Genomic DNA, 115343 nt, shown 5'->3' with positions numbered 1-115343 from the left:
TTGATTTTGGTTGCTTTGCCCCTGTCAATGTTTTTTTATCGATTTTTGAAGATGCTGGTGTCAATGTAACATTAGAAGAAGCTCGAAAACCAATGGGCATGTTAAAAATTGACCATATTCGTACCATGCTAGAAATGCCAAGAATTAATGAGGAGTGGCAACGAATTCATGGACAAGCTTTTACAGAAAATGACGTGCATACATTATATAATCAGTTCGAAACGAAATTAATGGAATCGTTAGCAAACTATACAGATCCGATCCAACATGTGAAGACAGCGGTACAGCAATTAAGAGAAGCGGGTATTCGAATTGGCTCTACAACAGGCTATACTGATTCGATGATGGAAGTAGTGACGAAAAATGCAACTAACAAAGGCTACCAACCTGATTTTCTTGTAACACCCACACAGGTTGGTGATAAAGGACGACCATACCCATATATGATTTTTAAAAACATGCAGGCATTAGGCTCGAAGGCAACCAAGCAAGTCGTAAAGGTTGGCGATACGACTTCAGATATAATGGAAGCATTAAATGCTGGTGTTTGGGCTGTTGGTGTTATTATTGGAAGTTCAGAAATGGGATTATCTGAAGAAGAATTTCAAGCACTCACTTCTGAAGAACAGCAACAAGTCATAGCCGAAACGAGACGTATTTTTGAAGAAACAGGGGCACACTATACAATTGAAACAATGGCAGAGCTACCTAAATTAATTGAAACAATTAATGCTCGTTTAAATCGATAAAAATAAACCTCGGCAGATGTATAACTGCCGAGGTTTATTTTAATCTCGCTCATATGGAATGGAATCAGGTATTTCTGCAAATGGGTTTTTTTCATTGATACGATCATAAAACATTACGCCGTTTAGATGATCTAGTTCATGCTGAAATGCAATAGCTGGCAAACCTTTAAGACGCATTTTCTTTTCTTCGCCATCAATTGTTTTAAATTTGACTGTGATGCGCGCATGACGGGGTACATAACCAGGTATATTACGGTCAACAGAGAGACAACCTTCTCCTGCTGTTAGGTATGTGTTTTCGACAGAGTGGCTTACAATTTTCGGATTAATGGCAACAAAGCTTAATTGTTCACCAGCCTCATCTTTTAAATGTAGAGCAAACATACGCTGTAAGCTATTTACCTGATTGGCAGCTAGGCCAATACCACTACGCAAATTATATTTTTCTGCCATTTCAGGGTCTTGGCTGTTGATTAAATACTGAAGCATATCTTCAGCGAGCTTTCTTGTTTCATCAGTTAAAGGGAATTTAACTTCCTCAGCTTTTGTGCGTAAAGTCGGATGACCTTCGCGGATAATATCATCCATTAAAATCATATAGTAATCTTCCTTTCAACTTTGTAGTGCCTTACTAATAAGTATACATCACGTCTTAAAACAATCACATGTAAAAAGACCTTATTTGAATATACTCAAAAAATTTTTCTAATGCTATTAGATTTTCTAGATTGGGGTATTCTACTATTGGAAAACCTGTTGGAAAACTTAAGGAATATATGGTGTTAATAAGGTGTTGTAATACAGATTTTAGATATTGGTAATACAGTATAGGACAGTGGTATTGGAATGTTATTTTAGAAAAAATCTTTGTTTATAGCCGTAATATATGATTGACCGACAGTATTTTATTCAGTATACTGAGTGTCAAGAATAAGTTGTACTAGTAAAAATGGTGATTTATTTTAATACAGCTGAAAGGGAGATGTGACAAATGAGCAAGAAAAACAATAATATTTTTGATGCGAAACAAACGCTAACTGAAATCGAAGATAAATTTGAAATGTTTCAAATTTTAAATGAAGAAGGCGAAATTATAAATAAAGAGGCAGACCCAAAACTATCTGATGAGGAACTAGTTGAACTAATGACACGTATGGTTTACACACGTATTTTAGATCAACGCTCAATCTCACTAAATCGTCAAGGACGTTTAGGTTTCTATGCTCCTACAGCAGGTCAGGAAGCTTCACAACTTGCTTCTCACTTTGCATTAGAGCAAGAGGATTGGATTTTACCAGGTTACCGTGATGTACCACAAATTGTATGGCATGGCTTACCTCTTGAAAAAGCATTTTTATTCTCACGTGGTCACTTCATTGGGAATCAGGTTCCTGAAGGTGTAAACGTTTTAGCTCCACAAATTATTATCGGAGCACAATATATTCAAGCTGCAGGAGTGGCACTTGGTATTAAAAAACGCGGGAAAAAAGCTGTTGCCGTAACTTATACAGGTGACGGTGGTTCATCACAAGGTGACTTCTATGAAGGAATTAACTTTGCAGGTGCATTTAAATCTCCAGCAATCTTTATCGTACAAAATAACCAATATGCAATTTCAACTCCTCGTGAATTGCAAACAGCTGCTAAAACAATTGCACAAAAAGGTGTAGCAGCAGGTTTACCAAGTATTCTAGTAGATGGAATGGATGCGCTTGCAGTTTATGTAGCTACTCGTGATGCTCGTGAACGTGCAATTAATGGCGAAGGTCCAACATTAATTGAAACTATGTGTTACCGTTATGGTCCGCATACAATGGCAGGGGATGACCCAACTCGTTACCGTACTTCTGATACTGATAATGAATGGGCTCAAAAAGACCCTCTTGTTCGCTTCCGTAAATACCTAGAAGCAAAAGGTTTATGGGATGAAAAGAAGGAAGAAGCAGTAATTGAGCGTGCAAAAGAAGAAATTAAAGAAGCAATCAAAAAAGCAGATGCTGCTCCAAAACAAAAAGTGACAGAGTTAATGGAAAATATGTATAAAGGCGAAATGCCATCTAATTTAAAAGAACAGTATGAAATCTATAAAGAGAAGGAGTCGAAATAACCAATGGCACAAATGACGATGATTCAAGCAATTACAGATGCACTTCGCACAGAATTAAAGAATGATGAAAACGTTCTTGTATTCGGGGAAGATGTAGGTGTCAACGGTGGGGTATTCCGCGCTACAGAAGGCCTACAAAAAGAGTTCGGTGTTGATCGTGTGTTCGATACACCATTAGCAGAATCAGGTATTGGTGGGTTAGCAGTCGGTCTTTCTCTTCAAGGATTCCGTCCAGTTCCTGAAATTCAATTCTTTGGTTTCGTATATGAAGTAATGGATTCTATTAGTGGTCAATTAGCACGTATGAGCTACCGTAGTGGTGGTGTATACAATGCGCCAGTAACAATCCGTTCACCATTTGGTGGTGGTGTGCATACACCTGAAATGCACTCAGATAGCTTAGAAAGCCTAATGACAGCACAACCAGGTTTAACAGTTGTTGTACCATCAACACCATATGATGCAAAAGGATTACTTATTTCATCAATCCGTAATGATAACCCAGTTATTTTCCTAGAGCACTTAAAACTTTACCGTTCATTCCGTGAAGAAGTGCCAGAGGAAGCATATGAAATTCCGCTAGGCAAAGCAGATGTAAAACGCGAAGGTAAAGATTTAACAATTATCGCTTACGGATTAATGGTTCATGAAAGCTTAAAGGCTGCAGAGGAACTTGAAAAAGAAGGACATTCTGTAGAAGTAATTGACTTACGTACAATTCAACCAATCGATGTGGATACTATTATCGCATCAGTTGAAAAAACAGGACGTGCGATTGTTGTCCAAGAGGCTCAAAAACAAGCGGGTATCGCTGCAAACGTAGTAGCAGAAATTACAGAGCGCGCAATTTTAAGCTTAGAAGCTCCTGTTCTTCGTGTGGCTGCACCAGATACTGTGTACCCATTCCCACAAGCTGAAGGTGTTTGGTTACCAAACTACAAAGATGTAATGGAAACAGCGAAAAAAGTTTTAACATTCTAATAAAGCTTCTAAACTTGAAGAGTAAATAGAAAGGATGGGTACACATGGCATTTGAATTCAGACTACCGGATATTGGCGAGGGTATTCACGAAGGCGAGATCGTGAAATGGTTCGTTAAAGCTGGAGATACAGTTAAAGAAGACGATATTCTTTGTGAAGTACAAAATGATAAAGCAGTAGTAGAAATCCCTTCACCAGTAGAAGGTAAAGTAGAGGAAGTTTTAGTAGGAGAAGGGACTGTTGCCGTTGTTGGTGATGTCTTAATCCGATTTGATGCACCTGGTTATGAGGACTTAAAGCTTAAAGGTGACGATCATGCTGAAGCGAAAACAGAAGCACAAGTTCAAGCAACTGCTGAATCTGGTCAGAATGTAGAAAAAGCTCCTACAAACGAGGAGAAGGCACCAGAAAAAGCTCAAGATAAAGCTCCAGACAAAGTGGAGACTGTTGTTGATGAATCAAAACGTGTGATTGCAATGCCTTCTGTACGTAAATTTGCACGTGATAACGATGTTAACATTCGTGAAGTGAAGGGTACAGGTAAAAATGGTCGAATCCTAAAAGAAGATATTGAAAACTTCTTAAAAGGTGGAGGTACTGTAGAAGCTCAAGCTGCAAATGTTGAAGCAACTGAAGCAACGGCGCAGGAAGAGACAGCAGCACCGGCAGCACCAGTAGTTCTTGAAGGGGAATTCCCTGAGACGCGTGAGAAAATGTCTGGTATTCGAAAAGCGATTGCAAAAGCAATGGTACACTCGAAACAAACGGCTCCTCATGTTACACTAATGGATGAAGTCGATGTAACAGCTCTTGTAGCACATCGTAAAAAATTCAAAGATATCGCTGCTGAAAAAGGTGTTAAATTAACATACTTACCATATGTAGTTAAAGCTCTTATTTCAACTTTACGCGAGTTCCCAGAATTTAACCGCTCATTAGATGATGCTACACAAGAAATTATTCAGAAGCATTACTATAATATCGGTATTGCTGCTGATACTGAAAGAGGCCTACTAGTACCAGTTATTAAGCATGCAGATCGTAAATCTGTATTTGCAGTGTCTAATGAAATCAATGAGTTAGCGACGAAAGCCCGTGAAGGCAAGCTTGCGCCACATGAAATGAAAGGTGCTTCCATGTCCATTACGAATATTGGCTCTGCAGGAGGACAATGGTTCACACCAGTAATTAATCATCCTGAAGTAGCAATACTAGGTATTGGTCGAATTTCAGAAAAACCTGTAATAAAAAATGGTGAAATTGTAGCCGCACCTGTGTTAGCATTATCATTGAGCTTTGATCATCGTATGATCGATGGAGCCACTGCGCAAAATGCTTTAAATCACTTAAAGCGTTTGTTAAGTGAGCCAGAATTATTATTAATGGAGGCGTAACAAAAATGGTAGTAGGAGATTTCCCAATCGAAACAGATACTCTTGTCATTGGTTCAGGTCCTGGAGGATATGTAGCAGCAATTCGTGCAGCTCAAACTGGCCAAAAAGTAACAATCGTTGAAAAAAATGTACTTGGTGGTGTGTGCTTAAACGTAGGTTGTATCCCATCAAAAGCATTAATTTCAGTAGGTCACCGTTTTGAGCAAGCTAAACATTCAGATGACATGGGAATCATCGCTTCTGATGTGAAATTAGACTTCTCAAAAGCACAAGCATTTAAAGACAGCGTTGTTAAAAAATTAACTGGCGGTGTTGAAGGCTTACTTAAAGGAAACAAAGTTGAAATTGTACAAGGTGAAGCTTATTTCGTTGACGCTCATTCAGTGCGTATCATCAATGGTGAATCTGCTCAAACTTACACATTTAACAATGTCATTATTGCAACAGGTTCTCGTCCAGTTGAGATTCCAACATTCAAATTCTCTGATCGCGTACTAAATTCTACTGGTGCACTTTCTTTACAAGAAGTTCCTGGTAAATTAGTTGTTATCGGTGGAGGTTATATTGGTACAGAGCTAGGATCAGCTTACGCAAACCTTGGCTCTCAAGTAACAATTATTGAAGGCGGAAAAGATATTTTAGCTGGCTTCGAAAAACAAATGACTCAAATCGTTAAAAAAGGCCTTAAAAAGAAAGGCGTTGAGATTGAAGTTAACGCGTCTGCAAAAGGCGTTGAAGAAACTGAAAACGGCGTAGTAGTAACTTATGAAGTTGGCGGAGAAGAGAAAAAGGTTGAAGCTGATTACGTATTAGTTACTGTAGGTCGTCGTCCAAATACAGATGAAATGGGCCTTGCTGAAATCGGAGTTGAATTCGGTGAACGTGGTCTAATCAATGTTGACAAACAATGTCGTACAAATATTCCAAACATCTATGCAATCGGTGATATCGTAGCTGGTCCACAACTTGCACATAAAGCATCTTACGAAGGTAAAGTTGCTGCTGAGGCGATTGCTGGTGAAAAATCAGTTGTTGATTATCTTGCTGTACCTGCTGTATGCTTCACAGATCCTGAAATGGCAACAGTTGGTTATAATGAAGATCAAGCAAAAGCAGAAGGCATCGAATACACAGCAGCGAAATTCCCATTCGCAGCAAATGGTCGTGCTCTTGCATTAAACCAATCAGAAGGCTTCGTGAAGCTTGTTGCTCGTAAAGAAGACGGCTTATTAATTGGTGCTCAAATCGTAGGTGCTGGTGCATCTGATATGATCGCTGAAATGGGCTTAGCGATTGAAGGCGGAATGACTGCTGAAGATATCGCATTAACAATTCACGCTCACCCAACATTAGGTGAAATTACAATGGAAACTGCTGAAGTACTACTTGGCAACCCAATTCACATTGTAGCAAAAAAATAATGGTAACAGTTCTAACGGCTATAAAGCAAATGCTTTGTAGCCGTTTTTTGTATATTGACCGTAATTTTGTTAAAGTAAAGATATTGTTAGGAATATTCGAAATAATTTGGGGTGATAATGATGGATTTAGGCTTAAAGGGGAAAGTGGCAATTATTACTGGGTCAAGTAAAGGAATTGGTTATTATACGGCTATGCAGCTTGTCAAAGAGGGAGCACAGGTTGTATTGTGTGCTCGTGGAGAAAAACAGCTACAAGTGGCAGCTGGATGTATTAAAAATGAAACAGGTATAGATGTTTTAATTGTTCCAACAGATATTACAAAAGAAAAAGATTGTAAGTATTTAATCGAACGTACTGTAGAACAATTTGGCCATATTGATATTCTCATTAATAATGCAGGTACCGCTTCAGCAAATCCCTTCGAAACGGTGAGTAGTGAATTATGGCAAGCTGATTTAGATTTAAAGGTATTTGGGGCCATTCATTGTTCAAAATATGCGGCACCTTATATGCGAAAAGCTGGCGGAGGTGCAATCGTCAATGTGACAGCTGTAATGGCGAAGACACCTCCAGCAAGCTCACTTCCTACTACTGTAAGCCGTGCTGCTGGACTTGCCTTAACAAAGGCAATGAGCAAGGATTTAGGAAAAGATAATATTCGAGTAAATTCTGTCTGTATAGGTCTTATTCGTAGTGACCAAATTGAAAAGAAATGGAAAAAAGAGGAACCGGATTTATCGTGGGAAGAATATTCCCGTAAGGTGGGGCAAGCTATTCCGCTCGGTCGTGTAGGTGATACACAAGAGGCTGCAAACGTTATAACTTTTTTAGTATCTGATGCAGCGAGCTACGTTACAGGCACTTCAGTTAATATCGATGGTGGCTCTGGCCACGCATTATAGAAAAGTAAAAATCCACTATACTTATAGAAGCATAGTGGGTTTTTAAATTTTAACCTTCTTCATTAATAAGTACATTTTTACCACGTATTTTCATAACCAGTGGTATAAGTAACCAAGAAATTGCAACCACTAAAAATAGTAATGATAAAGGCTTTGTTATAAAAATAGTAAAGTCTCCATTCGAAATGGTTAATGCACGGCGCATATTATTTTCAATCATTGGCCCTAGTACAAGTGCAAGGACTAAGGGAGCAACTGGGTAATCATTTTTAGCAAATAGATAACCAAGAACACCACAAGCTACTAATAAAAATAAATCAAACGTAGCGAATTGAACGGCATAAACGCCAAAAATTGAAATCGCAATAATAATGGGCAATAAATACTTTTTAGGTGTTTCGATTATTTTGGCAAAAATTCGGACCAATGGCATATTTAATGCTAGTAACATTAAGTTACCAATAAACATACTGGCAATTAATCCCCAAGCAACTTGAGGATGCTCATCAAATAATAATGGACCCGGCTGAATATTATACATAATAAGTGCACCCATTAAAATTGCAGTAGTACCTGAGCCGGGAATTCCTAATGTTAGCAAGGGAATCATTGCACCGCCTGATGCAGCATTGTTCGCTGATTCAGGTCCAGCTACACCCGCAATATGACCTTTTCCGAATTGCTCGGGTGTTTTACTGAATTTTTTTTCGGTAATATAAGAAAAGAATGAGGCAAGTGTTGCGCCTGCACCGGGTAATACACCGATGAAAAAGCCTAGTAATGAGCCGCGAGCAATAGGAACAGCACTATCCTTTAAATCTTGCTTTGTTGGTAATACACGATTAATTTTTGCTAATTGACCATCCTCTTCTTCTTTTTCAAGAATGGTTTTAAATACTTCACCTAATGCAAATAAACCAACAGCGATAGTTAAAAATTCAATTCCAGAGAACAGCATAGGCTGACCAAATGTAAAACGTTCGATACCTGATACGGCATCTATACCAACTGTCCCGAGCATAAGCCCTAAAACAGTCATGATTAAAGCTTTGGTAATAGAACGTCCTGCTAGTCCACTTACTGCTGCAAGTCCTAATAGCATCAGAGAAAAGTATTCTGCGGGTCCAAATTTAAGTGCTAATTTTGACAATGGATTAGCTAATAGTATTAGACCTAGTAACGCTACAACTCCAGCACAAAATGAGCCAATGGCCGCGATAGAAAGAGCACTTCCAGCACGGCCTTGTTTAGCCATTTGATAGCCATCCAATGTTGTCACAACTGATGAGGACTCACCAGGCGTGTTTAATAGAATGGATGTTGTTGATCCACCATACATGGCTCCGTAGTATACCCCTGCAAGTAAAATAATTGAGCTTGTAGCGGCAGCCTCCGTTGGAAGTCCAGCTGTAATAGTTGCTGTAACGGGGATTAATAAAGCAACCCCGCTCATTGGACCTATACCTGGAAGTACACCAACTGCTGTACCAATTATGACACCAACAAGAGCGAATAAAAGATTTTGCCATTGAAGGGCAACAGCAAATCCATCAGCTAAAAATTGCAATGTCGACATATGTTCACTCCTGTACTAAAAAATTGGGAAACTAGGCAACGATCCTCCTAGTAAACTTGTAAATAAATAATAGACACCTAGTGAAAATCCAGCTGCAATAAAAATTGAATAAATAAGTTTAGTACGTTCCATTGTTTGGAAGCTAATACACAAAAATAAAAATGTTGTTATCATATAACCAATTTTTTCAAGGAAAAATACATACGCTAGAGCGCTACCCAAAATGATTAAGAACTTTTTGAGCTCTGTTGAAGATATTTTAGAAGAAGTTGTTGGTCCTGTGTTTCGCTCTCTCACAGCTTTTTTCCATGATTCATAAAATAATTGAAGACTTAATAAACCTAAAATAATACCTAAACCTAATGGGAAAATTTTTGGCCCAACTGTAGACCCATAAGCACTATCAGAAATCTGTGTTGCTTGAAAAATAAACAAAATGCTAAGTGCTAAGAGGATTATGCTAAATGTTTTATCAAATGTATAGCTCAAACGTTTTACACCTCCATTAAAAATAAATAAAGTTACACAAGTAGTTCTATATTTAATGGAAATACTTGTGTCTTTTTTAAAAAACGATTTTTTATTTTTGCATACCAAGAGCTGTAAGTAGTTCAATGATTATTTTATTTTGATTGTCTAGATAAGCTGTAAATTCTTCCGCATTACGGTATTCTGCTTGCCAGCCATTACGTGTCACCTCAGCTTGCCATTCTTTTGATTCAGACATTGCCTGTAATTTTTCAGACCAATAGGTAATCGCATCTTCACTCATATTTTTTGGACCGAAAATACCACGCCAAATTGTAAATTCCTCATCAATACCAGACTCTTTAAATGTAGGAACCTCTGCTAGCTCACCTTCTAAGCGTTCAGAGGAACTTACAGCTAATACACGAACATCTCCAGATTTAACATAAGTAGCAATTGTGGAGGCATCTGTTGCAATAACATCAGCATTGCCACCTAATAATGCTGTAACCGCCTCACCGCCACCGTCATAAGAAACATATTTAATTGTTTTTAAGTCAATGCCCGCTTTATAAGCCGGAATAATTCCTACTAGATGATCCATCGAACCCGGTGCAGAACCACCTGCTAATGTGACATCTTTTGGTGAAGTTTTCATGGCATTTAAAACATCTTCAAGCGTTTGAAAAGGAGAATCCTTTTTAACAACGATTGCGCCATAGTCACGTGTTAATTGTGCTAAAGGTGTAGTATCCTTATAGCCAAATTTACTATTTCCTTCAGCCTTTTCATGATTTATAAGGATCGGTGGTGATTTAACCATTAACATATAATCATTATTGGCCTCCTTTGTAGCAAATGTTGCCATGAAGGCAGCACCACCACCACCTGGCTTGTTCTCAACTTGAATTGCCTTATCAATTAACCCTGTGTCATTCATGGTTTTTGCTACTGCACGAGCGGTTAAATCCCAACCACCACCTGCACCAGATGGAGCAACAATGGTAATATTATTTTTCGGATAATCACTGGCGTTCTTTCCCTCTGTTTTTTCTCCATTTGATGATGAGCAGCCAACCAAACTAGTAAATAGTAAGCCAGCTACCATTATTTTAGAAATGTTCCTCCACATAAAAATCCCCCTTAAAAATAAAATGGTAGCGCTATCAATTTAGCGCTACCCATACTATAACTTACTTCATAATTTTAGGAATATTGTGATAATAATGTGAATTAACATCATTTTGTTCATAAAGTTTATTGAGAAATAAAGTATCGTCGTTCAGGACGACCAACTGTGCCATAAGTCAGTTCGGTATAGACCTGCTTTTGTGTAACTAAAAATTCTAAATAACGACGAGCGGTGGAACGGCTGACACCGATATTCTTTCCTAACAGCTCAGCTGTACTACCATTCTCCATTAAACTTAAATGGTTAATAACATGATTCATTGTTGTTGGATCAATCCCTTTTGGTAGTAATAACGGTGTTTCTTGAGGGCCGGATGAACCTGCTTTTGGCCAAAGATATTGAATTTTTTCTTGTGTAAAATTCTCATTATTTTTCAGCAATAAATGCTTGTAACGGAATTTTTCTATACTCTCTTTTAGTTGTTCGAATGTAAATGGCTTTAAAATGTAATCTGTAACATTTTTCCGATAAGCTTTCTGTACTATATGTGCCTCTGTGGCTGCGGTAATCAAAATAATGCTACTTGTTGGGCTTACTTCTTTAATTTTATCAATTAAATCAACCCCGAGTATATCTGGTAAAAAGACATCAAGTAATATAAGTTGCGGTGAAAATGATTGAAGCCAATCTAAAGCTTCTTCACCAGTGTTTGCCCGCGCAATTACTTTATAGCCTTCAATTTTTTCTAAAAAACGACAATGTACGTCTGCTACACGTACATCATCTTCAATTACTAGCACTTCAATATCGTTCATGGATCATAGTCCCCCTTTTGCTAATAGATACGATAAATAGGGCACCTCCTAAATCGCCTTTTTCAAGAGCAAGAGTGCCGTTTAGATCATGGATGCTGGAAATTACTTTTCTTAAACCATAGCCTCGATGTTTCCTATCTTTCGTGGAAATATTTTCAGAAAATAGTACATCTAATTTTTCTTGTGCTAAACCTTGACCAGAGTCCTCAACCTCAAAGATGATTTCCTCTCCATTATCTAATATAAAAAGCCTGATAATTGGTTGTCGCTCTTTGTTTTTATCAACCTCTTCAAAAGCATTGGTTAATAAATTCCCTATAATAGAAATAATTAGGCTTTTTTCAATGTTTTCAGGAAAGGTTTCTAAATAACTATCCTCATCAAAGATCAATTTGATCTTTAATTCACGGGCACGATTAAAAAATCCGATAATTAAACCATTTAAAAATGGGTCCTTTACACGCTTTGTTATAAATTGGGTTAGAGAAGAATGTCCTTGTACCTCTTTATGAATAATAGATAGTGCTTCATCAGAAGCATTTAATTGAATAAGGCCAGATATTGTGTAAAGGACATTATTAAACTCATGTGTTTGGGCACGTAAAGCCTCCGTATATTGTTTTACTTGTGATAATTCGATAGCCATTTGCTCTATTTCTGATTGTAATCGGAAACTTGCAACAGCGCCGACAACTTTACCATTCACCTTCATAGGTACACGGTTAACGATAATTTCATGACCATTAACAATCATCAATTTATCAAGTTGTTTTTCACCGTTCGTTAATACGTTAAGAAGATGTGTATTAGGTATATGCTGTTCGATATTATCACCAATGATAGAAGCTGAATCCGTTAAATTTAAGATTTTGGCGGCAGCATTATTTAGGGTTGTGATTTCACCTTTCTCATTAACCGTTATAATCGCTTCACGAACTGATTCAATTAAAGTATTTTTTTCTGTTAAGAGACTGGCAATTTCGCTTGGCTCTAAATTAAAAATTTGCTTTTTAATATTACGGGATAAAAAAATAGAACCGATTATACCGATGCTTAATGCAATCACCATCGTATAAAAAATATTATCAAGATATAAAAAATATAAGCTATCTAATTCACTTGTTAAGTATCCAATTGACACAACTCCAATAATCGATCCATTTGTGTCAAAGATAGGTGCCTTTCCACGAATGGATTGTCCCATTGAACCATTCGCAATGGAAATATAAGACTCACCATCGATTAATGCTCGGTTATTATCATCGCCAACCATGGTTTTACCAATACGGTCAGCGATAGGATGGGTGTAGCGTATGCCATGTTTATCTCCTATTACAACATAAGTAGCTTTTGCTGCAAGCATAATATCATTGCTAATTTTTTGTAGACTTTCGGAAGGATTATTTGTATGAAACGCTTCGATTACATCGCCCCTGCTAGCTGTTGTTTCAGCTAAATATAGTGCTCGGTTACCAATTTGTGTTTGCAACGCATCAGATATGGTCATATAAAAGAGAATGCCTGATAAAATGACAATAATAAAAATTAAAAAACTGCTGTAATAGGCAAAGCGAGCTTGAAGTTTTAATGTTTTAAAGATAATAGAAGATCCCACCTTATTGTGTATTATGGAAATTTTAGTAATATATATAACTAGTATATTTTGTAATTTTCGATTATATAAAAAAATTTTGAAAATTACTAGTTGGAATATTCTAAAAGTTATGAGGACCGAATCGGCACAATTAGCAAATGAAGCAGTTAAGTGATCTATTTATAAAATCAGTATGAGAGTATCATCATCAACAGCAACATCATGAAAGTTTTGGAGAATAGGAATTTGAATACCATTTCATAAAATTACTTAGATTTTTCAATCTTTACTAATTATTTTTCTAAAATTACAATAGACAGAAAATTCCTACAGATGTAGAATGAACGATATAGGGGGTGAAAAGTGGCGAAATGTTGAAAGAAAATTTTGCTGCACTATTGTTGCGAGTTGTTCGGATTATTGTTCAAATTGGCATACTAACCATTTTTTATTATATGGGAGTAGGGATAGTATCGTATTTACATATACCTCTTCCAGGAAGTGTTATTGGATTATTGTTATTAGCACTTTCACTCATTTTTAAAATCATTAAGGTTGAATATATTCAAGATGGAGCAAGTTTTCTCATTGGCATCTTAACGTTATTTTTCATACCTGCAACAGTAGGTGTTATTGATTATCCAGAACTCATGTCAATGACTGGACTGCTCATTATCTTAGCCGTTATAGCTAGTACATTAATCTCTATTTATATCACAGGTCTACTGACACAAATCATTGAGAAAAAAGAATTGGCGAAAAAGGAAAACGCAGAAACAACTGTTGAAGAAGGAAAGGGGGAGTTATCCGTTGATTGAAGCGATTGTTATCCTTAGCACCATTTTCATGTTCATTTTATTTACAAAGCTTTATCAGCGAATTCCACATCCTATCATGATTCCTTTGGTCACAACAACGATTGTCAGTGCAGTGATTTTGCTAGTTTTTGATATCCCATATGCAACTTATATGAAAGGTGGAGAATGGCTTCAGCAGATGCTTGGACCGGCTGTTGTCGCACTTGCCTATCCCCTCTATAATCAACGAGCCATTATTATAAAATATAAATATTCTATTTTATCAGGACTTTTCATAGGTATGATCACAGGCTTATTTACTATTTTTGTATTGTTAAAATGGATTGGTGTTAAAGCTAGCTGGATGCTGACGGCCTTACCTAAATCATTAACTACGCCTGTTGGAATGCAGGTAAGTGAGACAATTGGAGGTATTCCACCTTTAACAGCTGTTTTTGTCATGATTGCAGGGTTTGTAGGCGCTATTATCGGACCATTAGTCATTAAATATGGCAAAATCGACTCGGCGGTTAGTAGAGGTGTTGCAGTAGGTAGTGCCTCACATGGGGTAGGTCTTGTTAAATTAAGAGAATATGGGGAACAGGAATTATCAGTTGGTTCATTATCTATGGGCTTAACAGCTGTGATTGGGGCATTTTTTTGTCCTCTCTTTGTCTATTTATTTTTGTAAAGAGTTATTACTATTTTGTTGTCTAAAAAATTGAATTATTGACGTTTTATCGTGAATAAGCAAACAAGCTAGCTCTTCATGAAAGAGAGCTAGCTTGTTATGTTTAGAAAATCGGTTTCCGTTCTTTTATAACACGAATTGTTTTTAATGTGGTATCTTCTGGACCTTGTACTGGTAAACCAGCCTCGATATTCATTTGAATATAGTGAATATTTTCTTGGGTAATTATTTCCCCGGGAATAAAAATTGGAATTCCAGGAGGATATACCATAATAAATTCTGCACATATACAGTTATCTGCTTCTGCAAGTGGAACGACTTCTGTATCTGCATAAAAAGCATCACGTGGTGACATAGCAAGAGCTGGAATTTCTGGAACATTCACTAAAGCTTCTGTTATAGCCGCTTCAGAATCAAATGCTTTTGACATACGAGTTAATGCATTCACTAAAAGATTAATTTCTTTTTTCGTATCTCCTAATGTCACCAAACATAAAATATTATAAAGGTCAGATAGTTCCACTTCAATATTAGCGTTATGACGTAACCATTCTTCAGCTCTGTGGCCAGAAATACCTAAATCTTTTACACTAATAAGAAGTTTTAATGGATCCATATCATAGGTTGCAGAGGAGTGTAGTTTTTCCTTACCTGCACATTTTAAATGCGGGATCTGATTGATCCGTTTACGTGCATCCTTAGCTAAACGCAGTGCATCGTCGATTAAATCATATCCATGAATAGCTAGCTGGCGTCGAGCTGTGTCGAGCGAAGCAAGTAATGGGTATGATGTTGACGTAGTTGTTAGCATGGAAAATACAGCTTGTACACGTTTTGCTGAAACAAGACCTTCACGTACATTTAAAATAGATGTTTGTGTCATGGAACCACCGAGCTTGTGAACGCTTGTCGCAGCCATATCAGCGCCGGCTTCCATTGCGGAATACGGTAGGTCATCATGGAATTTTATGTGGACACCATGAGCTTCATCTACTACAACCGGAATATTACGATCATGAGCAATTTCGACAATACGCTTTAAATCAGCTGTAAAGCCAAAATAAGTAGGATTAATAACAAGTACTGCCTTTGTATCTGGGTAAGCATTTAATGCTTTCTCAACAGCTTCAGGGGAGATGCCATGAGAAATCCCATATTCACTGTCAACTTCAGGGTGAATAAAAATTGGAATTGCACCAGCGAATACAATCGCAGACATAATGGATTTATGAACATTCCGTGGCACTAGAATTTTATCACCTGGACCGACGACGGTCAGAATCATCGTCATGATGGCGCCACTAGTACCTTGAACGGAAAAGAATGTATGATCAGCACCAAAGGCTTCTGCTGCAAGGTTTTGAGCTTCTTTAATAGCACCCTTTGGTGAATGTAAATCGTCTAGTGGAGCAATATTAATTAAATCAATTGATAAAACGTTGTCGCCGACGAATTCACGGAAAGCAGGGTCCATCCCTTGCCCTTTCTTATGGCCTGGAATATGGAACTGTATGGGATGTCTGTTCCGATGTTTAAGTAATACGTCGAACAATGGAGTCTCTAGTTGTGACAACGCAGGTACCACCTCACTTTATAATATCTAAGAAAACAAATGAATTATAGCACCTAACGACACGAAAACATAGACTTTTCATAAAAAATAAAAGGATTTTTTTCAGGGTATCGAGAAATTAGTATCGAACGAAAGGGGAGGTACTATGAATTGGAATACACGTGTGACGGAGCTTTTACAGGTTAAATACCCAATTATACAAGGAGGATTAGCCTATTTAGCATACGCTGATTTAGCTGCTGCTGTGTCGAATGCTGGAGGTTTAGGGCAAATCACGGCTATGAGTTTACGAGATCCTGACTTGTTACGAGAGGAGATCCATAAAGTACGAACATTAACAGATAAACCATTTGGTGTTAATTTTGCAATAGGTATGCATGGGAAAGGCTATGAGGAGATGGTGCGCGTTGCTGTCGAAGAAGAAGTTCCGGTTGTGACAATGACGGGAGGAAATCCAGCACCTATATTTGATTTATTGGCAGGAACTAACATCAAAAAATTAGTCCTTGTAGCTGCACGTAGACAAGCTCAAAAGGCTGAGCAGCTTGGAGCAGATGCTGTCATGGTCGTGGGTCAAGAGGGCGGAGGTCATCTTGGACGTGATGATGTCGGCACAATGGTGCTGGTTCCACAAGTGGTTGATAGTGTGAAAATTCCTGTCATTGCTTCTGGCGGAATTGGTGATGGTCGCGGCTGGATGGCAGCTCATGCACTAGGTGCAGAAGGCATTGAAATGGGCACTCGCTTTATTGCGACAAAGGAGTGTGTCGATGCGTCAGAGGCTTACAAGGAGGCGTTACTTGCAAGTACAGAGGCTGATACAACAATTATTAAGCGCTCTATTGGTGCACCAGCACGAGCGTTACGTAATGAATTTACGGAAAAAATTTTAGAAATTGAAGAAAGAACACCAACATATGAGGCGTTAAAAGAATATATAAGTGGGACAGCCAATAAGCGTTTTATTTATGATGGAGATAGAAATCAAGGCTTTGGATGGGCAGGTCAAGTGACAGGGATGATTAACGATATCCCAACCGTTGAAGATCTAATCAATCGAATGGTTGCAGAAGCTGAAAGTATACGGTTAAAATGGGGGCATTAACATAAAGGTGGTTTTGTCGAATGGAATATTCTTATCCGTTTTCAACTGATTGGTCCACAGAGGAGATTGTGGATGTTGTTCAATTCTTCGAGGGAATCGAGAAAGCTTATGAAAAGGGCATCAAGCGTGAAATCATGCTAGCTAAATATCGTCGCTTTAAAGAGATAGTCCCTTCACAAGCTGAGGAAAAATCAATTTTTCGTGAATTTGAAGAGGCAAGTGGCTATATTAGCTATCCTGTCGTGAAACAAACAAAGGAAGCCGAAGATGGTACGATAATAAAAATTGTGCCTAAAGGTGGTCGATAAAAAAGTGGATGTGAGTCATACTCACATCCACTTTTTTATTTTTTGTGTTAAAAAACGACATATTGCATAAAATACATCAATCAAAATCCATACAAAATGAATCGAAATAGGGCTATTTTCCAACGATGATATTGTAAATAGGAAGTAGGCTTTCAAACGTTTCTTCTGTTAATTGGTGTAATTCGCTAGCAGTAAGCTTTGTTGCCTGCTCTTTTGGAATGTGTCGACCAATTAAGAACTCACCCTTTTTGACATCTCGCAGACGTATAAGCAATGCTTCAAGGTTGTCTTCTTCTTTTGCCTCTTCGAGAGAAATGGCTTCAGGGGACATATGGTCTCCAGACACAATAAAGTCATTAGGAAGCTGCTCTAGTAATGATTTATAAGCTAGTAAACGTTCAGCCATTACATTTTTTTGAGGTGCTTCATAAATAATAGCTAACACGATGAATAAATGTGTGTGCCATAGACCAATCTGAAAGTGAGGCAATGATTTATAACCTCTTTTATAGGGAGCAAAGGCAACCCAACTATCTTTTGGTGGGTTGACAGTTCTTCGAGCATGTTTGGCAACATGTGGAAAGAATTCTTCGCCTAACTGGCTAGAAAAATAAGTAGCAAACTGTTCTCCTAGCTGATTGAATTTTGGACGTACCTGTATATTTAACGCATCCATTCTTTGTTCTAAACCGTCTATTGTAAAAACTTTAAAGTCTTTGTTTGTCCACTTTATTTTTGACAATTTTATTTTACTCCTTTCGTTTTATAAGGTTTATTTTACGCTGATTTTGGGAAAAAATCTTATAACAAGAACTTTATCGAATTAGAAAAGTTTTTGTAAAAAAATTAAAAAAAGGAAGTGTTTTTTATGAAACCAATCGTAAAAATTATACGTAAAGTTGACATCGAAAAGCAATATGAACACATTTTACAATTAGAATTAGATTATGAATTAGCTTCGCTCTTTGCCGCGATGAATGAAAAAAATGACCTTGAAATTGAAAAAAGTAAAAAACGTCTGGCAGAAATTCAATCGGAACTTGAAAGTTTGCACGCCTATGCGTAATGGAAACCTAATACCTATTTAAAAAATCACTTGCTGAATATTCCGACAGCAGGTGATTTTTATTGTGACAAAGGGTAAAATAGACATTATATCTCTATGCAGTTAAAGTTTTATATTACCAAAATAAGTTATTAAGTTGTGGAAAAGGTACGAGGAGCATAAAAAGAACGATAGAAAAAAGAGCCTTTTCTTATATTCGAAGGGTGGGTTTTTAATGGACTTACAACAAATTGATGAATTTGCGAAAAGTATTATTTTTGAAGCTGGAAAACGTATTCGTGAGGCTTTTTCGTATAATCTAGTCATTGAGACAAAATCAGGTGCAAATGATCTTGTTACTAATATTGACCGAGAGACCGAATTATTCTTTATCAAGCAAATTAAAGCTTTTGATCCAACCCATAAAATCTTAGGAGAAGAAGGAATGGGCGAAAAAGTGGAAACGTTAGATGGGGTTGTTTGGATTATTGATCCGATTGATGGCACGATGAATTTCGTCAAGCAACATCGTCATTTCATGATTTCCATCGGTATTTTTGTGAATGGTGTAGGTAAGTTAGGGTACATATTTGATGTCATGCGTGAGGATCTATTTAATGCCATCGCGGGTCAGGGGGCATGGTATAACAATACACCCTTGCGTAAACTTCAGTCGGTTACAATGGATGAATCAGTTATTGGCATTAATGCACATTGGGTAGCGCCCAATCGACATATTCACCATGAAAAAGTAATAGAAATGGTGCGCAAAGTGCGTGGTACACGGTCCTACGGATCAGCGGCAATGGAAATTGCATTTGTAGTGAGTGGCAAATTAGATGCCTATGTCTCCATGCGTCTAGCACCATGGGATATTGCAGGCGGGACTATTATCGCTCAAGAGGTTGGAGCCGTTGCCACAAATTTACACGGAGAAGGCTTTGATTTCCTTCATCAGGATACTTTTATCATCGCTAATCCTTCAATCCATAAAGAATTATTGGAAAAATATATTGTGCCATATGAATAAAGAGGAGCCGTCTTTTTACTAGACAGCTCCTCTTTTTATCCTTTCCCTCTACTAGGGAGAGAATTTATTCTACGGGAATTTAACTATGCTCAATCTATCTCCGTTGCAGCATACTTGCTTAAAGTAATCCTTGTGCACGTAGTTTACGCTTCATTTTAAAGGCTGTCATGAAAATGACACAAGTAGCCACAATGCCTGCTATTACACCAAATACATTACTAGCCGCAACAGAATAGCCGATAGAGCACATTGCTAATACAGCTGCTAATGCATAGATGGCCATTACGATTTTTGCACGATTCATAGCCTAGCCTCCTATATAAAAAATTGTTAATCAGATAATATTTTTTAGAATGATGGAAATTCTAATAAGGACATTTCTATCCTTCTTGTGCTATAATATCACAGTTAAACATTCGAAAAAAGAATATGGAGTGGAATAATGACAAACTTACGTCAAGATCTTCGCAATATCGCAATTATCGCCCACGTTGACCATGGTAAAACTACCTTAGTCGACCAATTATTAAAACAATCAGGTACATTCCGTTCAAACGAACATGTTGAAGAACGTGCAATGGACTCTAATGATATTGAACGTGAACGTGGTATTACAATTTTAGCAAAAAATACTGCAGTAAACTACAACGGAACTCGTATCAACATCCTTGATACGCCTGGACACGCCGACTTTGGTGGTGAGGTAGAACGTATTTTAAAAATGGTAGATGGCGTTTTACTAGTTGTCGATGCGTATGAGGGTTGTATGCCGCAAACACGCTTTGTATTAAAAAAAGCGTTAGAACAAAAGTTAACACCAATTGTAGTTGTAAACAAAGTTGATAAAGATTCAGCACGTCCATTAGAAGTAGTAGATGAAGTATTAGAATTATTCATCGAGCTAGGTGCTGACGATGATCAATTAGATTTCCCTGTTGTTTATGCATCAGGTGTTAACGGTACAGCTTCTCTTGATGCTGATCCAGCAAATCAAGAAGAAAATATGCAATGTCTATTTGAAAAAGTAATTGAAGCAATCCCAGCACCAGTTGATAACTCAGCAGATCCATTACAGTTCCAAGTTGCATTACTTGATTATAATGATTATGTTGGTCGAATTGGGATTGGACGCGTATTCCGCGGTACTATTGAAGTAGGTCAACAAGTTGCTTTAATGAAGTTAGACGGTACTGTAAAACAATTCCGTGTAACGAAGCTATTTGGTTTCTTTGGTCTAAAACGTGAAGAAATCCAATCAGCTAAAGCAGGGGACTTAATCGCCGTTTCAGGTATGGAAGACATCAACGTTGGTGAAACAGTATGTCCTGTTGACCATCAAGATGCTTTAACACCATTACGTATTGATGAACCAACACTGCAAATGACATTCTTAGTAAATAATTCACCTTTTGCAGGTCGTGAAGGGAAATGGGTAACTGCACGTAAAGTGGAGGAGCGTTTACGTTCACAACTACAAACGGACGTTTCTTTACGCGTAGAAGATACAGATTCACCAGATGCATGGACTGTTTCTGGTCGTGGAGAACTGCATTTATCAATTCTTATTGAAAATATGCGCCGTGAAGGCTTCGAGCTACAAGTGTCAAAACCTCAAGTAATCATTCGTGAAATTGATGGTGTAAAATGTGAACCGTTTGAGCGTGTACAAATTGATGTTCCAGAGGAAAATGTTGGTTCGGTTATTGAATCAATTGGTACTCGTAAAGGTGAAATGTTAGATATGGTGAACAATGGCAATGGCCAAGTTCGTTTAACATTCTTAGTTCCTGCTCGTGGTTTAATTGGTTATACGACAGAGTTCATGTCGATGACTAAAGGTTTTGGTATTATTAACCATACATTTGATTGCTACCAACCATATATTCCAGGTCGCATTGGTGGACGTCACCAAGGTGTTCTTGTTTCAATGGAAACTGGTAAATCAACAACTTATGGTATGATGCAAGTAGAGGACCGTGGTACACTATTTGTAGAGCCAGGTACTGAAATTTATGAAGGTATGATCGTTGGCGAAAATACACGTGAAAATGATATCACTGTAAACATAACAAAAATGAAGCAAAAAACGAATGTTCGTTCTGCGACAAAAGATGCAACAAACGTTATTAAAAAGCCTCGTTTATTAACACTAGAAGAAGCGTTAGAATTCTTAAATGATGATGAGTATTTAGAAATCACACCAGAATCAATTCGCCTTCGTAAACAAATTCTAGATAAAAATGAACGTGAAAGAATAGCGAAAAAACTAAAAAACGCTGAACAATAATTTTTGCTTCCACGAAAGGAAGAGGAGTCTTGGATCTAAAGTCCGCTTTATTGGGTGAACTAAATGTTATTCAAGTTGCTGCACAGTCAAGTACAGATGAAACAGCAAAAGTTTATGGAAGAATGGCTGGTATCACTAGATTTTTATACGAAAATTTACCAAGCTATGAAATAGCAGGCTATGTTGTATTTCTTCTAGTATTTGTACTTTCTGCCATTGTCTATAAGCTAGGCTTTGCCAAGAAATTAAAGTTATCTCAAAATATTATTATTTATGCGTTCCTGTTTTTAGGTTGTATCATGCTAACGTTTTTCGCCTTATTCTTGCCGATGATTGAAGGGCTTATCGTAGCAGCCTTAATTTTAATTGTCTATAAAACAAGATTATGGCGTGAGAAAAGAGAAGAACAACAAGCTACCAATCAGTAACATTTAGGTTTTTATAATAAGAAATTTTACATGAAGCAGTCTTAGCGATAATAATCACGCTAAGACTGTTTTTTGATTTACACTAATATAAATGACAGGCCAAATTTAAGAAACTACCCGGAAAGCTACCTATACACCTGCTGAAAAAATAAATCAAACATCATTGTCCTTATCGAACCGTAGAAAATACTACTTCAAGATAAATTGGTAGGCACCGAAATCTTCTGATGTGAATAAGTTAATGTCGATAGGCTTATTTTAATCACATCAAGGAGGAAAGGGAATGCGTTGGCTTACAAAAGGTTTATTATTGAGTGTCATTGCTTTGTTACTCCTTTCTTTGACGGCATGTAATAAAGCAGAGCTAGAACAAGTCAAAGTAGGGGAAGTTACTCGTTCAATTTTCTATGCGCCTCAATATGTAGCGCTTGAGAAAGGATTCTTCGAAGAGGAGGGGCTTTCTGTTGAGCTACAAACGATTGCAGGTGGCGATAAAACGATGACGGCGTTACTGTCAGATGGTATTGATATTGCTTTAGTTGGGTCGGAAACGTCCATTTATGTTACTTTACAAGGTGCTAATGATCCCATTCAGAATTTTGCCCAGTTAACACAAACGGATGGGACCTTTTTAGTGGCAAGAGATAAGATAGATGATTTTTCATGGGATCAATTGAAGGGCTCGACTTTTTTGGGGCAACGTAAAGGTGGTATGCCTCAAATGGCAGGGGAATTCGTGTTGAAAAAACATGGGATCGACCCTGTGAATGATTTAACGCTCATTCAAAATATCGATTTTGCCAATATTGCTACTGCTTTTGCATCGGGGACTGGTGATTATGTCCAATTATTTGAACCAACAGCAAGCGTCTTTGAGAAAGAAGGGAAAGGGTATATTATCGCTTCGTTTGGAACGGAGTCGGGCACTCTTCCTTACACATCCTTTATGGCAAAAAGTAGTTATTTAAAGGAAGATGCTGAAACTGTTCAAGCCTTTACAAATGCATTGCAACGAGCACAGGATTTTGTACAAAATGAAAGCTCAGCAGAAGTGGCAAAAATAATTCAACCGTATTTTGAGAATGTTGATTTAGCGATTATTGAAACAGTGGTTGAGCGCTATAAAGCTCAAGGCTCCTATGCTACTGACCCTATCCTCGATGAAGGAGAGTGGGATAACTTGCAAACGATTATGGAGGAAGCAGGTGAACTTCCTCAACGTGTGGAGTATGAAAAACTTGTCAATACAACCTTTGCTGAAAAGGCTGCTGAGTAATATGGAATTTTTGCAGCTAGAGAATATTCACCATAGTTATTTTTCAAGCACACAGGCAAAGGAAGTATTACGTGATATCAGTTTAGCCATTCAGGAAGGAGAATTTGTCTCATTTATTGGACCAAGTGGCTGTGGGAAAACAACCCTATTATCGATAATTGCGGGTTTATTCCCTGCAACTGAAGGCAAGGTCTATATAGATGGGGAAGAACTATCGGCACATAATCAAACTAGCATTGGCTATATGCTTCAGCAAGACTATTTATTTCCGTGGAAGACTATTGAAGAAAATGTAACAATCGGTCTGAAAATCATGGAACGGAGCAATAAAACACATAAAGTAACGGCCAATGCCCTTTTGCATGAAATCGGCTTACCACATGTCGGGAACAATTATCCACGAGAATTATCAGGAGGGATGAGACAACGTGTGGCACTTGCTCGTACATTAGCTGTTAATCCAAAAATATTACTTTTAGATGAACCGTTTTCAGCTTTAGATTACCAGTCGAAATTAAAGTTAGAAGATTTAGTCGTTGAAACCTTAAAAACGTATAAGAAGACGGCTATTCTTGTGACACATGATATTGGTGAAGCTATCGCGATGAGTGAGCGTGTCTTTCTATTTTCTGCAAATCCTGGGACATTACACAAAGTGTTTGAAATTCCTAAAGCACTTCGCGAGCTCTCACCGTTTGATGTAAGACAGCATCCAGCCTATGCAGATGTTTTCCAAACCATTTGGAAGGAGCTGGAGAGCCTTGGATAACACATTATTTAAACAATATCAGCAGTTGTTAAAAAAGGAGAAACGCTTTGTTCGACTATATCAACTTATTATTCTGCTCCTATTTTTCGGAGGATGGGAGCTACTGTCAAGGTTAGAATGGATTGATCGTTTAATATTCAGCTCACCAACACATGTTTGGCATACCTTTATTGAAAAAGTAAACGATGGCTCTTTAACATTGCATGTTGGTGTTACTCTAATGGAGACGGTTATAGGCTTTATAGCGGGTACTTTACTAGGAACGTTAATTGCTATTGTTTTATGGTGGTCTCCGTTATTATCAAAGGTACTTGATCCGTATTTAGTTATTTTAAACGCGATGCCAAAAGTTGCGCTTGGACCGATTTTAATTGTAGCACTTGGTCCAGGATATTTTTCAATCATAGCGATGGGTGCATTGATTTCCATCATTATTACAACCATTGTTGTCTATACCGCTTTTAAAGGAGTTGACCCGAACTATAGTAAGGTTTTACAAACATTTGGGGCAACAAGATGGCAAATATTTCGGGAAGTGATATTACCAGCTTCTTTTCCTACGATTATTTCAACACTGAAGGTGAACGTTGGTTTATCGTGGGTAGGGGTTATAGTGGGCGAATTTTTAGTAGCATCAAAAGGTCTTGGTTATTTAATTATTTATGGCTTCCAAGTATTTAATTTCAACCTTGTCCTAATGTCATTGCTCATTATTGCATTTTTTGCAACTATTATGTATCAAGTGGTCGAATTGATTGAAAAGGCGATCATTAAAACTAATGAATAATAGAGAAAAAGAGGTGTCTCGAAATAGAGGCACCTCTTTTAAGCTTATAAATGTTAAAATTCTTTATCCATTTGTGGTGAAGTACGATAGAACCGGAAATTGCCAGTTTCAAGTCGTGCAACCGTATTATCTTTAATTCGATCATGGCAAATAGTACACATGTAAGTATGAATTGGACGATTACGCAACTTTTTTGCTAATGGCAAATTATCATCAATATTGTGAATCGTATCGCAAATTACGCATTTTACGCGCATTGCATTCCCTCCTATTCAGCACGAATGGCTGATACGTTTTTAATAGGATTGTCTAGATTTGAACCATCTCTTAATAATACATGGATTGGACCATCTTCTAAAAGCGGCTTGCCATCTTGGCTATATTTTAAAATAAGGGTATTTGCTTCTTCAATTGTGAATGGATACTCTTGACCATCTTTGCATTCTAGGACGATTTTTGTCGCTTCAGGCTTAATTTCAGCATTTTTCAAGAAGTGACTCAATTCGATTCCAAATGTACCTGTTTCCATTCCTTTACGGTCAAATTTACGCTCTGATTTTAACGTAGGTGGGAATGTTGCCCCTTCCATAATTTCACGTGACCAGTGAGCGCCAACCTCACGCATATACTTGATGTCTGAATCTTCCTCGACATCTTGTGTAGTGAAGTAAGTATTTAAATCTAATTTACGATCATCGAAAATCCACACAGTGGGATCTAATGTTAGTTGGTATGAAACTGCACCCTTGATAGGAATTATTGTTTCCATAATAGAAATCCTCCTCAAAACTTGTATATCCAAGACATAGTATAACGCTAATGACTAGAGATAATAAAGAAATATAATTCGAATTCTCTATTTTCCAATGTAGACACTTGCATTTTTATCGACTAAAAGATAAACTTTATTAAGATAGAATCGAAGAAATATCAGATAATGGGGGCGTCCTCATGGATACGAAATCACAAACTTCTTTTCAAGAGAAGGCTTTGGAGCTACTAGTTGCTGATGCAGACAAGATTGCTCGTCTTATTCGAGTACAAATGGATCATTTAACAATGCCACAATGCCCTTTATATGAGGAAGTATTAGATACACAAATGTTCGGCCTGTCACGTGAAATTGATTTTGCTGTGAAGCTTGGACTAATTGAACGTGAAAAAGGCAAAGAAATTCTCGATTCACTCGAGAAGGAACTTTCTGTACTACACGACGCGTATACAGACAAATAAAAAGAAAAACTCAAACGCTTCTTTGCGCTTTGAGTTTTTTTACTAGAACGAGGTTTTCTAATGAGACAATACTTAAAACGTTATGCACAAAATTTTGATTACCCCTTATTTTTTACGGTCCTATTATTAAGTTTATTTGGGTTAATAATGATTTATAGTTCAAGTATGATGGTCGCTATTGTACAAAAAGAACAAGCACCTGATTTTTTCTATCGAAAACAAGTAATCAATTTAATGGTGGCATTTCTTGGCTTTATAGTGGCTGCTTTTTTCCCATATAAACATTATGCGAATAAAAATATTATGTTATTTCTAACCATCGTATTAATTGTGTTATTTACGTGGGTAAAAGTGGCTGGTAATGGGGCAGATCAAGTAGGCTCACAGAGTTGGATTGCTATTCCAGGTTTAGGGAATTTTCAGCCTTCGGAGTATGCAAAACTATTTATAATCTTATATTTTGCAGCTGCTTTTTATCGAAAAGCGCAAAAATATACGTTTGAAAAGCTACAACCAACCGAAATATTCTATCCCATTTTCCTATGGATTTTAGTCGTTGCTGGGGTGGCCTTCGAAACAGATTTAGGTGCTGTTATTATTTTATGTGGAATAGCCGTATCTGTAGTTGCTTCAAGTGGTATTCCCTTTAAAACCTTTTGGAAGTTTTTTGGTGTATTAGCAGCATTCGGTGCAGCAATTTTAGGAATACTTCTGCTGTTCAAGGGAGAACTACTAACAGAAAACAGAAAAGGACGGATTTTATCTTATTTAAATCCGTTTGAGTACGAAGATGGTAGTGGACATCAAGTGGTGAATAGTTATTATGCTATTGGCGGAGGCGGCTTAGAAGGGCGCGGTCTTGGTCAATCCATTCAAAAATTAGGGTACTTGCCTGAACCACAAACGGATTTCATTATGGCAATCATAATGGAGGAATTAGGAATATGGGGAGTTTTAATTGTTTTATGTGGTTTAGGGTTTATTGTATATAAAGGTTTTTCTATTGCATTGCGAACGAAAGATCCATTGGCACGCATGATTGCGGCTGGTATTGCGAGCTGGATAGGCTGGCAAACGTTTATTAATCTTGGGGGTGTAACTGGGTTAATCCCGTTAACCGGTGTAACGTTACCTTTTATAAGCTATGGCGGTACATCTATAATCATTCTATCTTTAGCGATGGGGATATTAATCAATGTTTCTATGTTTGAAAAGGTAGAGCGGAAAAAAACACAATCATAAAGGGGGATACCTATGGAATCAATCAACAAAATTCTCGTAGCCAATCGAGGAGAAATTGCAATTCGTATTTTCCGTGCATGTACGGAGCTGAATATCCAAACTGTTGCCATCTATTCAAGGGAGGATAGTGGTGCCTTTCATCGCTTTAAAGCAGATGAAGCTTATTTAGTGGGAGCTGGCAAGAAACCAATCGATGCTTATTTAGATATCGAGGATATTATTGCCATCGCAAAAGATGCAGATGTTGATGCGATTCATCCAGGGTATGGTTTTTTATCAGAAAATGTGGAATTTGCCCGTCGCTGTGAGGAAGAAGGCATTGTCTTTATCGGACCAACTTCTCAGCATTTAGATATGTTTGGGGATAAAGTCAAAGCACGTTCGCAAGCCATTGCGGCAGAAATTCCTGTTATTCCTGGTACAGATGGTCCAGTAGCTGATCTAGCAGAAGTAGAGACATTTGCTAGCACTTACGGCTATCCAGTTATGATTAAGGCAGCACTTGGCGGTGGTGGTCGTGGGATGCGTTTAGTCCATACACCGGAGGAGCTTGCTTCTTCTTATGAAAGGGCAAAATCAGAGGCAAAGGCTGCTTTTGGTTCTGATGAGGTGTATGTTGAAAAAGCTATTATCAAACCAAAACATATTGAAGTACAGATTATTGGTGATCAGCAGGGCAATATTGTGCACTTATATGAGCGTGATTGCTCGATTCAGCGTCGTCACCAAAAAGTAGTTGAAATTGCCCCATCACATTCGATTTCACAAGAGTTAAGAAATCGTATTTGTGACGCTGCCGTGAAATTAATGAAGAATGTCTCGTACATAAATGCAGGGACAGTGGAATTTTTAGTCGCAGGCGAAGATTTTTATTTCATCGAGGTAAACCCTCGTATTCAAGTAGAACATACGATTACAGAAATGATTACAGGTGTCGATATCGTCCATGCCCAAATCAAGGTAGCAGCAGGTTATGCTCTGCATAGTGAAGAAATTCATATGCCGAAGCAAGAGGATATGCCAATGATTGGCTATGCAATTCAGGCTCGTGTAACAACAGAAGACCCTGCAAATGACTTTATGCCGGATACAGGGAAATTAATGGTATACCGTTCTAGTGGCGGTTTCGGTGTACGTTTAGATGCGGGGAATGGTTTCCAAGGTGCTGTCGTAACACCTTATTATGACTCTTTACTAGTAAAAATTTCAACATCAGGCATGAACTTTAAAGAAGCTGCTGCAAAAATGGATCGCAATTTAAAAGAATTCCGAATTCGTGGAGTCAAAACGAATATACCGTTTTTAAATAATGTGGTAACACATGAGAAGTTTTTATCAGGTGCTTTTGACACAAGCTTTATTGATACAACACCTGAACTATTCCATTTCCCTGTACGTAAGGACCGTGGGACAAAGCTGTTAAGTTATATCGGTAATGTGACATTAAACGGCTTCCCTGGTGTTGAAAAAAAATCAAAGCCTATTTTTGTACAACCGAACATTCCAAAAGTCGATACACTAATAGCACCTCCAGCAGGTACGAAACAGATTTTAGATACACAGGGAGCAGATGGCTTAGTGCAATGGATTTTAGCACAGGAAGACGTACTACTAACAGATACTACATTCCGCGATGCTCACCAATCCCTGCTTGCAACACGTGTTCGTTCACAGGATATGTATCAAATTGCAGATGCAACAGCTCGTATGATGCATCAGTTATTCTCGTTGGAAATGTGGGGCGGTGCAACATTCGATGTAGCGTATCGCTTCTTAAAAGAGGATCCGTGGGAGCGATTAGCGAAACTGCGTGAACAAGTACCGAATGTGTTATTCCAAATGTTACTACGTGGAGCTAATGCCGTTGGTTACACTAACTATCCTGACAATTTAATCCGTGAATTTATCGCTGAATCCGCAGCATCAGGTATTGATGTGTTCCGTATTTTCGATAGCTTGAATTGGATTAAAGGAATGGAAGTAGCGATAGATGCTGCGCGTCAATCAGGAAAAATTGCTGAAGCGGCAATTTGTTATACAGGAGACATCCTCGACGATAGCCGTGCGAAATATTCAGTGCAATACTATAAAGATATGGCGAAAGAGCTTGAATCAGCTGGTGCCCATATTTTAGCTATTAAAGATATGGCTGGTTTATTGAAACCGGAAGCTGCGTACCGTTTAATTTCCGAGTTAAAAGAGACGACAAGTCTGCCAATCCACTTGCATACACATGACACAAGTGGAAATGGAATTTACTTGTATGCTAAGGCGATTGAAGCAGGTGTAGATATCATTGATACAGCGCTTGGATCTATGGCAGGTCTTACATCTCAACCGAGTGCCAATTCCTTGTACTATGCAATGAAGGGCGGTAAACGTGAGGTACGTGCGGATATTGATGCATTAGAAAAATTATCGTACTACTGGGAAGATGTTCGTAAATACTATAAAGATTTCGAAAGTGGCATGATCAGCCCACATTCTGAAATTTATGTACACGAGATGCCTGGCGGTCAATATAGTAACCTTCAGCAACAAGCAAAAGCAGTGGGTCTCGGCGATCGTTGGGAAGAAGTGAAACGTATGTATTCCCGTGTAAATCTACTATTCGGAGATATTGTCAAAGTGACACCATCTTCCAAAGTGGTCGGGGACATGGCACTCTTCATGGTCCAAAATGATCTTGATGAAAACACGGTTCTAACAAGGGGACAAACGATTGATTTCCCAGACTCTGTTATTGAATTCTTCCAAGGTTATCTTGGACAGCCACATGGTGGATTCCCAGAGGCACTGCAACAAGTCGTGCTTAAAGACCGTGAAGCAATTACAGTGCGCCCAGGGGAATTATTAGAGCCTATTCAGTTTGAACAATTAGAAGCTGTTCTAGAAGAGAAATTAAATCGTCCTGTTTCAAAGAAGGATGTATTAGCCTATGCTCTTTATCCAAAAGTTTTTGAGGAGTATGCGAAAACAGAAGAATCCTTCGGCAATATTTCGGTTCTCGATACACCAACATTCTTATATGGCTTAAAGCTTGGGGAAATCATTGAGGTTGAAATCGAAAAAGGTAAAACATTAATTATTAAACTAGTCTCGATTGGTGAGCCACAGCACAATGGGACGCGCGTTCTGTACTTTGAACTGAACGGCCAATCACGTGAATTAGTGATTCAAGATATGACAGTTGAGGTAGATGGCAACCTAGCGCTAAAAGCAGATCCAAGTAATCCAAACCAAATTGGTGCTACAATGCCAGGTACTGTGTTAAAGGTTGTTGTTTCTAAGGGCAGTCCAGTCAAACGTGGTGATCACCTATTAATAACGGAAGCGATGAAAATGGAAACAACGGTCCAAGCGCCAAAAGACGGTGTTGTAAAAGAGGTTTATGCAAGTGCAGGGGATGCTATTTCAACAGGTGATTTATTGATTGAAATTGAATAAATCGTTTTGAAAAAAGGTTAGTAGATACTTTTTTGGTATCTACATAACCTTTTTTATTTGTTGAAGGAGTCATTGTATCAAACTTGATTAGTCAAATGGTTGTATAATAACCATAACGCCTTTATTCAGGCATTAAGCAGCATATAATGGTGGACGAAAATGACTTTTAGATATCCTTGCGTAAGTGATGGGAAGTTTAGCGTAAATTGCTAACTGTGCCTCTACCAGAGCAGCTTTAATTTTCAAACAGGCAAGCAATGTGCAAAAGATCAAGAAGTAACAATATTATTTGAACCGCAATGAAAGTAGAGGGACGTGAAAATGCTTAAAGCATTATTTAATTGGATGTTTGTCATAGGTTTAATCCTATTAGGAGGCCGCCTTATAACGATGATTTGTCGATATTTTGACATTCCTTTTACAACATTTTTTAAAGATTACGCCCTAGTATCTATGATTATTTTAATTGTAGGTATTATAGGAACGGAAACAATGAAGAAACAAAACTAAAGACATAGAAAAAGATTCGTCACATAATAGGTGGCGAATCTTTTTTTAATGGATTATTTCTTTTTCTCATTATAATTACTACGAGCTACTAGCATGATCATGTAACATAATAGGCCGAATAAAAGGGAAATAAATAATGAATGCAGTAAAGCTACCGTTAAATTCAGTCTAGTTAGGACTACTAACATACCAGCAATCACTTGTAAAATAACTATAGTAAATGCAATAACCCATCCATAGTAAATTACACGTTGGTTTTTATATTCTTTCACAGCGTGCCAAGTTATGTATGCAATCCAAATGAAAATAATAAGAACAGCTAGTCGATGTCCCATTTGCACCCATTCGTACATATTATTGGGAGGTGCAAAAGGTGTCTCATTATAGCAAAATGGCCAGTCAGGACAAATTAAGCTCGAATCTGTATGACGAACTAACGCCCCAGTATAAACGACTAAATAAGAATAAATTGTGACAGCAATTGTATGCCAACGTAACTTTTTACCAATAAATACGTTATCGGCATCAAATTTTCGATCGACTTCAAATACAATCATAGAAAGGAGAAGAACCGCAGCAAAGGAAATAAGAGAAATCCCAAAATGAAGGGCTAGGATGAAATCACCTTGTCCCCATAAAACTTGAGCAGCTCCTATAAGAGCCTGCGCGATTAAGAAAAACATTGCTAAAAAACCAAGTAACTTTACTTCACGAATATGTCCGAGTTTACGCCATGTCCATACTGTTAACACAAGAATTGAAATAGATACGACTCCAGTTACAAGACGATGTGAGAATTCAATAAGGACTTCTGGTGTAATCTCCTTTGGAATAAGAGATCCATTACAATCAGGCCAGTTTCGACCACAGCCTAAGCCACTATCTGTTTTAGTAACGAGAGCCCCACCTAGTAAAATAAGGAGCATCCCAACTGTAGCGGCAACAGCAAACCACTTCAAATACCTGTTGTGTTGCATAAAATGAGTCACCTACTTTATCTATCAACATTACAAGAACGTAATGTTTCTGCTACTAGATAATATCGAAAATACGTATAAAAAACAACTTGTAAAGAGAAGGGAGTAATAGATGTCGATTCCATTTCACAAATTGTTCATAATTTCGTGCTTTAACCTTCACAATTCATTTTAGAAAATGTTTTACTATAGATATGTTGTTTTTAATTATATTTCTAGACAAAGCTAATTTTTACAACTTCATCTAAATTTCACTTAATGTCTAGAAATCAATCGCAAATTTCGCTATAGTTATTGTTAGCGGAATATGCTTACAAAAATGAAAGGAGAGGTATTATGTCAAACGGTCGTACACTGGCGGCTACTAGAAATACTGGTCCAGAAACAACATCTGTTGTAAAAGATTTCTTAGCACTAATAAAAATTGGAATCGTTAACTCGAATCTTGTCACAACGTTTACAGGGATGTGGCTGGCTTTTCAGTTTACTAGTAGACATTTCTTGCAAGAGCTTGATGTTATCTTTTACACCATGCTGGGTGCAGCATTCATCATCGGTGGCTCAGGCGCAATGAATAACTACATTGATCAGGATATTGATCCTATCATGAAAAGAACAAAAGCAAGGCCGACAGTGACTGGCAGATTTAAGCCGAATTTCGTATTGACCATTGCCCTCTCATTTTTAATTGTAGGTGAAATTTTGTTATTTGCGGCATCTTTTGCAGCCGGCATGTGGGGACTAGTAGGAATATTTGCTTATGTCGTTCTGTATTCAATGTGGTCGAAGAGGAAGCATGTTAGCAACACTGTTGTAGGAAGTATTTCCGGGGCTATTCCTCCAGTTATTGGATTCGCGGCGGTTGAGCCTGCTTTAGGTCCGGGAGCACTTGCCTTATTCCTAATTATGTTTGCATGGCAACCACCACATTTTTATGCGCTTGCTATGAAACGAACAGAGGAATATCGTGCAGCTAAAATACCAATGCTACCTGTAGTAAAAGGATTTAAACGTACAAAGTACTCAATGTTATTCTGGATTCTTTTATTATTACCGTTACCTTTCCTTTTACCAGAGCTTGGAATTGGCTTTTTAACTCTTGCTACTACATTGAACTTGGGTTGGTTAATACTAGCTCTGAAAGGCTTTACAACAAAAGATGATATGAAATGGGCAAATAAAATGTTTATTTATTCATTGAATCATATGACCATACTATTTGTAGCCATGATCATATTTGCGGTGTTTAGCTAATTTAGGAATTCTTTCTTTTCTTAAAGAATTCATATAGACAGAACTAATGTCCTAGGTACACATGAAAATACAACAAAGAAAGAGGGGTTTAATTAAGCTATGATGAAAGGGCTTAAAAAATGGCGTCTTTTTTCACTTCTAGCAGTGATGATGGTCTTCCTTTCAGGTTGTGGTGAAGATTATCTATCAACACTGAAACCATCTGGAGAAGTAGGTAAACAACAATTGAACTTATTACTGTTAACTACTGTAATTATGACGCTAGTAGTAGTAGTAGTATCCGTTATTTATTTACTTGCATTCGTAAAATACCGTCGTTCACGCGTTGGTGAAAATGTGATCCCTAAGCAAGTAGAGGGTAGTCATACGTTAGAAGTGATTTGGACAGTTATACCGATTATTTTATTATTAATTATCGCTGTACCAGTTGTTACAACTACTTATAAATTCGCAGATGTTGCTGCAATGGATGAAGTAGATGAAGAAGGGAACAAAACAGCCCTTACAATCAATGTAACAGCAAAATTATACTGGTGGGAATTCGAATACCCTAACCAAGGGATCGTAACAGCTCAAGAGCTAGTAGTACCAACAGGTGAAAAAGTTTACTTTAATTTAAAAGCTGCCGATGTTAAGCACTCATTCTGGATTCCTGCTGTAGGCGGTAAAATGGATACAAACGTAGAAAACTTAAACAAATTCTACCTAGTATTTGATAAAGAATCAAAAGATCTTAAAGATGGCGTATTTTATGGAAAATGTGCTGAATTATGTGGACCTTCACATGCTTTAATGGACTTTAAAGTAAAAACATTAAGCCCAGATGCATTTGATGCATGGGTTGACGCAATGAAAGCGACAGAAGGACAAACTGCTGACAAAGCTTCAACAGATCTTGGTGAAGCAACTTTTGCTAACAGCTGCTTAGGCTGTCACGCTATCTCAGGTTCAGGAGCAGGCGGTACACCTGGTCCAAACTTAACTACGTTTGGTGATCGTAACCGTGTTGCTGGTTTCTTAGAACACAATGAAGAAAGCTTAAAAGCTTGGATTAAAAACCCAGAGGAATTTAAACCAGGTAACTTGATGATGAATGCTGAAGGCACTGCGCCTATCTACGGTAATTTATCTGACGAGGAAATTGAAGCTCTTGCAACTTATATCATGGGCTTATCAGTAGAAAAATAATTTTCGTTCTATAGTAACAAATTTTGAGGGAGGTAAAAGTTGTGAGCTCATACACACAGAAAAAGGGCTTTGGAGCAACTGTCTGGGATTACATTACTACTGTCGACCATAAAAAGTTAGCAGTTATGTATTTATTAGCCGGAACATTGTTCTTCGCTATCGCTGGTTTTGAAGCGTTATTAATGCGTATTCAGTTAATGAAACCAAATAACGATTTTGTATCAGCTGGTTTTTTCAATGAATTATTAACAATGCACGGAACAACAATGTTATTCCTAGCTGCTACTCCATTACTATTTGCATTTATGAACATGCTTGTACCATTACAAATTGGTGCGCGTGACGTTGCATTCCCGTTCCTTAACTCTTTAGGGTTCTGGTTATTCTTCCTAGGTGCAGTATTCCTTCACCTGTCATTCTTTATGGGTGGCGCTCCTGATGCGGGCTGGACTTCTTATGCATCATTATCTTTATATTCTCCAGGACATGGTATTGATTTCTATGTTCTTGGTTTACAAATTTCAGGGGCAGGTACTTTAATTTCTGGTCTTAACTTCATCGTTACGATCATTACAATGCGTGCTCCAGGTATGACATTCATGCGTATGCCATTATTCACTTGGACTTCACTTGTATCAAGTGCGTTAATTTTATTCGCATTCCCTCCATTAACAATTGGTTTATTAATGATGTTATTTGACCGTATGTTCGGTGGTAACTTCTTTGACCATACAATGGGTGGTAACACAGTTATTTGGGAACACTTATTCTGGATCTTCGGACACCCAGAGGTTTATATCCTAGTATTACCTGCGTTCGGGTTATTCTCTGAGATTATCCCAGCGTTCTCTCGTAAACGTTTATTCGGATACTCTTCAATGGTATTCGCTACAATTTTAATCGGTTTCTTAGGGTTCATGGTTTGGGCCCACCATATGTTTACAACTGGTCTTGGGCCAACAGCAAACGCAATCTTCGCTGTTGCAACAATGGCTATTGCTGTTCCAACAGGTATGAAAGTATTCAACTGGATCCTAACAATTTGGGGCGGATCTATTAAAGTTACAACACCAATGCTTTATGCACTTGGTTTCATCCCGTCATTCGTTGCGGGTGGTGTTACAGGGGTAATGCAAGCATCTGCTCCTCTTGACTATCAACTACATGATTCTTACTTTATCGTAGCTCACTTCCACTATGTAATCGTTGGTGGTATCGTTACAGCATTATTTGGTTCAGCTCATTTCTATTGGCCAATTTTCTTCAACCGTATGTTAAACGAAACGCTTGGTAAAATTACTTTCTGGATATTCTTTATCGGATTCCATTTAACGTTCTTCGTTCAACACTTCCTAGGTTTAATGGGTATGCCACGTCGTGTATTCACTTACATGGAAGGTCAAGGTTGGGACCAATTCAACTATATCTCTACAATCGGTGCATTAATGATGGGTGTAGGGGTTATCTTAATGGTAATCAACTGCTTAATGTCGATCAAAGGCAAACCAGCAGGTCGCGACCCATGGGGCGATGGACGTACTTTAGAATGGTCAATTCCACAACCAATTCCATTCTATAACTTCCGTCAAACACCACTTGTTCGTGGTTTAGATCCATGGTGGATTGAAAAACAAGAAGGTAACAAAGAAGTGACATTTGCTGAGCCACTAGGTGATATCCATATGCCAAATAACTCAGCGATTCCATTCGTTATTTCATTAGGTATGTTTATTGCAGCATTTGGTGCTCTTTACAATCCAGATGCAGATAAACCTTGGTCAATCTACATTTTAATCATTGGTTTAGCAATTACTTTCGGTGCGATGATTTTCCGTTCTGTTAAAGACGATCATGGCTTCCATTTACACAAAGAAGATATTATTGAAATTGAAGAACAACTTTACGGCAAAGGAGGAAATAAATAATGGATTTCAATACTAAGTTTACTCCTCATACTTGGCCAGACCATCCTGAACAAGCTACGATGGAAGGTAAAAATAAAGTCGTTGGTTTCTGGATTTTCCTTGCCTGTGAAGTTGTACTTTTCGCAAGTTTATTCGCTACTTACCTAGCGCTTAAGAACAAAGGGCCAGCTGGCATGGAGTTCACAACACAAGGTTTATTTGAATTACCATTAGCATTTGCAATGACGATGTTATTATTAACATCTTCATTAACATCTGTATACGCAATTTACCATATGCGTAACTTTAACTTTAAAGGTATGCAAACTTGGTTAGCAATTACTTTAGCTTTAGGTCTTGGATTCTTAGCACTTGAAATTTATGAATTCCAACACTATGTGCACCTTGGTTTTACATTTAACCAATCTGCATTCGCAACTGCATTTTATTCTTTAGTTGGTACACACGGTTTCCACGTAACTTTAGGACTTGTATGGATTGCAACTTTAATGATCCGAAATGCTAAACGTGGGTTAAACTTGTACAATGCACCTAAATTCTTCGTAGCTGCTTTATATTGGCACTTTATCGATGTTGTTTGGGTATTCATCTTTACAGTAGTATACTTGATGGGAGTGATCGGATAATGTCTTCACACGATACACCTATAGTTGCTAAGTCACAGGCACAATATGAATATGATCGTCATCATAATGCCGTTCATATGCGTAAACAAGTAATCAACTTTGCGATCATGATTTTCTTTACTTTTATCGCTTTCGCAGTAGTTGCAGCCGATTTTTCTAAATACTTAATCATGCCATTAGTATTATTATTGGCTGGTGTTCAAGTTGTACTTCAGCTTTATTCTTTCATGCACTTAGAAGACAAAAAAACACACTTCGGTGGCGTTATTGGTTTCTTCATGTGGATGGGAATTTTAATCGCATTTACATTCTTCTTAGCATTTTTAACAATCATTTGGTGGTAATCACCAATAAAGCACGTTCGTCATATTGTACGAACGTGCTTTTCTTATTGTAGTGAAGTTATGTAGATTTCAAAAAGAGGCAAACACTGTTAAACTTAACATTTGTTCACCTTTCGTTCATTGCAGTATAGCTGTAAGCGTTTTATAATAGGAGTACTGAAGTTTAAAGGAGTGCGTTCTATATGCCACTTAGTATATTTGGTTTCCAAGCATTGTGGAGCCCATATTTAATAGGGGTTCTTGTTTTTATAACAATCATCTATTTTTTAGTCACAATAAAGTGGCGTAAGGATTTTAAAGTAAGTGAGCCTTTAAAAAAGGGTGAAGCCATTTACTTTGTGTTAGCCATGATTACTATTTATATTATCAAAGGTTCTCCAATTGATTTAATGGCTCATATTATGTTTACGATGCATATGGTGCAAATGGCTATATTATTATTACTTGTTCCCATCTTCCTAATTAAAGGGATCCCTTGGTGGGTTTGGAAAGTTGCTATTGAGGCACCAGTTGTTAGAACGTTGTTTAAAGTACTGACATTACCTGTTGTTGCAGTATTTGTGTTTATTGGTTTATTTTCCTTCTATCATTTACCTTCAATATTAGATTACATTAAATTAAATGAAACATTACATGGTACCTATACATTTGTATTATTTCTTTCTGCTGTTTTTATGTACTGGCCTTTAATTCAAAATATGCCTAATAGAGCTCATATGAAGCCATTGCATAAATTAGCCTATATTATTGCCAATGCCGTGTTAATTACACCTGCTTGTGGATTAATTATTTTCGCTCCTAATGCAATGTATGAAACATATACAAATGGTGAAGCATGGTTAAAAGCAATGGAGCTTTGTGTACCAGCCTCTACGTTATCAGGCTTATCTTTATCAGGACCAGAGCTATTTACAGACATGAAGCCTGTTGCAGACCAGCAATTAGGTGGCGTGTTAATGAAAATCTTACAAGAACTTATTTTTGGTGTATTAATTGGTACAATCTTTACAAGATGGTATCGTTCTGAACAAAAGGATCCAGATAAAATTACTGCTGACGCATTAGCTGCACACCAAAAAAAATGGGAAAGCCAACAGCAGCATTAATTTTAAAATAGAAATTTACTATGTATAAGGAGTTTTGACAATGGAATTGCAAATTTTGCCTACTATAAGTACATCATTTATCGTGATTAGTGCTGTACTCGTAGCGATAGGTTGGGGCTTAATTATAAAAAGAAATGTAGAAGGACATAAAAAAGTAATGCTTGCTGCAGGTGTAGCTGCACTTATTTTCTTTATTATTTATGCTTCACGAACAGTGTTTATTGGTAATACTGCTTTTGGTGGTGGTGAACATTTAAAACCATATTATACGTTTTTCTTGATTTTCCACATTATCCTGGCAACATCCGGAGCCGTATTTGGTATTGTTAGTATTATTTCAGGTTTAAAAACAAATCTCAAATTGCATAGGAGAATTGGACCAATCACAAGTATTATTTGGTTCTTTGTTGCGATTACAGGTGTCCTTGTTTATTTACTATTATATGTTTTATTTGAACCTGGTGAAACGACTTCAGTTATTAAAGCCATTTTAGGATTTTAAAGAAAATCTCCCTCCTTATTTTTGTACAGGAGGGAGATTTTTTGTAGTAGGCTGAAATAAAGAAAGTACCACGACAAAAAGTAATGGTCCAATTAAAATGCCAAGAAAACCAAAAATTTTAAACCCAATAAACATGGCAATAAAAGTATTTAAAGATGAAAGTCCAATCTTATCGCCAATAATCTTTGGTTCAATCATTCTTCGTACTAAAAATTGTCCCACGGTTAATAACGTTAAGATCCCAGCATAAAGATAATCACCAGCAAACGCCTGGTAAATAGCCCAAGGGACTAATAAGAGAAATGAATCGAGAAAAGGGATAAAGTCTAACACAACAAGCAAACAAGCTAACAGTATCGGAAATGGTGTTTTTAAAAAGTAAAATGCTGCGAATGATATAGCAAAAATACTAAGGCCGACTAGGAATTGAGCTTTTAGAAATCCAAATAGGGCTAATTTTACACGTTGTCCAATGAAAATTATTTTTTGATGATAATGAAAAGGAACGGGCATTAATAATTTCCGATTAATGCTAGGCAAATCTAAAAGTAGCATGTACAAGACAATCCAGTAAACAAAAATATCAAATAAACGAGTGGGAATATATGTTAGTAATGTTGACCAGACATTAATGTTTGTTAAGGATAGGGCGAATTTTTCAATAGAAGCCAAAGCTTTTGCAATCATAAATTGGATTTGTAAAACTAATTCTACAGGTAAATGATAAGTGTAGTTACTGAGTTTAGATTGCATTTGTATCCATAAAGCAGATAATTGATTAAGGTACTCAGGAATATCCATGATAAATGAAGAAAATTGTTTCCAACTTATAAAGAGAAGGAGACTACATAATAATAAAGTTATAGTTAAAAAAAATAAAAAGAAAATGAAAACAACGATTTTACGTTTTTTTCGAAACCGTTTACTCATTCGAACAATAATAGGCTCTAAAAGTAAAGCGGTTAAGTAGGCAAGTAAGATTGGTAATGATATTGAAATGAACCAGAGAATAAAAATGCCCATTGCAATAACAATAATGGGATGACGAAAAAAAGGACGGTTAAAAAACGATAACATATTCTCACCTACATCATGTAAAAGATATAGGTAGTATGAGAAGAAAAAATAATTTTACTCAAATAAAAAAAGACTGGACCACCAGTCTTTTCACATCGATGAAGCTATCTACGCTATACTTGCTGTCACTTTAAAACTCTAAAGATTAGCGTGCGTTTACAGGTTCAAAGTTATTTTTATTTGTAGGCTCGATTGAGAATTGATCTAATTCTAATTTAACCTTTTTTAAGATTTCTTCACATTTTTTAACAAGATGTGCTGGGTAAACTTCGTCATCCCCATATTCTACACCATGTGGATAATAATATTTACCAAGAGCTGGTTTCATTAACGTAAGGATGGCATCATGTGCGCCTACATCACCAGAAATGGCATATGCGAATACGCGTAGGTAATAGCGACCTTCACGAGTATCGAAACGTTTATCGAATGTCATACGCTCGTAATCCCAACCGCCATCACATTCTAAACCATGTTTTTTCATAATGCTGACAATTAGCTCTTGATCAGCTGTTAAATTTTCAAGGTTAGTATTTTCAAAATACATGTATAGTCCTCCTTTAGGTTCTCGTACAAAGTATACGCTCATTTTTATAATAGAGCATATTTGACATTGTTGCAATGACAACATTGTGTCAACCCAATTACAATTGATATAATAACTTACAATAATGGTGATGAAAAGGAGTCCTGTATGAAAGCTTTATTACGCATTTTAATGCTTTGTGGTGCAATTGCAATAATCGGCTTTATGTTCTTTAATACCCCCAAGGAAAATGAGCCACTAGAAGGGCCAAATACCAATTCAAATATCATACCCCAAACAAAGCTAAAACAGGAGGCCGCTGTAGGTGCAATGACACGTCCACAAACGGGCATATCAACATTGATAGGAAAAGACACACAAACTGTGTTGGAGCAGTACGGGGAACCAGCAAGAAAAGAACCATCCTCTTTTGGCTATCAATGGTGGGTATACAATGATGATGTCTCTACGTTTTTTATGGTTGGTGTTGAAAAAAATGTGGTGAAGCAAGTTTACATAGCAGGACAAAATATCGATGCATTTCCTTTTAAAGTTGGTCAGAAACGCGATGAAATATACCGCATGACAATTATCGACTATGAGGTAGCAGCTACTGTTGGTGACAATATTTTCATCTTCTCCATGAGTGAAGAGGATATGCAAACTAGGCTACTTGTTAAATTTGATGGTCTTTATGCACAGCTTTATATAGATCGGGAGACAAGTGAATTGCAGGGAATACGTTATACAGACAGTGAAACACTTGTCCTTCATCAGCCCTATGAAATGAGCTATCAAGGGGAACTAGTTAGACGGACACCGCCTTCCTCTTATTTGCAACAAGAAATCGATGTGGCTAGTGCCAAACAGCTTGATGATTTATTAAATGTGACGAGAGTCCATCATGATTTACCACCTTTAGAAATGGATAACTCGTTAGAAGAAGTGGCAAGAAAGCATAGTGAAGATATGAAGGTACAAAACTTCTTAGCACATGAGTCCCCAACATATGGTGACTTAAAAAAGAGATTACAAGCTAATAATATCGAGTATAGTGATGCCAATGAAAATCTTGCCACTGCTTATTTTGATGCAGTAGAAGCGATGCACGGTTGGACAAACTCTCCTGAGCATAGGAAGGTACTTTTAAATGATAGATTCACACGCGTTGGTTCGGGCGCTTTTGTGGATTATTATACACAAATTTATCTAGAGCCGGCTTCTTCGCAAAAGATGGATAGTAAAGAAAAAGATAGTGAAGGGCAAACAAATGAAGAGCCAGTTAGTGAAGATTCTATAGAAAAAACTGATCAATTATCACCATAATAGAAGAACCCCCCTTATGAAGACAAGCTTTGATTAACCGAGTTTGTCTTCATTTTTTATTCCCTCTTTAGGCTTCTGCATTTTTCGTCACACCGTTACAAAAGCCGTCATATGATAGAGAACCGAAGGGGGGAATGAGGTTTGCAATTAGCTGAGTTATTAAAAGACTGGCCATGTAGTGTGACAGGAGGATCTATTCGAACAGAAATAACAGGTGTAGAGGATTACGCTCAGGCAGTACAACCTGGTGACATTTTTATTGTACGAAAGGGTAAAAAAACGTCGGGTAGTCGTTTTGTTAAAGAAGCATTGGCACGAGGTGCTGCTGCCATTGTGTCTGAAGAAAGTATTTCTTTACCCATTATAGATAAAGAAATTCCTTTTGTATGGGTTCCTAATACCGCATTATTTTTATCGTATGCAAGTGCCAAACTTGCTGCTTTTCCAGCAGAGGCTTTAACAGTTATTGCGATAACAGGAACAAACGGAAAAACAACAGTGAGTCATTTTGTAAGTCAGCTTTTAAACGCTCTACATAAAAAAACAGCAGTTATTGGTACAGTTGGTTTTTTCATCAATGGTGAGAAGCAACAAACAGCTTACGAACAATTAACAACATTGCAAGCAAAAGAGTTACATCCGATCCTAAAGCAATGTGTACGAAAAGGTGTGACACATGTTGTACTAGAAGCCTCTTCAATGGGTTTACAACAACATCGACTTGATCATTGTGATATTGATTGTGGTGTATTTTTAAATTTATCAGATGATCATTTAGAAGATCATGGAGGGTTAGAAGCCTATAAACGTGCGAAAAAGAGATTAGCGGATTTATCCAAAAAGCTAGTGTTAAATGGAGATGATAATTTTTGCCGTTCCGTTGGTATCTATGATAAGAAAAAATCTTGCTCATTTGGCTTTGATAATCACAATGATTTACATATACAAATTGTCAGTGAATCAGCTGGAAAAACTGTACTTTGTCTACAAACTACCGCGAGTGAGCATATTGTTGAAATCCCTTTTGTCGGAAAATATCATGTACAAAATACGATAGCAGCCTTAATGGCAGTATGGCGTATAGGGGTCCCTATGGAAGATATTGTAGAGCATATGTGGTCTTTAAAGCTACCAGAAGGAAGGCTTGAGAAAATTGATAATCCGTTAGGTATTGAGGTATATGTAGATTATGCCCATACTGCTGAAGCCTTACAAGCTGTATTACAAACCTTTGATCGTTCCAAAACCATTTACCTAGTCTTTAGTTGTGGAGGAAATCGCGATAAGGCGAAACGATTTGCTATGGGTGCAGTGGCGAGTAAATATGCTGATGTAATCTATTTAACAACAGATAACCCACGTGATGAAGATCCAATTGTTATTAATGAAAGTATAATTGCTGGTTTTACAGAGCAACAATACTACGAAATTTATCTAGATCGAAAACTTGCTATTCATCAAGCTTTAGCAAAGGCGAAAAAGGGCGATATTGTCCTTGTTGCCGGAAAAGGGCATGAACAAACACAGCAAATTAAAAATCAAAAATTCCCTTTTTCCGACCAACAATGTATCAAAGACTATTTTTCAAATCTAATTACAGACGACGCTGAATAACAAAGAAAGAGCCCGTAGCTATGGCAAGCTTGCGCCCCGTCTCATCCTCTATATCACATTCCATGACAAGCGTTTGACGTCCTTTATGGACAAAACGACCACGTGCAATCAATTCTTTGTTCTTCGTTGTGGCGATATAGGAGACATTCATATTTGTAGTGACTACATTATATCCCTCTGGTACAGAGCGTGAAGCAAGTCCACCCATAGCTGCATCTGCAATCGTTGCAATAATGCCGCCGTGTGGTACCTTAATCGTATTATGGATGACAGGAGTAATAGGGATACGGACCTCGCTCACTTCAGGCTCAAATTTTCCTACCATATGTAGAGCAGCATTAATATAACGACGATGAATGCCTTGTTGTTTATCACGTAATCCATTTAAAAGATGGAATAAAACTTCCTCATCTTCCTCAGTACTTTCTTGTAAAATTGCGCCAAGTAATTGTTCAATTTGTCCTTTAGCTGTTGACATCAATTGGAAAACCTCTTTCATTAAAAATATCATTAATGTAAAATTACCATAAAATCTGTTATGATGGGAAAGAGATTGGGGGAATTAAAAATGATGATGACCTCTGACTGGGTAATCATTTTAGATGAGGCCGAAGAGCTTTGTAAGATGATTCTTTCCTCAGAACCAGCGATCGCGCTACAACAAGCGTATGATGCAGTATATAGTGATACGCAAATTGTAGAGGCTATTTATGCATTTAATCGCATGAAAGAGCAGTACGAAGATGTACAACGTTTCGGAAAATATCATCCGGACTACCATACAATCATGAAGTCAATTCGCCAACAAAAGAGGGCACTTGACTTAAATGAGAAAGTTTCAGCCTTAAAAATTGCTGAAAACGATTTTCAGGATTTACTGGATGAGATTAGCCTTTTAATAGGAAAAACAGTCTCTGAAGCGGTAAAAGTTCCTGTAAGTAATCCATTCTTTGCCTCTGGTTCATCTTGCGGAGGAGGATGTGGCTCGGGTGGTTCTTGCTCTTGCTCAGCGTAATGTAAGATGTGTATAAAACACATCTCTTCTAGACTGTAAACAACTCGAAGGTACTTGCAGAGTTGTTTACAGTCTTTTTTCATTATGTAGTGAAAGTAATTTCGGGAGCTTTCAAAAATAAAGGGAAGGACTTGCTAATGTCCTTCCCTTTCTATTGTTTATATCAAGCTTGCTTTTGTAATAACTCTACAGCAATATCAGGGCGATCAGTAATAATGCCTTGTGCTCCATTATTGATCAATTTGTTCATTGTGTCTATGTCATTGATCGTCCAATAGTGAACAGGTATATTCAGGTTATTTAAAAACTGAATAAATTTAGGCGAATCTAAAGCAATAACCCCTGATTTAGGTGGGATTTGAAATACATCTACTTTTGGATGATATAAATGTCCAAATTGACTTGAGAAGGAAGCGAATGCTTTTCTTACATCCGATTCACCTGCACCAAGTGCTACCTGATTTTGAGCATATAAATTGAAGCGATCTATTTGTTCACCGTAAAAACTTGTTACCACGACACGATGTTCAGCGCCAAGTTCTTCAATTAAACGCCAAAGTTTTGAAGGCATTAGACTTCCTTCATACGTATCAGGAGCATCTTTTATATCGATATTGATTAGCATGTTTGGATAACTTTCTAATAGCTCTCGTAACGTTACTACATTTAATTTATCCTCTCTATATGGAAAAGCTCCATCTAGATCTTCAAACTGGTAGCCATGGTTTAAGGCGTTAAGTTCTGCCAATGTCATATCAGCAACGAGACCATAACCATCTGTAGTACGTTCAACTGTTTCATCGTGGAAAACAATAATTTCCTCATCTTTCGTTAGGCGGATATCGATTTCAAAGCCATCAACACCTAGCTGCGCAGCTTTTTCAAAAGCCATCATTGTATGTTCGGGTGCTAAATGAGCTCCGCCACGATGTGCAAGTATTACAGGGCGATCAAATTGTAATGCTTGTTTGCTTTCTCGTTGCTGCGGTTTAGAAATCGCTTTACTACCTGCCCACGCCGCTGCACTTGCTGCTGCAATGGCAAGCGCAATTTTTGTTTTCTTACCCATATTCGTCCTCCTTAACAATTATCGTCATATAAAAAGTATAGTGATTTCATTTTTCATTGATTGTAAGTGCTCAACGTTGGAGAGCTACCAAAACTAGAAACTAGTATAAGTGAATAAGGTGATTTTTTCATGCTGATTTTTGCCGTCATCATATAAAATAATTGTTATGGAGATTAAATGTTAAAACGTTCCATTATCGAGGCGTTAGCAGCATTTATTATTCCTTTTAATGTAGCAACCATTCATTCATCAAAAACACCTGATTCATAATTCTGCCAAGTTCAATGTTTATGCTTTTCCATTATAACGGAAAATTGAGCGTTCTGTCAGCTAAACTCTGTTGCTATCATTTTCTGGTCTATGGTATTCTTTTAGGTAAGAAATGAGGGAATCCAATATGAACGAACGACAAGGGCTAATCGTTTACGTCCATCAATTAAAACATGCGAAGTCTCTTCGGAAATATGGTCATGTTCTTTATATTTCTAGAAGGCAAAAGTACGTAGTGCTTTACTGTGATCGTGAGGATATTGACATGATGACAACAAAACTACAACGCCTCCCATTTGTGAAAGACGTTGTAGAGTCTTATCGTCCATTTGTGAAAACTGAATATGAAAATGCAAAACCAGATAAAGCAAAGGAATACGACTATAAAGTAGGTCTATAATATTAAGTTAATGCAGGTATATAGTTATTTAGTCTTAATATGCCAATTAAGTATTGATAAAATAGTTTTGATTCCGAAAATATAGATGAGTGCTTTATTTCTACAACAACTGCTTTTCGATCGAGTTGTTCTATTTGTGCTTCAAACATTTTTTGTCGCTTTGTTGGTTGTTCCTCATTATATGGGATGCCTTCTCGACAAATATATATAGGCATGAATTTACTTTCACCGACTGGTTTGAGGGCGACAGCTAAAGAAATTACCTTCTTATCTTCTTTTGTAGAAGTTAGTATAAAGGCTTGATGAAAACGTTCCTGATTGGTTTTAATAATTTCGAGTAGCTCGTAAACATCACCATAGCCTTCACCTAATTCTATAAATTGTTGTGGCATAATAATTGCACATCCTTTCCATTATCATAGTATCATGCTGCGGGAGGTCAAGCACATGAAATTTGCATTAAGCTTTTTTTCTATTTTAGCACTAATTATTACAGGAACGTTATTTTTCCAATATCATGCTTATTCTTCTGATCTAGAAACTGGCATAGGTGATTTTCATTACTCACAGGAAATAGAAATTGTTTATCGTGAAAATAGCTTGGATATTCGTCACCATTTTAAAAATCTGCCGAATCAAAAGGTGAAGATTAAATGGCCAGAAAAAGCAACGAATGCTAGTTGCTTTATCGAAAATGAAAAAAGCTGTGAACGTTTATCAGATGAAGTTTCTTATTTTGCAAAAGGAGAAACAAAATCACAATCTGTGTCATACATAATTCCCATTGAGGGTGGCTTAAAAAATAAGATGCTCCTTCAAAATGTTTTTGCTACACTAATGAATGGTGAAGCATCTTATTCAATTGTATCTATTTCGACGGACAGTAAAGTGAATGGACAATGGATTACAGGTCTACCATTAGTTGGTCAACAACAATTAGTTCATGTCAATTATACAATGTTTAGAGGAGATGGAACGGTTCAAGATCTTTATTGGCAAGCAGGTAAGCTTAAAGTACAAGAGCAATCCCCTGTATTATCGATCTATGCCCAGCAGGCCATTCCAAATGATTTCCTAAAATCATTCGAAAATTTACAGTTTTTAAATGATGAACATATTGCCATTATTCAAGAAAAAAGTCCAGTAGTAGCTCATGATGAGAGATTGTTATTTTTACCAACGCTTACTGCACAAGCTGTTGAACAGGAAGTGATTTTGTCACAAATTAAATCTCAATTTAAATTTGTGGATTCTCCAGAATGGTTACCTGAAATTGTGGCATCCTACTTATTAAACGACCAAATTGGCGGAGAAAGAACGAAGAAAATTATCACGAACTTAAATGAATATATGACGGATAATCAACAACAAGCTTGGCAGGAAACGCTGAAAAAACTAGGGGATGAATCGATTTCACCGGATACATTGGACAAGTATTTATCGCAAGTATTAGATGCTAAGACATCCTATTTTACATTAAACGCACAGCAAAAAAATGGAATATATCCACTTTTATTTGAGGATGCACGAGATGTGTATGTCAATGATGTGTTGAAGGAAGAAGTACGTGTTATTCGCTATGAAGGGCAAACGTTGTATACCGCAGATACATTATTACCTGAGCTTGGTTACTCAGCTGAGGAAGGGCAGAATGGTTATTATGTAAATAGTGAGCATCGTACATTCCGCTTCCCTAAAGAGCCAGGATTCTATGTCTTCAATCAACGAAGATATTCGACTATTTCTGAACCAATTATTAAGATTGCTGATCATTATTATGTAGAAGAGGCTTGGTTACAACGTTTATTCTTGGTAGAATTACAAAAGAAAGATGAGCGAATTCAAGTATTAGCACAAGAACAATAATAACTTTTGCAGCGGAGGGCCACTCTTTCGCTGCAAAAATACTTTATATGGATGAAAGTACGGTGATATGCTGTTATGAGAGTTGTAGCAGGAGAACGCAAAGGAATGCCGTTAAAAGCAATAGCTGGAAATACGACAAGACCTACAACAGACAAAGTAAAGGAATCGATTTTTAATATTATCGGTCCGTTTTTTGACGGAGGGATTGCACTTGATTTGTTTGCCGGAAGTGGAGGCTTGGGTATTGAATCATTAAGCCGAGGGGCGGAGCGTGCTATTTTTATTGAAAAAGACGCCAAAGCATTCCAGGTGCTACAAGAAAATATAAAAAAATGTCGCTATGAAGAGGATACAGAGCTCTTTCGAATTGATGCAAAGCGTGCTGTGAAAGCGCTATTAAAACGTGATATTACCTTTAAATTAGTCTTTTTAGATCCTCCTTATCATCAACAGGAATATTATGATTTAGTACAGGTTCTTGTTGACAACGATAAAGTTCAACGAAATGGTATTATTTTATGTGAACATGCAAAAGAGGTACCATTACCTCAGCATTTTGGGGAGTTTGTTTTAACAAGACAAGAAACATATGGCGGAACTATCATTTCGGTTTATCGCTGTAAAGAGGAAGAGGGAGAATAAGTTGTCTGAGAAAATTGCTGTAGTTCCTGGGAGTTTTGACCCTGTCACATTCGGCCATCTAGATATTATCAAGCGTGCGGCAGATGTGTTTGACATTGTATATGTAGCAGTATTAAACAATTCAGCGAAGAATCCGTTGTTTTCCGTAGAGGAACGTATGGCTTTAATGGCTGAAGTTACAAAAACATTACCAAATGTTCGTATAGAAAGTTCTTCGGGCCTTCTTATTGACTATGCCAAGGAAAAAAAGGCGAAAGCAATTGTTCGTGGTTTACGAGCAGTTTCAGATTTTGAATATGAAATGCAAATTACTTCTATGAACCGTTTCCTAGATGAAACCATTGAAACATTTTTTATTATGACGAAGAATCAATATTCCTTCCTAAGTTCTAGTATAGTAAAAGAAGTTGCGAAATACGGTAGTGATGTTAGTGAACTAGTTCCAACATGTGTCGTACAAGCTTTAAAAGAAAAGTATAATTTTGATAAGTAATATTGAGAGGATGTCAAAAAAATGACATCCTCTTTTTTCTTTAGTGAAAGCTATCGTTATTTCAGAAAAAATAGAGCATAAATAGTTGGCACAATGATTATGCTAAGGAGGCGGAATTTTATATAAGGTCTTACAGATAGTTTTGCTGATTTTGCGATAACAAAGATTTGTAAGTGAATACTGATACTTTGCATGGTTAATAAAATCACCACTAATAAAGTGATGTACGGAAAGTCTGGAAAGGCAGTAACCGTCATTTTAAGGCCATTTGTCACCTCGAGGATAGCTGCAATAGAAAGTTCGACCGTATAAGGTAGTTTTGGTATTAGCTGATCTAAGCCCTCCTGTACGATGGTCTGAATCGTTGTAAAAAAGATGATGGTTGTACCAACTAACAGTATTGTTGGAGCGGTTTCTTTAATACTTTCTGAAAAAGGAGCACTATAGAGTGGTGTGTTGTGTACGGATATACTAGGTGGATCCGTTTTGCGAAATAAGTAATAGCCTGTTACTAAGCAACAAATATTAAAAGTATGTAGTAAACATAAAAACAACCATCCAAACGTATTACTGTTTAGTAAATCAAGGCTTACAAAACCTAGAACGAACAATGGACTTGGTGCATGACAAACAGCAAGTAAAAAATTTGCTTCTTTTGTGTGTAATTGACCACTATTTTTTAAATATACAATGGTTGTCGCGCCTGTTGGATAGCCACCAAGTGCACTAATAATGTAGGCTTGTACGTATAAAGAGGCTCTTTTTGTTTTTGTTCGCATAGGAGCCGTTAAACGCAGAAGCCATTGTGTTAACACGAGATATGGCAGTAAATATGGAAAAAGTGCTTCCATGAAAAGATTTAAGCCTAAATCAGTACCACTATGAGCGGTTTGTGGGAATAACAAGAGTAAGAGAATGAGAATTACGCAGAGCGCTATTTGAATTGTAGCAAACATGTTATCAACTCGTTTCAACTTTTTGTCATTCACATAGGCAAATGCTAAAATCAATATATGTGAGAATGGCAAAAACATGAACGTATGGTTTTGCAAGCGTCCTAGGAGGTGTTTAGTAGTGAAGAAAAAAATTGGAATTTATGCAGTGTTGTTAGTCGTGATTTGTTTTTTGATGTTATACCGACTAGACGCGTATATTATGAAACCCGGAAGTGCCTATGATGTCAGTAAATTTGTAACTGTCGATAGCAAAGAGGCAGATAGTTTGGGATCATTAAGTTTAATGACTGTCGCGATGCAGCAAGCCACACCGTTTTCGTATTTATGGGCAAAAGTTCAAAAATATCAAAAACTAATGGATATGGAGCAAGTACGAAACCCTTTAGAAGATGATGAGGAATATAATATTCGACAGTTAAAATTAATGTCTGATTCTCAGTTTAATGCGAAATATGTAGCTTTCCAAAGGGCTGGGTTAGAGACAAAGGTGCATTTTAATGGCGTATTTATATTAAATGTGTTAGATGGCGGAGCATCGGACGGTATTTTAAAAGCTGGGGATGAAATTATCGAGGTTGACGGTCAAAAAATAACGAGCCAGCAAATGCTTGTTGACCTTTTAAAGCCTAAGCAGCTTGGAGATAAGGTAACAATTCAATTTAAACGTAATGAAGAACGCAAACAGGAGACCATTACGTTGCAGGAAATCCCTAATACGCAAGAACATAGAGCAGGTTTAGGGATATCTTATACAGAAAGCAAATCTATCGAAACAATTCCGAAAGTAACGATGAAAACGGAGGATATCGGAGGGCCTTCAGCTGGTTTGATGTTTACGCTTGAAATATTGGATCAGCTTCTTGATGAAGATTTAACGAAAGGCTACGCAATTGCTGGTACTGGTGAAATGCTAATAGACGGTTCTGTAGGTAGAATTGGCGGAATTGATTATAAGGTTATTGCAGCTGATCGAGATGGCATGGAAATCTTCTTTGCGCCAGATGATGAAATTTCTAAAGAAATGAAGGCGAAATATCCAGAGCTAGAATCTAATTATGCAACTGCTGTAAAAACGGCAAAAGAAATCAAAACCAAAATGAAAATCGTTCCTGTGAAAACGGTAGATGATGCCATCGACTATTTAAAGCAGCTACAGCCAAAATAAAATCTAAACCCGAACTATTTCGAAACGAAAGCTTCACAGAATAGTTCGGGTGTTTTTTTGATGTAAAAATCTTTTGGAATAGTTAACAACGGATAGGCGGTGTTTGATAGTCCTTAGGTAGGGGGCGATCCTTTGTTCCTTGTTCGATACTCAAATTGTATAGCTCAGCAGCATGAATATCGATAGCTAACATCGCATCATTGGTAGCTGCTACTCGGCTAATTAAAGGTAACTCAATATCCTTTTTGTGCTTACCTATATAAGCTTGTCCTTTAGAACTCATGCCTAGTAATCGAATAAAGGTTGGCTGTTCAAAACTTTGAAGCTGTTCTTTTGTAAAGCCAGTATAAATATGTGTGATCATACGTTGAAGACGAGTCCATGTATAACGTTTGGATTTTACTTTTTCCATAAAGCTATTGAAAGAATTGCTGGTCTTGGCTGCCTTCACTATGGCATTTTCAATACCTTCTGTTACTTCTGCATAACGAGTGAGTTCTGAAGGTGTATGTCTTATTATAGTGAACTGCAATAATGGCCAAAATCTTTCCCAGCTTGCAAAATAGTTATATTTATTATACCAATCAGCTAAAAAGTCAAAAGTGGACTCTGGGACAACATTTTGCACACTCTGTAAAGAACTTGTGGACGCAAGAGCTTTACGTATACCCGTTGCACTGGCGATCGATGAATCTTCCTTTAAAACATCATGATAGCCTGCTGCGATGCGAGGAATTGTTAGTGGTTTAATATGGCTCCCAAGTGACTTGGCTGCTTCAAGATAATGAAAGCCCAGAATATTATTTGGTTGAGCAAGATCGATGTATGGAGCAGGGAACTTCTGAGAAAGCTGTTCATAGGCATAATGTAGACTTTTAGGATAGCTTGCACCTGTTTTAAGGCTTTCTTTAATAAGTATGTCATATTCTGAACGGTTGTGGTCAATCAGCTCAAAAGTGTTCAAAAACGGTTGAATAGAACCATTCTCACTACCAAAGGCAAACGACTCACAGCCAACAGCGCTTAATAAAGAAATAGCGCCTTTTGCAAAATCGGAGGCAGGTGCTGTACTATAGACATAAGGAAGCTCGATCACTATATCCACACCGCCAGCAAGGGCCATTTTAGTACGTGTCCATTTATCAACCATGGCAGGTTCTCCACGTTGTAAAAATGTTCCGCTCATCACTGCAATGACGATATCCGCCTGTGCTACTTTTTTAGCCTGTTTTAAATGATAAGCATGTCCATTGTGAAAAGGATTATATTCAACAACAATTCCAACCGCTTGCATGCTTTTCCCCCTTATAATTTGTGTCTTTATTTAAAACTGTAGGAGCAAATACACTTCTCATAGTATATAATTATAGGTGGGTTTTAAAGTGGTGACAAGAAATTATCTTGACATCTATTTTTACACATTATATAATCAACAGTGTTGTCTCGAGGTGATTAAACGAATGAAATGGTCAATTCATCAATTATCTAAATACCGCCAAAACGGGATGCCAATCGATGCCTTTGTCCAGCTGGATGAAGTGATGGAGCGAAACCAGGATATTCGAGCAATTTCGCCCGTTCATGTAAAAGGGCTATGTACTTTTGGTGCATCGCAAATGACATGTCAGTTAACTGTGACAGCGACGTTAACACTTCCATGTGCTCGCACGTGGGAGGATGTTGAGTTTCCTATCGAAGTTGAGACAGTTGAAATTTTTAGCTGGATTGACGAAGATAAGCGAGGAGACGATGACGGAGACATTCACTATATTGACGGTGAAGTCATCGACATGAAACCAGTTCTTGAGGAATTAATTTTACTTGAGGTACCAATGCAAGTGTTCAAAGAAAATTCTGAAGGACAAATGCATGGTGGTAAAAATTGGTCTTATGCAACAGATGAAGACGTAGAGCTACACAAAAAAGCTGATGAACAAAAAGTGGATCCAAGACTAGCTGCTTTAGCTAAGTATTTTGATCAAACAGACGAATAGACGATCTGTAAGGAGGTGCCATCAATGGCTGTACCATTTAGAAGAACTTCTAAAACTGCAAAAAGAAAGCGTCGTACGCATTTCAAATTATCTGTACCTGGTATGGTAACTTGCCCTAACTGTGGTGAGGCTAAATTATCACACCGTGTTTGCAAAGCTTGCGGACAATACAAAGGTAAAGAAGTAGTTAGCAAATAATACAGTGTTTGCTCACTTAAAAGGCTAGTAGAGAGACCATGGCTCTTTACTAGCCTTTTTGTTGGCTTAAAAAGACGGAATATTTTGTTGATTATGAAGTTCTTTACAATAGTAAAATAATTGTATGATACAATTTATTCATTGAAACAAAGGGGGTAACAATATGTCTTATAAAATTGATAATGCTGATGGCATTATGACGTTTACAATTAATCGTGAAGAGAAGCGGAATGCGGTTAATGATGAGGTTATGGATGGTCTTCAAGAAGTCATTACATATATTCGTCAGCATGAAGATGTCCGATTTTTAGTAGTGACAGGTGCTGGTGATAAATCATTTTGTTCTGGTGGGGATTTATCAGAGTTTCATTCGTTAGAAACAGAAGATGAGGCATTTGGTATGTTAAGTAAGATGGGGAAAATATTATATGAACTTGCAACACTGCCGGTGCCGACTATTGCTCTTATAAATGGTACTGCTGTTGGAGGTGGTTGTGAGATTGCTACAGCCTGTGATTTTCGTCTAGTGGCAAGTCATGCGAAGTGTGGCTTTATTCAAGGGACCTTAGCGATTACAAGTGGTTGGGGTGGTGGTACATACTTATTTGAGCGGGGATTACGCCATGATCGTGCGATGAAGATGCTTGTAGATGCAAAGCCATATCCCGCACAGCTATTATATGAGATAGGGTGGGCTATGCGTGTTTTTGAAGGCTCGAAAGAAGAAGCGTTGGATGATTTTATTGAACATATGCGTAAAATCCATCCTTCTGTTCATAAGGCGTATAAAGAAATTGAACTTCGGAAGTGGCGTGAATGCAATATGTATGAGCGTGTAATGGAGGAAGTTCGGACATGTGCAAAGTTGTGGGAAAGTGACGCGCACCACCAAGCAGTTAATAATTTCTTGACAAAGAATAATAATAAGTAATGTATAGAGGCAGTGATAAGAGGAAATCAAGATCACTGTCTTTTTTCATGCAATGATTCTATTTTGCTCGTTACTGCATATAGTAGTAAAAAATGCGAGGGTGATAGATTATGGAATTGAAAAAAAGAAAAGATCAATGGACAAAGGAAGACGATGAAAGACTAGCAGAGATTGTCTTGCATAATGTGCAAAATGGTAAAACGCAGCTAGAAGCCTTTGAAATGGCGGCTGCAGAACTAGGTCGTACAAAACAAGCATGTGGTTTCCGCTGGAATAAAACATTACGTGGTCAATATAGTCAGTCGCTATTAGCTGTGCGAAATCAGCCGCAACAATCTATGCGAAGTCACTTGAAATTGGCATTGACAAGTTTTGACGAATTAACTGAGGCTTATCAAACGCTTGAAATGAAGCATCGTGAATTGCAAAATGAGCATGAGAAATTGGTGAAATGGCTACAGCAAGGCTATTCATTGATGAAAGATTAAAGTGACAGGTGTGAGGCATTTTTAAACAATGAAATTCATTGCTTTTCTGGAGGTAAAACCCTTTCTGTATATCGTCAACAATCAAACAATCCTGTATAATAAAAGAACCAATATTTAAGGTGCCTTAGATCTAATCTAGGGCACCTTATTCTTATCGTTTTATTTTGGCTTTGGAAATTTCTTTTGTCCGAAAGAGGAGCACTTGTAGCGTTCAATCACCATGTCCTGAGTGGATGACGATGCCTGATTTAATGGTTCTGAAATCTCAGGGTAGTGAAAGACATAGTTTAGTTAACCGTTATCATAAGAAGTGACTCAGAGGACAGTACACATTGAGATAGAAAGGGTGTAAAAAATGAAAGTGGCCATAATAGGTGCCGGAGCAGTTGGTCAATTAACAGCAAGTTTTTTAGCTGAGTCGGGTACATCGGTATCATTGGTTGTGAGAAGACAGGAGCAGGTTAATGAGCTAAATACTAAAAAGTTGACACGTATCAACGTGGACGGAACTAAAACTGTGCAAAATATTGTTTCTACAACAAATTTGACTTCTCTTCCAATGCAAGATTTACTAGTGATTGCTGTTAAATATAGTCATTTGCAACAGCTCTATAAACAATTAGCTTTATTACCAAGTGATATGCCGTTATTATTTATGCAAAATGGATTAGCGCATTTTGAGGAAGTGTTAAACTTACCACAAAAAAACATTGCCTTTTGCTCTGTGTCCTTTGGTGCTCAAAGGGTAGATCAAACAACGGTTTGTCATAGAGGAGTAGGACTGTGTAAAATTGCTGTAGAACGAGGGAAACAACACACCTTTGAGAAGTTACTTCAATTACATTGTTCTTTGTTTCCTGTTGAAATGGTTAGTAATGCGGAGCAAATGCTTTTTGACAAAGCCATACTTAATAGTTTGATTAATCCTTTAACTGCTGTACTACAATTAAACAACGGGGAGTTAGTAACAAATAAACAAGCGTTTTTACTGATGGAAAATATTTATCAAGAGCTTACTGAAGCGTTTGAAAACATGGAACACTCCATATCTTTTGGTGATGTGGTAGACTTATGTAGGAAAACAGCCGAAAATACATCATCTATGCTGGCGGATCGCCTGCAGGGTAGAAAAAGTGAAATTGAAACAATAGTTGGCGTCATTTTAAACAAAGCATTGGCAAAGGGTCATCATTTGCCAACTTTGCGTACTTTATATCACCAAGTACTTGCACTAGAGGAGAGCGGTGAAAGAAGTTGAAAGACCTTTTACATATCGTGATTAGTATCATTATTTTTTGTCCAATAGTTCTTTTTGTTATTGTTTATCTCGTAGGTAGAAAAATTAAAATTCGTGGCACACATGCTTTTGGAGCAGCCTCTGATGTTACGACATTGTGTTTGTTTTTTTCGGTCCCCTTAGCTATTGGGGTGTTGTGGCGTGTGAATGTAGGAGCACTTTTAGTGATTCTTGCACTAATGATGGCTATGATTTTTACATATATTGATTGGCGAACGAAAAAGGAACTAGAAGTGATGCCGTTATTAAAGAAGATTTGGCGTTTTTTGTTTTTAATACTTAGTACAGCATACGTAGTCATTTGTATCGTAGGCGTTATTCAATCCATTATAGAATATTTACATGTAGTCTAAGCATTTTCTTTTCATGTTGAAGCTATAAGCGTTAAAATAGTAGCATTGAAAATAGTTATTAAAAAATCATTTTGTATGAATGGGAATATTCATTGCATTTATACACCTTAGTGCTAGAAGCATAGTATTGGGTGAAAACATTAAATTTAATTTTTTTGTATGTTTTTGTACCGAATGAACAGGAATGGGTACCCTTCTTAGAGGGAGCTTTTAAGATACTCGTCCTCTGGCATAAGGTGTATCCACATTATGTTGCCTAAAGTATTTTTCGAGCAAGTTCGGAAAAACCGAATTGGGATTATGTGCATAGTATGAATGGAATAATTTCTCGTTCCAAGTAAGAATGATTTAGTGAGTAGAGGAGTTTATGATAAATGAAACTGGAGTCTATCCAAGTACCTATAAAAAATCATGTGCTAGCAGATTACTGGTCGCCAAATACTGCTATTCATCAGTTTTTTGAATATGATTATAATGATCAAGCTTTTGAGGATCGAGCGAAGCATTTAGCCCAACATGCCCGTGATCAAAAAGAATTAACAGCTATCATCCGACAATTTATGGAGCCGTTTGGGCTATCCCAAAAAGCGAACGAACACTTAGAACAACTAGAGCAAGGAGCTATGGTAGTAGTTGGTGGACAACAAGCAGGTATCTTAACTGGCCCTCTTTACTCCGTTCATAAAGCTATTTCAGTGATAGCATTAGCCAAAGAGCAAAGTGTAAAGCTGCAACAGCCTGTTATCCCTGTTTTTTGGATAGCCGGAGAAGATCATGATTTAGAAGAAATTAATCACACGTATACAGTTCATGGAGAACTACTGAAAAAGCGTGCATACAGTGAGCGATCTAGACGTAAGACGATGGCGTCTGCAACAACGTTAAACAAAGAAGCGATGACACAATTGATTAACACAATTGTTCGAGATATTGGTGAAACGGAGTTTACGGAAGCGCTAATTAAACAATTGGTGGACGCATTAAATGATAGTGAAACATTTACGGATTTCTTTGTTTGTTTAATGAATCAACTGTTCAAAGAAGAAGGCTTGTTGTTAATTGATGCTGCTGACTTCCAATTCCGCCAATTTGAAAGTAAATATTTTGCACAAATTATTCAAAACAATGAAGAAATTGCTAGAGTAGTAACCGAAAAGGAAGAAGAGCTTGAGCAAGCAGGCTACGGGAAGCCTATTTTGGCAACAGCTGAAGCAGCCAATTTATTCTATGTGGAGGATGGAGAACGTCATCTTTTAGAACGGAAAAATGAGCTGTTTGTTAATTTAGCAGCGAACATCAAGTTTTCACAAGAAGAGCTACTAGATATTGCAGAAAAGCACCCTGAACGTTTAAGTAATAACGTAGTGACTCGTCCTTTGATGCAGGAGATGGCACTGCCTGTCCTAGCGTTTGTTGGAGGACCTGGTGAATTGGCCTATTGGGCTACACTGAAAAATGCATTCAAGGTATTAGATCTACAAATGCCAATTTTTGCACCACGTCTTCATATCACAATTGTTACAAGACATGTAGAACAGTTGTTACGTGAGCATCAACTAACGGTTTCAGACGTTTGGGAAGGAAAGGCATTGCAATTGAAAGAACGCTTTATTGCAGATGTTCAGGATAGTGAAGCGAAGCGTCAAATTCATGACATGCAGCAATTATTAACTGAAAAGTATGAGGAGCTAGCATCCTACTTAGAGAAACAACAATTGCATTTAGATAAAATCCTTGAGAAAAATCAAGAAAATCATGCGAAGCAATTTGATTACCTACAGCAAAAAATTGAACAAACTGTACTAAGTAAGCATGAAACGACTATTCGTAAATTCACGACATTGCAAAATGAGTTGTACCCAAATGATGGTTTCCAAGAGAGAACCTATAATCCATACCAATATTTCAATGAGTTTGGACCTATGTTAATAACTGAAATGCTAAAGCAAAATTATAGCATCGGTAAACACCACTATTTACTTTATTTATAAACGTAATATCAGGTGCTTTTTACCTAAGTGATTATTTGATATCATGTGGATATGATGAATGATGTCTGAAAAAGTAGTATTTAAAGAGCTATCCTACTATGGGTAGCTCTTTTTTTATGTCCTTTAGCATATGTCGGATAATTCCCTAAAGGTCTAATTGCATATTAAGCGATAAAATGTCAAGTTTTTTTTAAAAAAAGTGGAGGAAAGTGGGGGGATGTGGTACATTATTTAATAAAGTGGGGTGAGTAGTATGTTCATGGGAGAATATCAACACTCCGTTGATGCGAAAGGGCGATTAATCGTACCGGCAAAATTTCGTGACGCTTTAGGCGAAACGTTTGTTGTTACAAGAGGTCTCGATAACTGTCTATTTGGCTATCCTATGAATGAATGGCGAAAACTCGAAGAAAAATTAAAAGGTTTACCAATGACCAAAAAAGATACACGTGCATTTGCAAGGTTTTTCTTTTCTGGAGCAACAGAGGTAGAAATAGACAAGCAGGGGCGCATCAATATCCCAACAACACTTATGCAACATGCACATCTTGTCAAGGAGTGTGTGGTGTTAGGCGTTTCAAATCGAATTGAGATTTGGGCTAAAGATGCTTGGGAAGATTACTTTAGTGAGTCTGAACAATCTTTTAATGAAATTGCAGAAAATATGATTGGCTTTGATTTTTAACTTTGATAGGTATTACAACGCAAATGTTGTATGAGGTTAAGGCCTGAAAGGAGCGTGTGGTATGTTCGATCATACAACCGTGTTATTAAAAGAAACTGTTGATGGGTTGAACATCGATCCTGATGGTGTATATGTGGACTGTACGCTAGGCGGTGCAGGACACAGTGAATATTTAGTACAACAATTATCAGATAAAGGCCGTTTAATTTGCTTTGACCAGGATATGACGGCTATTGAAAATGCGAAGGTTCGATTAGCGCCCTATATTGAGCGTGTGACATTTATTCATTCGAATTTCCGTTATTTAAAAGAGGAGCTATTGGCTCATGGTATCGATCAAGTTGACGGTATTTTATATGACTTAGGCGTATCTTCTCCACAATTAGATACACCTGAGCGAGGCTTTAGCTATCACCATGATGCACCACTCGATATGCGTATGGACCAAACGGCAACACTTACAGCATTTGATGTTGTCAATCAATGGGCATACGAAGATCTCGTACGGATATTTTTCCGATATGGGGAAGAAAAATTTTCGAAGCAAGTGGCTCGTAAAATTGAGGAGGCCCGTAAACTAGCACCGATTGAAACTACTGGTCAACTAGTCGAGCTGATTAAAGAGGGTATTCCAGCAGCGGCACGCCGAAAAGGTGGACATCCAGCAAAGCGCATTTTCCAAGCAATACGAATTGCTGTAAATGATGAGCTAGGCGCAGCAGAGGATTCATTAGTCGATGCGATTGATATGATTAACGTAGGGGGGCGCATTAGTGTCATTACGTTCCATTCATTGGAGGACCGCCTATGTAAGACAATCTTTAAGGAAGCGTCATCATTACCGGAATTACCACCAAATTTACCTGTAATTCCTGATGACATGAAACCTACTTTAAAGCTTATTACACGAAAGCCAATCATTCCTTCAGAAGAGGAATTGGCAGTAAATAATCGTGCGCGTTCAGCGAAGCTTAGAGTGGTGGAAAAAATTAACGACAAAGGGCGTGAGTAAATGGCAGCAGTTCGTGTAAGGCAACAGCACCAACATCAACAAGTGCAACAACCGATAACACCACCTAGTCCACAACCCACTATCATACGTCGTAAAAAAACGAACCAGAAGTTTGAAAAAACAATGCTACTAGTTTTAGTTGGCATTATCGCTGTATTAGGAGTGCTAGTATTAAATAACCAAGCAGCTATTCAAACAACAAGTATGGACATTCAAAAGATCGAATCAGAAGCAGAAGAGATTGCGAAACAGAATGTTGACTTAACGGTTCGTGTAAGTGAACTTTCTACATACGAAAATATCTGGAAAAAAGCAAAAGAACTCGGTTTAACTCAAAATGAGAAAAATGTAAAGGTAGTGCCGGGAGAATGAAAAAAAAGAGATTTCGATTCCAATGGGGAGCCTTTCTATTATTAATTTTTTATGGAGGGCTCTTTTTTGTATTATTCACAAGAATGGTAACAATTCAAGCGACAGGAGAAGTAGAAGGACAAGAGCTTGCAGCGAGAGCAGCAGCAAAGTATGGTAAGGAAAGTGTTATTACAGCAAATCGTGGGAAAATTTATGATCAAAGTGGTCAAGTAATTGCGGAAGATACGTTAAGCTATCGCTTGGTTGCTATCGTAAATGAAGCGGCAACCACAGACCCAAAGAAACCAAGACATGTTGTTGATGCTGAAAAAACAGCAAAGGTTTTAGCTAAATATATTCCAGCAATGAAAGAGGAAGAGGTTGTTAAGAAACTAAACAATCGCTATCGAAGTGATGGAAAACCTTTATATCAAGTGGAGTTTGGAAGCGCAGGCCGCGGCATTAGTCACGAGGTTATGAGTAAAATACAGAAAGAAAAACTACCGGGAATTCTATTTGTTAGTGACCTAAAACGTTATTATCCAAATGGAGTGTTTGCCTCACATTTAATAGGCTATGCACTGAAAAAGGATAATAAAGATGGCACGGTGACAACAAAGGGAGAAATGGGACTAGAATATACTTACGATAAAGAACTAACTGGCGTTAATGGCAAGGTTGAATATGAGACGGATGCTTTCCGTTACTTACTACCAAATAGCGAGAAAATGATTACGCCAGCTAAAAATGGGGATGACATCTATTTAACACTCGATAAAACGATCCAAAGCTTTTTAGAAGAGGCGATGACGAAGGTAGAACAGGAGTATAATCCTGAGTCCATGACCGCGGTAGTAGCAGATCCTAAAACTGGGAAAATTTTAGCGATGTCACAGCGTCCCACATTTAACCCAGAAACACGTGAAAGTCAAAATATGAAGTGGCTAAATGAGGTAATTGAAGAAACGATTGAGCCAGGTTCCACGATGAAAACATTCACGCTCGCCTCAGCTATTGATACAAATACATGGGCACCGAATGCTCCCTACCAATCAGGTTCATATACTATACTCGACCGTACTATTCGTGACCATAATCAAGTTGGGTGGGGGACAATTTCGTATTTAGAGGGATTCCAGCGTTCATCGAATACGGCCATGGCCAATTTATTAAAATTAATTGGCGATGAAGTTTTCATTGAATATTTAGATCGCTTTGGCTTCGGTCATAAAACAGGCATTGATTTGCCAAACGAAGCAACGGGGACAATTTTATCTAAATATCCAATTCAACGCGTAACAACAACGTACGGACAAGGTTCAACAGTCACGCCAATTCAGCTTATTCAAGCAATGACGGCTATTGCGAATGATGGTAAGATGATGCAGCCGTATGTTATCGACCGTATCGTAGATTCTTCAACAGGAAAGGTTATTCAAAATCATGAACCTGTTGAAAAAGGACAACCAATTAAAGCTGATACGGCAAAACAAGTACGAGAAATTCTTGCCTCCACATTAACATCAAAATATGGGACAGCAAAGGATTTTATACTAGAGGATTACGAAGTTGCTGGGAAGACAGGGACAGCGCAAATTCCTCGAGCAGATGGCTCTTATTCATGGGGTGCTAACCAATTCCTATATTCATTTTTAGGAATGGCTCCTGTTGATGATCCACAGTTAATCATGTACGTTTCAGTGAAAAAACCTAAGTTAAACAATGAGCTTGGCTCAGTACCAGTGTCTAAAGTCTTTAATCCAGTTATGTTAAATAGCTTAAAGCACCTTAACATCAATCCAGATGATATTCAGCATGTGGATAAAGTTGGTATCCAAGATTATACTGGCCAAAGTGCTGAAGCACTTGAAGTAGAGTTAGCGAATGATGGATTACAACCAATCGTTGTGGGTGATGGTGGTAAAGTTATAGATCAATATCCAAAAGATACAAAGAAACTTGTAAAAGGTAGTTTTGTATTTTTAAAGACGGATGGTGATATAACATTGCCAGACTTCACGAATTGGTCCTTACGAAATTTACTTGTTTTTAAATCCATGACAGGGCTAGAGATGGAGATTTTCGGTGAAGGTTTTGTAGCAAGTCAAAGCGTATCAGCTGGAACTGTCATCACAGATAGTTCGCCGATCGTTGTGAAGCTTAAAACACCTGCAGAAAGCTTCGTTCAAGACGTTGAAGCTGCCTCCGAGGGTGAAGTTGAAGAAGTAGATGATGAATAACATTGAATAGAAGTCCACTTTATTTCATACGTTGTAAAAAACAAGGTGTGATGTCGAATGAAGTGGATTTCTATCCATTCTAAAAAGCGTTTACGTGTTTTATATGTGTTGTTTATGTGTGTAGCAGTGGCGATTGTGATTAGGTTGTTCTTTTTGCAAGTTTTAGATCAAAAAGAACTGACAACCAAGGCAGAGGAGAATTGGGATCGAGAAATTCCATTTGCAAACGAACGAGGACACATTACAGACCGAGATGGCGAAAGTATTGTAACAAATAAGTTAGCGCCAACATTATATTTCATGCCTTCACAAAGTAATGATATTGAAGGAGCCGCCGAAAAAATTGCGCAAGTTTTAGAAGTAGATAAAGAGAAGTTATTAGAAAAAATGCAGAAAAAAGCGTACTTAGTGAAGTTAGCGCCTGAAGGGAAAAATATACCATATGAAAAAGCGGTAGAATTACAGGGGATGCAGATAGAAGGATTGTATAGTGGTGTTGACTATTCTAGGGATTATCCTTATGGTACACTATTATCTCGATTTTTAGGCTTTACTGGCTATGATGCGCAAGGCTTAGCAGGAATTGAATATGAATATGATAAGTTTTTGCAGGCAAATTCTTCTGCTATCCGTCTATTTACAGATGCAAAAGGGAATAATTTACCGAATGTTTCAAGTGCCTGGAAAGCAGGCGAGGATGGCGCAACGATTGAGTTAACAATTGATGTCGATGTCCAACAGGTCGTTGAGCGTGAATTGTCACAAGCTATGAAGCGCTATGAAGCTGACCAAGCATTAGCTATTGCTATGAATCCAAATAATGGTGAAATCTTGGCATTAGCCTCCTATCCAACTTTTCATCCAGCCGAATATCAATTAGTAGAGCCAGCCATTTATAATCGGAATTTACCTGTATGGATGACATACGAACCAGGTTCAACGTTTAAAATTATTACCCTTAGTGCTGCATTGGAAGAAAATCTAGTTGATTTAGAGAATGAAACTTTTTATGATCCAGGTTATACGATGGTAGCTGGAGCAAGGCTTCGATGCTGGAAACGTGAAGGGCATGGGCATGAAACGTTTTTAGAGGTCGTTGAAAACTCCTGTAACCCCGGCTTTATAGAATTAGGACAGCGCCTAGGTAATGAGCGGTTGTTGCAGTATATTAAAGATTTTGGCTTTGGTCAAAAGACAGGTTCTAATATTGCAGGTGAAGCATCAGGTATTTTATTTTCGAAGGAAGCCTTTGGACCTGTTGAGCAAGCCACAACCTCATTTGGCCAAGGGGTAGCCGTAACACCTATCCAACAGGTTCAAGCGGTAGCCGCGGCGATAAATGGAGGCAAGCTCTTTACGCCATATGTTGTAAAGAAGGTATTTAATCCGAATTCAGGGGAAGTTATTCAAGAGACGGAACCAGTTGTAAAAAAACAAGTAATCCGTGAGGAAACCTCTGCCAAAGTTAGAGGTGCTTTAGAATCGGTAGTCGCGAACGGCTCAGGTCGACAAGCCTTTCGAGATGGATTACGAATTGGCGGTAAAACAGGAACGGCACAAAAGGTTGAAAACGGCCGTTATAAAAGTGGAGAATATATCGTATCTTTTATTGGTTTTGCACCAGCGGACAATCCGCAAATTGTTGTCTATGTGGCTGTTGATAATCCGAAAAAGACGACACAGTTTGGTGGGGTTGTAGCAGCACCTATTGTTGGGCAAATTATTGAGGATGTTGCACCATTTGTAGGTATTGAAAAATCGAAGGAACAGCTTGAAAAAGATTATCGTTATGGTGATCCAATTACTGTGAAGGTACCGAATTTTATCGGTCAAACAAAGGATGATATTGCCAAGCAATTTTATCCATTCCGTATAGAATGGCATGGCGAAGGGACTAAAATTGGTAACCAATTACCTGAGGTGGATAGTGTTATCAAACAAGACGGTACCATCCATTTATATTTGGAGAACTAATATAACTTTACCTTTAAAAAATGGGAAAGAACCACTATTATTATGAAGGGTAGTAATAAATAAATGAAAGTTTATGCTTTTTTCTTAAAGAAGAAAGTGAAACAAGATTTAAAGGAGATTTTTCAATGAAACTCGCAACAACACTTACCATTTTAGCTCTTGCTTTTATAGTAACAGTTATCCTGGCACCAATTAGTATTCCACTTCTTCGTCGTCTCAAGTTTGGGCAAAGTATTCGTGAAGAGGGACCAAAATCACATATGAAAAAAGCTGGTACACCAACAATGGGTGGAATTATTTTCTTACTTTCTATCCTCCTAACAACTGTTGGTGTAGGTAGCTTTTTAGATTTATTAACAACACAAACCGTAGTACTATTATTAGTCTTAGCAGGGTTTGGCTTAATAGGTTTATTGGATGATGGTTTAAAGGTTGTCTTTAAAAGAAATTTAGGGTTAACCTCTCTACAAAAGTTAATTGGTCAAATTATCATTGCTATTCTAGCTTATTTCCTACTCCATGTAGGATCGTTTGATACTACGCTTGCCATTCCATTTACAGAGTGGACAATTGATCTTGGTGTATTCTATGTGGCCTTTTTAATATTCTGGTTAGTAGGCTTCTCCAATGCGGTGAATTTAACAGATGGATTAGACGGATTAGTGGCAGGTACTGCTTCAATTGCCTTTGCGGCGTTTGGTGTAATTGCACTATTCCAAAGCCAAGCAGATATCGCTCTCTTTACATTTGCTGTAACAGGTGCTTTATTAGGGTTTTTATTATTTAACGCGAATCCAGCAAAGGTATTTATGGGGGATACAGGGTCATTAGCATTAGGTGGGGCCTTAGCTATGGTATCTGTATTAGTAAAAGAAGAGTTCTTACTTTTGCTTGTCGGCTTAGTGTTTGTAATCGAAACATTATCCGTTATCTTACAGGTAGGTAGCTTTAAACTTCGTAAAAAGCGTATTTTTAAAATGAGCCCTATCCATCATCATTTTGAATTATCAGGTTGGTCAGAATGGAAAGTAGTGCTTGTTTTCTGGTCAACTGCCCTAGCAGTAGCATTGATTGCAGTCTTATCGGAGGCGTTCTAATGAAAAACTATACAGATTTACAACATAAAAAAGTACTTGTGTTAGGTCTAGCAAAAAGTGGTGTGGCCGCTGCTGAAATTTTACATGAGCTTGGCGCCTTTGTAACAGTCAATGATTCCAAACCCTTTGATGAAAGTCCAGATGCACAAGGATTACTACAAAAGGGAATAACAGTGATTTGTGGTCGCCATCCTGAAGATTTACTTGATGAAGGCTTTGAATTAGTAGTCAAAAATCCAGGGATTCCTTATAGCAATCGCATTGTGGCAGATGCTATAAGTCGTGACATTCCTGTTTGGACTGAGATTGAGCTTGCCTATTTAATTAGTGAGGCACCATTCATTGGTATTACAGGTTCAAATGGCAAAACAACGACGACAACTTTAATATTCGACATGTTAAATAACGGCAACAAAAACCCATTGATTGCTGGAAATATCGGGACAGTTGCTTGTGGTGTTGCTAAAGAGGCTAATGAAGATGACATTATTGTAACGGAATTGTCTTCTTTCCAATTGATGGGGACAAAAACATTTAAGCCTAAAGTTGCTATTTTAACGAATCTTTATGATGCACATTTAGATTATCATGGAACATTTGACAAATATGCAGAAGCGAAGTTTGGTGTTACACGAAATCAAGATGATAGTGATTATTTTATTTATAATGCGGATCAACCGGTTGTCGTTGGATATGCTGCTCAATCAAATGCACAAAAAGTTCCATTCAGCTCAAAAGGACGTACGGCAGACGGCATCAGTGCAGATGAGACAACAATTTATTGGCAAGGTGAACCCTATATGGAGCGAGCAAACATCGCCTTGCCTGGTAAGCATAATTTAGAAAATATACTTGCCGCCGTTGCAGCTTGTATTCTGGTAGGCTGTGATAAAGAGAAGATGGAAGAAGTCTTAGCTACTTTTGGTGGGGTTAGACACCGGACACAATTCGTGCGTGAATGGAATGGTCGAAAGATTTACAATGACTCGAAGGCAACCAATTGTCTAGCAACAAAGAGTGCATTAGATGCTTTCCAAGCACCTATCATTTTACTTGCAGGTGGTTTAGATCGTGGACATTCCTTTGAAGAACTTCGACCTAGTATGAATCATGTAAAAGGTGTTGTTGCATTTGGAGAAACAGGCTTACGATTTGTAGAATTTGCAAAATCGTGTGGTGTTGAACATACAGTCATTGCTCAAAATGTAGAAGACGCTGTACATTATGCAGCTCCGATGTCAGCAGAAGGGGATATTATTTTATTATCTCCAGCTTGTGCAAGTTGGGATCAATATGACAGCTTTGAAATACGCGGAGATGTTTTTATTGATGCTGTAATGAAGCTGTAATGAGCCTGTAACTATTTTAGAATATACTTGACTTGGAAGGATGGCATTACTGAGAGGGAAAGAAAGCTACTTATTGCTCGTCACAACTTTGATGCTATCAATAATCGGCATTATTTTCGTCTATTCTGCAGGTACCTATTGGAGTGCTGTTCATTATAGTGGAAAAATGCCGTTTTATATGAAGCAAAGCGTATACTTTGTGGTAGCCATTGCCGTATTTTTAATCACGATTCGATTAAATATTTTGAGAGAGCAGTCCTTTTGGAAAATGGCCTATATATTTTCGTTAATTTTACTTGTTCTCGTGCTAATCCCAGGAATTGGACTAGTACGAAATGGATCACAGAGCTGGATTGGGATAGGTCCTTTAACTATCCAACCAGCGGAACTAGCGAAAATAACTGTCATTGTGTACTTAAGCCATATACTAGCGCAACATAAAACAGGAACAATGATTGTGAATTGGCGCCACGGGTTCATCTTGCTATTACCTGTCATTCTTATCATGTTACAACCAGATTTTGGGTCTGTTTTTATTCTTGTTGTATCGGTGTTTTTATTATTTTTTGTCGCTGGGTATCCGTTAAAGCTGTACGCTATGATTATGTTAGCTGGAGTTGCTGGATTAGTAGGGCTAATCGCAACAGCACCATATCGTCTAAAGCGAATAGAAGCATTTCTTGATCCATGGGCTGATCCTTTAGTGAGTGGATTCCAAGCAGTGCAATCCTTAATGGCAATAGGGCCAGCGGGGATTTTTGGCCATGGTTTTGGACAAAGCCGTCAAAAGTTTCTGTACTTACCAGAACCTCAAAATGATTTTATTTACGCTATTATTTTAGAAGAAGTCGGATTGATTGGTGGCCTTGTTATTTTAATGCTTTTTGTACTGACAATCTATGCAGGTTATAAATTTGCTGTCCAGGCTAAAAATCGAACATCCTATTACGCCATTATTGGGCTTGTTACGATGCTAATGGTGCAAGCGTTTTTGAATATAGCTGTTGTGATTGGTTTAGTACCAGTAACGGGTGTTACTTTGCCTTTTATTAGCTACGGAGGAACATCTTTAGTAACAATGTGGTTAATAATAGGTATTATTTATCAATTAGCGAAATAAATATAAAGGAGGAGTACTTTTTGGAGAAAGTAATCGATATAGAAGATCGCATACCTACGCTAAAAAAGCGACGAAAAAAGCGTACAAATCGGAAATTTATAGTGCTAATATTACTTTTCTTTATTGTGTTAGCAGTACTCCTTTATTTTCAATCTCCATACAGTAACATCAAAAAGATAACCGTCAATGGTGCTAAGCTTGCGAATGAGGAATATTATGTGAAGGCGAGTACACTTACGCCTGGTAAATCAATGTGGGGTTTCAAAGTGGAAGATATTGAGAGGATTTTATTAAAGGATAAGTGGGTAAAAGAAGTACATGTTAAACGTAACTGGCTTCAAGGCGTAACGATTGACCTGAAGGAATGGAAAAAAGTTGCGTATTTAGCTGGGGACGGTACTTATTATCCTTTGCTAGAAAACGGCAAACGCTTTGAACAAACGGGAAATGATACGCCCATTGATGCACCAGTTTTTATCGGTATAACCGGTGAAAAAACAATTAATAAACTTGTTGAGCAACTAGCGCAATTAAAGCCAGAAGTTTTAGCTTTAATTTCCCAAGTTAACACGAATAGTAATGATGCAAATCCGAATGCAGTCAAACTTTATATGAATGATGGCTATGAAGTACGTGCTGTTATTCAAACGCTAGCGGAGAAGCTAAATTATTACCCTTCTATAGTAGCGCAAATTGCCAACTTAGAAAAAGGCGTGATTGATTTAGAGGTCGGTTCCTACTATCGTCCTTTTAACGAAGAGTACAACAAGATAGACATTGATATGGAAGCGAATGCAGATGGGGAATTGGTTAACCAGGAAGTGACGGAAGATGAACAACAAGAAGAATAGCAAAGGGAATTTTTTTACTAGAAAACAATTTGAATTACTAATTGTTTGTGTGACAACAGGATTTATTATCGGCTATTCCTACAACCAGGCAAAAGATAACCGGGAAGCAGGAGCGATTGATTCAGAGCTTTTTGAGCAAGAAGATTCCTATCGCGAGGAGTTAATAACACAACAAGAACGCAATAAAGAACTCACTGAAGAATTAAATACTTTACAAGAACAAATTAGAAAGTATGAAAAATCATTTGCTTCAAATGAAAAGGACTATAAAAAGCTTGTTGAGCAAGCAGAAGATTTACGGTTATTACTTGGCGAGTTAAAAAGTGAAGGGAAGGGAATCCGAATAACCCTTCAAGATGGTGACTATGATCCGAAATCTTTAAATCCAAATGACTATATTGTCCATGAAAGCCATGTTTTTAAGTTGATGAATGAACTGAAAATTTCAGGAGCCCAAGCTATTGCTATCAATGGACAACGTGTTATGGCCAATTCCTATATTCGCTGTAATGGTCCAGTTATAACAATTGATGGTACACAACATCCAGCTCCCTTTGTGATAGAAGCAGTAGGTGATTCAGAAACATTAATGGCCTCTTTAAATTTAAGTGGAGGGGTAGTGGATCAGTTATTAAATGACAATATTGTGGTGTCATTAGAGGAAAATCAAAAGCTTACAATGCCTAAAGTAAAAGTTGAAAGTTAGGGACAAGTCCTATATTCATGTTTAAAGTCTAATTTAGCCTCCAGGTATTTGTCGATTGTAGGTTGTATTGACAATTTAACATCGTATTCTGAGAGGCATAATACGATACGTCTAGGAGGGGCTATTTTGCAAAGAAATATGTACACCCGAATAACGTTCGTGCTATTTATTATCGGTTTGATGATAGCGGTACAATACAATACCATACAAAAACCAGCAGAGCGAGATACACGAGATATTTGGGCAATAAGAGAGGAATTAGCACTAGAAAAGCAAAGACATTCCGCATTACTGGCAGAAATTCGCTCACTTCATGAAGTAGTGGATCGCTATGAGCAATCTGAAAAAGTAAATCAGCAGGCAGCCTTAAATGAAACATTAAATCGTTTAAAGCTACAAGCTGGATTAACAGAAATTATGGGGCCCGGAGTCCGATTACGTGTAGAGCCGGCACCTGAATTAATTGAAATGGGTTATGAAATTAAAGAAATATCACCTGATTTGTTAACTCAATTATTAAATGCACTTTTTAAAAACGATGCTACTAGTGTCTCAATTGATGGCAATCGTGTTGTACAGACAACAGCCATTCGGGATATAAATGGTAAAACAACAGTGAACAGTATACCCCTGTCTTCACCGTCCTTTAAAATAGAAGTTGGGACAAGCGATTTTAAAGCAGCGCAAAAATTGTATAATTCACTACAAGCCTCAACGTTTATAGACTCGTTTTATTTAGATAATTTTAACTTAGTAATTGAAGAGCCAACTGAACAGTTACAAATTCCAGCATTTGATCAGCCGTTGACAAATGATTATTTAACAGAGGTAAAAAAAGGAGATTAATATATGTGGCTACCGTTTTTAGGTTTGATATTTGGACTTGCCCTTGGCTTGTTAACAAATATACAAATCCCCTCTATGTATGAAAATTATCTGTCAATAGCTGTTTTAGCAGCTTTAGATACATTATTTGGTGGTATCCGTGCTCAATTACAGCAAGTTTACGACGATAAAGTCTTTGTATCAGGATTCTTTTTTAATATAGTTCTAGCAGCAGGTTTAGCCTTCATTGGTGTGAATTTGGGGATAGATTTGTATTTGGCAGCCATTTTCGCTTTTGGAGTACGATTATTCCAAAATATTGCAATAATTAGGCGTATTCTACTAACTCGTATAGATGAGAAACGTCACAAACGAAAAAAAACTTCCATAGAATGAGAGAAAAATTGATCAAAATACTCGATTTGCTTAGACATTATGGGAAATTTACAATAGAATGAAAATAAGAGCATTTTTCAAGGAGGTGCAGCGAATTGAATCAGCAAGATTTATACATTTCACTTGATATTGGGTCCTCCTCTATCAAGGTATTAATAGGTGAAATGAGTGACGGACAATTACATGTAATTGGCGTCGGAAATGTAAAATCGAATGGAGTTCGAAAAGGTGCAATTGTTGACATTGACGCAACAGTACAATCTATTCGAAAAGCAGTAGAACAAGCCGAACGAATGACAGGTTATCAAATTCATGAAGTCGTTTTAGGCGTTCCAGCTAACCAGACGATGTTACAGCTAGTTAAAGGTGTTGTCGCTGTAAATAGTGAAAACAGAGAAATTACAGATGATGATTTAGACAGAGTGGTAGAATCTGCACAAGTCATGTCAATACCTCCTGAACGTGAATTAGTTAACATCATTCCAAGACAGTTTATTGTGGACAACCTTGATGAAATTAAAGATCCTCGTGGTATGATTGGCATCCGTCTAGAAATGGATGCAACAATGATAACGACATCCAAAACGCTTCTACACAATGTTCTTCGCTGTGTTGAGCGCGCTGGGTTAAGTATACGAGAAATATATTTACAACCATTAGCATCAGGCTATTTTGCATTAACTGAAGATGAAAAAAACCAAGGAACTGCCTTTATAGACTTAGGAGGCGGATCTACAACAATTGCAGTATTTGAAGAAGGTTTGTTAACCCATACAGGTGTCCTACCTGTCGGTGGTGATCATATAACGAAAGATATTTCAATCGTTTTAAAAACACCAACAGAACAAGCCGAACAAATCAAACACCAGTATGGACATGCCTTTTATGATGATGCATCTGATGACGAACTCTTTGAAGTGCCTATTGTTGGCACAGATTCTACAGATCAGTACAGTCAGCGCTATATATCGGAAATTATTGGCGCTCGTTTAGAAGAATTATTGGAGTTAGTTATTGATGAATTAGCGCGTTTAGGTGTACGAGATTTACCGGGTGGCGTTGTTATAACAGGTGGTGTTGCAAAGCTTGAGGGGATAGCCCAATTGGCACGTCAAATTCTACAAACGCGTGTAAGAATCTATACACCCGATTATATTGGCGTTAGAGAGCCTTCATTTGCGACGGCAGTTGGACTTATACGTTACGCCTATTTAGAAGATGATTTTTACGGTAAAAGTTCGAATACGCAACCTATTGAATATGCAGTTGTAGGGGCTCAGCCAACTATAAGTAAAAAGCAAGAGTATTCTGCACCTTCAGAACCAAAAGAAAGCGTAATCGGGAGAGCAAAAAAATTATTTGATAAGTTTTTTGATTAACTAGAATGCGTAATGAATGATACAGAGTCGAGTTACCGTGGGAGGAAAAAAGAGATGTTAGAATTTGATACAAGTGTTGATGAACTTGCAGTAATAAAGGTCATAGGTGTTGGTGGTGGCGGTAACAACGCTGTCAATCGAATGATAGAACATGGTGTGCAAGGTGTTGACTTTATCGCTGTTAACACGGATGCTCAAGCATTAAATTTATCTAAAGCGGAAGTAAAGCTACAAATTGGTGCTAAGTTAACACGTGGATTAGGCGCAGGTGCAAATCCAGAGGTAGGAAAAAAAGCTGCTGAAGAGAGTAGAGAACAACTAGAAGAGGTTCTACGTGGTGCAGATATGGTATTCGTTACTGCTGGTATGGGTGGTGGAACGGGTACTGGTGCAGCACCAGTCATTGCACAGATCGCACGTGAATTGGGAGCCCTTACAGTCGGAGTTGTAACACGTCCATTTACATTTGAGGGTCGTAAACGCCAAACACAGGCAATCGGTGGTATTGGTGGTATGAAAGAATCTGTGGATACACTGATTGTCATCCCGAACGATAAGCTATTACAAATTGTCGATAAATCAACGCCGATGTTAGAAGCCTTCAGAGAAGCTGATAATGTTCTACGTCAAGGTGTACAAGGTATTTCAGATTTGATTGCCACACCTGGTCTTATTAACTTAGACTTTGCAGACGTGAAAACAATTATGTCTAACAAAGGTTCAGCATTGATGGGGATTGGTATTGCTACAGGCGAAAACAGAGCTTCTGAAGCAGCAAAGAAAGCTATTTCAAGTCCATTGCTTGAATCATCAATCGATGGTGCTAAAGGCGTCCTAATGAACATCACTGGTGGTTCAAATCTTAGCTTATTTGAAGTGCAAGAGGCAGCAGATATCGTAGCCTCTGCGTCAGATGAAGAAGTAAACATGATTTTCGGTTCAGTTATTAATGAAAACCTTAAAGATGAAATTATTGTTACAGTCATTGCTACTGGCTTCTCAGAGGAAGCTTTACAGCAACAACGTAATACAACGAAGCCGTCACTTAACATAAACAGACAATCAGCTCCACAGCAACAAGCACCAATTCGTGAACAACGACAAGAAATGCATGTTCAACAAGAGCAGCCACGTCAAAATCAGCAGCATTATGCACAGGATGACATGCTCGAAGTCCCAGCATTTTTACGTAACCGCAAAAATCGAGGCTAAATCTATGACGTCTCGGCATCATTGGTTCCAGACTTTCGAGTTGGAGAATAGAACTTTTCTTTGTCCTTTGAAAAAGTCTACTTGATGCTTCTCTTTCGGTACAATTGCTGAAAATAAGATAAAACAAATAACTTCTAAAAAGCTCGTATTTTACATATGTAGAATACGAGCTTTTTATTTTGGCTGGCATGATGTTCAAATGTGTAAGGAAACCATGTTTTTTGTCAAAACATTTTTAGGAAATGATGCGATTGTTTGACAATATTTGTGGGAGTAACATGCTAACTTTGTATATAGGAGGCGGCTGTTATGTATGGAGAATGGCTGGTGCTCATTAATACGCTTTTTAATCTAGCGATACTCACGTTTACAGCAAGAGTCACAGGAGTCTTAGTGAAAAATTCAAGATTATTAATGAGTTCAATTTGTAGTAGTTTTGTAGCTGTCATTGGCGGTCAAATGCTGTGGACGACGATTCTTAGTTTTATATTGTTAATTGGTATAGCATTTCGCTTCAAGATTCGTAGCTTTCAAAAGCAAGGACCTATTGTGTTAACAGCAACGATCGTGATTGGTGGATTGTTAACAGCACTACAACCTTTTTTGAAAAATCTTTCTGTTACTCATTTTATTATGATTTGCTTTTTATTGGCAGTTTTAAATCTTATTGCATTTTATAAGCAATGGGGATTTGTCAAGTTAGAGCGCTTAAGTGGTCAGTTTGTATTTGATACAACTTTAAAAATTTTTGGAGCAACAATCCCGCTTTCCGCTTTTGTTGATACAGGTAATCAAGCGATTGAGCCATTATCAGGAAAGCCAGTTCATTTTGTCTCTTATACAGCATTGCGACCACACTTACCTTCAGCGTTTCGAAAATCATTAATAGAATGGCAAGAAACAGACCCATACGATGTATCTATGTTTTCTGAAGATTATCAGCGTTATATACGATTTATTCATGTCAATACGGTACAACAGCAATCAGTTGTCCTTGGTTTTCGCTTTGATGAATGGCATATAAAGGGGGAGCCTTCCCAAGTGAAAACGAATGAATACATCGTTTTAACCAAAAAAGCAAAAAATTTTCCACATAGCACAGCAGCAATTTTACATTTTTCAGCGCTTTCAAATAACTCATAGAGGGGGAGAACTATTGCTTCTTAGGCTACTTGCTAGCTTGAAAAAATTATGGAGTAAGTTTCGGAGTCGTGAAACGTACTATATAGGGGGAAATGATTCATTGCCAGTGCCATTAAGTCGAGAAGAAGAAGTTACAGTCATTGCATCCTTTATGAACGGTGATTTACGAGCTAGAGACACACTAATTGAACGTAATTTACGTCTTGTTGTTTATATAGCTAGACGTTTTGATAATACGGGAACGCCAATTGAAGATTTAATTAGCATTGGTTCCATTGGTTTAATAAAGGCGATCGAGACGTTCAATACAGATAAGAATATCAAACTTGCAACATACGCATCACGCTGCATTGAAAATGAAATTTTAATGCACTTACGAAAAACGAGTCGTATGAAGGGTGAAGTTTCACTAGATGAACCACTAAACTCTGATGCTGATGGAAATGAATTATTACTGTCCGATATTTTAGGAACAGAAGAGCATATTATTCTTGATAATGTAGAGAAGAAAATAGAACGACAGCATATGTTCCATGCCATTAATTTATTGGGTGCGCGAGAGCGTTATATTATGGAGTGTCGTTTTGGTCTCAATGGAAAAGTTGAAATGACACAAAAAGAAGTTGCCGATCATTTAGGCATATCGCAATCATATATTTCCCGTTTAGAAAAGAAAATTATTCAAGATTTACGTGAAAATTTAAATCAACCAATTTCGTAGAGAGGGAAATTTAACCTACCTAAAATTGGTCGCAGCTTTTGTGCATATTCTTGTTTCTCTCGGACAAACTGATGTCACGGTTTAGTCAGAGAATAACATCCGGAGGAATCGAATATGCGAACAAAAGTAGATCTTTGCGGCTTAGATACATCGACTTTGCCAATTTTAAAGCACGAGGAAATGAAGGAACTCTTCATCCGCTTACAAGCTGGAGAAACTGAGATTAGGGAAGAGCTTGTAATGTGCAATTTAAGGTTAGTGCTAAGTATTGTCGGTAGATTTGCCTATCGGGGTGAACAGGCAGATGATTTATTTCAAGTAGGCTGTATTGGCCTCATGAAAGCCATTGATCATTTTGATTTAAAGCATAATGTACGATTTTCGACATATGCTGTACCGATGATCATTGGAGAAATTCGTCGCCATCTGCGTGATCATCATGCATTACGTGTATCTCGCTCTCTAAGAGATATAGCTTATAAGGCAATGCAGGCAAAAGAGCAGTGGATAACCGATAATTTGCGAGAACCAACGATTGAAGAAATTGCTGAGATGATTGACATGAAAAAAGAAGATGTGTTATTTGCTTTAGATGCTATTCAAGATCCTGTTTCCTTGCAAGAGCCTATTTACTCAGACGGTGGAGACGCTGTTTATATGATGGATCAATTACGTGATGATGATGTATCAGAGGATCAATGGGTTGCCTACGTGTCGGTAAAGGAAAGCTTGCAAAAGCTAGATGAACGTCAGCAAATGATCGTTGCAAAACGTTTTTATTATGGGGAGACTCAAACAGAAATTGCTAAGGAACTAGGGATTTCTCAAGCACAAATTTCGCGTCTTGAAAAAAATGCGATTGAAACAATGCAAAAGGATTACAAATAAAAAAATGCGCATCGAATTATTCGGTGCGCATTTTATCTTCATTCAATGAACAAATGATACATAAAATAAGTGACAGCAAAGTTTGATGAAGGACATGAATGGAACGTACAAAAGTAATTGTTAGAGGAGGTATGTCATTGCGTTTTTCGATGTTACAGCAAAAAGAAGTCATTGAAGCAGGAAATGGACGATTTATAGGCTTTGTAATAGATGCCGAAGTATCAAAAGAAACGGGCTATGTGACAGCATTTTTAATTGCAGAGCCTCGTAAATATCTTGGTTTTTTTAAAGGGGAAGAGTCTGTTAGAAAAGTGTATATGAAAGATGTGCTTGTTGTTGGCAAGGACGTTATTTTAGTAAAAGCACTTTCCTAAGACATCTGTTTATAAAATTGAGATCATGTACGCTGACATAGGTCAGGCTATTCATTGATAAATCAAGCATTGCTTGTTACAATAAAAGAAACTATTGTTGTAAAGTTGGGAAAAACAGTGACAAAAATCTTAACAAATTTAAACAAACTACAGGATTTAATAGCAGCAGCAGAAAAAAAAGGCAATCGTCAGAGCAATCATGTTCAAATAATTGCGGTGACAAAAGAAGTTTCTGTTGAAAGAACGCAAGAAGCAATTGATGCCGGTCTCACTCATTTAGGAGAAAATAGACCCGATGGCTTACATCGTAAAATTACAGAAATTCAAGCTGATGTGTACTGGCATTATATCGGGTCACTTCAAACACGTAAAGTAAAACAAGTGATTAACAGCATTGATTTTTTACATTCATTAGATCGATTGAGCTTGGCGGAAGAAATTGAAAAAAGAGCAGAAAAACCTGTTAAATGCTTTGTACAAGTAAATGTTTCAGGAGAAGAATCTAAACATGGTTTAACCATCGAAGAAGTTTTACCTTTTGTAGAATCATTGAAAGAATTTACAAAGATTCAAGTTGTAGGTTTAATGACAATGGCACCAAATACGGAAGACGAAGAGCTAATTCGCTCCGTTTTCAAGCAATTAAAACAATGTCAACAGCAAATAGCCGAGCAAGGATTCGCACACGCACCTTGTACCGAGTTATCAATGGGCATGTCTAATGACTTTGAAATTGCGGTAGAGGAAGGGGCTACTTTTGTTCGAGTCGGAACGGCTCTTGTTGGAAATGAAAGAGGGGAACAGGATGAGCATGAAAAATAAAATTAAAAACTTCTTTTACCTTGAAGAAGAATTAGAAGAAGAAATCACGCAAGCTCCTATTCAGCAGCAACAACCCATACAACAACAGCAACCGATTCATTCAATAAAGCCTAAAAAAACAATTAAAGAACGGAAGGCATCTATTCATGAAATTGTGCCACAAAGTTCAGCAGCAACTTCTAACAACATTGTCAGTTTACAAGCAGCTATGAGCTCTAAGGGCGCAAAAGTAGTGTTAATAGAGCCTAGAGTTTATGCAGAAGCACAAGATATTGCAGAACATTTAAAAAATAAACGTGCAACAATCGTCAATTTACAACGTATTGAGCGGGAGCAAGGAAAACGCATTATTGATTTTTTAAGTGGAACAGTCTACGCCCTTGCTGGAGATATCCAGCGTATTGGTAAAGATATTTTCCTATGCACGCCAGATAATGTAGAAGTGACTGGTGAAATTACAAACTTTATTTTAGACGATAATTAATAGCGAGGATTGTAGTTTATATGACTTTTTTTATAATACTTGGTTATGTATCGTTAGCATTTAGGATTTATTCATTTATGCTAATTGCCTATATTTTAATGTCTTGGGTGCCTGCCGCTCAAAATTCAGCCATTGGTCGCATGCTTGAAAGAGTGTGTGAACCATATTTAGGGATATTCAGAAAGTTTATTCCGCCACTTGGAATGATAGATATTTCACCAATTGTGGCTATCTTTATGCTGAATTTTATTGAAAGAGGGCTTGTTATAGTCATTCAGAAAATATTTCTTATGTTCGTTTAGAAGTAAATCCTCACGTTTAGGTGGGGATTTTTTATTTATGGGGAATACTAGTTTTACTACGTTCATCCAACAAAGCAAATAGGAACTAGTGAAAGAGGAGACAACAAGATGGAACACTTAATCCAGCATTTTCGAAAAGATGAGCAGCCTTTTATTGAACAAGTGCTAAGCTGGCAGCGTGAGGTAGAGGATCGCTATGCACCTAAGTTGACCGATTTTCTTGACCCAAGGCAACGTTTTATTGTGTCATCGGTTATTGGACAGGACGACACTCTAAAGACAGCTTGTTCAGGGCTATTTGATGGAGCAGAGAGGCAGCGTATGCTCATTTTCCCTGCGTACTATGAAGCTACAGATGAAGACTTTCAACTGACAGCCTTTACCATCCAGTATCCGACTAAATTTATTCAACTGCGTCATCCAGATGTTTTAGGGGCATTGTTATCATTAGGCTTAAACCGTAGTAAATTCGGTGATATTCGTGTCAATGAGCAGCAGGTGCAATTCGTTGTCGCACAGGAGGTAGCGGATTATGTCCGTTTACATTTAACGGGTATTGGTAAAGTAAAGGTACATGTAGAATCCCTAAAGGAAGACGCCCCACTGCTTATCAATGAGGAAGAGTGGTTTGAGGAAGCACATACAGTTTCTTCGATGCGTTTAGATGTGATCATTGCGACGATTTTAAATGTGTCACGCCAAAAGGCACAAGCATTAATTACTGGAAAAAAAGTGCGTGTCAATTGGACGGAGCGGGATACTGTCGCTTTTGAATTACAAGAGGGTGATATTTTATCGATACGTGGAAGCGGTCGTGTCAAAATTATTATGACAGAAGGCCGTACAAAAAAGGATAAAATCCGTCTACAAATCGGTCGATTGGCCCAAAAAAGCTGAAAGTGAAGTAAATTTCATTAATTTTTACTGCTAAGTTGTCGGAACAATTGTATAATAGAAACTACGAATGTACATGTAAAGGAGAGAAGGATTGTATGCCATTATCACCTATTGATATACATAATAAGGAGTTTACAAAAGCCTTCAGAGGTTATGCTGAAGATGAAGTAAATGAATTTTTAGATCAGATTATTAAAGACTACGAAATTTTGCTTAGGGAAAAAAAGGAAGTCGATAAGCAATTAGAAATGGCATTAGAACAAGCGAGGCATTTTAACTCCTTAGAAGAAACTTTGCAGAAATCTATTGTAGTAGCGCAAGAAGCTGCAGATGAAGTGCGAAGAAATTCACAAAAAGAGGCTAAACTCATTTTGAAAGAAGCAGAGAAAAATGCTGATCGAATTGTCAATGAAGCTTTAACGAAAGCTCGTAAGGTAACGATTGAAATTGATGAGCTAAAAAAACAATCTAAGGTTTTCCGTAATCGTTTTAAGATGCTTGTAGAGGCACAGCTTGACTTACTGAATGCAGATGACTGGGATCATTTGCTACAATACGATATTGATTTAACTGAAATTCAGGCGTCTGTTGAGGAAGCACAGGAGTCCGAAGATATGTAACTTTTCTTTTACAATTGAAACTTGACGCGATTGTATGAATTTCATATACTTTGTAATAGTAATTATTTTGAACAGATACGCATAGAGGCAGAGACGAAGACAGTATTTGTTAGGCGTAGTGAAGCGATTTGGGGACAGTGCGAGCCCAAACATGCAACTAACATTGAACATCACTTCTGAGCTAAATAGCTGAAAAAAGTAAGTTATTTCGTGTTGCACGACGTTAACGTGCTTGAAAGAGGTAGTACAATAATTTTTGTGCTACAAGTAGGGTGGTACCGCGAGTAGAAGCTTCTCGTCCCTTAGTGGGATTGAGGGCTTTTTTTATTTGTTTGCGAATCGTTTTAGCTGAATTTGCCAATAACTGTCCTATGTGAAAAATGTCTATTATGCCTGTGGAAAATAAAGGAGGAATTTTAAATGGTTGAATACAAAGATACATTATTAATGCCAAAAACAGATTTTCCAATGCGCGGAAATCTTCCAGCAAATGAGCCAAAAATGCAAGATAAATGGAATGACATGGATATTAACAAATTACAAATGGAACGTACTGAAGGTCGTCCAGAGTTTGTCCTACATGATGGTCCTCCATATGCAAATGGTGATATCCACATCGGCCATGCATTAAATAAAGTATTGAAAGATATGATTACACGTCACCGCTCCATGACTGGCTACCATGTTAATTATATTCCTGGTTGGGATACGCATGGTTTACCAATTGAGCAAGCATTGACAAACAAAGGTGTAAAGCGTAAAGAAATGTCAGTAGCAGCATTCCGCCAACTTTGTGAAGAATATGCGTATGAACAAATTGACAATCAACGTACGCAATTCCGACGTCTAGGCATTCGCGGTGATTGGGAAAATCCATATATTACATTGAAACCTGAATTTGAAGCACGTCAAATTGAAGTGTTTGGTAAAATGGCGGAAAAAGGTTACATCTATAAAGGGTTAAAACCAGTTTATTGGTCTCCATCTTCTGAATCTGCTTTGGCAGAAGCTGAAATTGAATACAAGGATATCAAATCACCATCGATTTATGTAAGCTTTGCTATTAAGGATGCGAAAGGTGTTGTTCCAGCAGATGCTAAATTTATCATTTGGACAACAACTCCTTGGACATTACCAGCAAACTTAGGGATTTCTTTGAACCCTGAATTTATCTATGTAGTAGTTGCTGTGGCAACTAAAAAATTCATTATCGCTAAAGAATTATTAGAGTCAGTGGCAACTGCTCTTGAATGGGAAAACTATGAGGTTGTTCAAGAAGTAAAAGGGGATGCGCTAGATCGTATTGTAGCCCATCATCCATTCTATGATCGAGAATCTCTTGTGATGGTTGGAGATCATGTTACTGCAGATGCGGGTACAGGTTGTGTTCATACAGCGCCAGGACACGGGGAAGATGATTATCATATTAGTAAACAATATGGCTTAGGCATTCTTAGTCCTCTTGATAATAGTGGCTGCTATACAGAAGAAGCACCTGGTTTTGAAGGCGTATTTTATAATGATGCCAATAAACTAGTAACAGAAAAACTTAAAGAAGTGGATGCATTAGAAAGTCTTAGTTTCATTACACACTCTTATCCACATGACTGGCGTACAAAAAAACCAGTTATTTATCGTGCGACACCACAATGGTTTGCATCTGTTGAAGCATTCCGTGGTGAGTTACTTGAGGCTGTTAAAGCAACAACATTCACACCAGCTTGGGGAGAAACACGCCTTTATAATATGATTCGTGACCGTGGAGACTGGGTAATTTCACGTCAACGTGCTTGGGGCGTGCCAATTCCAATTTTCTACGCTGAAAATGGTGAACCAATTATTACACCTGAAACAATTAGCCATATTTCTGCTTTATTCCGTGAGCATGGATCAAATATTTGGTTCCAAAAAACAGCGAAAGAATTATTGCCAGAAGGCTTTACACATCCAGGTAGTCCGAACGGCGAATTTACAAAAGAAAATGATATTATGGACGTTTGGTTCGATTCAGGTTCATCTCACCAAGGTGTACTTGTTGAACGAGGCATGAAATATCCAGCTGATTTATATTTAGAAGGCTCTGACCAACACCGTGGTTGGTTTAACTCATCACTAATTACATCTGTAGCTATCAATGGTTACGCACCATACAAAGGACTTTTAACGCATGGTTTCGTTCTTGATGGTGAAGGACGTAAAATGAGTAAATCATTAGGAAATGTCATTATTCCACAAAAAGTAATGGATCAATATGGTGCAGATATTCTTCGACTTTGGGTTGCTTCTGTGGACTATACAGCTGATGTGCGTATTTCTATGGATATGTTAAAGCAAGTGTCAGAAGTGTACCGTAAAATTCGTAACACGTTCCGTTTCTTACACGGCAATATTGCTGATTTCGATCCAAAGAAAGATCGTGTAGCTTATGCAGAGCTTCGTGAAATGGATCAATACGTGTATATGCGCTTGCAAGATGTTTTAAAAGCTGTGCGTGCAGCCTACGATCGTTATGATTTCGCTGCTGTTTATCATGTAGTCAATAATTTTGTAGCTGTGGAGTTATCTTCATTCTATTTAGATATTGCGAAAGACGTAGTTTATATTGAAGGTCATGACAACAAAGACCGTCGAGCAATGCAAACAGTCATTTACGATACATTAATGACATTAGTTAAAATTATGACACCAATTATTCCTCATACAACAGACGAGATGTGGTCTTACCTCCACGCTCAAGGGGTTGTAGAGGAAGTGTCGGTTCAATTAACAGACTTCCCAGAGGTAGATGTTCAAGCGAACTTTGACAGTCTTCGTGAGAAATGGGAAAAAATTATTGATGTGCGTGACGATATTTTAAAAGCATTAGAGGAAGCGCGTAACGCTAAAACAATTGGTAAATCACTTGAAGCAAAAGTGACTGTCTATGCAAAAGAAGATGTTGTCGCATTATTGAATGATGCGAACATTGATTTTGCACAACTTTCTATCGTTTCAGCATTTGAGGTAGCTGCAATTGAAGAAGCGCCTGCAGAAGCTTTAGCACTTGAGCATGTTTCCATTGTTGTTGAGAAGGCTACAGGTGAGAAATGTGAGCGCTGCTGGTCAATTTCAGAAACAGTTGGAACAAATGAGGCACAACCAACAGTTTGCGCTCGCTGTGCAGAAGTTGTAGAAAAATATTACGCTTAAGTTTTCTTTTAATAACAAGAATCTGCATACAATGTAGATATAGGCAAGTCTCCTTTTAAGGGGGCTTGCTTTTTTTCATGAAGATTTAGCAGATTCTTTTAGCTGGAACTATTTAAATAAAATTTCTTTCGTATTGCGGTAGTCTGTTGGTGAGATCCCTACATATTTTTTAAAGGTTAGACTGTAATAATTAGGTGTGTTAAAGCCACAAGTGGAGGCGATTTTTTCTATGGTGTAGTCGTATTTACGTAAAAAGGGTAATGTTTTGATGATGCGAGTAAAGGCAACGTAGTCAACGAAATTTCGACCAGTCTCCTTTTTAAATAGTCTGCTAAAATGTGTGGAGCTAAAGTTTATATAGTTTGCCACATCACGAATGGTTAGTTGCTCGTCATAATGCTCTTCAATATAATGGATGGCTTTTTGAAGCTGCTCATGCTTTGTTAAATCCTCGTAATATCTTATATGAATGTTATCGATAGGTGGTTTTCTTCGTGCTTTTCGTGCTTGGCTATAGGACTCTTTCACTTGCATAGCGTCCTGAAATACACTACCAACCCCCATAAACAAATGAATGCAATAGTCCCTTTTCAGTGTTTCAATAACTTCTAAAAGACAGGCTTCTCCCTCTGACCAATGTTTGAATGAGTTGTACTCACTCGGAATTCGCATGAGAAGTAGTAAATAGCGTTCAAAATGTAAAAAGGACAAAGGTGCTTGATTTACGAAATTTTGACGGAAAATATTGGTGATGATACTGCTTGCATCTGCTTTCTTATCATCTCCATCGATATAGCCTTGAATTAAAAACACAATATTAGGAATACAGTTTGATGATAGAAAGGATGAAGATTGGATAATTTCTTGTTCATTGTCGACTTCACCCCGTATTAAACGCTTTAAAAATGCTTCTCGGAACGGTGAGGTATGATGTTGGGACACTTGTTGTGATAGCTCAAGCAGTGTGAGTGAACTAGCCTTTTTTTCCTGATAGGCTGTATACAGCTTCTTTACAATTCGTAAAAATTTTGATTTTTGTAATGGTTTTATGAGAAGTGCAGGTAAAACTAATTCAATGGCTATACCAGTTGAGTAGGTAAGGTGTTCTGTAACAACCGGGACAATTATACTGTTAGGATAATTTCTTTTTAATCGATTAATCTTTACCCAATCAAATAACCGATTGACTTCATAGACAATAATGGCCTCATCTTCTGGCTTTGATACTTTACTTTCCTCAAAAGCGTTTGGTAAAACCTCTTGTAACCATTCACTCATTTGTTGCTTGTCAAATGAGCTTTCCATATACCATACCACCTTTAAAATGCTACCATCCTCCTGTGAATTGAAAAGATAGAAATATTTTAACTTAAAATAGCAATTTTTTGTACTAATACAGCAATATTTTATATCTATATTGTAGTTGAAATAGAATAAAATAATTGTAGTAAATAATAATTTGAAATTTCAGATAATTATTTGCTGACAAGAAAAAGGGGGAGTTGGCTTATGGCGGAAGTTGGAAGTCATGATTATGACTACGTGGAGGCAGGAACTATTGATGTGAAAGATTTGCCTCCTCTTGATGCGACAACAAACAAAATTATGAAAGATGAATTTACAACAGGTTTAGGTTTATCGGTATTTTACTTTATTTTGATTTTTAGTATCCCTGTTATGAATTGGTTTGCTCCAGAGTTTGCATTTAAGAAAATTTGGGGTGGAATGACAGTTACATGGTTTGTAACAACGATTGTGATGATGGCGATGGCATTTATTATTGCCTATGTGCATACAGCCTTGTACGAAAAGCGCCTAAAAAAATATGATTTAGCAAATAAGTAGTTGGAACAAAGGGGGAAATGTTGAATGATAGAAGCGCTATTAGAACCAAAGATGTTAATGACCATTGCTTTAATGGGAACGATTGTATACATTACGTATTTAACTAAGAGAAATGCAACAGCATCGGATTTCTTTGTAGGAGGACGAAGCTTTGGATGGTTTACAAATGGTTCTGCGATTGGTGGGGATTATTTAAGTGCAGCAACATTCCTTGGGATCGCTGGTTTAACATTTCAACTAGGCTATGATGGGGCTTATTATGCTTTTTGTTTCTCTATTGGGTTAACATTATTAGCTATTTTTGTAGCCGGTCCGTTAAGACGTTTTGGTGCATTTACAGTTGCTGATTTTTTAGGTTATCGTTTTCATAGTAGACGAGCTCGCCTAGTAGCAGTTGCGGTCGTTTTAGCTATCTCGGGCTTTTATGCAGCTCCCCAATTATTAGGTGCGGCTCAAATTTTAAGTATGTTTTTTGGTACTTCCTATGAATTCGGCATTATCTTTACTTGTATTGTGATGGTTTTTTATGTAGGGATTGGAGGAATGAAAGGAACAACCATCAATCAAGCTTTAGAGCTTTGGATTCGTCTTGGAGCATTTATTGTCATGTTAATAGCTGCGGTTTATAGTGGCTTACATTATGATAAAATTCTCGCAGCTATTAATTCCTTTAGTGGACCTATCACTGGTACTTCACCGTATGCTTTGGATGGTAGTGATGTCAATTTTGATGGGGGTGCTTGGACAGGCACAGGCTTCTATTTCCCAACGTTTTGGCAAACTATTAGTATGACGATTGGTTTAGCGTTAGGAACGATTGGACTGCCTCATATATTATTGCGTTTTTATACAAATCCTAGTGCGAAAGCAGCACGTAAATCTGCACTGATGGCTATCGGTATTGCCAGCGTATTCTTCTTATTAGCTGTTTATCTAGGTGTTGTAGGTCGCTCCATTTTCATTTCTGGAACAGCTAGTGAGGAGGTAATGCGTGATTTAGTATTAGGTGGAAATAATATGGTGATTCCTACTACGGCACTTGCATTAGGAGGAAAATGGTTACTTGGTTTAGTTATTGCAGGAGCGTTTGCAGCCATATTCTCCAACCTTTCAGGGCTGTTTATCACGAGCTCAGGTGCGCTAGCTCATGATTTATATGCCAACATTATGAAAAAGGACATTACACAAAAGCAACGTGTTGTTGCTGGAAAAGTAGCTATATTATTATTAGGCATTTTATATGGAGCACTGGGATTACTTGTGAAAGATGCATCTATTGGACATTTAGTTGCACTTGCCTTTACTGTCGCAGCAAGTACATTCACACCCATATTTATTTTAGGTATTTGGTGGAGAGGCATGACAGAGAAGGGAGCTATTGCGGGTTTACTAATTGGTCTTGCCGTGTCCATGTGGATGATCTTTTTACCAGGAACATTACCAAGCTTCTTACAGTTTAAAATTCCAGGTATCGTGACAGTGCCTGTTGGTTTCTTATCAGTTATCATTGTGTCATTATTAGATCGTAAAGTTCCTGCTGATGTGAATGATTTCATGAAGCGGGTACATGCAAAAGAATCGGAAACGGTATAACATACAAAATCATAGCTATTTCTATTGCTTGAAAAAGTGATAGGAATAGCTTTTTATATTCTTGAAGCACATTGGGAATCCGCCATATTTTGATGTGATATTAGTTATTGTCATTGGTGCTGTTATGGTAGAATAGGTAAGATGTTGAGTGAACGGAGGAATGTCTGTGTATAAATATTATGGATTGGCCGCCTTTGTCGTTTTATTGGATCAATGGACAAAATGGCTAATTGTAAAAAATATGGAGTATGGTGAACGTATTGCTGTGTTGGACCCATGGTTTGGCATTTTATCTCATCGTAATAAAGGGGCAGCATGGGGGATGTTAGAAGGGCAAATGTGGTTGTTTAGCATTGTCACAGTTGCTGTTATCTGTGCCATTCTCTATTTTTATCATAAAGAAGCAAAAGGTAAGCCTGTTTTTCAAGTAGGCTTAATGCTCTTACTCGGTGGAGCGGTAGGGAATTTTATTGATCGACTATTTAGGGGTGAAGTGGTCGATTTTGTAGATGTTTTAATACCAATTATAAATTATGATTTCCCTATATTTAATGTAGCGGATGCTGCCTTAACCATAGCAGTTGTCGTACTGATGATTGGTTTGATTATGGAAGATAAAAAAGAGAAGAGACAGGTGAAACAATGACGCAAGTAACTTATACAATCGAAGAACAACAGCAGGGAGAGCGTATTGATAAGGCACTTTCAAGCTTACAAACCGAGTGGTCACGTACACAAATCGGTAACTGGATTAGTGAAGGGATCATTCAAGTGAATGGCGAAGCTGTAAAAGCAAAATATAAGGTTAAAGCTGGTGACATCATTGCTATTGATGTTCCGGAAGTTGAAGAATTGGATGTTGTCGCAGAAAACTTAGATTTGGATATTGTTTATGAGGATGCAGATGTCCTTGTAGTGAATAAACCAAAGGGTATGGTGGTACATCCAGCGCCAGGTCATATGACAGGTACTTTAGTGAATGGGTTAATGTATCATTGTAAGGATTTATCGGGTATTAATGGTGTGCTTCGACCTGGTATTGTCCATCGTATTGATAAAGATACATCAGGCTTATTAATGGTTGCTAAAAATGATACGGCACATGAATCATTAGTCAATCAGTTGGTCAATAAAACGGTTACCCGTAAATATATTGCACTTGTACATGGACATATTGCACATGATAAGGGAACAATTGACGCGCCAATTGGTCGTGATCAAAAGGGCCGTCAAAAACAGGCAGTAGTCGATAATGGTAAACACGCTGTTACACACTTCCAAGTTGTGGAGCGTTTTGGTGACTATACACTGGTGGAATGTCGTTTAGAAACAGGACGTACACACCAAATCCGTGTGCATATGAATTATATCGGCTTCCCACTTGTTGGAGATCCGAAATATGGACCAAAAAAGACAATCGACTTTGGTGGACAAGTTTTACATGCAGCCACATTAGGATTCGATCATCCTTCATCAGGTGAATATTTGGAGTTTGAAGTACCACTTCCAGCTGATTATGAGCAATTATTAAAGGATTTACGAAATAGGCATTGACGGATACGAAAAGAAAGTCTATACTAACGACAGTGAATGAACAACTTAACTAAATATTCACCTTTAATAGCAGTCCAGAGAGGCTGAGAAGGTACATGTGATCAAATAGTGTTGTAGAAATTTGTGCTGCAAATTTTTCAACGCGCTTTTTCAACACGTATACAACCCTCTCAGGCTATTCGCCTCGAGAGGTTTTTTTATGGACACATGGCAACACTAAATTGGAGAGAGGAGGAAACGAATATGGCACAAAATGAATTATTAGATAGCCCATCAATGGCTCGAGCATTAACACGTATTGCCCATGAAATTATTGAACGTAACAAAGGAATCGACGAATGTATTTTAGTTGGCATTAAAACACGAGGTGCCTTTCTAGCCAGACGTTTGGCACAACGAATTGAAAAAATTGAAGGGAAACCAATTCGTACAGGGGAACTGGATATTACCCTTTACCGAGATGATTTAACAACAAAACATGAAAATGAACAAGCACATGTAGAACAAGTTGATATCGAGTATGTAGTGAAAAATCAAAAAATCATTTTAGTAGATGATGTACTTTATACAGGACGAACTGTACGTGCTGCACTGGATGCCGTTATGGATTTAGGGAGACCTGCTCAAATTCAACTAGCCGTTCTAGTGGATAGAGGACATCGTGAGTTACCAATAAGAGCAGATTATGTAGGAAAAAATGTTCCAACTTCTGGCTCTGAGCGCATCATCGTCAATTTACAAGAAGTAGATGGAGATGATTGCGTCATTATTTACAAAGAAGACGAACAATAAAGTGAGGAAACATTATGTCAAACGCAGTTTTAGATATAAAGGATAAACCGACCCCACTCCAACTAGTGACATTAAGTTTCCAACATATGTTTGCCATGTTTGGATCAACCATCTTAGTGCCACAGCTAGTAGGTCTTAGTCCAGCAATTGCGCTATTAACGAGCGGGATTGCGACATTATTCTTCTTATTAATTACGAAATTTCAGGTACCAGCCTATTTAGGATCGTCCTTCGCCTTTATTGCGCCTATTTTACTTGCAGCAGGTGGTTTAAATGAGGATGGCTCCAGTGTCAATCCAGGACATGCCATGATTGGTGCAATGGCAGTCGGGATTACTTACGGGATTGTGTCCTTGATCATATGGAAAAGTGGCTATAAGTGGATTATGAAAATTTTGCCGCCAATCGTGGTTGGACCTGTGATTATGGTTATTGGTTTAGGTCTATCGGGTACGGCTGTGAATATGGCTATGAACGTTGACGGTGAGTATAGCTTTTTACACTTCTCAGCAGCTTTAGTCACAGTATTTACAGCCATTATTTTTACGATTTTCTTTAAAGGGATTTTAAGTACAATGCCCATTTTAATGGGTTTAATCGTAGGATACATTTATTCTATGATTGTTGACATAGTAGATTATACACCGATTGCCAATGCAAAATTTTTCGCCATGCCTGATTTTTTAATCCCAGGTGTGCATTATGAATTTGAAATTACATCAAAGATTTTACTTATCATGGTACCAATTGTCATTGTAACAATCTCTGAACATATTGGTCACCAACTAGTGTTAGGAAAAGTAGTAGAGCGAGATTATATTAAAGAGCCAGGGTTACACCGTTCTTTATTAGGCGACGGACTTGGAACATTTGTCAGTGCTTTAATCGGCGGTCCTCCAAAAACAACATACGGCGAAAATATTGGTGTACTAGCCATTACTCGTGTGTACAGTATCTATGTTATTGCAGGTGCAGCTGTGGTTGCCATTTTACTATCATTCTTCGGGAAAGCAATGGCAGTAATTGCAACTATACCAACTGCAGTTCTTGGTGGAGTTTCAATTTTACTCTTCGGTATTATCGCAGCAAGTGGCTTACGCATGCTAGTAGATAATCATATTGATTTTGGTAATAGCCGTAACTTAGTAATTGCTTCAGTAATTTTAGTTATAGGTATTGGCGGTGCAAAATTCGTCATTACAGAATCTTTAAGTATAGAGGGTATGGCACTTGCAGCGATTATCGGTGTGCTGCTGAATGCTATTCTACCAGGAAAGAAAGAAGCAGAAATACCCGTACCTTACAATCAAAATAAAAATTCATAGTAGTACCTTTTAATGAATTGTCCAGAGAGGCAAAGAAAGGGAAGTTGTGGACAGGCTGAAGTAGGATAAATCTCCTGCTGTAGTTTGTCACGCCTCCTTATGCCTCGTTGATGACATCAACGGGGCTTTTTTATCTTCATTCATCCCACATTGAAAGCAGCTATGAATGAAAATAAAGCCTTAGGCAGTTGTCACGGAGTTTGAAAGGAATGAATTGTGCAACCCTCATTCAAAATCCGGACGCAATGACGCCAAGGCGAAATTGACTTTAGGAACGTCATACATAGACGTTCATGACACACACCTTATGGAGGTCACATGATGAAGAACTTATTATCGATGGAACATTTAACAACAGAAGAGATTAATCAAATCCTAGATCTTGCACAAGCGTTTGAAAATGGTGAAACATCATCGTTATCTCGCCGGTACAACGTTGCCAACTTATTTTTTGAACCTAGTACACGAACAAAAACAAGCTTCGAAATGGCAGAGTACAAAATTGGCTGCAATATCATCCCTTTCGATGCAGGTTTCTCTAGTGTTACCAAAGGGGAAACAATGTACGATACAGTCAAAACATTAGAAATGATAGGTATAGATGCAGTTGTCATTCGAGCGTCAGAGGATGAATATTACAATGACCTACTAGAAGGCCTGCATGTAGCAGTGATTAATGCAGGGGACGGTGCTGGGCAGCATCCCTCACAATCATTATTAGACCTTTATACAATCAAAAAAGAGTTTGGATATTTTGAGGGATTGACTGTCACGATAGTTGGAGATATCTCACATAGCCGGGTAGCGAAATCAAATGCAACAGCATTACAAAACTTAGGGGCAAATGTTCACTTCCTATGTCCAGAAGAATGGTCTGGTGGTTTTGAAGCACACCATTCATGGGATAATTTAATCGAAATAAGTGATGTCATTATGTTATTACGGGTACAACATGAACGTCATAAGGAGAATTGTAGCTTCTCCAAAGAAAGTTACCATCAAGAGTTTGGTTTAACGATCGAGCGTGAAAGACAAATGAAAGATTCAGCAATTATTATGCATCCAGCACCAGTTAATCGGGATGTTGAAATCGCTTCTGAATTAGTAGAGTGTGAACGATCACGGATATTTGAACAAGTTCGAAACGGCGTTTACACACGAATGGCCATTATGGAAACTATTTTAAAGGGGAGAGAATAATATGACAAAGGTACTTCGAAATGTACAAATGTTAAATGAGCAAGGTGAACTGCAAACAGTCAATATTGCGATGGCAGATGGGAAAATTACAGCTGTTGGACAAGATGTAACTGTAGCAGGTGCCGAAATCATTGAAGGGCATGGTTTGATTGTGGCACCGGGCTTTATCGATGTCCATACGCATTTGCGTGAACCTGGATTTGAGCATAAAGAAACGATTGCAACAGGTTCAGCTTCTGCAGCAAAGGGTGGCTTTACAACAATTTGTGCGATGCCTAATACAAAACCAGTACCAGATTCGGTTGAAAATATGCAGCTCATTAATGGACTAATTGAAGACAGTGCTGTTATTCGAGTACTCCCTTATGGATCCCTAACAAAGGATATTTCAGGTGAGGTTCGAACAAATATCGAAGAATTAAAAGCTCAGGGAGCTGTAGCGTTCTCTGATGATGGAGTAGGTATTCAACTTGCCTCTACTATGTATGAGCAAATGAAAGATGCAGCTAAGCACGATATGGTTGTTGTGGCACATTGTGAGGATAACTCCTTAATTTATGATGGAGTCATGCATGATGGAAAACGTAACAAAGAACTTGGTTTACCTGGTATTCCATCCATTTGTGAATCAGTACAAATTGCACGTGATGTTCTACTAGCAGAAGCGGCAGGTGCCCGTTACCATGTTTGTCACGTATCAACGAAGGAATCTGTTCGTGCGGTAAGAGATGCAAAGGCAGCTGGAATTCGTGTAACAGCAGAGGTTTGTCCACATCACTTGTTATTAGAGGAAATGGATATTCCATCCGATGATGCGAACTGGAAAATGAATCCTCCATTACGTGGAGCAGATGATAAGGATTCACTGCATGCAGCACTATTAGATGGCACAATCGATTGCATCGCAACAGATCATGCACCACATACAGTAGAAGAAAAATGCTGCGGTATGGTAGGAGCACCATTCGGCATTGTAGGCTTTGAAACAGCTTTCCCACTTCTTTATACACAATTTGTGGAAACAGGAAAGTGGACGCTAAAACAATTAATTGATTGGATGACAGTGAAAGCAGCTGAAATTTTTGATTTACCATACGGCACATTAGATGTAGGTTCTTCAGCTGATATGATTCTAATTGATATTCATAAAGAACAAACAATTGATGCAGAAGGCTTTGTATCAAAAGGACGCAACACACCATTTAATGGTTGGGTGGCAAAGGGTTGGCCAGTGCTAACTATTTTTGAAGGCAATATCGTATATCAGGAGGCAGAGTAATGAAAAAACGTTTACTAGTTTTAGAAGATGGCACAGTATTTACAGGTACAGCATTTGGTAGTGAGCGCGCTTCACAAGGTGAAGTTGTATTTACAACAGGAATGACAGGTTATCAGGAAACCATTTCAGATCCTTCGTTCTATGGACAAATTGTAACATTGACTTATCCGTTAGTTGGAAATTACGGCATTAACCGTGATGACTTTGAATCGATTACACCAGCAATTCGCGGATTTGTTGTTCGTGAACTTGCTAAAACACCTTCAAACTTCCGCTGTGATTTAACATTAGATGACTATTTAACATCAAAAGATATCCCTGGAATTGAAGGGATTGATACACGAAAATTAACACGTATTATTCGCAGTAAAGGATCAGTAAAAGCGATTTTGACAGCTGCTGATGAAGAAGTGAATGTGGAAGAAATTGTAGCACAATTACAAGCGACGCCAGCCATTACTCACCATGTTCGTGAAGTATCACCAAAAGCTGCTTATCCATCTCCTGGACGTGGTAAACGAGTTGTCTTAATTGATTATGGAATGAAGCATGGTATTTTAAGAGAATTAAACAAACGTGATTGTGATGTGCTAGTAGTTCCTTACAATACGTCAGCCGAGGACATTTTAGCTTGGCATCCTGATGGCATCATGCTATCAAATGGACCGGGGAATCCGGAAGACGTCCAAGAAGGTATTGAAACGGTACGCAACTTAGTCGGAAAAGTGCCAATGTTCGGTATTTGTTTAGGCCATCAAATCTTTTCTTTAGCTAGTGGCGCAAAAGCTTTCAAATTGCCGTTTGGACACCGTGGGGGGAACCATCCAGTAAAAGATTTACGAACAGGCCGTACAGACTTAACATCGCAGAACCATGGATATGCAATCGATATCGAATCATTAAAAGATACTGATTTGGAATTAACACATATCGCATTAAATGATGGTACATGTGAAGGGGTACGACATAAGAAATATCCAATTTTCACAGTGCAATATCACCCAGAAGCATCACCGGGACCAGAGGATTCAAACCACTTATTTGATGAATTCATTGACATGATGGAAGTAGAAGCAGGGAAGGGGAAACAACATGCCTAAACGTACAGATATCGAAACTATTTTAGTAATCGGCTCAGGCCCAATTGTCATCGGCCAAGCAGCAGAATTTGACTATGCAGGAACACAAGCTTGTCTTTCATTAAAAGAAGAAGGCTACCGAGTTATTTTAATCAACTCTAACCCCGCGACAATCATGACTGATACAGAAATTGCGGACAAGGTTTATATCGAGCCAATTTCTCTTGAATTTGTATCTCGTATTTTACGCAAAGAACGCCCAGATGCTATTTTACCAACGCTTGGTGGTCAAACAGGACTGAACATGGCGATTGAACTAGACCAATCAGGCATTTTAGACGAGCTTGGTATTGAAATTCTAGGAACAAAACTAGACGCTATTCATAAGGCAGAAGACCGTGATTTATTCCGTAACTTAATGTATGAATTAGGTGCTCCAGTACCAGAATCTGATATTATCCATTCAATAGATGAAGCGAAAAACTTTGTAGCGAAAATCGGTTACCCTGTAATCGTTCGTCCAGCCTTTACGCTTGGTGGTACAGGGGGCGGTATTTGCTATAATGATCAAGATTTAGAGGAAATCGTGACATCCGGCCTAAAATATTCTCCAGTTACACAATGCTTATTAGAAAAATCAATTGCTGGCTATAAAGAGATTGAATACGAAGTAATGCGTGATGCGGCCGATAATGCCATTGTCGTATGTAATATGGAAAACGTTGACCCAGTTGGTATTCACACAGGCGACTCGATCGTAGTAGCACCAACGCAAACACTATCAGATCGTGAAAATCAAATGCTACGTAATATTTCTCTAAATATTATTCGTGCACTAAAAATCGAAGGTGGCTGTAACGTACAGCTAGCACTTGACCCATATAGCTTTAATTACTATGTAATTGAAGTAAATCCACGTGTATCTCGTTCATCTGCATTAGCATCAAAAGCAACGGGCTATCCAATTGCCAAGCTAGCAGCAAAAATCGCAGTTGGCTTAACATTAGATGAAATTAAAAATCCTGTAACAGGATCAACATATGCTTGCTTTGAGCCTGCACTTGACTATATCGTAGCTAAAATTCCACGCTGGCCGTTTGATAAATTCGAATCGGCGAAACGTAATCTTGGTACGCAAATGAAAGCCACTGGTGAGGTAATGGCACTAGGTCGCACATTTGAGGAAGCGATGCTTAAAGCGGTTCGTTCACTTGAGACTGGTCAAGTACACTTAGAGTTAAAGCATGCCGAGGACAATTCTGATTCATGGATCGAAAAACGAATCCGCAAGGCGGGAGATGAGCGCCTATTCTTCATCGGAGAAGCCTTACGCCGTGGTGTGACAATTCAACAAATTCATGAATGGTCAGCTATTGATTTATTCTTCTTGAATAAATTTAAAAATATCGTGGATATGGAACAAACACTTGCTGACAATAAAAATGACAAAGAGGTATTGCGAACAGCAAAACGTTTAGGCTTTGCAGATAAGAAAATTGCTGAGCTTTGGGAAACGTCACCAGAAGCCATTTATGCTTATCGTAAAGAGCATGGCATTATTCCAGTTTATAAAATGGTTGATACATGTGCGGCAGAATTTGAATCAGAAACACCATATTTCTATGGCACATATGAAGAAGAAAATGAATCGATTAAGTCAGAAAAACCTTCAGTTGTAGTACTAGGTTCAGGCCCAATCCGTATCGGTCAAGGGGTTGAATTCGACTATGCTACTGTGCATTCAGTATGGGCGATCCAAGAAGCTGGCTATGAAGCTATAATTATCAATTCAAACCCAGAAACAGTGTCAACAGACTTCTCAGTGTCAGATAAATTATACTTCGAGCCATTAACAATTGAGGATGTAATGCATATTATCGACTTAGAGCAACCAATTGGTGTCGTTGTTCAATTCGGTGGTCAAACTGCCATTAACCTTGCTGATAAGCTAGCTGCAAATGGCGTGAAAATCCTAGGTACTTCTTTAGAGGATATCGACCGTGCAGAAAACCGTGATAAATTCGAGCAAGCATTACGTGAATTAAACATTCCACAGCCGCAGGGTGAAACAGCTGTTTCTACAGAGGAAGCTCTTGCAATAAGTGAACGTTTAGGCTTCCCTGTCCTTGTTCGTCCTTCTTATGTACTTGGTGGACGCGCTATGGAAATTGTCTACAACAAGGAAGAATTACAACACTATATGGAGAACGCGGTGGAAGCCTCTCCTGATCATCCTGTTTTAGTAGACCGCTATCTAACAGGTCAGGAAATTGAAGTAGATGCTATCTGTGACGGCGAGAACGTTTTAATTCCAGGTATCATGGAGCATATTGAGCGTGCGGGGGTGCACTCTGGTGACTCAATCTCTGTTTATCCACCACAAAAATTAACAGAAGCTCAAAAAGAGACGTTAGTAGACTATACAACTCGCCTTGCAAAAGGTCTAGGCATCATCGGATTAATGAACATCCAATATGTTATTTCACAAGGAGAAGTATTTGTGATCGAGGTAAATCCACGTTCATCACGTACTGTCCCATTCCTAAGTAAAATTACAAATATTCCAATGGCAAATATTGCAACAAAAGCAATTCTAGGCAAATCCATTGTAGAACAAGGCTATCCAACAGGCTTAGCGGCTGAGCAAAAAGGGGTATTTGTAAAAGTGCCAGTATTCTCATTCGCAAAATTACGTCGAGTGGATATTACATTAGGACCTGAAATGAAATCCACTGGGGAAGTAATGGGTAAAGATGCAACATTAGAAAAAGCACTTTATAAAGGTCTAGTTGCAGCTGGTATGGAAATTCGCACAGAAGGTACAGTATTGTTTACTGTGTCAGATAAAGATAAAGAAGAAGCCATCGCATTAGCAAAACGCTTCTCAACTGTAGGCTATCGCATTGTAGCTACTGAAGGTACAGCAAAAGCCTTTGAAGAAGCTGGGGTACGCACTGATGTTGTTGGTAAGATTGGCGCGAAAGGTCAAACATTAATAGATTTAATTCAAAATGGTGAAGCACAGCTAGTTGTCAACACATTAACAAAAGGGAAACAACCGGCGCGTGATGGCTTCCGAATCCGTCGTGAGTCTGTAGAAAATGGTGTACCTTGCCTAACATCTTTAGATACAGCAGAAGCAATGGTCCGTGTTATTGAATCTATGACATTTACAGCAGAACAAATGCCTAAAGCGGAGGTAGTACACTAATATGATACGTCAAGAGAAAATGACGGTCGTCTCTCAAAAGCAAATTGCGACAAACATTTTCGAACTGACACTTCATGGTGAACTGGTTCAGGAGATGACTCCTGGCCAGTTTGTCCATGTAAAGGTGTCAGATTCATTGGAGCCGCTTTTACGTCGACCAATTAGTATTGCAAATATTGATCAAGACAACAATCAATTTACGATGATATATCGTGCCGAGGGTCGTGGTACGAAAGTGTTAGCGACGAATCGTGAGGGTCAACAGGTCAATGTACTTGGACCAATAGGAAATGGTTTTCCAGTAGATGTGGTTCAAGAGGGAGGCACTGCGCTATTAGTTGGCGGTGGAATTGGTGTACCTCCACTACATGAACTTTCCAGACAATTAAATGCTCGTGGTGTGAAAACAATCCATGTTTTAGGCTTCCAAACAGAGGATGTCTGCTTTTATGAGGATGAATTCTGTGCTCTTGGTGAAACACATTATGTAACAGTGGATGGCACAAAAGGAACAAAGGGCTTTGTGACAACTGTATTAGAGTCACGTGTCCCAGAATTCGATGTCTTTTATTCTTGTGGTCCATTACCAATGTTAAAAGCATTAGAAGCTTTTTATCCTGAAAAAGAGGGTTATTTATCATTTGAAGAGCGTATGGGCTGTGGTATTGGGGCTTGCTTTGCGTGTGTATGTAAAACAACGGACCAAGTAGATAAAGACTATGTCAAAGTATGCTCTGATGGTCCAGTTTTCCCGAAAGGAACGGTGGCACTATGAGTCGGTTAACAATACAAATTCCAGGCTTAGATTTGAAAAATCCAATTATGCCAGCCTCGGGTTGCTTTGGTTTTGGTCGTGAATATGCACAGCTTTATGATTTATCGAAACTGGGTGCAATAATGATAAAGGCAACGACTGTCGAAACTCGTGCAGGCAACCCAACGCCACGAGTAGCTGAAACAGCGGCGGGAATGTTAAATGCTATTGGTTTACAAAATCCAGGCATTGAAAAAGTGATGAATGAGGAATTAAAATTTTTAGAGGGCTATGATGTACCGATTATTGCCAACGTCGCAGGTACAGAGACAGCGGACTATGTAGAGGTGGCACAACGCATTTCAACTGCACCAAATGTTAAAGCGTTGGAATTGAATATTTCTTGCCCTAACGTGAAATGTGGGGGTATTCAATTTGGCACAGATCCAGATACAGCACGAGAGCTAGTAGAGGCTGTTAAAGCCGTGTCTGAGGTGCCAGTCTATGTGAAACTATCACCAAATGTAACGAACATCGTTGATATTGCATTAGCGGTTGAAGCGGGTGGAGCTGATGGCATTACGATGATTAATACATTGGTGGGTATGCGTTTAGATGAGCGTACAGGTAAACCAGTCATAGCGAATGGTACAGGTGGACTTTCTGGTCCTGCTGTAAAACCTGTAGCAATACGAATGGTGTATGAGGTGTATAAGGCTGTCAAAATTCCCATCATTGGTATGGGCGGTGTAACAGAAGCGCAGGATGTTATTGATTTTATGTCTGCAGGTGCTTCAGCTGTAGCAGTAGGGACTGCTAATTTTGTTGACCACTTTGTCTGTCCAACTATAATAGATGAATTACCAGCAAAGCTAGACGCATTAGGTATTGAACATATAACAGAAATTATCGGAAGGAGCCATCGTTGATGAATACGAAACCTATACTAGCACTAGATTTTCCAGGAGAAGATGAAGTATTTAATTTTCTAACAAAGTTCAATGAGCCCCTTTTCGTGAAAATTGGGATGGAATTATATATGCAAGAAGGGCCAGACATCGTCCGTAAAGTAAAAGATTTAGGCCATGATATTTTCCTAGATTTAAAATTACATGATATTCCGAATACAGTTGGATCTGCTATGAAGGGTCTGGCAAAATTAGGAGTGGATTTAGTCAATGTTCATGCTGCAGGCGGACGTCCAATGATGGAGGCGGCACTGGAAGGACTAGAAGCAGGGACACCTGCTGGTAAAGAAACACCAGCATTAATCGCTGTTACCCAATTAACATCAACGACTGAACAACAAATGCAAGCAGAGCAAAGAATTGCTTTATCTTTACAAGAGTCTGTCTTGCATTATGCAAATCTTACAAAACAAGCTGGTTTACAAGGGGTCGTTTGCTCTGTTCACGAGGCTAAAGCAATAGCAGAGGTATGTGGAGATGATTTTCTACGTGTGACACCAGGTATTCGTTTAGCAGGTGGCGATGCACACGATCAAAAACGTATTGCAACGCCTGATGGTGCTAAGCGTGACGGTTCATCACTCATCGTTGTTGGTCGTGCTGTAACAGGCGCACAGGATCCAGTAGCGGCATATAAAATCGTAAGTGAATTATGGGAGGCATAAATTATGACATTACAAAATGAAATTGCACACGCTATGTTAAAAGTAGGCGCTGTAGAATTAAATCCGACAGAATTATTTACATGGGCATCTGGTATTAAATCCCCTATTTACTGTGATACACGTCTAACAATTTCTGACCCAGTTATTCGTAAACAATTAGCTAACGGCTTAGCAGCTGTTATTAAAGAAAACTTTGGTGCGACAGAAATCGTAGCAGGAACAGCAACAGCAGGCATCCCACATGCAGCATGGGTAAGCGATATATTAGAACTACCGATGGTGTATGTACGCTCTAAAGCGAAAGAACATGGCCGTGGTAATCAAATTGAAGGAAAATACGCAGCAGGTCAAAAAGTAGTGGTTGTCGAAGATATCGTCTCTACAGGTGGTTCTTCAATTACTGCAGTAGAAGCATTACGTGCAGCTGGCTGTGAAGTACTTGGGGTTGTTTGTGTCTACACATATAATCTGCCACGCGCTGAACAAGCATTTGACGAAGCTGGCATCCAATATGTATCGTTAACAAACTTCGATTATTTAATTGAAGCAGCAAACGAATCAGGTACTATTAAAGAGGAAGATATTCCGTTCTTAAAAGAGTGGCATAGTAAATTAAAGGCTGGAGAGCTGTAATAAATCAGTTAATTTGTAGCGATAAAAGATAGAGTTACTGGAATATAAAAGAGTGAAAATGCATAAAAAACAACTATTGATATTTTTATTGATAGTTGTTTTTTTTTGTTTTTTCGACTTAGGAAAAAGAAAATTTAGTAGATGAATTGTTAAGAAGTATGGGGCTAAAAATAAAGAAATTGTAAAAATAAATTGTTTTTGTAATGTAATTTAATGCGCATCACTTATCTAACACTTCGACGGGCAAAATTATTTGTTAATAATAATTTAAAATATTTTAAATTATTTTATTAATGAAATAATTTAACGAAACCCTTTTATAATCATGTTTTCCAAATAAAAGTAAATTATATGGTTGTTGGAATAGATATAATTGATATGTTTTTATTATAGTAATAAAATAAAAAAATGATACTTTAGGCAAATGAAGCTAAAAATGAACAAATGTTCAGTGTGAAAAAATGAAAAAGGAATAATTTTATTTGGAATAGTTGTATGGATTATTTTGTATATAAGAGTGTAAGAATTGTAAAATTTCACTTGATTAAATGTATTATTTCCAGATAAAATAGCATTACGCCTAATTGTCAGAATATTATATACCAATCCAGTTATTTTTTTATTTGGAAAATAGGGACTGTGTTATAGTTTAGGAAATCACTAGATTAAATTTTAATGTTTTTTTAGCCGGATATGTTTTTGATATAGGTTTAACATGTTTTGTCTATATTTTTCAGAAAATTGGGTTTTGCGGGAATCTTGTGAGCAAATTTCTTTTTACATCTTTTACTTAAAGAATACATTTTGGACATATGATTCTATTACTTACATAAAGGATGTAGCGATTTTAGTAAAAAAAATAAAGGTGTGATATTAAATGAGCTTAATGTTAGAAGTGAAAAACCTTAAAACTGGTTTTGATATAGATGGAGAGATCTATCATGCAGTTGATGATGTTTCTTTCTCAGTCAAACCAGGTCAAATTCTAGGAGTAGTTGGTGAATCTGGATGTGGAAAAAGTGTTATGTCACTTTCAGTCATGCAACTTCTTCCTAAAGGCATTGGTAAAATTACTGGCGGAGAAATAAAGTTTCAAGGTAAAAACATAGAAAATTATTCTAGTGATGAAATGAATAAAATAAGAGGAAAAGATATCAGTATGATTTTCCAAGAGCCGATGACCTCTTTAAACCCTGTATTTACAATAGGTTCACAAATAGAAGAGATTATTCTAAATCATTCTACTATGTCAAAGGCTGAGGCTAAAAGGAAGTCTATAGAATTATTAAAACAAGTTGGTATACCAAGAGCTGATCAAATTATCGATGAATATCCACACCAATTATCTGGTGGTATGAGACAAAGGGTAATGATTGCGATTGCCATCGCTTGTCAACCTAAGCTATTAATTGCTGATGAGCCAACGACGGCACTTGATGTAACAGTACAGGCGCAAATATTAGAATTATTGAAAAGTATTCAAGCAAAAACTGATATGTCCATTGTTCTAATCACACATGATTTAGGTGTCGTTGCAGAAATGTGTGATGACGTAATTATTATGTATGCCGGGAAAATAGTTGAACGAACAAATGTTGATAATTTGTTCCACAATCCACAGCACCCCTATACAAAGCTATTAATGGCTTCTATTCCAAGAATCGATGAAGAAGTTGAAAAACTCACAACAATTCAAGGAATCGTTCCGTCTTTAAAAAATATGCCTCAGCTAGGTTGCCGTTTTGTAGACCGATGTCCTTCGGCTATGTCTGAATGTAGCAAGGTAACACCGAAGCTTACCTTTATTGATGAGGGTCATGAAGTTTCATGTTTACTTTACAAGGATTGCAATACTAGAGAGGGTGTGAGCTGACGTCATGAGCGAAACAATAGTGAAACAGGAAAAAGAGAACTTATTGGAAATCATTGATTTGAAAACATATTACCCAATTAAAGGTGGATTTTTTAGACATACCGTTGGATATGTAAAAGCAGTAGATAATATTTCATTTGCTATTAAAAATGGAGAAACATTAGGTTTAGTAGGAGAATCAGGTTGTGGTAAATCTACAACTGGACGTACCATTTTAAGATTACTAGACGCAACTGATGGGAAAATTATCTTTGATGGGGAAGATATAACAAAACTGCGAGGCAAATCTTTAAGAGAGATACGAAAAGATATTCAAATGGTTTTTCAGGATCCATACGCATCCTTAAACCCAATGCAAATGGTTGGTAGTATCGTAGCAGAACCAATTATGAATTTCAGTAACAAGTCATTGAAATCATTACAAGGCGAAGTTATGGAGCTATTAAAAAAAGTTGGTTTACCGGAAGATGCTTTTTATAAATATGCACATGAGTTTTCAGGAGGTCAGCGACAGCGTATTGGTATTGCTAGAGCACTCGCACTAAGACCGAAACTGATTATAGCGGATGAACCAGTTTCAGCTTTAGATGTATCTGTACAATCACAAGTACTTAATCTCTTAAAAGAACTTCAAGATGAATTTGATTTAACATTCTTGTTTATTGCGCATGATTTAAGTGTTGTTAAACATATGAGTGATCGTATCGGCGTCATGTACTTAGGAAATATTGTTGAGATTGCAGATAAGGAACATATTTATGATGAGCCATTACATCCTTATACACAGGCCTTAATCTCAGCTATTCCGGTACCAGATCCGAGGAAAAAGAATCAACGAATTGTTTTAGAAGGGGATATACCTAGTCCAGCTAATCCGCCAAAAGGCTGTCCATTCCATCCTAGATGTCCAAAGGCAATGGTAGAGTGTTCATTAACTAAACCAGCTTTAAAGGAGGTGAAGCAAGGGCATAGAGTAGCATGCCACCTCTATTAAAAACTCATAAAAACGGAAAAAAGTTATTGACAAAATAAAATTTACGGGGGGAAAAAAATGAAAAAATCAAGATTTTGGTCATTTATGCTTTTGCTAGTTATGGCGCTATTTTTAGCAGCATGTAATAGTGACTCATCAACGACAGAGAAGGAAAGTGAAAAGGATACGAGCGGGGATACATCGACAACAACAGATGGACCTTCTACAGAGGGTGGCATTGTAACATTTGGTACAGATACTGCACCTGAGGGCGTATATGACCCAGCTTATTCAGGGAGTATTGTAGATAGTTATATTCAAGGGTTCACAATGGAAGGTATTTATGATGTAAATGATAAATTAGAGTACGTTCCTAACTTAGCAACATGGGAAATAAGTGAAGATAAGTTAACTTATACGTTTACATTCCAAAAGGGTGTAAAATGGCATAACGGTGAAGAATTAACAGTTGATGACTGGGTATTTGCATTAGAGACGCTTGCTCACCCAGACTATGATGGACCTCGTTTCAATTATGCGGAAGGCATCAAAGGTGCAAAAGCTAAAAAAGAAGGTAAAGCAGATAAAATTGAAGGGATCGAAGTAGTTGATCCTTATACTGTAAAGATTACGTTCGAAGAAGTAAAAATCAATAACTTAGAAAATCTTTGGTCAAATCCTATGCCGAAGAAACACTATGAAGGTATTGCAGTTAAAGATTTAAGTGAATCAAAACAAGTTCGCGAAAATCCAGTTGGCTTAGGGCCATTTAAAGTGAAAAAGGTTGTAGATGGAGAGTATTCTGAATTAGAGCGTTTTGATGATTACTGGAAGGGCAAGCCACAGCTTGATGGTGTTATTGTAAAAGTAATCGACCCATCATTAGCAGCAGGTGCGTTCCAAAACGGAGAAATTGACATTATGGCTATTAAACCACAGTCAGTAAAAGAATTAGAAGCATTAGATAATGTGCGTATTGAAGAAACTAATGGTGTTAGTTATTCATACATTGGTCTTCGTTTTGGTCACCGCGATAAAGCTACACTAAAAAATGTGGCAGACTTTGATAAATTTAAATCAAAAGAATTACGTCAAGCATTATTATATGCGATTAACCGTCCAGCAATGATCGATGCTTTCTTAGAAGGAAAAGCAACAGTTGCCAACACAGTAATTCCAAGTACATTCTGGACTGCTGCAAAAGAATCGGACTTAAATAAATATGAATACGATCCTGAAAAAGCTAAAGAACTATTAGCATCAGCAGGCTATGTAGACAAAGATGGTGATGGTTTTGTAGAGGATCCGAATGGTCAACCATTTAAAATCTCATTTGGTCACTATGCAGGAAATGCAGCATTTGAAGGTCGTTCACAAGCCATTATCCAATCTTGGAATGATATTGGTGTAAAAACAGAATTAGCTACAGGTAGTTTAATTGAATTTAACTTATATAATGATATGAAAGATAACGATGATGCAGCTTTAGAGGCATTCTTCGGTTCATGGAGCATGGGTGCAGATCCAGATCCATCAGGATTATGGGGCAATGACGCAGAGTGGAACTTCGGTCGTTGGGTAGACGCGAAGAACCAAGAATTATTAAATAAAGGCTTAAGTGAAGAAGCGTTTGATAAAGACAAACGTATGGCAACATATGTTGAATGGCAAAAACACTTCAATGAAGAATTACCAGGTCTTCCATTATGGGAAAACTTAGATTTATATGGTATTAATAATCGATTACAAGGCGTTCATATCAACGCTGTTGGTTTCCAAACAGACGTTTATAAATGGAATATTAAAGAATAAAATTTAGCTTTAAAATGAAAAGGCTATAACCTACTACTAAGTCCTCTTTAGAGGACTTAGTTAGTAAATTTTTAGATAAGGAGACGTTACATGCTTCAATATACACTTCGACGATTACTTAGCATGATCCCATTGTTACTCCTTATTTCGTTGGTGGTATTCTTTTTAGCAAAAATGATGCCAGGGGATGCATTTGCTGGTGAAATTGATCCTTCTAATACGAATCCACAATACATCGAAGAAATGAGAGAAAAATTAGGCTATAACGATCCAATTATCCAACAATATGGAAGATGGGTGGTTAATTTTGTACAAGGGGATTTTGGCAAATCAACTGTTTATAAAAAACCTGCTGCAGAGATTATTGCACAGCGTATTCCTAATACCATATTTTTAGCATTTACATCATTAGTCATTACCTACATATTTGCATTTTTTATGGGCATGTATGCTGGTAGAAAACCTTATACACTTGGGGACAATTTGATTGGAACGTACAATTATTTAGCATTAGCTATTCCATCATTTGTTGCGGGGATTGTGGCTATTTACTTCTTCTCATTTAAATTGGGGTGGTTCCCTTTCAATGGCTCTGTAGGCGTAGGTTTGGAGCCAGGAACTTTAGATTATTATGTGAGTAAATTCCATCATGTTTTATTACCTGCACTTATATTAGGGTTAATGGGAACAGCTTCCTATACGCAATTTTTACGAAATGACATTATCGAAAATAGTAGAAAAGATTTTGTAAGAACTGCAAGAGCAAAGGGAACAAAAGAATCTAAAATTTACAATAAGCATATTTTACGTAATTCCATTATTCCATTAATTACGTTCCTTGGTTTTGATATTGCAACATTAATCAGTGGGGCAGTAATAACAGAAACAATCTTTACGTATCCTGGAATAGGTGCTCTCTTCCTAGAATCTGTAGGAAGAAGAGATTATGCAGTTATGATGTCGATTACTATGATACTTTCGTTTTTAACGCTTTTTGGAAATTTAATAGCGGATTTATTATACGGTATAGTAGATCCACGTATTAGATTGGATTAAGGAGGGGGAATTATGACATTGGTAACTAATCAAGAAGTTTTAACGCCAAAATCACCAAAGAAAAGCCCCTCGCCATGGGTAATAGCGAGACGAAAGTTCTTTAAAAATAAATTAGCGATGATTAGTCTTACTTTTCTACTACTAGTTATCATTTTATCGTTCCTTGCACCATATATTACGACAAAAGATATTGTACGGGTAGATTTTACAAAAATAAGTCAACCACCATCTAGTGAAAATTGGTTGGGAACCGATACGAATGGGCGAGATGTCTTTACAAGAATGCTCTATGCTGGTAGATCATCCTTAACAGTAGGGTTAAGCTGTATGTTCTTTATCGTGTTGATTGGAACGACAGTAGGTGCTATTTCAGGGTACTTTGGCGGTAAAATCGATCAAATTTTAATGAGATTTACTGATTTTGTCTTAATGTTTCCATTTATGATTTTTGTTATTGTTTTAAACACAATTCTTATTGGAAAAATATCCGGTCTTTGGACTCTAATTATTGTTATTTCGCTTCTATTGTGGGGCTCTGTTGCAAGGATTGTACGCAGTAGGGTGCTTGCTGAAAAAGAAAATGAATATATTCTAGCAGCACAATCAATTGGCTGTAAATCCTCGAAGATTATTATTAAGCATTTACTACCAAATGTTGCCTCTACAATTATTGTACAAGCAACACTGTTAATGGCTGTAACAATCGTTGCTGAATCTGGGTTAAGTTTTATTGGGTTAGGTGTACCAGCAGATACGCCAAGCTGGGGGAATATGCTGTTTGAAGCTAGAAACTCAGATGTATTAAAGGATAAGCTTTGGATGTGGGTACCACCTGCCACAGCTATTACATTAGTAATTTTATCTATTAACTTTATTGGAGAAGGCTTGAAAGATGCTTTAAATCCAAAGTCAAGAAGATAATTAGAGTAAAAAAATAGGGCACCTTTAAATGTAATCAGATTACATTTAAAGGTGCCGAATTTTATAAGGACATTCTATTTACTACATATAAATCAGCAAGCTCTAATAAGTATCGTCATTTTAATTGTGATTAAAGAGAGCATTTAGATCTACTGGTTTTGGACGTTTACAGGGTTAGAGGGAGGAGCTAGTACGACAAACGAGTGACAAGCTAACACTATTGAAAAGACCCAGTAGCAATATGTGATCTATCTTCTAGTAGGGGAATAGATAGAATTAAGTATTCATAGGTTTAGAAGACTTTAACGAGGGTATAAAATAAAAAAACTCCTATCACAGCTGTAAACTGCGACAGGAGTGTCAATTTTATCGATTTGCAACCCATGTTTTCACAAGATCGTTCGTACCGTACACGTAATGCTGGTCGCCTACTTCATGGTAGGTTGCACTTTCGTCAACCTCTGTATGCTTGTATGGAATACGTTGGCGACGCTTCTCTGACATTGGATCAGGAAGAGGGATAGCTGATAATAAAGACTTTGTATACGGATGCACAGGATGATTGTAAATATCATCTGCTTTACCGATTTCCATGATTTTACCACGGTACATTACTGCAATACGATCACTGATGTATTTTACCATAGAAAGGTCATGGGCAATGAAAAGATATGTTAAGCCACGTTCTTTTTGTAGCTGCTTTAGTAAGTTAACAACTTGTGCTTGGATCGATACGTCAAGCGCAGAAATTGGCTCATCGGCAATGATGAACTTAGGATCTAAGCTTAGTGCACGTGCAATCCCAATACGCTGACGTTGACCGCCTGAGAATTCGTGTGCGTAACGATTTGCGTGTTCTTTGTTTAGACCAACAGCTTCAAGTAACTCTTGAATTTTCGCACGACGTTCCTTTTTATCCTTGTAAAGACCATGAATATCAAAGGCTTCACCAATGATTTCACCAGCTGTCATTCGAGGATTTAATGAAGCATAAGGGTCTTGGAAAATCATTTGCATTTGGCGGTTAAATTTCTTTAACTCACTTTTTGATTTTTTCCCATGGACATTTTCACCATCGAAAACAATCTCGCCACCTGTAATATCATATAATCGAATGATTGAACGACCAGTTGTTGACTTACCACAACCTGATTCACCCACAAGCCCAAGTGTTTCACCTTCGTAAACATCGAAGCTGATACCATCTACGGCTTTGATAGGATTACTTGGTGAACCAAAATGCTGCTTTAAATTTTTGATTTCAAGAATTTTTTTCGCACCAGTTTTAGTCATTTTCTTGTGCCTCCTTTGCTAAATACCCTTCAATACGTTTAGCAACCGCATCTGGAAGAGGAATCTTCGGTGCATCAGGATGCAATAACCAAGTTTTTGCAAAATGCGTTTCGCTAACTTGGAACATTGGTGGTTCTTGTTCATAATCAATAGCCATCGCAAATTCATTACGAGCTGCAAATGCATCACCTTTAGGTGGATTCGTTAAATCTGGTGGTGAGCCTGGAATTGTACGTAAAAGCTCATCAGTATCATTATCTAAATCAGGCATCGAACCAAGTAGACCCCATGTATATGGGTGCTTTGGATTATAGAAAATATCATTCACAGTACCATATTCGACGATTTGCCCAGCATACATTACTGCTACACGGTCAGCAATATTAGCTACAACACCTAAATCGTGTGTAATGAAAATGATAGATGTTTTCGAACTTTTTTGAATTTCCTTCATTAGCTCTAAAATCTGTGCTTGAATGGTTACGTCTAGTGCTGTTGTTGGCTCATCGGCAATCAGAAGCTTAGGATCTGCTGCAAGAGCGATGGCGATGACAACACGTTGACGCATACCACCTGAAAACTCATGTGGATATTGATTATAGCGTTTTTCAGGGAAGGGGATACCTACCTGTGATAAAAGCTCAATCGCACGTTTTTTTGCATCTGCTTTTGATATCTTTTTATGCTGCAAAATTACTTCAGTTATTTGACGTCCGACCTTCATAGTTGGATTCAAACTTGTCATTGGATCTTGGAAAATCATTGCAATTTCATTTCCGCGTACTTTAGACATTTCTTTATCAGATAACGGAACTAAATCACGGCCATTGAATAAAATTTGTCCTGACTCATAAATACCAGGTGGCTGTGGAATTAATTTCATTAACGCATTACTTGTAACACTTTTACCAGAACCAGATTCACCCACTATAGCGAGTGTTTCACCTTCCTTTAAATCGAAGTTAACACCACGTACAGCATGGACAAGTCCTGCATAAGTTTTAAAGTTAATTTTTAAATCTTTTACTTCTAAAATTGTTTTACTCATCTCGGCCACCTCCTTATTTACGTAGTTTTGGATCTAGAGCATCACGTAAGCCGTCACCAACTGCATTGAATGCAAAGATTGTTAGTGAGATAAATACTGCTGGGAAAATCAAACGCCAAGGAGCATTGGCAATGGCTTTATTTCCTTCAGAGGCCATTGTACCCCAGGAAGCTGTTGGAGCAGGAACACCAAGACCAAGGTAACTTAGGAATGATTCAGTGAAAATAGCAGATGGAATTGTTAACGTCATCGTTACTAAAATTGCACCAAGAGCATTCGGAACTAAGTGTTTAATGATTAAATGGCCTGTACTAGCACCTAATGTACGAGCAGCAAGAACATATTCTTGGTTTTTAATAGATAATACTTCACCACGAACGATACGTGCCATATTAATCCATCCAGTGATAGATAGGGCAATAATCATAGGGATTAAACCAGGTTGCATAACAACTAATAGTACGATTACAACTAATAGATATGGTACTGCTGTTAAAACGTCGGCAATACGCATCATAATGTTATCGACACGACCACCTGCTAAGCCTGAAATACTTCCCCAAATAACACCGATAATTAAGTCAATAATCGCTGCGGCAATACCGATAAATAGGGAAATACGAGCCCCTTCCCAAATACGAACGAAAATGTCACGACCAAGATCATCCGTTCCAAACCAAAATTGTGCAGATGGTGGTGCATTGTAAAAACCTAGCTGATCACTTGCTTTGTATTGAGAAAAAATTGGTACAAATGTAGCCATTAAAATAACAATGATTAAAATAATTATCCCAATGATGGCCATTTTGTTATGAGAGAAACGGAGAAATACTTCTTTCCAAAAGGAGACTGATTTATCAGCTAATTTTTCCGTTGCTTCATGATTTCCACCAACAATTTTAAACTTATCTTTTTCAATTTGTTGCTGTGTCATTATTTTTTCGCTCCTTTCAGTTTAATACGCGGATCAATCACACTATAAAGAATATCAACGATTAATACCGCAAATAAAAGGATGATAGAGTAGAACACTGTCGTACCCATAATGACTGTATAGTCACGGTTTGTAATACTTTGAACGAAGTGTTTACCAAGTCCAGGAATAGCGAAAATTTGTTCAACAATGAAACTACCTGTTACAACACCAGCTGTTAATGGGCCGAGATATGTTACGACTGGTAGAAGGGCATTTCGTAAAGTATGTCGGAATACGATTGTCCATTTCCCAATACCTTTAGCGCGAGCCATTTTTACATAATCACTATTGTTTTGCTCAAGCATACTTGAACGTGTTAATTTTGCGATAAAGCCCATGTGTGAGAAAGCGATTGCAAAGGCAGGTAATATACTATAAACAAAGCCTTTCCATCCACTAATTGGGAACCAACCTAACTTATAGGCTAAGAAATACTGCATTAAACCAGCTAAGATAAATGAAGGTACTGATATAAATAGCACCGCAAAGGACGTTGCCAAATAATCCGGGAACTTATTATGATATAGCGCGGAAACTACGCCAATTAAAATACCCAATCCAACTGCAAGTAGCATAGCTTCAATCCCTAATGTTAAAGAAACAGGGAAACTTTCAGAAATCATATCATTTGTAGAACGCGCTTTATATTTCATTGACTCACCGAAATTGAAAGTGGCCGTATCGATTAAATAATCTTTATATTGTATATACCAAGGGTTATTTAATCCATACGTTTCGTTTAACTTCTCCTCGATTTGAGGTGGGAAATTACGTTCACTCGCGAAAGGACTACCAGGAGCGAGACGCATTAAGAAAAACGTAACAGTTACGATGACGAAAAGCGCGAGAAGTATATACATCAGCCTTTTCAAAATATATTTAATCACATAAAACTCCTCCTTCTATTTGTCAATTTTCAGACAAATAAATGCCTTCGTATTTTAAAAAGAGCTGACCCGCGCCGTAGTGGCTACGAGGCAGCTCTTGCTGTAGAGCTAAAAAAGCAAGATAAAATAATATAAATAATTATTTTTCTTCTACTACAACCTCTTTAAGTGGAATGTTACCAAGAACATCTGCTTGCATGTTTTTCACGTTATCGTGTACTACAGAAAGATTAGTGTAGTAGTAGATAGGTGCAACAGGTAAATCAGTCATGATAACTGACTCTGCTTGTTTTAGAAGCTCAAGACGTTTAGCAGGATCTGTTTCTAGGTTAGATTGATCTAATAACTTTTTATATTCTGGGTTTTCCCAACCAGTATCATTGTTACCATTTTCAGCAGTATCATAGATTTCTAAGAATGTATATGCATCATTATAGTCACCAGTCCAGCCTAGACGTCCAGCTTGGTAGTCTAATTGATTAAGTTTCTCTAGGTAAACTTGCCATTCAGAGTTATCAAGACCTACCTTAATACCAAGGTTTTTCGTCCAGCCCTCTTGAATAAATTGAGCGATCGCAGCATGTGCTTCACTAGTGTTGAACGAAATGTTTACAGTGATTTCAGATGGATCTTTAATACCAAGTTCTTTCATACCAGCTTCAAGTGCAGCTTTTGCACCTTCAATATCGTTATCTTTGAAGTAACCACGGTCCTCTTCAAAACCACTAACAGCGATTGGCACCATACCTAATGCTGGTTTTTGCTCACCTTTAGTAATATTGTCAATTAAACCTTGACGATCGATTGCTAAAGTTAACGCTTTACGAATGTTAGCGTTTCCAGTAAATTTATCTTTTGTATTTAGTTTATAAACATATACTGAAGCCTGGTCAGCAATATTTAATGAACCATCAGCTTTAAATCCTTCGATTGAATCAAGTGCAACAGATTGGTATGGAGCACCAAGATAATCAATTTCGCCAGCTTTAAACATTGTAGCAGCAGTTGTTTCAGATTCAACCATACCGATATTAATTGTCTCTAAAGAAACTTTATCTGCATCCCAATATTCTGGGTTTTTCTTTAATACGATTGCGTCGTTGTGTCTCCATTCACCTAAAGTGAATGGTCCGTTTGTTACATAGTCATCACCAGCATCTGTATACCACTCATCATTACCTTCAACTACTTTTTGGTTTAATGGTGCGTATGTTTTGAATGCTGTTAATTCTAAGAAGTAAGGTGTTGGGTTTTCTAATGTTACGACTAATGTTTTGTCATCTTCTGCTTTAACACCTACGTCATCAGCAGAACCTTCACCGTTGTTATACGCGGCAGCACCTTTAATTGGGTAAAAAATTGAAGCATACTCAGAAAGATTATCTGGGTTTAATGCCCATTTCCATGCATATTCAAAGTCCTTTGCCGTTACTGGATCTCCATTTGACCATTTATTATCACGTATTGTGAATGTGTAAGTTTTTTGGTCCTCGCTAATCGTCCAGTCAGAAGCTGCAGCAGCAACTGGTTTAGCATTTTCATCTAATGTTGTTAAATTTTCAAATACATTTGTAAGAATAGCACTAGAAGTTGTATCAGTTGCTAATCCTGGGTGTAATGATGGTGGCTCAGAAGTTACTACTAAGTTTAATTCGCCGCCTGAAGTTGTTTCAGAAGAACCTGAATCTTTTCCATCGTCTTTTGATTTTTCAGACGAATCTCCACCGAAGCCACATGCAGCAAGTACTAAAGAAAATACTGCAAGAACTGTTAGTAATAAAAACTTTTTGTTTTTATTCATGTGAATCCCCCTTATACAATTTTTAAGCCTTTTGTGAAGCTCCTATTTAATATACCAAAAAAATCATTGTGCACAAAATAAAAAAGATTCAAATTTATATAGTATTATCTGACATTTAAGAGTTTAATAAATTTTTCCGATTTATCACACTAAAGAAACAGAGTGTTTATATAATAAAAATTTGATAATTACCTATTCTGAATATCAAAAATAAAATAAAAATAAAAAAATGATTTACTATACGGAAAATTCCTATTTTTTTGATAATATTATCAATATTTAAAAAATGAATCGAAAGTCATAGATGTATAACCTTGAGGGAATTGTATAGATTTGTAGAAAATCTAAGTAAAACTAAGTGAATTAGTTTCTTTTGCAGGTAATTTCTTGCAAAATATGATCTCGAAACATGAATATTTTTATCTATTAATGATATATAAGAAACTTGTTTTGTAATTTTCTAGTATTATCCAATTGTGGATGAAGGCAAGAAAAAATAGAGCAATTGTATGAAAAATGGTACCCAAACTAAGAAAAAAATGGATTTAGTGAGAAGAGAAAATAAGGGATTATGTTTTTTTGAAATAATTTCCGTGCTAGTTATATATACATCCATATATGCAAATGAATATTGTTTTATTCAGCAATTTATCATAAAGAGAAGTCACGGTTTTTGCCAGATGTTTACCAAAGGAATCCACTTTACTAGTTTTGTTTTTTTGAGGATGTCAATTGTCTTACTGAAGAGGATTCAGCATGCAAATAATTACTAAAAATCTGACTTTTAATCTGCTGAAAACGTTATCAATAACCTTGAGAAATGATTTTCTTTCAAAAGCTAAGAGCTGTCATGTAAAAAAAGTACAAAAAAAGTGCATTCATATATATGAAATGCACTTTTTTTAGTTATAGTTTAAAATTATTGATTTGATTCTGTAAATCTAAGGACTTTTCGCTTAAATCAGAGGCCACCTGATTGACTTGCTGCATCGTTATGGATTGCTCCTTGCTTGCTGTAGCGATAATTTGTGTACTTTCTGAGCTAGTTGAAGCACCTTGGGCAATTTCTGCGACAGAGGCAGCTACCTGTTCTGCGCTGGCTGAAATTTCTTCTGAAGTAGCCGATATATCTTCAATTTGATTTGTCATATTATTTATTGCTTTTACGATAGCTTCAAATGCTTGTCCTGCATGTCCAATGATTTTCACACCCTCTGTGACAGAGTGCAAACCATCTAAAACAGCTTTTTCTACATTGCTTGTATCTTCTTGAATATCCTGGGTTAATGCAACAATTTGATTAGCTGATTGCTTAGATTCCTCAGCTAATTTGCGTACCTCGTCTGCAACAACGGCAAATCCTTTGCCATGCTCTCCAGCACGTGCAGCTTCTATTGCTGCATTGAGCGCTAATAAGTTTGTTTGATCTGTAATGGCTGTAATGACAGCAGTTATTTGACCTATTTCTTCCGATTGTTTGCTCAATTTTTGGACAAGAGTATTAATTACTTGCGTAGACTCATCAATTACATTCATTTGTTGTTGGGCCTCATCTACTGTAGTGTTACCGTTTGTTGCCAATTCAGATGCTGAAACAGCATTATGAAGCAGCTGTTGAGTTGCCTCTGCTATACGTTGGACACCTATAGCTGTTTCATCCATTGCATGTGCACTTTCGTTAGCGGCAACTGTAGCAGCTACAGCAGCATTCGCTGTTTCATTTATACGTATTGTGATCTCATCTGCTGAGGCAGTAACTTCTTCAGTTGATGCAGAAAGCTCTTCTACTGAAGCCGTTAAATGCTCTGCATTGTCTTGAATATGAGTTAAAAGATTTTTCAAGTTCCCCTTCATGGCATTAAATGCTGATGAAAGCTGGCCAATCTCATCCTTAGATTGGTAGGTAA

General features: G+C 37.6%; 112 protein-coding genes and 1 other annotated feature (2 of these 113 cut by a window edge). Of the genes, 86 read left to right on the top strand and 26 right to left on the bottom strand.

Annotation, left to right across the window (positions count from 1 at the left end; genetic code table 11):
- A protein-coding gene (gene phnX, locus SJW71_RS19645; protein ID WP_431811353.1) for a phosphonoacetaldehyde hydrolase crosses the window boundary here: on the top strand, nt 1–749 show its 3' portion. The gene continues 43 nt to the left of window position 1, outside the view; the window shows 749 of its 792 coding nt (coding positions 44–792); the start codon falls outside the window, past its left edge; its stop codon occupies nt 747–749.
- A gap of 39 nt (nt 750–788) precedes the next feature.
- Here phnX and def read toward each other — a convergent pair whose 3' ends face one another.
- Nucleotides 789–1346, bottom strand: a complete 558-nt coding sequence (gene def / locus SJW71_RS19640; protein ID WP_274795799.1) for a peptide deformylase — start codon at nt 1344–1346, stop codon at nt 789–791.
- A 394-nt stretch (nt 1347–1740) separates the two neighbouring features.
- On the opposite strand from def, the gene pdhA reads away from it, so the two are divergent.
- The 5 genes from pdhA to SJW71_RS19615 all read left to right on the top strand — a co-directional run bounded on the left by pdhA (nt 1741) and on the right by SJW71_RS19615 (nt 7555).
- Nucleotides 1741–2856 (top strand): pyruvate dehydrogenase (acetyl-transferring) E1 component subunit alpha, encoded by a 1116-nt coding sequence (pdhA, locus tag SJW71_RS19635; protein WP_274795800.1) that lies wholly within the window; start codon nt 1741–1743, stop codon nt 2854–2856.
- A gap of 3 nt (nt 2857–2859) precedes the next feature.
- Nucleotides 2860–3837, top strand: a complete 978-nt coding sequence (locus SJW71_RS19630) for an alpha-ketoacid dehydrogenase subunit beta (RefSeq protein ID WP_274795801.1) — start codon at nt 2860–2862, stop codon at nt 3835–3837.
- 44 nt (nt 3838–3881) lie between these two features.
- A complete protein-coding gene (locus SJW71_RS19625) occupies nt 3882–5231 on the top strand; it encodes a dihydrolipoamide acetyltransferase family protein (protein ID WP_322604680.1) in 1350 nt (449 codons plus the stop codon).
- Between the two features lie 5 nt (nt 5232–5236).
- The gene (gene lpdA / locus SJW71_RS19620) at nt 5237–6652 is read left to right on the top strand and encodes a dihydrolipoyl dehydrogenase (protein WP_274795803.1); all 1416 of its coding nucleotides are present in this window, start codon (nt 5237–5239) and stop codon (nt 6650–6652) included.
- Nucleotides 6653–6772: 120 nt separating this feature from the next.
- Entirely contained in the window at nt 6773–7555 is a 783-nt protein-coding gene (locus SJW71_RS19615) for an SDR family NAD(P)-dependent oxidoreductase (RefSeq protein WP_274797274.1), read from the top strand.
- Between the two features lie 49 nt (nt 7556–7604).
- On the opposite strand, the gene SJW71_RS19610 is transcribed toward SJW71_RS19615, so the two are convergent.
- The 5 genes from SJW71_RS19610 to SJW71_RS19590 all read right to left on the bottom strand — a co-directional run bounded on the left by SJW71_RS19610 (nt 7605) and on the right by SJW71_RS19590 (nt 13161).
- A complete protein-coding gene (locus tag SJW71_RS19610; RefSeq protein ID WP_322604679.1) occupies nt 7605–9131 on the bottom strand; it encodes a tripartite tricarboxylate transporter permease in 1527 nt (508 codons plus the stop codon).
- A 15-nt stretch (nt 9132–9146) separates the two neighbouring features.
- Nucleotides 9147–9620 carry a tripartite tricarboxylate transporter TctB family protein gene (locus SJW71_RS19605; RefSeq protein WP_274795805.1) on the bottom strand — a complete coding sequence of 158 codons (474 nt, stop codon included), beginning with the start codon at nt 9618–9620 and terminating at the stop codon, nt 9147–9149.
- 91 nt (nt 9621–9711) lie between these two features.
- On the bottom strand, nt 9712–10731 hold the full coding sequence (locus SJW71_RS19600) for a tripartite tricarboxylate transporter substrate binding protein (protein WP_274795806.1): 1020 nt from the start codon (nt 10729–10731) through the stop codon (nt 9712–9714).
- 125 nt (nt 10732–10856) lie between these two features.
- Nucleotides 10857–11546 carry a response regulator gene (locus tag SJW71_RS19595; protein WP_274795807.1) on the bottom strand — a complete coding sequence of 230 codons (690 nt, stop codon included), beginning with the start codon at nt 11544–11546 and terminating at the stop codon, nt 10857–10859.
- Complete coding sequence (locus SJW71_RS19590) at nt 11533–13161, bottom strand: ATP-binding protein (protein ID WP_274795808.1); 1629 nt, start codon at nt 13159–13161, stop codon at nt 11533–11535. Before SJW71_RS19590 ends, SJW71_RS19595 begins: the two co-directional genes overlap by 14 nt.
- A gap of 350 nt (nt 13162–13511) precedes the next feature.
- On the opposite strand from SJW71_RS19590, the gene SJW71_RS19585 reads away from it, so the two are divergent.
- Both SJW71_RS19585 and SJW71_RS19580 read left to right on the top strand, forming a co-directional pair.
- Nucleotides 13512–13958: a CidA/LrgA family protein gene (locus SJW71_RS19585; RefSeq protein ID WP_274795809.1), complete on the top strand. Its 447-nt coding sequence runs from the start codon at nt 13512–13514 to the stop codon at nt 13956–13958.
- Nucleotides 13951–14628, top strand: a complete 678-nt coding sequence (locus tag SJW71_RS19580; protein ID WP_274795810.1) for an LrgB family protein — start codon at nt 13951–13953, stop codon at nt 14626–14628. The genes SJW71_RS19585 and SJW71_RS19580 overlap by 8 nt, the downstream gene beginning before the upstream one ends.
- A gap of 103 nt (nt 14629–14731) precedes the next feature.
- Here the strand turns inward: SJW71_RS19580 and SJW71_RS19575 are convergent, their stop codons facing one another.
- Nucleotides 14732–16201 (bottom strand): aminotransferase class I/II-fold pyridoxal phosphate-dependent enzyme, encoded by a 1470-nt coding sequence (locus SJW71_RS19575; protein WP_274795811.1) that lies wholly within the window; start codon nt 16199–16201, stop codon nt 14732–14734.
- A gap of 145 nt (nt 16202–16346) precedes the next feature.
- Here SJW71_RS19575 and SJW71_RS19570 point away from each other — a divergent pair, with 145 nt between their 5' ends.
- Nucleotides 16347–17306, top strand: a complete 960-nt coding sequence (locus SJW71_RS19570) for an NAD(P)H-dependent flavin oxidoreductase (RefSeq protein WP_312506823.1) — start codon at nt 16347–16349, stop codon at nt 17304–17306.
- A 20-nt stretch (nt 17307–17326) separates the two neighbouring features.
- Nucleotides 17327–17614, top strand: coding sequence for a UPF0223 family protein (locus SJW71_RS19565; protein WP_312506822.1), 288 nt, complete (start codon nt 17327–17329; stop codon nt 17612–17614).
- Between the two features lie 112 nt (nt 17615–17726).
- On the opposite strand, the gene SJW71_RS19560 is transcribed toward SJW71_RS19565, so the two are convergent.
- The gene (locus tag SJW71_RS19560; protein ID WP_322604677.1) at nt 17727–18356 is read right to left on the bottom strand and encodes a YktB family protein; all 630 of its coding nucleotides are present in this window, start codon (nt 18354–18356) and stop codon (nt 17727–17729) included.
- 126 nt (nt 18357–18482) lie between these two features.
- On the opposite strand from SJW71_RS19560, the gene SJW71_RS19555 reads away from it, so the two are divergent.
- Nucleotides 18483–18680: a hypothetical protein gene (locus tag SJW71_RS19555; protein WP_274795816.1), complete on the top strand. Its 198-nt coding sequence runs from the start codon at nt 18483–18485 to the stop codon at nt 18678–18680.
- 214 nt (nt 18681–18894) lie between these two features.
- Nucleotides 18895–19689 carry an inositol monophosphatase family protein gene (locus tag SJW71_RS19550; protein ID WP_312506820.1) on the top strand — a complete coding sequence of 265 codons (795 nt, stop codon included), beginning with the start codon at nt 18895–18897 and terminating at the stop codon, nt 19687–19689.
- Between the two features lie 118 nt (nt 19690–19807).
- On the opposite strand, the gene SJW71_RS19545 is transcribed toward SJW71_RS19550, so the two are convergent.
- The gene (locus SJW71_RS19545) at nt 19808–19993 is read right to left on the bottom strand and encodes a DUF5325 family protein (protein ID WP_004224770.1); all 186 of its coding nucleotides are present in this window, start codon (nt 19991–19993) and stop codon (nt 19808–19810) included.
- 138 nt (nt 19994–20131) lie between these two features.
- Between SJW71_RS19545 and typA the strand changes: the two genes are divergently transcribed.
- From typA to SJW71_RS19520, 5 genes are all read left to right on the top strand, one after another.
- The gene (gene typA / locus SJW71_RS19540) at nt 20132–21976 is read left to right on the top strand and encodes a translational GTPase TypA (protein ID WP_274795818.1); all 1845 of its coding nucleotides are present in this window, start codon (nt 20132–20134) and stop codon (nt 21974–21976) included.
- Nucleotides 21977–22005: 29 nt separating this feature from the next.
- Nucleotides 22006–22404: a YlaH-like family protein gene (locus tag SJW71_RS19535; protein WP_274795819.1), complete on the top strand. Its 399-nt coding sequence runs from the start codon at nt 22006–22008 to the stop codon at nt 22402–22404.
- Nucleotides 22405–22687: 283 nt separating this feature from the next.
- Nucleotides 22688–23680: an ABC transporter substrate-binding protein gene (locus tag SJW71_RS19530; protein WP_322604676.1), complete on the top strand. Its 993-nt coding sequence runs from the start codon at nt 22688–22690 to the stop codon at nt 23678–23680.
- Between the two features lies 1 nt (nt 23681).
- Nucleotides 23682–24449: an ABC transporter ATP-binding protein gene (locus SJW71_RS19525; RefSeq protein ID WP_312506828.1), complete on the top strand. Its 768-nt coding sequence runs from the start codon at nt 23682–23684 to the stop codon at nt 24447–24449.
- Entirely contained in the window at nt 24442–25236 is a 795-nt protein-coding gene (locus SJW71_RS19520; RefSeq protein WP_274795822.1) for an ABC transporter permease, read from the top strand. Before SJW71_RS19525 ends, SJW71_RS19520 begins: the two co-directional genes overlap by 8 nt.
- A 53-nt stretch (nt 25237–25289) precedes the next feature.
- On the opposite strand, the gene SJW71_RS19515 is transcribed toward SJW71_RS19520, so the two are convergent.
- Together SJW71_RS19515 and SJW71_RS19510 are read right to left on the bottom strand one after the other, a co-directional pair.
- Entirely contained in the window at nt 25290–25493 is a 204-nt protein-coding gene (locus SJW71_RS19515; RefSeq protein WP_312506818.1) for a YlaI family protein, read from the bottom strand.
- 11 nt (nt 25494–25504) lie between these two features.
- Complete coding sequence (locus SJW71_RS19510) at nt 25505–26005, bottom strand: peptidyl-prolyl cis-trans isomerase (RefSeq protein WP_274795824.1); 501 nt, start codon at nt 26003–26005, stop codon at nt 25505–25507.
- A 182-nt stretch (nt 26006–26187) separates the two neighbouring features.
- Here SJW71_RS19510 and SJW71_RS19505 point away from each other — a divergent pair, with 182 nt between their 5' ends.
- The 4 genes from SJW71_RS19505 to SJW71_RS19490 all read left to right on the top strand — a co-directional run bounded on the left by SJW71_RS19505 (nt 26188) and on the right by SJW71_RS19490 (nt 31668).
- Nucleotides 26188–26469, top strand: coding sequence for a YlaN family protein (locus tag SJW71_RS19505; protein WP_004224778.1), 282 nt, complete (start codon nt 26188–26190; stop codon nt 26467–26469).
- Nucleotides 26470–26529: 60 nt separating this feature from the next.
- On the top strand, nt 26530–27711 hold the full coding sequence (locus SJW71_RS19500) for an FtsW/RodA/SpoVE family cell cycle protein (protein WP_274795825.1): 1182 nt from the start codon (nt 26530–26532) through the stop codon (nt 27709–27711).
- A 12-nt stretch (nt 27712–27723) separates the two neighbouring features.
- A complete protein-coding gene (pyc, locus tag SJW71_RS19495; RefSeq protein WP_274795826.1) occupies nt 27724–31158 on the top strand; it encodes a pyruvate carboxylase in 3435 nt (1144 codons plus the stop codon).
- Nucleotides 31159–31479: 321 nt separating this feature from the next.
- Complete coding sequence (locus tag SJW71_RS19490) at nt 31480–31668, top strand: hypothetical protein (protein ID WP_274795827.1); 189 nt, start codon at nt 31480–31482, stop codon at nt 31666–31668.
- 53 nt (nt 31669–31721) lie between these two features.
- Here SJW71_RS19490 and SJW71_RS19485 read toward each other — a convergent pair whose 3' ends face one another.
- Nucleotides 31722–32645 carry a COX15/CtaA family protein gene (locus SJW71_RS19485; RefSeq protein ID WP_274795828.1) on the bottom strand — a complete coding sequence of 308 codons (924 nt, stop codon included), beginning with the start codon at nt 32643–32645 and terminating at the stop codon, nt 31722–31724.
- A 336-nt stretch (nt 32646–32981) separates the two neighbouring features.
- Here SJW71_RS19485 and cyoE point away from each other — a divergent pair, with 336 nt between their 5' ends.
- The 7 genes from cyoE (at nt 32982) to SJW71_RS19450 (ending at nt 39590) form a co-directional block, all read left to right on the top strand.
- On the top strand, nt 32982–33899 hold the full coding sequence (gene cyoE, locus SJW71_RS19480; RefSeq protein ID WP_274795829.1) for a heme o synthase: 918 nt from the start codon (nt 32982–32984) through the stop codon (nt 33897–33899).
- A 99-nt stretch (nt 33900–33998) separates the two neighbouring features.
- Complete coding sequence (coxB, locus tag SJW71_RS19475; RefSeq protein ID WP_274795830.1) at nt 33999–35087, top strand: cytochrome c oxidase subunit II; 1089 nt, start codon at nt 33999–34001, stop codon at nt 35085–35087.
- Between the two features lie 41 nt (nt 35088–35128).
- Nucleotides 35129–37012 carry a cytochrome c oxidase subunit I gene (ctaD, locus tag SJW71_RS19470; RefSeq protein WP_274795831.1) on the top strand — a complete coding sequence of 628 codons (1884 nt, stop codon included), beginning with the start codon at nt 35129–35131 and terminating at the stop codon, nt 37010–37012.
- Nucleotides 37012–37638 (top strand): cytochrome c oxidase subunit 3, encoded by a 627-nt coding sequence (locus SJW71_RS19465; protein ID WP_036125326.1) that lies wholly within the window; start codon nt 37012–37014, stop codon nt 37636–37638. The genes ctaD and SJW71_RS19465 overlap by 1 nt, the downstream gene beginning before the upstream one ends.
- Nucleotides 37638–37982, top strand: a complete 345-nt coding sequence (locus SJW71_RS19460; RefSeq protein ID WP_274795832.1) for a cytochrome C oxidase subunit IV family protein — start codon at nt 37638–37640, stop codon at nt 37980–37982. The genes SJW71_RS19465 and SJW71_RS19460 overlap by 1 nt, the downstream gene beginning before the upstream one ends.
- Nucleotides 37983–38164: 182 nt before the next feature.
- Entirely contained in the window at nt 38165–39088 is a 924-nt protein-coding gene (gene ctaG / locus SJW71_RS19455; RefSeq protein WP_274795833.1) for a cytochrome c oxidase assembly factor CtaG, read from the top strand.
- Nucleotides 39089–39128: 40 nt separating this feature from the next.
- Nucleotides 39129–39590 (top strand): DUF420 domain-containing protein, encoded by a 462-nt coding sequence (locus SJW71_RS19450; RefSeq protein ID WP_274795834.1) that lies wholly within the window; start codon nt 39129–39131, stop codon nt 39588–39590.
- Between the two features lie 15 nt (nt 39591–39605).
- Here SJW71_RS19450 and ytvI read toward each other — a convergent pair whose 3' ends face one another.
- Nucleotides 39606–40667 carry a sporulation integral membrane protein YtvI gene (gene ytvI / locus SJW71_RS19445; protein ID WP_274795835.1) on the bottom strand — a complete coding sequence of 354 codons (1062 nt, stop codon included), beginning with the start codon at nt 40665–40667 and terminating at the stop codon, nt 39606–39608.
- Between the two features lie 145 nt (nt 40668–40812).
- Entirely contained in the window at nt 40813–41214 is a 402-nt protein-coding gene (locus SJW71_RS19440) for a YugN family protein (RefSeq protein WP_141903391.1), read from the bottom strand.
- Between the two features lie 147 nt (nt 41215–41361).
- Here SJW71_RS19440 and SJW71_RS19435 point away from each other — a divergent pair, with 147 nt between their 5' ends.
- Both SJW71_RS19435 and SJW71_RS19430 read left to right on the top strand, forming a co-directional pair.
- Nucleotides 41362–42519 carry a CAP domain-containing protein gene (locus tag SJW71_RS19435; protein ID WP_322604674.1) on the top strand — a complete coding sequence of 386 codons (1158 nt, stop codon included), beginning with the start codon at nt 41362–41364 and terminating at the stop codon, nt 42517–42519.
- A gap of 141 nt (nt 42520–42660) precedes the next feature.
- Nucleotides 42661–44133 (top strand): UDP-N-acetylmuramoyl-L-alanyl-D-glutamate--2,6-diaminopimelate ligase, encoded by a 1473-nt coding sequence (locus tag SJW71_RS19430; RefSeq protein WP_274795837.1) that lies wholly within the window; start codon nt 42661–42663, stop codon nt 44131–44133.
- Here SJW71_RS19430 and SJW71_RS19425 read toward each other — a convergent pair.
- Nucleotides 44114–44611 carry a PaaI family thioesterase gene (locus tag SJW71_RS19425; protein ID WP_274795838.1) on the bottom strand — a complete coding sequence of 166 codons (498 nt, stop codon included), beginning with the start codon at nt 44609–44611 and terminating at the stop codon, nt 44114–44116. The genes SJW71_RS19430 and SJW71_RS19425 overlap by 20 nt on opposite strands.
- 90 nt (nt 44612–44701) lie before the next feature.
- On the opposite strand from SJW71_RS19425, the gene SJW71_RS19420 reads away from it, so the two are divergent.
- Nucleotides 44702–45148 carry a YlbF family regulator gene (locus SJW71_RS19420; RefSeq protein WP_274795840.1) on the top strand — a complete coding sequence of 149 codons (447 nt, stop codon included), beginning with the start codon at nt 44702–44704 and terminating at the stop codon, nt 45146–45148.
- Nucleotides 45149–45311: 163 nt separating this feature from the next.
- On the opposite strand, the gene SJW71_RS19415 is transcribed toward SJW71_RS19420, so the two are convergent.
- Nucleotides 45312–46217 carry a glycerophosphodiester phosphodiesterase gene (locus SJW71_RS19415; RefSeq protein WP_274795841.1) on the bottom strand — a complete coding sequence of 302 codons (906 nt, stop codon included), beginning with the start codon at nt 46215–46217 and terminating at the stop codon, nt 45312–45314.
- Between the two features lie 397 nt (nt 46218–46614).
- On the opposite strand from SJW71_RS19415, the gene SJW71_RS19410 reads away from it, so the two are divergent.
- Nucleotides 46615–46887: a YlbG family protein gene (locus SJW71_RS19410; protein ID WP_054611705.1), complete on the top strand. Its 273-nt coding sequence runs from the start codon at nt 46615–46617 to the stop codon at nt 46885–46887.
- 2 nt (nt 46888–46889) lie between these two features.
- On the opposite strand, the gene SJW71_RS19405 is transcribed toward SJW71_RS19410, so the two are convergent.
- The gene (locus tag SJW71_RS19405; protein WP_274795843.1) at nt 46890–47279 is read right to left on the bottom strand and encodes a DUF7147 family protein; all 390 of its coding nucleotides are present in this window, start codon (nt 47277–47279) and stop codon (nt 46890–46892) included.
- A gap of 55 nt (nt 47280–47334) precedes the next feature.
- Between SJW71_RS19405 and SJW71_RS19400 the strand changes: the two genes are divergently transcribed.
- From SJW71_RS19400 to coaD, 3 genes are all read left to right on the top strand, one after another.
- Nucleotides 47335–48753, top strand: a complete 1419-nt coding sequence (locus tag SJW71_RS19400; RefSeq protein ID WP_431811352.1) for an RNA polymerase II — start codon at nt 47335–47337, stop codon at nt 48751–48753.
- A 75-nt stretch (nt 48754–48828) separates the two neighbouring features.
- Nucleotides 48829–49395, top strand: coding sequence for a 16S rRNA (guanine(966)-N(2))-methyltransferase RsmD (rsmD, locus tag SJW71_RS19395; protein WP_312506813.1), 567 nt, complete (start codon nt 48829–48831; stop codon nt 49393–49395).
- A 1-nt stretch (nt 49396) separates the two neighbouring features.
- Nucleotides 49397–49888, top strand: coding sequence for a pantetheine-phosphate adenylyltransferase (gene coaD / locus SJW71_RS19390; protein ID WP_274795847.1), 492 nt, complete (start codon nt 49397–49399; stop codon nt 49886–49888).
- 56 nt (nt 49889–49944) lie between these two features.
- On the opposite strand, the gene SJW71_RS19385 is transcribed toward coaD, so the two are convergent.
- Complete coding sequence (locus SJW71_RS19385) at nt 49945–50844, bottom strand: hypothetical protein (protein WP_312506812.1); 900 nt, start codon at nt 50842–50844, stop codon at nt 49945–49947.
- Between the two features lie 118 nt (nt 50845–50962).
- Between SJW71_RS19385 and SJW71_RS19380 the strand changes: the two genes are divergently transcribed.
- Entirely contained in the window at nt 50963–52009 is a 1047-nt protein-coding gene (locus tag SJW71_RS19380; protein WP_274795849.1) for a SepM family pheromone-processing serine protease, read from the top strand.
- Between the two features lie 82 nt (nt 52010–52091).
- Here SJW71_RS19380 and SJW71_RS19375 read toward each other — a convergent pair whose 3' ends face one another.
- Nucleotides 52092–53303, bottom strand: a complete 1212-nt coding sequence (locus SJW71_RS19375) for a nucleotidyltransferase (RefSeq protein WP_431811351.1) — start codon at nt 53301–53303, stop codon at nt 52092–52094.
- A 166-nt stretch (nt 53304–53469) separates the two neighbouring features.
- Here SJW71_RS19375 and SJW71_RS19370 point away from each other — a divergent pair, with 166 nt between their 5' ends.
- From SJW71_RS19370 to ileS, 31 genes are all read left to right on the top strand, one after another.
- Nucleotides 53470–54003: a YceD family protein gene (locus SJW71_RS19370; protein ID WP_274795851.1), complete on the top strand. Its 534-nt coding sequence runs from the start codon at nt 53470–53472 to the stop codon at nt 54001–54003.
- Between the two features lie 24 nt (nt 54004–54027).
- A complete protein-coding gene (rpmF, locus tag SJW71_RS19365; RefSeq protein WP_004224819.1) occupies nt 54028–54201 on the top strand; it encodes a 50S ribosomal protein L32 in 174 nt (57 codons plus the stop codon).
- Between the two features lie 163 nt (nt 54202–54364).
- Nucleotides 54365–55132, top strand: a complete 768-nt coding sequence (locus SJW71_RS19360; RefSeq protein ID WP_274795852.1) for an enoyl-CoA hydratase/isomerase family protein — start codon at nt 54365–54367, stop codon at nt 55130–55132.
- Between the two features lie 110 nt (nt 55133–55242).
- A complete protein-coding gene (locus tag SJW71_RS19355) occupies nt 55243–55620 on the top strand; it encodes a transcriptional regulator (protein ID WP_274795853.1) in 378 nt (125 codons plus the stop codon).
- A gap of 355 nt (nt 55621–55975) precedes the next feature.
- A complete protein-coding gene (locus tag SJW71_RS19350; protein ID WP_274795854.1) occupies nt 55976–56878 on the top strand; it encodes a ketopantoate reductase family protein in 903 nt (300 codons plus the stop codon).
- Entirely contained in the window at nt 56875–57270 is a 396-nt protein-coding gene (locus SJW71_RS19345) for a DUF3397 domain-containing protein (RefSeq protein ID WP_274795856.1), read from the top strand. Before SJW71_RS19350 ends, SJW71_RS19345 begins: the two co-directional genes overlap by 4 nt.
- Before the next feature lie 374 nt (nt 57271–57644).
- The gene (gene bshC, locus SJW71_RS19340) at nt 57645–59261 is read left to right on the top strand and encodes a bacillithiol biosynthesis cysteine-adding enzyme BshC (RefSeq protein ID WP_274795857.1); all 1617 of its coding nucleotides are present in this window, start codon (nt 57645–57647) and stop codon (nt 59259–59261) included.
- A gap of 253 nt (nt 59262–59514) precedes the next feature.
- Nucleotides 59515–59946: a division/cell wall cluster transcriptional repressor MraZ gene (gene mraZ, locus SJW71_RS19335; protein ID WP_274795858.1), complete on the top strand. Its 432-nt coding sequence runs from the start codon at nt 59515–59517 to the stop codon at nt 59944–59946.
- Between the two features lie 61 nt (nt 59947–60007).
- Nucleotides 60008–60958, top strand: coding sequence for a 16S rRNA (cytosine(1402)-N(4))-methyltransferase RsmH (rsmH, locus tag SJW71_RS19330; protein ID WP_274795859.1), 951 nt, complete (start codon nt 60008–60010; stop codon nt 60956–60958).
- Nucleotides 60959–61330 carry a cell division protein FtsL gene (gene ftsL, locus SJW71_RS19325; RefSeq protein WP_274795860.1) on the top strand — a complete coding sequence of 124 codons (372 nt, stop codon included), beginning with the start codon at nt 60959–60961 and terminating at the stop codon, nt 61328–61330. It abuts the gene before it with no gap.
- Nucleotides 61327–63549, top strand: a complete 2223-nt coding sequence (locus SJW71_RS19320) for a penicillin-binding protein (protein ID WP_274795861.1) — start codon at nt 61327–61329, stop codon at nt 63547–63549. The genes ftsL and SJW71_RS19320 overlap by 4 nt, the downstream gene beginning before the upstream one ends.
- A 57-nt stretch (nt 63550–63606) precedes the next feature.
- Entirely contained in the window at nt 63607–65523 is a 1917-nt protein-coding gene (locus SJW71_RS19315; RefSeq protein ID WP_429979565.1) for a stage V sporulation protein D, read from the top strand.
- A gap of 125 nt (nt 65524–65648) precedes the next feature.
- Nucleotides 65649–66620, top strand: coding sequence for a phospho-N-acetylmuramoyl-pentapeptide-transferase (gene mraY, locus SJW71_RS19310; RefSeq protein ID WP_341385677.1), 972 nt, complete (start codon nt 65649–65651; stop codon nt 66618–66620).
- Nucleotides 66620–67969 carry a UDP-N-acetylmuramoyl-L-alanine--D-glutamate ligase gene (gene murD, locus SJW71_RS19305; RefSeq protein ID WP_312506805.1) on the top strand — a complete coding sequence of 450 codons (1350 nt, stop codon included), beginning with the start codon at nt 66620–66622 and terminating at the stop codon, nt 67967–67969. Before mraY ends, murD begins: the two co-directional genes overlap by 1 nt.
- Before the next feature lie 40 nt (nt 67970–68009).
- On the top strand, nt 68010–69089 hold the full coding sequence (ftsW, locus tag SJW71_RS19300; protein ID WP_274795865.1) for a putative lipid II flippase FtsW: 1080 nt from the start codon (nt 68010–68012) through the stop codon (nt 69087–69089).
- 20 nt (nt 69090–69109) lie between these two features.
- Nucleotides 69110–69940, top strand: coding sequence for a cell division protein FtsQ/DivIB (locus SJW71_RS19295; RefSeq protein WP_274795866.1), 831 nt, complete (start codon nt 69110–69112; stop codon nt 69938–69940).
- On the top strand, nt 69921–70646 hold the full coding sequence (locus tag SJW71_RS19290) for a DUF881 domain-containing protein (protein ID WP_274795867.1): 726 nt from the start codon (nt 69921–69923) through the stop codon (nt 70644–70646). The genes SJW71_RS19295 and SJW71_RS19290 overlap by 20 nt, the downstream gene beginning before the upstream one ends.
- Before the next feature lie 126 nt (nt 70647–70772).
- The gene (locus SJW71_RS19285) at nt 70773–71492 is read left to right on the top strand and encodes a DUF881 domain-containing protein (RefSeq protein WP_431811350.1); all 720 of its coding nucleotides are present in this window, start codon (nt 70773–70775) and stop codon (nt 71490–71492) included.
- 3 nt (nt 71493–71495) lie between these two features.
- The gene (locus SJW71_RS19280; protein WP_274795869.1) at nt 71496–71867 is read left to right on the top strand and encodes a small basic family protein; all 372 of its coding nucleotides are present in this window, start codon (nt 71496–71498) and stop codon (nt 71865–71867) included.
- A gap of 95 nt (nt 71868–71962) precedes the next feature.
- Nucleotides 71963–73246 (top strand): cell division protein FtsA, encoded by a 1284-nt coding sequence (ftsA, locus tag SJW71_RS19275; RefSeq protein WP_274795870.1) that lies wholly within the window; start codon nt 71963–71965, stop codon nt 73244–73246.
- A gap of 54 nt (nt 73247–73300) precedes the next feature.
- Nucleotides 73301–74458, top strand: a complete 1158-nt coding sequence (gene ftsZ, locus SJW71_RS19270) for a cell division protein FtsZ (RefSeq protein WP_274795871.1) — start codon at nt 73301–73303, stop codon at nt 74456–74458.
- 309 nt (nt 74459–74767) lie between these two features.
- Nucleotides 74768–75601: a sigma-E processing peptidase SpoIIGA gene (locus tag SJW71_RS19265; RefSeq protein ID WP_274795872.1), complete on the top strand. Its 834-nt coding sequence runs from the start codon at nt 74768–74770 to the stop codon at nt 75599–75601.
- A 13-nt stretch (nt 75602–75614) separates the two neighbouring features.
- On the top strand, nt 75615–76322 hold the full coding sequence (gene sigE / locus SJW71_RS19260; RefSeq protein WP_009373518.1) for an RNA polymerase sporulation sigma factor SigE: 708 nt from the start codon (nt 75615–75617) through the stop codon (nt 76320–76322).
- 114 nt (nt 76323–76436) lie between these two features.
- Entirely contained in the window at nt 76437–77210 is a 774-nt protein-coding gene (gene sigG, locus SJW71_RS19255; protein ID WP_004227313.1) for an RNA polymerase sporulation sigma factor SigG, read from the top strand.
- A gap of 131 nt (nt 77211–77341) precedes the next feature.
- Nucleotides 77342–77584 (top strand): PRC-barrel domain-containing protein, encoded by a 243-nt coding sequence (locus SJW71_RS19250; RefSeq protein ID WP_225340754.1) that lies wholly within the window; start codon nt 77342–77344, stop codon nt 77582–77584.
- Nucleotides 77585–77701: 117 nt separating this feature from the next.
- A complete protein-coding gene (locus SJW71_RS19245) occupies nt 77702–78406 on the top strand; it encodes a YggS family pyridoxal phosphate-dependent enzyme (RefSeq protein WP_431811349.1) in 705 nt (234 codons plus the stop codon).
- Complete coding sequence (locus SJW71_RS19240) at nt 78390–78890, top strand: cell division protein SepF (protein WP_431811348.1); 501 nt, start codon at nt 78390–78392, stop codon at nt 78888–78890. Before SJW71_RS19245 ends, SJW71_RS19240 begins: the two co-directional genes overlap by 17 nt.
- Nucleotides 78891–78910: 20 nt before the next feature.
- Nucleotides 78911–79192 (top strand): YggT family protein, encoded by a 282-nt coding sequence (locus tag SJW71_RS19235; protein ID WP_274795876.1) that lies wholly within the window; start codon nt 78911–78913, stop codon nt 79190–79192.
- A gap of 108 nt (nt 79193–79300) precedes the next feature.
- Nucleotides 79301–80089, top strand: a complete 789-nt coding sequence (locus SJW71_RS19230; protein ID WP_274795877.1) for an RNA-binding protein — start codon at nt 79301–79303, stop codon at nt 80087–80089.
- A 95-nt stretch (nt 80090–80184) separates the two neighbouring features.
- Complete coding sequence (locus SJW71_RS19225) at nt 80185–80709, top strand: DivIVA domain-containing protein (protein ID WP_322604663.1); 525 nt, start codon at nt 80185–80187, stop codon at nt 80707–80709.
- A gap of 81 nt (nt 80710–80790) precedes the next feature.
- Nucleotides 80791–81015: a binding site (T-box leader), on the top strand.
- Between the two features lie 114 nt (nt 81016–81129).
- Entirely contained in the window at nt 81130–83898 is a 2769-nt protein-coding gene (ileS, locus tag SJW71_RS19220) for an isoleucine--tRNA ligase (protein WP_431811347.1), read from the top strand.
- 108 nt (nt 83899–84006) lie between these two features.
- Here the strand turns inward: ileS and SJW71_RS19215 are convergent, their stop codons facing one another.
- On the bottom strand, nt 84007–85203 hold the full coding sequence (locus SJW71_RS19215; RefSeq protein ID WP_274795880.1) for an AraC family transcriptional regulator: 1197 nt from the start codon (nt 85201–85203) through the stop codon (nt 84007–84009).
- A gap of 204 nt (nt 85204–85407) precedes the next feature.
- On the opposite strand from SJW71_RS19215, the gene SJW71_RS19210 reads away from it, so the two are divergent.
- From SJW71_RS19210 to opp4C, 19 genes are all read left to right on the top strand, one after another.
- Nucleotides 85408–85743: a hypothetical protein gene (locus SJW71_RS19210; protein ID WP_274795881.1), complete on the top strand. Its 336-nt coding sequence runs from the start codon at nt 85408–85410 to the stop codon at nt 85741–85743.
- 24 nt (nt 85744–85767) lie between these two features.
- Nucleotides 85768–87336 (top strand): cation acetate symporter, encoded by a 1569-nt coding sequence (locus SJW71_RS19205; protein WP_274795882.1) that lies wholly within the window; start codon nt 85768–85770, stop codon nt 87334–87336.
- A 166-nt stretch (nt 87337–87502) separates the two neighbouring features.
- Nucleotides 87503–87982: a signal peptidase II gene (lspA, locus tag SJW71_RS19200; RefSeq protein WP_274795883.1), complete on the top strand. Its 480-nt coding sequence runs from the start codon at nt 87503–87505 to the stop codon at nt 87980–87982.
- Nucleotides 87979–88890, top strand: coding sequence for an RluA family pseudouridine synthase (locus SJW71_RS19195; RefSeq protein ID WP_431811346.1), 912 nt, complete (start codon nt 87979–87981; stop codon nt 88888–88890). The genes lspA and SJW71_RS19195 overlap by 4 nt, the downstream gene beginning before the upstream one ends.
- Before the next feature lie 207 nt (nt 88891–89097).
- Complete coding sequence (gene pyrR, locus SJW71_RS19190; protein WP_274795885.1) at nt 89098–89682, top strand: bifunctional pyr operon transcriptional regulator/uracil phosphoribosyltransferase PyrR; 585 nt, start codon at nt 89098–89100, stop codon at nt 89680–89682.
- A gap of 14 nt (nt 89683–89696) precedes the next feature.
- A complete protein-coding gene (locus tag SJW71_RS19185) occupies nt 89697–91007 on the top strand; it encodes a uracil-xanthine permease family protein (protein ID WP_274795886.1) in 1311 nt (436 codons plus the stop codon).
- Nucleotides 91008–91328: 321 nt separating this feature from the next.
- Nucleotides 91329–92207, top strand: coding sequence for an aspartate carbamoyltransferase catalytic subunit (locus SJW71_RS19180; protein ID WP_274797275.1), 879 nt, complete (start codon nt 91329–91331; stop codon nt 92205–92207).
- 1 nt (nt 92208) lies between these two features.
- Nucleotides 92209–93486, top strand: coding sequence for a dihydroorotase (locus tag SJW71_RS19175; protein WP_312506796.1), 1278 nt, complete (start codon nt 92209–92211; stop codon nt 93484–93486).
- Nucleotides 93486–94586 carry a glutamine-hydrolyzing carbamoyl-phosphate synthase small subunit gene (carA, locus tag SJW71_RS19170; protein ID WP_274795888.1) on the top strand — a complete coding sequence of 367 codons (1101 nt, stop codon included), beginning with the start codon at nt 93486–93488 and terminating at the stop codon, nt 94584–94586. The genes SJW71_RS19175 and carA overlap by 1 nt, the downstream gene beginning before the upstream one ends.
- Nucleotides 94579–97776, top strand: coding sequence for a carbamoyl-phosphate synthase large subunit (carB, locus tag SJW71_RS19165; RefSeq protein WP_274795890.1), 3198 nt, complete (start codon nt 94579–94581; stop codon nt 97774–97776). Before carA ends, carB begins: the two co-directional genes overlap by 8 nt.
- Nucleotide 97777: 1 nt before the next feature.
- Complete coding sequence (locus SJW71_RS19160) at nt 97778–98551, top strand: dihydroorotate dehydrogenase electron transfer subunit (protein ID WP_431811345.1); 774 nt, start codon at nt 97778–97780, stop codon at nt 98549–98551.
- Complete coding sequence (locus SJW71_RS19155) at nt 98548–99459, top strand: dihydroorotate dehydrogenase (RefSeq protein WP_274795892.1); 912 nt, start codon at nt 98548–98550, stop codon at nt 99457–99459. Before SJW71_RS19160 ends, SJW71_RS19155 begins: the two co-directional genes overlap by 4 nt.
- Complete coding sequence (gene pyrF, locus SJW71_RS19150) at nt 99459–100163, top strand: orotidine-5'-phosphate decarboxylase (RefSeq protein ID WP_274795893.1); 705 nt, start codon at nt 99459–99461, stop codon at nt 100161–100163. Before SJW71_RS19155 ends, pyrF begins: the two co-directional genes overlap by 1 nt.
- A 3-nt stretch (nt 100164–100166) precedes the next feature.
- Entirely contained in the window at nt 100167–100796 is a 630-nt protein-coding gene (gene pyrE / locus SJW71_RS19145) for an orotate phosphoribosyltransferase (protein WP_274795894.1), read from the top strand.
- An 877-nt stretch (nt 100797–101673) separates the two neighbouring features.
- On the top strand, nt 101674–102669 hold the full coding sequence (locus SJW71_RS19140) for an ABC transporter ATP-binding protein (protein ID WP_274795895.1): 996 nt from the start codon (nt 101674–101676) through the stop codon (nt 102667–102669).
- Nucleotides 102670–102673: 4 nt separating this feature from the next.
- A complete protein-coding gene (locus tag SJW71_RS19135) occupies nt 102674–103663 on the top strand; it encodes an ABC transporter ATP-binding protein (RefSeq protein WP_274795896.1) in 990 nt (329 codons plus the stop codon).
- 57 nt (nt 103664–103720) lie between these two features.
- Complete coding sequence (opp4A, locus tag SJW71_RS19130) at nt 103721–105454, top strand: oligopeptide ABC transporter substrate-binding protein (protein ID WP_431811344.1); 1734 nt, start codon at nt 103721–103723, stop codon at nt 105452–105454.
- Between the two features lie 90 nt (nt 105455–105544).
- Nucleotides 105545–106510 carry an oligopeptide ABC transporter permease gene (opp4B, locus tag SJW71_RS19125; RefSeq protein ID WP_274795898.1) on the top strand — a complete coding sequence of 322 codons (966 nt, stop codon included), beginning with the start codon at nt 105545–105547 and terminating at the stop codon, nt 106508–106510.
- A gap of 12 nt (nt 106511–106522) precedes the next feature.
- Nucleotides 106523–107431, top strand: a complete 909-nt coding sequence (gene opp4C, locus SJW71_RS19120; protein ID WP_274795899.1) for an oligopeptide ABC transporter permease — start codon at nt 106523–106525, stop codon at nt 107429–107431.
- 366 nt (nt 107432–107797) lie between these two features.
- On the opposite strand, the gene SJW71_RS19115 is transcribed toward opp4C, so the two are convergent.
- The 6 genes from SJW71_RS19115 to SJW71_RS19090 all read right to left on the bottom strand — a co-directional run.
- A complete protein-coding gene (locus SJW71_RS19115; RefSeq protein WP_274795901.1) occupies nt 107798–108724 on the bottom strand; it encodes an ABC transporter ATP-binding protein in 927 nt (308 codons plus the stop codon).
- Entirely contained in the window at nt 108717–109772 is a 1056-nt protein-coding gene (locus tag SJW71_RS19110; protein ID WP_274795902.1) for an ABC transporter ATP-binding protein, read from the bottom strand. The genes SJW71_RS19115 and SJW71_RS19110 overlap by 8 nt, the downstream gene beginning before the upstream one ends.
- A gap of 13 nt (nt 109773–109785) precedes the next feature.
- On the bottom strand, nt 109786–110706 hold the full coding sequence (locus tag SJW71_RS19105) for an ABC transporter permease (protein WP_274795903.1): 921 nt from the start codon (nt 110704–110706) through the stop codon (nt 109786–109788).
- Nucleotides 110706–111635 (bottom strand): ABC transporter permease, encoded by a 930-nt coding sequence (locus tag SJW71_RS19100; RefSeq protein WP_016994279.1) that lies wholly within the window; start codon nt 111633–111635, stop codon nt 110706–110708. The genes SJW71_RS19105 and SJW71_RS19100 overlap by 1 nt, the downstream gene beginning before the upstream one ends.
- Nucleotides 111636–111774: 139 nt before the next feature.
- Nucleotides 111775–113436: a peptide ABC transporter substrate-binding protein gene (locus SJW71_RS19095; protein WP_322604653.1), complete on the bottom strand. Its 1662-nt coding sequence runs from the start codon at nt 113434–113436 to the stop codon at nt 111775–111777.
- 906 nt (nt 113437–114342) lie between these two features.
- Nucleotides 114343–115343, bottom strand: partial view of a methyl-accepting chemotaxis protein gene (locus SJW71_RS19090; protein ID WP_274795905.1) — the 3' portion only. 685 nt of this gene lie beyond the right edge of the window; the window shows 1001 of its 1686 coding nt (coding positions 686–1686); its start codon lies beyond the right edge, outside the window — the gene reads right to left on this strand; the stop codon is at nt 114343–114345.

The sequence above is a fragment of the Lysinibacillus sp. FW12 genome (assembly GCF_050817245.1).
GTDB classification, from domain to species: Bacteria; Bacillota; Bacilli; order Bacillales_A; family Planococcaceae; genus Lysinibacillus; species Lysinibacillus irui.
Note: the sequence above shows the minus strand (reverse complement) of the source record. Positions and strands in the feature narration are given on the sequence as shown.

Bases quoted from the DNA above. Each gene is read 5' to 3' on its own strand.
- SJW71_RS19290 (WP_274795867.1), top strand. From the start codon at position 69,921: ATGAACAACAAGAAGAATAGCAAAGGGAATTTTTTTACTAGAAAACAA.
- SJW71_RS19505 (WP_004224778.1), top strand. From the start codon at position 26,188: ATGGATACGAAATCACAAACTTCTTTTCAAGAGAAGGCTTTGGAGCTA.
- cyoE (WP_274795829.1), top strand. From the start codon at position 32,982: ATGTCAAACGGTCGTACACTGGCGGCTACTAGAAATACTGGTCCAGAA.
- SJW71_RS19415 (WP_274795841.1), bottom strand. From the start codon at position 46,217: ATGGGTAAGAAAACAAAAATTGCGCTTGCCATTGCAGCAGCAAGTGCA.
- pdhA (WP_274795800.1), top strand. From the start codon at position 1,741: ATGAGCAAGAAAAACAATAATATTTTTGATGCGAAACAAACGCTAACT.
- ftsL (WP_274795860.1), top strand. From the start codon at position 60,959: ATGGCAGCAGTTCGTGTAAGGCAACAGCACCAACATCAACAAGTGCAA.
- SJW71_RS19490 (WP_274795827.1), top strand. From the start codon at position 31,480: ATGCTTAAAGCATTATTTAATTGGATGTTTGTCATAGGTTTAATCCTA.
- pyrF (WP_274795893.1), top strand. From the start codon at position 99,459: ATGAATACGAAACCTATACTAGCACTAGATTTTCCAGGAGAAGATGAA.
- rpmF (WP_004224819.1), top strand. From the start codon at position 54,028: ATGGCTGTACCATTTAGAAGAACTTCTAAAACTGCAAAAAGAAAGCGT.
- opp4A (WP_431811344.1), top strand. From the start codon at position 103,721: ATGAAAAAATCAAGATTTTGGTCATTTATGCTTTTGCTAGTTATGGCG.
- SJW71_RS19210 (WP_274795881.1), top strand. From the start codon at position 85,408: ATGGCGGAAGTTGGAAGTCATGATTATGACTACGTGGAGGCAGGAACT.
- murD (WP_312506805.1), top strand. From the start codon at position 66,620: ATGAAAAACTATACAGATTTACAACATAAAAAAGTACTTGTGTTAGGT.
- SJW71_RS19180 (WP_274797275.1), top strand. From the start codon at position 91,329: ATGAAGAACTTATTATCGATGGAACATTTAACAACAGAAGAGATTAAT.
- SJW71_RS19230 (WP_274795877.1), top strand. From the start codon at position 79,301: ATGGAACACTTAATCCAGCATTTTCGAAAAGATGAGCAGCCTTTTATT.
- SJW71_RS19405 (WP_274795843.1), bottom strand. From the start codon at position 47,279: ATGCCACAACAATTTATAGAATTAGGTGAAGGCTATGGTGATGTTTAC.
- SJW71_RS19375 (WP_431811351.1), bottom strand. From the start codon at position 53,303: ATGCAAGCGGTTGGAATTGTTGTTGAATATAATCCTTTTCACAATGGA.
- SJW71_RS19135 (WP_274795896.1), top strand. From the start codon at position 102,674: ATGAGCGAAACAATAGTGAAACAGGAAAAAGAGAACTTATTGGAAATC.
- SJW71_RS19515 (WP_312506818.1), bottom strand. From the start codon at position 25,493: ATGCGCGTAAAATGCGTAATTTGCGATACGATTCACAATATTGATGAT.
- SJW71_RS19550 (WP_312506820.1), top strand. From the start codon at position 18,895: ATGGACTTACAACAAATTGATGAATTTGCGAAAAGTATTATTTTTGAA.
- pyrR (WP_274795885.1), top strand. From the start codon at position 89,098: ATGGCAACACTAAATTGGAGAGAGGAGGAAACGAATATGGCACAAAAT.
- SJW71_RS19450 (WP_274795834.1), top strand. From the start codon at position 39,129: ATGGAATTGCAAATTTTGCCTACTATAAGTACATCATTTATCGTGATT.
- rsmH (WP_274795859.1), top strand. From the start codon at position 60,008: ATGTTCGATCATACAACCGTGTTATTAAAAGAAACTGTTGATGGGTTG.
- SJW71_RS19155 (WP_274795892.1), top strand. From the start codon at position 98,548: ATGAGTCGGTTAACAATACAAATTCCAGGCTTAGATTTGAAAAATCCA.
- SJW71_RS19525 (WP_312506828.1), top strand. From the start codon at position 23,682: ATGGAATTTTTGCAGCTAGAGAATATTCACCATAGTTATTTTTCAAGC.
- SJW71_RS19235 (WP_274795876.1), top strand. From the start codon at position 78,911: ATGACTTTTTTTATAATACTTGGTTATGTATCGTTAGCATTTAGGATT.
- SJW71_RS19360 (WP_274795852.1), top strand. From the start codon at position 54,365: ATGTCTTATAAAATTGATAATGCTGATGGCATTATGACGTTTACAATT.
- SJW71_RS19420 (WP_274795840.1), top strand. From the start codon at position 44,702: ATGATGATGACCTCTGACTGGGTAATCATTTTAGATGAGGCCGAAGAG.
- coxB (WP_274795830.1), top strand. From the start codon at position 33,999: ATGATGAAAGGGCTTAAAAAATGGCGTCTTTTTTCACTTCTAGCAGTG.
- SJW71_RS19115 (WP_274795901.1), bottom strand. From the start codon at position 108,724: ATGACTAAAACTGGTGCGAAAAAAATTCTTGAAATCAAAAATTTAAAG.
- SJW71_RS19485 (WP_274795828.1), bottom strand. From the start codon at position 32,645: ATGCAACACAACAGGTATTTGAAGTGGTTTGCTGTTGCCGCTACAGTT.
- SJW71_RS19175 (WP_312506796.1), top strand. From the start codon at position 92,209: ATGACAAAGGTACTTCGAAATGTACAAATGTTAAATGAGCAAGGTGAA.
- SJW71_RS19545 (WP_004224770.1), bottom strand. From the start codon at position 19,993: ATGAATCGTGCAAAAATCGTAATGGCCATCTATGCATTAGCAGCTGTA.
- SJW71_RS19440 (WP_141903391.1), bottom strand. From the start codon at position 41,214: ATGTATTTTGAAAATACTAACCTTGAAAATTTAACAGCTGATCAAGAG.
- SJW71_RS19585 (WP_274795809.1), top strand. From the start codon at position 13,512: ATGTTGAAAGAAAATTTTGCTGCACTATTGTTGCGAGTTGTTCGGATT.
- carB (WP_274795890.1), top strand. From the start codon at position 94,579: ATGCCTAAACGTACAGATATCGAAACTATTTTAGTAATCGGCTCAGGC.
- sigG (WP_004227313.1), top strand. From the start codon at position 76,437: ATGCGAACAAAAGTAGATCTTTGCGGCTTAGATACATCGACTTTGCCA.
- SJW71_RS19280 (WP_274795869.1), top strand. From the start codon at position 71,496: ATGTGGCTACCGTTTTTAGGTTTGATATTTGGACTTGCCCTTGGCTTG.
- SJW71_RS19530 (WP_322604676.1), top strand. From the start codon at position 22,688: ATGCGTTGGCTTACAAAAGGTTTATTATTGAGTGTCATTGCTTTGTTA.
- SJW71_RS19240 (WP_431811348.1), top strand. From the start codon at position 78,390: ATGAGCATGAAAAATAAAATTAAAAACTTCTTTTACCTTGAAGAAGAA.
- pyrE (WP_274795894.1), top strand. From the start codon at position 100,167: ATGACATTACAAAATGAAATTGCACACGCTATGTTAAAAGTAGGCGCT.
- carA (WP_274795888.1), top strand. From the start codon at position 93,486: ATGAAAAAACGTTTACTAGTTTTAGAAGATGGCACAGTATTTACAGGT.
- SJW71_RS19370 (WP_274795851.1), top strand. From the start codon at position 53,470: ATGAAATGGTCAATTCATCAATTATCTAAATACCGCCAAAACGGGATG.
- ftsW (WP_274795865.1), top strand. From the start codon at position 68,010: ATGGCATTACTGAGAGGGAAAGAAAGCTACTTATTGCTCGTCACAACT.
- SJW71_RS19355 (WP_274795853.1), top strand. From the start codon at position 55,243: ATGGAATTGAAAAAAAGAAAAGATCAATGGACAAAGGAAGACGATGAA.
- SJW71_RS19465 (WP_036125326.1), top strand. From the start codon at position 37,012: ATGGATTTCAATACTAAGTTTACTCCTCATACTTGGCCAGACCATCCT.
- SJW71_RS19500 (WP_274795825.1), top strand. From the start codon at position 26,530: ATGAGACAATACTTAAAACGTTATGCACAAAATTTTGATTACCCCTTA.
- SJW71_RS19510 (WP_274795824.1), bottom strand. From the start codon at position 26,005: ATGGAAACAATAATTCCTATCAAGGGTGCAGTTTCATACCAACTAACA.
- SJW71_RS19425 (WP_274795838.1), bottom strand. From the start codon at position 44,611: ATGTCAACAGCTAAAGGACAAATTGAACAATTACTTGGCGCAATTTTA.
- SJW71_RS19630 (WP_274795801.1), top strand. From the start codon at position 2,860: ATGGCACAAATGACGATGATTCAAGCAATTACAGATGCACTTCGCACA.
- rsmD (WP_312506813.1), top strand. From the start codon at position 48,829: ATGAGAGTTGTAGCAGGAGAACGCAAAGGAATGCCGTTAAAAGCAATA.
- SJW71_RS19595 (WP_274795807.1), bottom strand. From the start codon at position 11,546: ATGAACGATATTGAAGTGCTAGTAATTGAAGATGATGTACGTGTAGCA.
- SJW71_RS19555 (WP_274795816.1), top strand. From the start codon at position 18,483: ATGAAACCAATCGTAAAAATTATACGTAAAGTTGACATCGAAAAGCAA.
- SJW71_RS19160 (WP_431811345.1), top strand. From the start codon at position 97,778: ATGATACGTCAAGAGAAAATGACGGTCGTCTCTCAAAAGCAAATTGCG.
- SJW71_RS19195 (WP_431811346.1), top strand. From the start codon at position 87,979: ATGACGCAAGTAACTTATACAATCGAAGAACAACAGCAGGGAGAGCGT.
- SJW71_RS19385 (WP_312506812.1), bottom strand. From the start codon at position 50,844: ATGTTTGCTACAATTCAAATAGCGCTCTGCGTAATTCTCATTCTCTTA.
- SJW71_RS19400 (WP_431811352.1), top strand. From the start codon at position 47,335: ATGAAATTTGCATTAAGCTTTTTTTCTATTTTAGCACTAATTATTACA.
- SJW71_RS19110 (WP_274795902.1), bottom strand. From the start codon at position 109,772: ATGAGTAAAACAATTTTAGAAGTAAAAGATTTAAAAATTAACTTTAAA.
- mraY (WP_341385677.1), top strand. From the start codon at position 65,649: ATGAAACTCGCAACAACACTTACCATTTTAGCTCTTGCTTTTATAGTA.
- SJW71_RS19565 (WP_312506822.1), top strand. From the start codon at position 17,327: ATGGAATATTCTTATCCGTTTTCAACTGATTGGTCCACAGAGGAGATT.
- SJW71_RS19105 (WP_274795903.1), bottom strand. From the start codon at position 110,706: ATGACACAGCAACAAATTGAAAAAGATAAGTTTAAAATTGTTGGTGGA.
- SJW71_RS19215 (WP_274795880.1), bottom strand. From the start codon at position 85,203: ATGGAAAGCTCATTTGACAAGCAACAAATGAGTGAATGGTTACAAGAG.
- ftsZ (WP_274795871.1), top strand. From the start codon at position 73,301: ATGTTAGAATTTGATACAAGTGTTGATGAACTTGCAGTAATAAAGGTC.
- typA (WP_274795818.1), top strand. From the start codon at position 20,132: ATGACAAACTTACGTCAAGATCTTCGCAATATCGCAATTATCGCCCAC.
- SJW71_RS19205 (WP_274795882.1), top strand. From the start codon at position 85,768: ATGATAGAAGCGCTATTAGAACCAAAGATGTTAATGACCATTGCTTTA.
- SJW71_RS19625 (WP_322604680.1), top strand. From the start codon at position 3,882: ATGGCATTTGAATTCAGACTACCGGATATTGGCGAGGGTATTCACGAA.
- SJW71_RS19460 (WP_274795832.1), top strand. From the start codon at position 37,638: ATGTCTTCACACGATACACCTATAGTTGCTAAGTCACAGGCACAATAT.
- ctaG (WP_274795833.1), top strand. From the start codon at position 38,165: ATGCCACTTAGTATATTTGGTTTCCAAGCATTGTGGAGCCCATATTTA.
- SJW71_RS19610 (WP_322604679.1), bottom strand. From the start codon at position 9,131: ATGTCGACATTGCAATTTTTAGCTGATGGATTTGCTGTTGCCCTTCAA.
- SJW71_RS19600 (WP_274795806.1), bottom strand. From the start codon at position 10,731: ATGTGGAGGAACATTTCTAAAATAATGGTAGCTGGCTTACTATTTACT.
- SJW71_RS19225 (WP_322604663.1), top strand. From the start codon at position 80,185: ATGCCATTATCACCTATTGATATACATAATAAGGAGTTTACAAAAGCC.
- SJW71_RS19185 (WP_274795886.1), top strand. From the start codon at position 89,697: ATGTCAAACGCAGTTTTAGATATAAAGGATAAACCGACCCCACTCCAA.
- bshC (WP_274795857.1), top strand. From the start codon at position 57,645: ATGAAACTGGAGTCTATCCAAGTACCTATAAAAAATCATGTGCTAGCA.
- SJW71_RS19320 (WP_274795861.1), top strand. From the start codon at position 61,327: ATGAAAAAAAAGAGATTTCGATTCCAATGGGGAGCCTTTCTATTATTA.
- SJW71_RS19570 (WP_312506823.1), top strand. From the start codon at position 16,347: ATGAATTGGAATACACGTGTGACGGAGCTTTTACAGGTTAAATACCCA.
- ileS (WP_431811347.1), top strand. From the start codon at position 81,130: ATGGTTGAATACAAAGATACATTATTAATGCCAAAAACAGATTTTCCA.
- opp4C (WP_274795899.1), top strand. From the start codon at position 106,523: ATGACATTGGTAACTAATCAAGAAGTTTTAACGCCAAAATCACCAAAG.
- SJW71_RS19435 (WP_322604674.1), top strand. From the start codon at position 41,362: ATGAAAGCTTTATTACGCATTTTAATGCTTTGTGGTGCAATTGCAATA.
- SJW71_RS19265 (WP_274795872.1), top strand. From the start codon at position 74,768: ATGTATGGAGAATGGCTGGTGCTCATTAATACGCTTTTTAATCTAGCG.
- lpdA (WP_274795803.1), top strand. From the start codon at position 5,237: ATGGTAGTAGGAGATTTCCCAATCGAAACAGATACTCTTGTCATTGGT.
- SJW71_RS19095 (WP_322604653.1), bottom strand. From the start codon at position 113,436: ATGAATAAAAACAAAAAGTTTTTATTACTAACAGTTCTTGCAGTATTT.
- mraZ (WP_274795858.1), top strand. From the start codon at position 59,515: ATGTTCATGGGAGAATATCAACACTCCGTTGATGCGAAAGGGCGATTA.
- SJW71_RS19350 (WP_274795854.1), top strand. From the start codon at position 55,976: ATGAAAGTGGCCATAATAGGTGCCGGAGCAGTTGGTCAATTAACAGCA.
- def (WP_274795799.1), bottom strand. From the start codon at position 1,346: ATGATTTTAATGGATGATATTATCCGCGAAGGTCATCCGACTTTACGC.
- SJW71_RS19140 (WP_274795895.1), top strand. From the start codon at position 101,674: ATGAGCTTAATGTTAGAAGTGAAAAACCTTAAAACTGGTTTTGATATA.
- SJW71_RS19615 (WP_274797274.1), top strand. From the start codon at position 6,773: ATGGATTTAGGCTTAAAGGGGAAAGTGGCAATTATTACTGGGTCAAGT.
- opp4B (WP_274795898.1), top strand. From the start codon at position 105,545: ATGCTTCAATATACACTTCGACGATTACTTAGCATGATCCCATTGTTA.
- ytvI (WP_274795835.1), bottom strand. From the start codon at position 40,667: ATGTTATCGTTTTTTAACCGTCCTTTTTTTCGTCATCCCATTATTGTT.
- pyc (WP_274795826.1), top strand. From the start codon at position 27,724: ATGGAATCAATCAACAAAATTCTCGTAGCCAATCGAGGAGAAATTGCA.
- SJW71_RS19250 (WP_225340754.1), top strand. From the start codon at position 77,342: ATGTCATTGCGTTTTTCGATGTTACAGCAAAAAGAAGTCATTGAAGCA.
- SJW71_RS19410 (WP_054611705.1), top strand. From the start codon at position 46,615: ATGAACGAACGACAAGGGCTAATCGTTTACGTCCATCAATTAAAACAT.
- SJW71_RS19315 (WP_429979565.1), top strand. From the start codon at position 63,607: ATGAAGTGGATTTCTATCCATTCTAAAAAGCGTTTACGTGTTTTATAT.